Annotated in this window: 109 protein-coding genes, 2 tRNA genes and 1 pseudogene (2 of these 112 running past the window's edge); 52 read left to right on the forward strand and 60 right to left on the reverse strand. The window is 65.8% G+C overall.

Features of this window, described 5'->3' with window-relative positions; all coding sequences use genetic code 11:
- The 5 genes from ACEN2S_RS09845 to ACEN2S_RS09865 form a co-directional block, all read left to right on the forward strand.
- Nucleotides 1-48, forward strand: the final stretch of a protein-coding gene (locus ACEN2S_RS09845) for an ABC transporter ATP-binding protein (protein WP_441865640.1). The gene continues 927 nt to the left of window position 1, outside the view; the window shows 48 of its 975 coding nt (coding positions 928-975); the start codon falls outside the window, past its left edge; its stop codon occupies nucleotides 46-48.
- A gap of 31 nt (nucleotides 49-79) precedes the next feature.
- The gene (locus tag ACEN2S_RS09850; protein WP_441865643.1) at nucleotides 80-1345 is read left to right on the forward strand and encodes an ABC transporter substrate-binding protein; all 1266 of its coding nucleotides are present in this window, start codon (nucleotides 80-82) and stop codon (nucleotides 1343-1345) included.
- A gap of 119 nt (nucleotides 1346-1464) precedes the next feature.
- The gene (locus tag ACEN2S_RS09855) at nucleotides 1465-2328 is read left to right on the forward strand and encodes an ABC transporter permease (protein ID WP_441865646.1); all 864 of its coding nucleotides are present in this window, start codon (nucleotides 1465-1467) and stop codon (nucleotides 2326-2328) included.
- Between the two features lies 1 nt (nucleotide 2329).
- Nucleotides 2330-3166 carry an ABC transporter permease gene (locus ACEN2S_RS09860; protein ID WP_441865649.1) on the forward strand — a complete coding sequence of 279 codons (837 nt, stop codon included), beginning with the start codon at nucleotides 2330-2332 and terminating at the stop codon, nucleotides 3164-3166.
- A 1-nt stretch (nucleotide 3167) separates the two neighbouring features.
- On the forward strand, nucleotides 3168-3830 hold the full coding sequence (locus tag ACEN2S_RS09865) for an aspartate/glutamate racemase family protein (protein WP_441865651.1): 663 nt from the start codon (nucleotides 3168-3170) through the stop codon (nucleotides 3828-3830).
- Nucleotides 3831-3852: 22 nt separating this feature from the next.
- Here ACEN2S_RS09865 and ACEN2S_RS09870 read toward each other — a convergent pair whose 3' ends face one another.
- Nucleotides 3853-4323: a DNA polymerase III subunit chi gene (locus ACEN2S_RS09870; RefSeq protein WP_441865654.1), complete on the reverse strand. Its 471-nt coding sequence runs from the start codon at nucleotides 4321-4323 to the stop codon at nucleotides 3853-3855.
- 1 nt (nucleotide 4324) lies between these two features.
- Nucleotides 4325-5794, reverse strand: coding sequence for a leucyl aminopeptidase (locus ACEN2S_RS09875; protein ID WP_441865657.1), 1470 nt, complete (start codon nucleotides 5792-5794; stop codon nucleotides 4325-4327).
- A 462-nt stretch (nucleotides 5795-6256) separates the two neighbouring features.
- On the opposite strand from ACEN2S_RS09875, the gene lptF reads away from it, so the two are divergent.
- The 6 genes from lptF to rsmA all read left to right on the forward strand — a co-directional run bounded on the left by lptF (nucleotide 6257) and on the right by rsmA (nucleotide 14348).
- On the forward strand, nucleotides 6257-7432 hold the full coding sequence (lptF, locus tag ACEN2S_RS09880; protein ID WP_441865660.1) for an LPS export ABC transporter permease LptF: 1176 nt from the start codon (nucleotides 6257-6259) through the stop codon (nucleotides 7430-7432).
- Nucleotides 7429-8553, forward strand: coding sequence for an LPS export ABC transporter permease LptG (lptG, locus tag ACEN2S_RS09885; protein ID WP_441865663.1), 1125 nt, complete (start codon nucleotides 7429-7431; stop codon nucleotides 8551-8553). The genes lptF and lptG overlap by 4 nt, the downstream gene beginning before the upstream one ends.
- A gap of 10 nt (nucleotides 8554-8563) precedes the next feature.
- A complete protein-coding gene (locus ACEN2S_RS09890; RefSeq protein WP_441865666.1) occupies nucleotides 8564-10846 on the forward strand; it encodes an LPS-assembly protein LptD in 2283 nt (760 codons plus the stop codon).
- Nucleotides 10847-10935: 89 nt separating this feature from the next.
- A complete protein-coding gene (locus ACEN2S_RS09895; protein WP_441865668.1) occupies nucleotides 10936-12261 on the forward strand; it encodes a peptidylprolyl isomerase in 1326 nt (441 codons plus the stop codon).
- A 110-nt stretch (nucleotides 12262-12371) separates the two neighbouring features.
- A complete protein-coding gene (gene pdxA / locus ACEN2S_RS09900; RefSeq protein WP_441865670.1) occupies nucleotides 12372-13394 on the forward strand; it encodes a 4-hydroxythreonine-4-phosphate dehydrogenase PdxA in 1023 nt (340 codons plus the stop codon).
- Nucleotides 13395-13505: 111 nt separating this feature from the next.
- On the forward strand, nucleotides 13506-14348 hold the full coding sequence (gene rsmA, locus ACEN2S_RS09905; RefSeq protein ID WP_441865673.1) for a 16S rRNA (adenine(1518)-N(6)/adenine(1519)-N(6))-dimethyltransferase RsmA: 843 nt from the start codon (nucleotides 13506-13508) through the stop codon (nucleotides 14346-14348).
- A 917-nt stretch (nucleotides 14349-15265) separates the two neighbouring features.
- On the opposite strand, the pseudogene ACEN2S_RS09910 reads toward rsmA, so the two are convergent.
- From ACEN2S_RS09910 to speB, 4 genes and pseudogenes are all read right to left on the reverse strand, one after another.
- Nucleotides 15266-15694, reverse strand: a pseudogene (locus ACEN2S_RS09910) (DUF4167 domain-containing protein); the annotation flags it as partial.
- A 363-nt stretch (nucleotides 15695-16057) separates the two neighbouring features.
- Nucleotides 16058-16918 (reverse strand): peptide chain release factor N(5)-glutamine methyltransferase, encoded by an 861-nt coding sequence (prmC, locus tag ACEN2S_RS09915; protein WP_441865676.1) that lies wholly within the window; start codon nucleotides 16916-16918, stop codon nucleotides 16058-16060.
- On the reverse strand, nucleotides 16915-17970 hold the full coding sequence (prfA, locus tag ACEN2S_RS09920; protein ID WP_441865679.1) for a peptide chain release factor 1: 1056 nt from the start codon (nucleotides 17968-17970) through the stop codon (nucleotides 16915-16917). The genes prmC and prfA overlap by 4 nt, the downstream gene beginning before the upstream one ends.
- A 181-nt stretch (nucleotides 17971-18151) precedes the next feature.
- Complete coding sequence (speB, locus tag ACEN2S_RS09925) at nucleotides 18152-19111, reverse strand: agmatinase (RefSeq protein WP_441865682.1); 960 nt, start codon at nucleotides 19109-19111, stop codon at nucleotides 18152-18154.
- Nucleotides 19112-19312: 201 nt separating this feature from the next.
- On the opposite strand from speB, the gene ACEN2S_RS09930 reads away from it, so the two are divergent.
- The 3 genes from ACEN2S_RS09930 to ACEN2S_RS09940 all read left to right on the forward strand — a co-directional run bounded on the left by ACEN2S_RS09930 (nucleotide 19313) and on the right by ACEN2S_RS09940 (nucleotide 21296).
- Complete coding sequence (locus tag ACEN2S_RS09930) at nucleotides 19313-19777, forward strand: RrF2 family transcriptional regulator (RefSeq protein WP_441865685.1); 465 nt, start codon at nucleotides 19313-19315, stop codon at nucleotides 19775-19777.
- A 155-nt stretch (nucleotides 19778-19932) separates the two neighbouring features.
- On the forward strand, nucleotides 19933-20112 hold the full coding sequence (locus ACEN2S_RS09935) for a hypothetical protein (RefSeq protein ID WP_441865688.1): 180 nt from the start codon (nucleotides 19933-19935) through the stop codon (nucleotides 20110-20112).
- Between the two features lie 767 nt (nucleotides 20113-20879).
- On the forward strand, nucleotides 20880-21296 hold the full coding sequence (locus tag ACEN2S_RS09940; protein ID WP_441865691.1) for a TfoX/Sxy family protein: 417 nt from the start codon (nucleotides 20880-20882) through the stop codon (nucleotides 21294-21296).
- On the opposite strand, the gene ndk is transcribed toward ACEN2S_RS09940, so the two are convergent.
- Nucleotides 21293-21715 carry a nucleoside-diphosphate kinase gene (ndk, locus tag ACEN2S_RS09945; protein WP_441865694.1) on the reverse strand — a complete coding sequence of 141 codons (423 nt, stop codon included), beginning with the start codon at nucleotides 21713-21715 and terminating at the stop codon, nucleotides 21293-21295. The two genes, ACEN2S_RS09940 and ndk, sit on opposite strands and share 4 nt — an antisense overlap.
- Before the next feature lie 201 nt (nucleotides 21716-21916).
- Between ndk and ACEN2S_RS09950 the strand changes: the two genes are divergently transcribed.
- Nucleotides 21917-23806 (forward strand): ABC-F family ATP-binding cassette domain-containing protein, encoded by a 1890-nt coding sequence (locus ACEN2S_RS09950; protein WP_441865697.1) that lies wholly within the window; start codon nucleotides 21917-21919, stop codon nucleotides 23804-23806.
- 87 nt (nucleotides 23807-23893) lie between these two features.
- On the opposite strand, the gene ACEN2S_RS09955 is transcribed toward ACEN2S_RS09950, so the two are convergent.
- Nucleotides 23894-24475 carry a YdeI/OmpD-associated family protein gene (locus ACEN2S_RS09955; RefSeq protein WP_441865699.1) on the reverse strand — a complete coding sequence of 194 codons (582 nt, stop codon included), beginning with the start codon at nucleotides 24473-24475 and terminating at the stop codon, nucleotides 23894-23896.
- A gap of 178 nt (nucleotides 24476-24653) precedes the next feature.
- On the opposite strand from ACEN2S_RS09955, the gene ACEN2S_RS09960 reads away from it, so the two are divergent.
- A complete protein-coding gene (locus ACEN2S_RS09960) occupies nucleotides 24654-25679 on the forward strand; it encodes a Fe(3+) ABC transporter substrate-binding protein (RefSeq protein WP_441865702.1) in 1026 nt (341 codons plus the stop codon).
- Nucleotides 25680-25776: 97 nt separating this feature from the next.
- Here ACEN2S_RS09960 and ACEN2S_RS09965 read toward each other — a convergent pair whose 3' ends face one another.
- The gene (locus ACEN2S_RS09965; RefSeq protein ID WP_441865705.1) at nucleotides 25777-26532 is read right to left on the reverse strand and encodes a hypothetical protein; all 756 of its coding nucleotides are present in this window, start codon (nucleotides 26530-26532) and stop codon (nucleotides 25777-25779) included.
- 295 nt (nucleotides 26533-26827) lie between these two features.
- Here ACEN2S_RS09965 and ACEN2S_RS09970 point away from each other — a divergent pair, with 295 nt between their 5' ends.
- From ACEN2S_RS09970 to ACEN2S_RS09990, 5 genes are all read left to right on the forward strand, one after another.
- A complete protein-coding gene (locus ACEN2S_RS09970) occupies nucleotides 26828-27793 on the forward strand; it encodes a nucleoside hydrolase (RefSeq protein ID WP_441865707.1) in 966 nt (321 codons plus the stop codon).
- Nucleotides 27794-27997: 204 nt separating this feature from the next.
- Nucleotides 27998-29431, forward strand: coding sequence for a protein adenylyltransferase SelO (locus ACEN2S_RS09975; RefSeq protein WP_441865710.1), 1434 nt, complete (start codon nucleotides 27998-28000; stop codon nucleotides 29429-29431).
- Between the two features lie 84 nt (nucleotides 29432-29515).
- Entirely contained in the window at nucleotides 29516-30388 is an 873-nt protein-coding gene (locus ACEN2S_RS09980) for a DMT family transporter (RefSeq protein ID WP_441865713.1), read from the forward strand.
- 63 nt (nucleotides 30389-30451) lie between these two features.
- A complete protein-coding gene (gene eno / locus ACEN2S_RS09985) occupies nucleotides 30452-31729 on the forward strand; it encodes a phosphopyruvate hydratase (RefSeq protein ID WP_441865716.1) in 1278 nt (425 codons plus the stop codon).
- Between the two features lie 135 nt (nucleotides 31730-31864).
- Nucleotides 31865-32290, forward strand: coding sequence for a cupin domain-containing protein (locus ACEN2S_RS09990; RefSeq protein ID WP_441865718.1), 426 nt, complete (start codon nucleotides 31865-31867; stop codon nucleotides 32288-32290).
- A gap of 6 nt (nucleotides 32291-32296) precedes the next feature.
- Here the strand turns inward: ACEN2S_RS09990 and ACEN2S_RS09995 are convergent, their stop codons facing one another.
- A complete protein-coding gene (locus ACEN2S_RS09995) occupies nucleotides 32297-33421 on the reverse strand; it encodes an anhydro-N-acetylmuramic acid kinase (protein WP_441865720.1) in 1125 nt (374 codons plus the stop codon).
- 78 nt (nucleotides 33422-33499) lie between these two features.
- Here ACEN2S_RS09995 and tyrS point away from each other — a divergent pair, with 78 nt between their 5' ends.
- Complete coding sequence (gene tyrS / locus ACEN2S_RS10000) at nucleotides 33500-34750, forward strand: tyrosine--tRNA ligase (RefSeq protein ID WP_441865722.1); 1251 nt, start codon at nucleotides 33500-33502, stop codon at nucleotides 34748-34750.
- Between the two features lie 189 nt (nucleotides 34751-34939).
- Here the strand turns inward: tyrS and ACEN2S_RS10005 are convergent, their stop codons facing one another.
- Both ACEN2S_RS10005 and ACEN2S_RS10010 read right to left on the reverse strand, forming a co-directional pair.
- Nucleotides 34940-35524 carry a peptidylprolyl isomerase gene (locus ACEN2S_RS10005; protein WP_441865724.1) on the reverse strand — a complete coding sequence of 195 codons (585 nt, stop codon included), beginning with the start codon at nucleotides 35522-35524 and terminating at the stop codon, nucleotides 34940-34942.
- Nucleotides 35517-36023 (reverse strand): peptidylprolyl isomerase, encoded by a 507-nt coding sequence (locus ACEN2S_RS10010; RefSeq protein ID WP_441865727.1) that lies wholly within the window; start codon nucleotides 36021-36023, stop codon nucleotides 35517-35519. The genes ACEN2S_RS10005 and ACEN2S_RS10010 overlap by 8 nt, the downstream gene beginning before the upstream one ends.
- A gap of 134 nt (nucleotides 36024-36157) precedes the next feature.
- On the opposite strand from ACEN2S_RS10010, the gene ACEN2S_RS10015 reads away from it, so the two are divergent.
- The 6 genes from ACEN2S_RS10015 (at nucleotide 36158) to ACEN2S_RS10040 (ending at nucleotide 42777) form a co-directional block, all read left to right on the forward strand.
- Complete coding sequence (locus tag ACEN2S_RS10015) at nucleotides 36158-37348, forward strand: phosphoglycerate kinase (protein ID WP_441865729.1); 1191 nt, start codon at nucleotides 36158-36160, stop codon at nucleotides 37346-37348.
- A 168-nt stretch (nucleotides 37349-37516) separates the two neighbouring features.
- Entirely contained in the window at nucleotides 37517-38446 is a 930-nt protein-coding gene (locus ACEN2S_RS10020; RefSeq protein WP_441865731.1) for a class I fructose-bisphosphate aldolase, read from the forward strand.
- Between the two features lie 146 nt (nucleotides 38447-38592).
- Entirely contained in the window at nucleotides 38593-38889 is a 297-nt protein-coding gene (locus ACEN2S_RS10025) for an FtsB family cell division protein (protein WP_441865733.1), read from the forward strand.
- 203 nt (nucleotides 38890-39092) lie between these two features.
- Nucleotides 39093-40097: a pyruvate dehydrogenase (acetyl-transferring) E1 component subunit alpha gene (gene pdhA / locus ACEN2S_RS10030; RefSeq protein ID WP_441865735.1), complete on the forward strand. Its 1005-nt coding sequence runs from the start codon at nucleotides 39093-39095 to the stop codon at nucleotides 40095-40097.
- A gap of 11 nt (nucleotides 40098-40108) precedes the next feature.
- Complete coding sequence (locus tag ACEN2S_RS10035; protein ID WP_441865738.1) at nucleotides 40109-41476, forward strand: pyruvate dehydrogenase complex E1 component subunit beta; 1368 nt, start codon at nucleotides 40109-40111, stop codon at nucleotides 41474-41476.
- Between the two features lie 11 nt (nucleotides 41477-41487).
- Complete coding sequence (locus tag ACEN2S_RS10040) at nucleotides 41488-42777, forward strand: pyruvate dehydrogenase complex dihydrolipoamide acetyltransferase (protein WP_441865740.1); 1290 nt, start codon at nucleotides 41488-41490, stop codon at nucleotides 42775-42777.
- Between the two features lie 161 nt (nucleotides 42778-42938).
- Here ACEN2S_RS10040 and cysE read toward each other — a convergent pair whose 3' ends face one another.
- The 23 genes from cysE to dps all read right to left on the reverse strand — a co-directional run bounded on the left by cysE (nucleotide 42939) and on the right by dps (nucleotide 62233).
- Complete coding sequence (cysE, locus tag ACEN2S_RS10045) at nucleotides 42939-43745, reverse strand: serine O-acetyltransferase (protein ID WP_441865743.1); 807 nt, start codon at nucleotides 43743-43745, stop codon at nucleotides 42939-42941.
- A 93-nt stretch (nucleotides 43746-43838) separates the two neighbouring features.
- Nucleotides 43839-44123, reverse strand: a complete 285-nt coding sequence (locus ACEN2S_RS10050; RefSeq protein WP_441865745.1) for a DUF7742 family protein — start codon at nucleotides 44121-44123, stop codon at nucleotides 43839-43841.
- A 9-nt stretch (nucleotides 44124-44132) separates the two neighbouring features.
- Nucleotides 44133-44843, reverse strand: a complete 711-nt coding sequence (locus ACEN2S_RS10055; RefSeq protein ID WP_441865747.1) for a DUF2793 domain-containing protein — start codon at nucleotides 44841-44843, stop codon at nucleotides 44133-44135.
- Nucleotides 44836-48729, reverse strand: a complete 3894-nt coding sequence (locus tag ACEN2S_RS10060; RefSeq protein ID WP_441865749.1) for a baseplate multidomain protein megatron — start codon at nucleotides 48727-48729, stop codon at nucleotides 44836-44838. Before ACEN2S_RS10060 ends, ACEN2S_RS10055 begins: the two co-directional genes overlap by 8 nt.
- Nucleotides 48729-49163, reverse strand: a complete 435-nt coding sequence (locus ACEN2S_RS10065) for a peptidase (RefSeq protein WP_441865752.1) — start codon at nucleotides 49161-49163, stop codon at nucleotides 48729-48731. The genes ACEN2S_RS10060 and ACEN2S_RS10065 overlap by 1 nt, the downstream gene beginning before the upstream one ends.
- Complete coding sequence (locus tag ACEN2S_RS10070; RefSeq protein WP_441865755.1) at nucleotides 49160-50047, reverse strand: DUF2163 domain-containing protein; 888 nt, start codon at nucleotides 50045-50047, stop codon at nucleotides 49160-49162. The genes ACEN2S_RS10065 and ACEN2S_RS10070 overlap by 4 nt, the downstream gene beginning before the upstream one ends.
- The gene (locus tag ACEN2S_RS10075; RefSeq protein WP_441865758.1) at nucleotides 50044-50676 is read right to left on the reverse strand and encodes a phage distal tail protein, Rcc01695 family; all 633 of its coding nucleotides are present in this window, start codon (nucleotides 50674-50676) and stop codon (nucleotides 50044-50046) included. Before ACEN2S_RS10075 ends, ACEN2S_RS10070 begins: the two co-directional genes overlap by 4 nt.
- 10 nt (nucleotides 50677-50686) lie before the next feature.
- Nucleotides 50687-51358: a phage tail tape measure protein gene (locus ACEN2S_RS10080; protein WP_441865761.1), complete on the reverse strand. Its 672-nt coding sequence runs from the start codon at nucleotides 51356-51358 to the stop codon at nucleotides 50687-50689.
- Nucleotides 51345-51569 (reverse strand): rcc01693 family protein, encoded by a 225-nt coding sequence (locus ACEN2S_RS10085; protein ID WP_441865763.1) that lies wholly within the window; start codon nucleotides 51567-51569, stop codon nucleotides 51345-51347. The genes ACEN2S_RS10080 and ACEN2S_RS10085 overlap by 14 nt, the downstream gene beginning before the upstream one ends.
- Nucleotides 51566-51889 (reverse strand): GTA-gp10 family protein, encoded by a 324-nt coding sequence (locus ACEN2S_RS10090; protein WP_441865765.1) that lies wholly within the window; start codon nucleotides 51887-51889, stop codon nucleotides 51566-51568. Before ACEN2S_RS10090 ends, ACEN2S_RS10085 begins: the two co-directional genes overlap by 4 nt.
- A gap of 1 nt (nucleotide 51890) precedes the next feature.
- Entirely contained in the window at nucleotides 51891-52304 is a 414-nt protein-coding gene (locus ACEN2S_RS10095; RefSeq protein ID WP_441865768.1) for a phage major tail protein, TP901-1 family, read from the reverse strand.
- 76 nt (nucleotides 52305-52380) lie between these two features.
- Nucleotides 52381-52788 (reverse strand): DUF3168 domain-containing protein, encoded by a 408-nt coding sequence (locus ACEN2S_RS10100; RefSeq protein ID WP_441865771.1) that lies wholly within the window; start codon nucleotides 52786-52788, stop codon nucleotides 52381-52383.
- The gene (locus ACEN2S_RS10105; RefSeq protein WP_441865773.1) at nucleotides 52785-53123 is read right to left on the reverse strand and encodes a head-tail adaptor protein; all 339 of its coding nucleotides are present in this window, start codon (nucleotides 53121-53123) and stop codon (nucleotides 52785-52787) included. The genes ACEN2S_RS10100 and ACEN2S_RS10105 overlap by 4 nt, the downstream gene beginning before the upstream one ends.
- Complete coding sequence (locus tag ACEN2S_RS10110; RefSeq protein ID WP_441865776.1) at nucleotides 53120-53722, reverse strand: head-tail connector protein; 603 nt, start codon at nucleotides 53720-53722, stop codon at nucleotides 53120-53122. The genes ACEN2S_RS10105 and ACEN2S_RS10110 overlap by 4 nt, the downstream gene beginning before the upstream one ends.
- A 70-nt stretch (nucleotides 53723-53792) precedes the next feature.
- Complete coding sequence (locus tag ACEN2S_RS10115; protein WP_441866147.1) at nucleotides 53793-54986, reverse strand: phage major capsid protein; 1194 nt, start codon at nucleotides 54984-54986, stop codon at nucleotides 53793-53795.
- A gap of 78 nt (nucleotides 54987-55064) precedes the next feature.
- Nucleotides 55065-55610, reverse strand: coding sequence for an HK97 family phage prohead protease (locus ACEN2S_RS10120; protein WP_441865779.1), 546 nt, complete (start codon nucleotides 55608-55610; stop codon nucleotides 55065-55067).
- Between the two features lie 10 nt (nucleotides 55611-55620).
- A complete protein-coding gene (locus ACEN2S_RS10125) occupies nucleotides 55621-55854 on the reverse strand; it encodes a GTA head formation protein, RCAP_rcc01685 family (RefSeq protein ID WP_441865782.1) in 234 nt (77 codons plus the stop codon).
- A gap of 3 nt (nucleotides 55855-55857) precedes the next feature.
- The gene (locus ACEN2S_RS10130) at nucleotides 55858-57042 is read right to left on the reverse strand and encodes a phage portal protein (RefSeq protein ID WP_441865785.1); all 1185 of its coding nucleotides are present in this window, start codon (nucleotides 57040-57042) and stop codon (nucleotides 55858-55860) included.
- Nucleotides 57043-57208: 166 nt separating this feature from the next.
- Nucleotides 57209-58552 carry a DNA-packaging protein gene (locus tag ACEN2S_RS10135; RefSeq protein ID WP_441865788.1) on the reverse strand — a complete coding sequence of 448 codons (1344 nt, stop codon included), beginning with the start codon at nucleotides 58550-58552 and terminating at the stop codon, nucleotides 57209-57211.
- Complete coding sequence (locus tag ACEN2S_RS10140) at nucleotides 58500-58826, reverse strand: hypothetical protein (protein ID WP_441865790.1); 327 nt, start codon at nucleotides 58824-58826, stop codon at nucleotides 58500-58502. The genes ACEN2S_RS10135 and ACEN2S_RS10140 overlap by 53 nt, the downstream gene beginning before the upstream one ends.
- Nucleotides 58827-59055: 229 nt before the next feature.
- Nucleotides 59056-60222, reverse strand: coding sequence for an endolytic transglycosylase MltG (mltG, locus tag ACEN2S_RS10145; RefSeq protein WP_441865793.1), 1167 nt, complete (start codon nucleotides 60220-60222; stop codon nucleotides 59056-59058).
- Entirely contained in the window at nucleotides 60222-61484 is a 1263-nt protein-coding gene (gene fabF / locus ACEN2S_RS10150) for a beta-ketoacyl-ACP synthase II (protein WP_441865796.1), read from the reverse strand. The genes mltG and fabF overlap by 1 nt, the downstream gene beginning before the upstream one ends.
- Before the next feature lie 278 nt (nucleotides 61485-61762).
- Nucleotides 61763-62233 (reverse strand): DNA starvation/stationary phase protection protein Dps, encoded by a 471-nt coding sequence (gene dps, locus ACEN2S_RS10155; RefSeq protein WP_441865798.1) that lies wholly within the window; start codon nucleotides 62231-62233, stop codon nucleotides 61763-61765.
- 283 nt (nucleotides 62234-62516) lie between these two features.
- On the opposite strand from dps, the gene ACEN2S_RS10160 reads away from it, so the two are divergent.
- On the forward strand, nucleotides 62517-62981 hold the full coding sequence (locus ACEN2S_RS10160; RefSeq protein WP_441865800.1) for a transglycosylase SLT domain-containing protein: 465 nt from the start codon (nucleotides 62517-62519) through the stop codon (nucleotides 62979-62981).
- 72 nt (nucleotides 62982-63053) lie between these two features.
- On the opposite strand, the gene ACEN2S_RS10165 is transcribed toward ACEN2S_RS10160, so the two are convergent.
- The 5 genes from ACEN2S_RS10165 to fabD form a co-directional block, all read right to left on the reverse strand.
- The gene (locus ACEN2S_RS10165) at nucleotides 63054-64115 is read right to left on the reverse strand and encodes a Hint domain-containing protein (protein ID WP_441865803.1); all 1062 of its coding nucleotides are present in this window, start codon (nucleotides 64113-64115) and stop codon (nucleotides 63054-63056) included.
- A 623-nt stretch (nucleotides 64116-64738) separates the two neighbouring features.
- The gene (locus ACEN2S_RS10170) at nucleotides 64739-64972 is read right to left on the reverse strand and encodes an acyl carrier protein (protein WP_068765186.1); all 234 of its coding nucleotides are present in this window, start codon (nucleotides 64970-64972) and stop codon (nucleotides 64739-64741) included.
- A gap of 173 nt (nucleotides 64973-65145) precedes the next feature.
- The gene (fabG, locus tag ACEN2S_RS10175) at nucleotides 65146-65883 is read right to left on the reverse strand and encodes a 3-oxoacyl-ACP reductase FabG (protein WP_441865806.1); all 738 of its coding nucleotides are present in this window, start codon (nucleotides 65881-65883) and stop codon (nucleotides 65146-65148) included.
- A 161-nt stretch (nucleotides 65884-66044) separates the two neighbouring features.
- Entirely contained in the window at nucleotides 66045-66737 is a 693-nt protein-coding gene (locus ACEN2S_RS10180) for an aspartate/glutamate racemase family protein (protein ID WP_441865809.1), read from the reverse strand.
- 85 nt (nucleotides 66738-66822) lie between these two features.
- Entirely contained in the window at nucleotides 66823-67752 is a 930-nt protein-coding gene (fabD, locus tag ACEN2S_RS10185) for an ACP S-malonyltransferase (RefSeq protein WP_441865812.1), read from the reverse strand.
- A 128-nt stretch (nucleotides 67753-67880) separates the two neighbouring features.
- On the opposite strand from fabD, the gene ACEN2S_RS10190 reads away from it, so the two are divergent.
- A complete protein-coding gene (locus ACEN2S_RS10190) occupies nucleotides 67881-69125 on the forward strand; it encodes a cytochrome b/b6 domain-containing protein (protein ID WP_441865815.1) in 1245 nt (414 codons plus the stop codon).
- A gap of 71 nt (nucleotides 69126-69196) precedes the next feature.
- Here the strand turns inward: ACEN2S_RS10190 and ACEN2S_RS10195 are convergent, their stop codons facing one another.
- Nucleotides 69197-70264 carry an aspartate-semialdehyde dehydrogenase gene (locus ACEN2S_RS10195; protein ID WP_441865818.1) on the reverse strand — a complete coding sequence of 356 codons (1068 nt, stop codon included), beginning with the start codon at nucleotides 70262-70264 and terminating at the stop codon, nucleotides 69197-69199.
- Between the two features lie 345 nt (nucleotides 70265-70609).
- On the reverse strand, nucleotides 70610-71182 hold the full coding sequence (locus tag ACEN2S_RS10200; RefSeq protein ID WP_441865820.1) for a YceI family protein: 573 nt from the start codon (nucleotides 71180-71182) through the stop codon (nucleotides 70610-70612).
- Between the two features lie 364 nt (nucleotides 71183-71546).
- Here ACEN2S_RS10200 and rpsF point away from each other — a divergent pair, with 364 nt between their 5' ends.
- From rpsF to ACEN2S_RS10225, 5 genes are all read left to right on the forward strand, one after another.
- Entirely contained in the window at nucleotides 71547-71975 is a 429-nt protein-coding gene (gene rpsF, locus ACEN2S_RS10205) for a 30S ribosomal protein S6 (protein WP_441865823.1), read from the forward strand.
- Nucleotides 71976-71998: 23 nt separating this feature from the next.
- The gene (gene rpsR, locus ACEN2S_RS10210; protein ID WP_066813893.1) at nucleotides 71999-72226 is read left to right on the forward strand and encodes a 30S ribosomal protein S18; all 228 of its coding nucleotides are present in this window, start codon (nucleotides 71999-72001) and stop codon (nucleotides 72224-72226) included.
- A 12-nt stretch (nucleotides 72227-72238) separates the two neighbouring features.
- Nucleotides 72239-72817, forward strand: a complete 579-nt coding sequence (gene rplI, locus ACEN2S_RS10215) for a 50S ribosomal protein L9 (RefSeq protein WP_441865826.1) — start codon at nucleotides 72239-72241, stop codon at nucleotides 72815-72817.
- Nucleotides 72818-73021: 204 nt separating this feature from the next.
- Entirely contained in the window at nucleotides 73022-74125 is a 1104-nt protein-coding gene (locus tag ACEN2S_RS10220; RefSeq protein ID WP_441865829.1) for a sensor histidine kinase, read from the forward strand.
- A 67-nt stretch (nucleotides 74126-74192) separates the two neighbouring features.
- Nucleotides 74193-74597, forward strand: a complete 405-nt coding sequence (locus ACEN2S_RS10225) for a GFA family protein (protein WP_441865832.1) — start codon at nucleotides 74193-74195, stop codon at nucleotides 74595-74597.
- A 93-nt stretch (nucleotides 74598-74690) separates the two neighbouring features.
- Here ACEN2S_RS10225 and tig read toward each other — a convergent pair whose 3' ends face one another.
- Nucleotides 74691-76025, reverse strand: a complete 1335-nt coding sequence (gene tig / locus ACEN2S_RS10230; protein ID WP_441865835.1) for a trigger factor — start codon at nucleotides 76023-76025, stop codon at nucleotides 74691-74693.
- Between the two features lie 19 nt (nucleotides 76026-76044).
- Nucleotides 76045-76129, reverse strand: a tRNA-Leu gene (locus ACEN2S_RS10235).
- 169 nt (nucleotides 76130-76298) lie between these two features.
- Here ACEN2S_RS10235 and ACEN2S_RS10240 point away from each other — a divergent pair.
- A complete protein-coding gene (locus ACEN2S_RS10240; protein WP_441865838.1) occupies nucleotides 76299-77018 on the forward strand; it encodes a Hint domain-containing protein in 720 nt (239 codons plus the stop codon).
- A gap of 226 nt (nucleotides 77019-77244) precedes the next feature.
- Here the strand turns inward: ACEN2S_RS10240 and ACEN2S_RS10245 are convergent, their stop codons facing one another.
- Nucleotides 77245-78771 carry an NAD(P)H-hydrate dehydratase gene (locus ACEN2S_RS10245; RefSeq protein ID WP_441865841.1) on the reverse strand — a complete coding sequence of 509 codons (1527 nt, stop codon included), beginning with the start codon at nucleotides 78769-78771 and terminating at the stop codon, nucleotides 77245-77247.
- Nucleotides 78772-78942: 171 nt separating this feature from the next.
- On the opposite strand from ACEN2S_RS10245, the gene ACEN2S_RS10250 reads away from it, so the two are divergent.
- The 4 genes from ACEN2S_RS10250 (at nucleotide 78943) to ACEN2S_RS10265 (ending at nucleotide 84438) form a co-directional block, all read left to right on the forward strand.
- Nucleotides 78943-79281 carry a P-II family nitrogen regulator gene (locus ACEN2S_RS10250; protein ID WP_441865844.1) on the forward strand — a complete coding sequence of 113 codons (339 nt, stop codon included), beginning with the start codon at nucleotides 78943-78945 and terminating at the stop codon, nucleotides 79279-79281.
- Between the two features lie 73 nt (nucleotides 79282-79354).
- Nucleotides 79355-80764: a type I glutamate--ammonia ligase gene (glnA, locus tag ACEN2S_RS10255; RefSeq protein ID WP_441865847.1), complete on the forward strand. Its 1410-nt coding sequence runs from the start codon at nucleotides 79355-79357 to the stop codon at nucleotides 80762-80764.
- 359 nt (nucleotides 80765-81123) lie between these two features.
- The gene (locus tag ACEN2S_RS10260) at nucleotides 81124-81579 is read left to right on the forward strand and encodes a glyoxalase superfamily protein (protein ID WP_441865850.1); all 456 of its coding nucleotides are present in this window, start codon (nucleotides 81124-81126) and stop codon (nucleotides 81577-81579) included.
- Nucleotides 81580-81840: 261 nt separating this feature from the next.
- A complete protein-coding gene (locus ACEN2S_RS10265; RefSeq protein WP_441865851.1) occupies nucleotides 81841-84438 on the forward strand; it encodes an ATP-binding protein in 2598 nt (865 codons plus the stop codon).
- Between the two features lie 213 nt (nucleotides 84439-84651).
- Here the strand turns inward: ACEN2S_RS10265 and ACEN2S_RS10270 are convergent, their stop codons facing one another.
- Together ACEN2S_RS10270 and ACEN2S_RS10275 are read right to left on the reverse strand one after the other, a co-directional pair.
- Nucleotides 84652-86481, reverse strand: a complete 1830-nt coding sequence (locus ACEN2S_RS10270) for an ABC-F family ATP-binding cassette domain-containing protein (protein WP_441865854.1) — start codon at nucleotides 86479-86481, stop codon at nucleotides 84652-84654.
- Nucleotides 86482-86739: 258 nt separating this feature from the next.
- Nucleotides 86740-87516: a GNAT family N-acetyltransferase gene (locus ACEN2S_RS10275; RefSeq protein ID WP_441865857.1), complete on the reverse strand. Its 777-nt coding sequence runs from the start codon at nucleotides 87514-87516 to the stop codon at nucleotides 86740-86742.
- Nucleotides 87517-87636: 120 nt separating this feature from the next.
- On the opposite strand from ACEN2S_RS10275, the gene msrB reads away from it, so the two are divergent.
- Nucleotides 87637-88032, forward strand: a complete 396-nt coding sequence (gene msrB / locus ACEN2S_RS10280; protein ID WP_441865859.1) for a peptide-methionine (R)-S-oxide reductase MsrB — start codon at nucleotides 87637-87639, stop codon at nucleotides 88030-88032.
- Between the two features lie 133 nt (nucleotides 88033-88165).
- On the opposite strand, the gene ACEN2S_RS10285 is transcribed toward msrB, so the two are convergent.
- Entirely contained in the window at nucleotides 88166-88633 is a 468-nt protein-coding gene (locus ACEN2S_RS10285) for an outer membrane protein assembly factor BamE (protein ID WP_441865862.1), read from the reverse strand.
- Between the two features lie 245 nt (nucleotides 88634-88878).
- Here ACEN2S_RS10285 and ACEN2S_RS10290 point away from each other — a divergent pair, with 245 nt between their 5' ends.
- The 8 genes from ACEN2S_RS10290 (at nucleotide 88879) to ACEN2S_RS10325 (ending at nucleotide 95384) form a co-directional block, all read left to right on the forward strand.
- Entirely contained in the window at nucleotides 88879-89451 is a 573-nt protein-coding gene (locus ACEN2S_RS10290; RefSeq protein ID WP_441865865.1) for a YceD family protein, read from the forward strand.
- A 289-nt stretch (nucleotides 89452-89740) separates the two neighbouring features.
- Nucleotides 89741-89947: a 50S ribosomal protein L32 gene (gene rpmF / locus ACEN2S_RS10295; RefSeq protein WP_441865867.1), complete on the forward strand. Its 207-nt coding sequence runs from the start codon at nucleotides 89741-89743 to the stop codon at nucleotides 89945-89947.
- 20 nt (nucleotides 89948-89967) lie between these two features.
- Complete coding sequence (gene plsX, locus ACEN2S_RS10300; protein WP_441865869.1) at nucleotides 89968-91095, forward strand: phosphate acyltransferase PlsX; 1128 nt, start codon at nucleotides 89968-89970, stop codon at nucleotides 91093-91095.
- Nucleotides 91092-92066, forward strand: a complete 975-nt coding sequence (locus ACEN2S_RS10305) for a beta-ketoacyl-ACP synthase III (protein WP_441865872.1) — start codon at nucleotides 91092-91094, stop codon at nucleotides 92064-92066. The genes plsX and ACEN2S_RS10305 overlap by 4 nt, the downstream gene beginning before the upstream one ends.
- 107 nt (nucleotides 92067-92173) lie before the next feature.
- Nucleotides 92174-92476, forward strand: a complete 303-nt coding sequence (gene ihfA, locus ACEN2S_RS10310; RefSeq protein ID WP_441865874.1) for an integration host factor subunit alpha — start codon at nucleotides 92174-92176, stop codon at nucleotides 92474-92476.
- A gap of 15 nt (nucleotides 92477-92491) precedes the next feature.
- Nucleotides 92492-93733: a MerR family transcriptional regulator gene (locus ACEN2S_RS10315; protein ID WP_441865876.1), complete on the forward strand. Its 1242-nt coding sequence runs from the start codon at nucleotides 92492-92494 to the stop codon at nucleotides 93731-93733.
- A gap of 437 nt (nucleotides 93734-94170) precedes the next feature.
- Nucleotides 94171-94248, forward strand: a tRNA-Pro gene (locus ACEN2S_RS10320).
- A 56-nt stretch (nucleotides 94249-94304) separates the two neighbouring features.
- The gene (locus tag ACEN2S_RS10325) at nucleotides 94305-95384 is read left to right on the forward strand and encodes a 2'-deoxycytidine 5'-triphosphate deaminase (protein ID WP_441865878.1); all 1080 of its coding nucleotides are present in this window, start codon (nucleotides 94305-94307) and stop codon (nucleotides 95382-95384) included.
- Nucleotides 95385-95490: 106 nt separating this feature from the next.
- On the opposite strand, the gene ACEN2S_RS10330 is transcribed toward ACEN2S_RS10325, so the two are convergent.
- Nucleotides 95491-96345 (reverse strand): glycosyltransferase family 2 protein, encoded by an 855-nt coding sequence (locus tag ACEN2S_RS10330; RefSeq protein ID WP_441865880.1) that lies wholly within the window; start codon nucleotides 96343-96345, stop codon nucleotides 95491-95493.
- A gap of 251 nt (nucleotides 96346-96596) precedes the next feature.
- Between ACEN2S_RS10330 and ACEN2S_RS10335 the strand changes: the two genes are divergently transcribed.
- Entirely contained in the window at nucleotides 96597-97337 is a 741-nt protein-coding gene (locus ACEN2S_RS10335) for a metallophosphoesterase family protein (RefSeq protein WP_441865882.1), read from the forward strand.
- 23 nt (nucleotides 97338-97360) lie between these two features.
- Here ACEN2S_RS10335 and ACEN2S_RS10340 read toward each other — a convergent pair whose 3' ends face one another.
- The 6 genes from ACEN2S_RS10340 to argS all read right to left on the reverse strand — a co-directional run bounded on the left by ACEN2S_RS10340 (nucleotide 97361) and on the right by argS (nucleotide 103167).
- The gene (locus tag ACEN2S_RS10340; protein WP_441865884.1) at nucleotides 97361-97573 is read right to left on the reverse strand and encodes a hypothetical protein; all 213 of its coding nucleotides are present in this window, start codon (nucleotides 97571-97573) and stop codon (nucleotides 97361-97363) included.
- A 5-nt stretch (nucleotides 97574-97578) separates the two neighbouring features.
- Complete coding sequence (gene scpB, locus ACEN2S_RS10345; RefSeq protein WP_441865885.1) at nucleotides 97579-98250, reverse strand: SMC-Scp complex subunit ScpB; 672 nt, start codon at nucleotides 98248-98250, stop codon at nucleotides 97579-97581.
- Between the two features lie 21 nt (nucleotides 98251-98271).
- Nucleotides 98272-99069: a segregation and condensation protein A gene (locus ACEN2S_RS10350; protein WP_441865887.1), complete on the reverse strand. Its 798-nt coding sequence runs from the start codon at nucleotides 99067-99069 to the stop codon at nucleotides 98272-98274.
- Nucleotides 99062-100060 (reverse strand): beta-N-acetylhexosaminidase, encoded by a 999-nt coding sequence (gene nagZ / locus ACEN2S_RS10355; RefSeq protein WP_441865889.1) that lies wholly within the window; start codon nucleotides 100058-100060, stop codon nucleotides 99062-99064. Before nagZ ends, ACEN2S_RS10350 begins: the two co-directional genes overlap by 8 nt.
- 63 nt (nucleotides 100061-100123) lie before the next feature.
- Nucleotides 100124-101320, reverse strand: coding sequence for an SPOR domain-containing protein (locus ACEN2S_RS10360; RefSeq protein WP_441865891.1), 1197 nt, complete (start codon nucleotides 101318-101320; stop codon nucleotides 100124-100126).
- A 104-nt stretch (nucleotides 101321-101424) separates the two neighbouring features.
- Nucleotides 101425-103167, reverse strand: a complete 1743-nt coding sequence (argS, locus tag ACEN2S_RS10365) for an arginine--tRNA ligase (protein WP_441865893.1) — start codon at nucleotides 103165-103167, stop codon at nucleotides 101425-101427.
- 150 nt (nucleotides 103168-103317) lie between these two features.
- Here argS and ACEN2S_RS10370 point away from each other — a divergent pair, with 150 nt between their 5' ends.
- Entirely contained in the window at nucleotides 103318-104127 is an 810-nt protein-coding gene (locus tag ACEN2S_RS10370) for a hypothetical protein (RefSeq protein WP_441865895.1), read from the forward strand.
- 154 nt (nucleotides 104128-104281) lie between these two features.
- Nucleotides 104282-106033 (forward strand): DEAD/DEAH box helicase, encoded by a 1752-nt coding sequence (locus ACEN2S_RS10375; RefSeq protein ID WP_441865897.1) that lies wholly within the window; start codon nucleotides 104282-104284, stop codon nucleotides 106031-106033.
- 138 nt (nucleotides 106034-106171) lie between these two features.
- Here the strand turns inward: ACEN2S_RS10375 and ACEN2S_RS10380 are convergent, their stop codons facing one another.
- The 5 genes in view from ACEN2S_RS10380 to ACEN2S_RS10400 are tightly spaced (at most 12 nt apart) and all read right to left on the reverse strand, a layout consistent with a single transcriptional unit that may run on beyond the window.
- Nucleotides 106172-107845, reverse strand: coding sequence for a ribonuclease J (locus ACEN2S_RS10380; RefSeq protein WP_441865899.1), 1674 nt, complete (start codon nucleotides 107843-107845; stop codon nucleotides 106172-106174).
- Entirely contained in the window at nucleotides 107842-108621 is a 780-nt protein-coding gene (locus tag ACEN2S_RS10385) for a type III pantothenate kinase (RefSeq protein ID WP_441865901.1), read from the reverse strand. The genes ACEN2S_RS10380 and ACEN2S_RS10385 overlap by 4 nt, the downstream gene beginning before the upstream one ends.
- Before the next feature lie 11 nt (nucleotides 108622-108632).
- Nucleotides 108633-109415, reverse strand: a complete 783-nt coding sequence (locus ACEN2S_RS10390; protein ID WP_441865903.1) for a biotin--[acetyl-CoA-carboxylase] ligase — start codon at nucleotides 109413-109415, stop codon at nucleotides 108633-108635.
- On the reverse strand, nucleotides 109405-110844 hold the full coding sequence (nuoN, locus tag ACEN2S_RS10395; protein ID WP_441865905.1) for an NADH-quinone oxidoreductase subunit NuoN: 1440 nt from the start codon (nucleotides 110842-110844) through the stop codon (nucleotides 109405-109407). Before nuoN ends, ACEN2S_RS10390 begins: the two co-directional genes overlap by 11 nt.
- A gap of 12 nt (nucleotides 110845-110856) precedes the next feature.
- Nucleotides 110857-111531, reverse strand: partial view of an NADH-quinone oxidoreductase subunit M gene (locus ACEN2S_RS10400; RefSeq protein WP_441865907.1) — the 3' end only. It continues 864 nt past the right edge of the window; the window shows 675 of its 1539 coding nt (coding positions 865-1539); its start codon lies beyond the right edge, outside the window; it ends in the stop codon at nucleotides 110857-110859.

Raw genomic sequence — 111531 nt, forward strand, 5'->3', positions numbered from 1 at the left:
GTTTGCCTCGCCTGGGACGAGGGGCGGCTGCACCGCCTCCAAGCTTAATCTCAACCCCGACATCAGACCGGAGAGACCAATGACGACAGGGACTATGAACCGCCGCAATCTGCTGAAAACCGGCGCCGCCGCCGTGGCCGCCAGCGCCTTTCCGGCGCCGATGATCTGGGCGCAGAACATCAAGAACATCACCCTGCGCCAGTTCGGCACCGGGGTGTCGAACCTGAATGACGTGGCGAACAAGGTCAAGGAAGACCTTGGATTCACACTGGAAATGACCGCACTCGACTCGGATGCCGTCACCCAGCGCGCCGCCACCCAGCCCGACAGCTTTGACATTGCCGATATCGAATACTGGATCTGCAAAAAGGTCTGGCCGACCGGCAATCTGCAGGCGATGGACACGTCGAAGATCAAGAATTACGACAAGATCGTCGGCATTTTCCGCAATGGCAAACTGACCCCGGAAAGCGTGATCGCCCAAGGCACCGCGCCGCATACGGTGGGCTTTACCTCCGGCCCCGGCGGCAAAGATTTCGTGGCCGAAGAATCCGGCTGGATGACCCTGATCCCGACGATTTATAACGCCGACACCCTCGGCATCCGCCCCGATCTGATCGGCCGCCCGATCGAGAGCTGGACCGAGCTGCTGAACCCCGAATTCAAGGGTAAAGCCAGCATCCTCGACATCTCCTCGATCGGGATCATGGATGCGGCGATGGTCTGCGAGGCCATGGGCGAGATCACCTATGGCGACAAGGGCAACATGACCCGCGAAGAGATCGACAAGACGATGGCGATCTTTACCGAGGCCAAAAAAGCCGGACAATTCCGCAGCTTCTGGAAGACCTTTGACGAGAGCGTCAACCTGATGGCGAGCGGAGAAGTGGTGATCCAGTCGATGTGGTCGCCCGCGATCACCGCCGTCAAATCGCGCGGCATCGAATGCGTCTACCAGCCGCTGAAAGAGGGCTATCGCAGCTGGGGTGGCGGTCTTGGCCTCTCGAGCAGCCTGAGCGGGATCGAGCTCGACGCCGCCTATGAATACATCAACTGGTATCTCTCGGGCTGGGTCGGCGGCTATCTGATGCGTCAGGGCTATTATTCGGCGGTGCCGGAAACCTCGAAAGAATTCATGTCCGCCGATGAATGGGGCTATTGGTTCGAGGGCAAGGCCGCGACGGGCGATATCACCTCGCCCACCGGCGACAAGTTGGCCGGTGCGGGCGATGTCCGCGATGGCGGCGCCTTTGCCGAGCGGATGGGCCGCGTCGCCTGCTGGAACTCGGTCATGGACGAAAACCAATACATGGTCCGCAAGTGGAACGAGTTCATCTCGGCCTGAGCCATCCCATGGGGCGGGGCCGCATGGTCCCGTCCTGACCCTGCATGACCTGCGCCGGGGGCCTGTCCCCGGCGCGCCACGCCCCGGCAGCGCCGCCCCCCTCACCAAGGTAAGACCCCGTGCAGAAATTGCTGAAATCCCGCAACCTGACCGGTTGGGCGCTGGCCTCGCCGCTGGTGGCCATTCTGGCGCTGTTCCTGATCCTGCCGATCTTCACCATCGTGGTGGTCAGTTTCTGGCAAGCCACCGAATTCTCGATCATCCCGGCGTTTTCCTGGGAGAATTACGATTTTCTCTTCGGCTCGCCGGTCACCTACCGGGTGTTCTGGAACACGCTGCGCTATGCGCTGATCACCTGGGCGATCACGCTCACTCTGGGCTTTACCATCGCCTATTATCTGGCCTTCCACATCCGCAGCCTGACCTGGCAGATTGCGCTGTTCCTCCTCTGCACGATCCCGTTCTGGACCTCAAACATCATCCGGATGATCTCCTGGATCCCGTTTCTGGGCCGCAATGGTCTGGCCAATTCGACGCTGATTTCCTGGGGCGTCATCGACCAGCCGCTGGATTGGCTCCTGTTTTCGGATTTCTCGGTGATCCTCGCCTTCGTGCATCTTTACACGCTGTTCATGGTGGTGCCGATCTTCAACACCATGATGCGCATCGACAAATCCCTGCTCGAGGCTGCCAATGACGCTGGTGCCACCGGCTTTCAGACGCTGGTCAATGTCATCATCCCGCTGACCAAGCCCGGCATCATGATCGGCTCGATCTTTGTGCTCACCTTGGTGATGGGCGATTTCATCACCGTGCGCTTCATGTCGGGCAGCCAGTCGGCCAATGTCGGCCGCCTGATCTCCAACGACATCGGCCTCTTGCAATACCCCTCCGCCGCCGCCACCGCGGTGGTGCTGTTGATCACCGTTCTCATCGTCATCGGGCTGCTCTTGCGCCTCGTCGATATCCGCAAGGAGTTGTGAGTTGGAACCGCGCCCGAAGTCCTTTTACATCCTCTCGGCCATTTTCGGCCTGTTCCTCCTGTTCCTCTACGGCCCCACGCTGACCATCGCGATCCTGTCGTTTCAGGGGCCGGAGGGCGGGCTGACCTTCCCGATGCGCGGCACCTCGCTGAACTGGTTCCGCGAACTGTTCCAGCAGCAGGCGGTGGGCGACATCTGGGGCAGCTTCCGCCGCTCGCTCGCGCTGGGGCTGATGGTGATGGTGACCACCGTTGTCGTCTCGGTGATGGGCGGCCTCGCCTTCCGCAAGAAATTCGCGGGCTCCGGCCTGCTCTTTTACCTCGTCATCGCTTCGCTGGTGATCCCGTCGATCCTCGTCTCGCTCGGCGTCGGGCTGATCTTTTCGCAAGCCGGGCTGCCGATCCATTGGGCGGGCTCGGGTTTTGGCTCGCAGCTGACCTGGACGCTGCCCTTTGGCCTTCTGATCATGTTCGCCGTCTTCAACCGCTTCAACGGCGCCTATGAAGAGGCCGCCCGCGATCAGGGCGCCAGCCCCTGGCAGACGATCCGCCATGTGGTGCTGCCGATCATCGCGCCCTCGCTGATCGGGGTGGCCCTGTTCGGCTTCACCCTCTCTTACGACGAATTCGCCCGCACGCTGCTGACGGCGGGCAGCTATAACACGCTGCCGCTCGAGATTTACGGCATGACCACCAATGTCACCACGCCGGTGATCTTTGCGCTCGGCACGCTGACCACGGTATTTTCCTTTGGCATCATCGGGGTGTTTCTGGTGACCGTGCTGGTGATGAACCGCCGCCGGGCGCGGGCCGGGTCGGATGCGGGCCGGGGTGTCTAAGATGAAGATCCTGATCCTGAACCCGAATTCAACGCAAGCGATGACCGACAGCATGCTGGCCGCCGCCCGCGCTGCCCTGCCCGAGGCCGAGATCACCGGCTGGACGAACCACGATGGCCCGCCCGCGATTCAGGGGCCGGAGGATGGCGAAGCGGCGGTGGCGGGCGCGCTCGCCCTCTTGCCCGCCGCCCGGGCCGAGGGGTTTCAGGCGATCGTGCTGGCCTGTTTCGACGATACCGGTCTGGCGCAGATCCGCCGCGCCGCATCCTGCCCGGTGCTGGGCATTGGCGAGGCTGCCTTTCACCTCGCCGCCCTTCAAGGTCAGCGGTTTGCGGTGGTGACAACGCTGCCGGTCTCGGTCCCGGTCATTGAGGAGAACATCGCCGCCTATGGTTTTGGCGGCATCTGCGCCGGGGTCGAGGCGAGCGGTCTGGCGGTGCTGGAGGTGGAGGAAGCCACCCCCGCCACGATGGCGCGGCTCTCGGCGGCGCTGACGGCGGCGGCGAAACCGGGGGTGGAGGCTTTGGTGCTGGGCTGCGCCGGGATGGCGCTCTTGCGGCCCGCCTTGCAGGAAACCAGCCCGCTGCCGCTGATTGACGGGGTGGCGGCGGCCTGTTGGCTGGCCACCGCGCTGATCCGTGCCGAGCGCGCCAAGGCCGCCTAAAGCATCACATCAAAAACAGCCGTTACCCGGCTGTTTTTTCGGCTTTCTTTTCCCATTTTCCGGAATCTTCACTCCAATATTCCGCCGCCGCCCCGGCCTCGGTCAGCGCTTTCCACTGGCCGCGGGCTTGGGCGAGCGCCTCGCCGTCATGGCCGTCGAAGAGAATCCAGACCCGCTCCATCGCGGCAATCTCGGGCACAGTCACCGCCGCGCCCTCGACCGTCATCACCGCCTTTGGCGCGTTCACGGCCGCCTGCCCGACATGGGTGAGCAGCACCGGCTGCAGGGCATCCGTCTCGCCCCCGGCGCGGCCATGCGGCAGGAAACTCTCGGGCCGCCCCTGCCAGAGCCGCTGATCCAGCCAATCCATCCGCCCCGGGTCCACGCCGCGCAGTTCCACCCGCCAGCCCGCCGCGACGGCGCGTTCCAGCAATTGCTGCGCCACCTCCTCCACCGAGGAGCGGGTCAGATGGTAAAACAGCGCGCGTCCCAAATCAGAGCGCCTCGAACTGGTCGCGGATCAGCCGGTCGAGCGCCATCACGCCCCAGCCGGTCGCCCCCTTCGGCGCCAGATCGGTTTCCGACGGCGGCAAAGCCACCCCGGCGATGTCGAGATGCGCCCAGGGCGTGCCCGGCTTCACGAACCGCGCCAGAAACTGCGCCGCGGTGATCGAGCCGCCATAGCGCCCGCCGGTGTTCTTCATATCGGCCAGCCGCGATTTGATCATCGCGTCATAGGCGGGGCCCATCGGCATCCGCCATGCCCCCTCACCCTCGGCCTCTGCCGCGCGCAAAAACGCCGTGGCCAAAGTGTCATCATTCGAGAAAACACCGGCGTTTTCATGGCCCAGGGCGACAATGATCGCCCCGGTCAGCGTGGCGAGATTGATCATCGCTTTCGGCTGGAAGCGTTCCTGCGCGTACCAGAGCACATCGGCCAGCACCAAGCGCCCCTCGGCATCGGTGTTGATCACCTCGATCGTGTCGCCCTTCATCGAGCGGACGATGTCGCCCGGCCGCTGCGCCTTACCATCCGGCATATTCTCAACCAGACCGACAAGGCCCACCACATTGGCGCGGGATTTGCGCAGGGCGAGCGTGCGCATGACGCCCGCCACCACACCCGCGCCGCCCATGTCCATCGTCATCTCTTCCATGCCCGCCGCGGGTTTGATGGAAATACCGCCGGTGTCAAAGACCACGCCTTTGCCGACCAGCGCAAAGGGCGGCTCCTCGCCGCCGCCGTTCCACTGCATCACGACGACTTTCGAGGGGCTCTCCGAGCCCTGCCCGACACCCAAAAGCGCGCCCATGCCGAGATCGCGCAGCTCGGCCTCTTCCAGAATCTCGACCTCCAGCCCCAGCTCCTGCATCGCGGCGAGGCGGGCGGCAAAATCGTCTGTCGTCAGGATATTGGCGGGTTCATTCACCAGATCGCGGGTGAAGAAAATCCCCTCGGCCAGTGCCGCCATCGGCTGGGCGGCGGCGGCCAGGGCTTCGGGTTTCGCGGCCATAATCACCACCGCGCCGAGGGTTTTCGGGGCGGCGGATTTATGCGCCGCGAAATCATAGGCCCGGAGCGCCAGCCCGAAGGCGACATCCGCCGCCCGCGGGTGATTTTCGGCCAGCACCAGCGCGCCCGCCGCGCCCAAGGCCTTGCCAATGCCCGCCCCGGCGCGGCGCGCCTCGGCCAGACTGGCGCGGCGCGGCAGATGGATCAGCTGCACCGCCTCCGCGGCGAGGCCCGCCGGAAACGCCAGCTCCAGCCCCTCGCCCGCCTTCAGCGCGGTAAAAGCCGGGCTTTCCAGCGCCCGCGCGAGCGCGCCGCGCATCTGTTTGTCCAGCCGCCGCCCCGCCGGGCTCAACTTGCCCCCGGATTCGGCAAAGACCGCAATGCGGCCCGCTGCGGTCGTCAGCGCCTCAAGGTCGAGCGGTTGGAAATGGATCGAAACGGGATCGGTCATGGTCAGCTCCGGTGCGGATAACCCGGGGTTCGGGCAGATTGCCCGCAGCCTAGCCGCGCCCTGCCCGAATGAAAAGACACGGCGCCGTCGCAGGGCAAACGGCGGCGCCGCGCGGGAAAAGGCGGGTGCTGCAGGGGGCATCGGCCTGCCACCGGCGCGCGCCACATCCCGGATTGACCCGCCGGATTGGCCCCCCGGATTGCGCCCCCGCCCCAAGACCTGACGCGCCCGAGAGAGGCACTGAATCACGCGCGCCCGGCCCAAGGGAGCCGCACCGCAAGGCCGTCGCCCCCGGGCAAAAACCGCACTGTGCCCGCTGTCCGGGGATCACTTCGCCGCGCGAAGCGAAAATATGGGCGGAATGCAGCCTTCTGAGGCCCGCGCAAAATGCCACCGCCTCTTTCCCCGCCCCGCCGAACCCGCTAAGAAAAAGCGGCACGCACACGGACCGGAGGCGCCGACTTGTCCAGATTGGACCGATATATCCTGGCGCAGCTGATGGGGCTATTTGGCTTTTTCGCGCTGGTGCTGGTCTCGGTTTATTGGGTCAATCAGGCGGTGCAGCTGTTTGACCGGCTGATCGGTGACGGGCAATCGGCGCTCGTCGTGCTGGAACTGACCGCGCTGACCCTGCCCTATGTGATCCGCCTCCTGCTGCCGCTCGCGGCCTTTGCCGCCACGATCTATGCGATCAACCGCATGTCGACCGAGAGCGAGCTGGTGGTGATGCAGGCCACCGGGCTCTCGCCCTGGCGGATGGCGCGGCCGGTGCTGGTGTTCGGGGTGCTGGTCTCGGTCATGGTGGCGGTGCTGACGAATGAGCTGGTGCCCGCCGCCCGCGCGCGTCTGGCCGAGCGGCAATCCGAGATCAGCCAGAATGTCACCGCCCGCTTTCTGACCGAGGGCAGCTTCATGCATCCGGCGGCGGATGTGACGATTTACATTCGCGCGATCACCGAACATGGCGAATTGATGGACCTGTTCCTGTCGGACGGGCGCAACCCGGCCAACCGCACGATCTATACCGCGCAAAAGGCGCTGATCGTGCGCGGGGCGGATGATGGCTCAACCCCGCCCAAGCTGATCATGTTTGACGGGATGGCGCAGGTGCTCGACCTGAACGACGCCCGGCTTTCGGTGACGCATTTCGCGGATTTCACCTATGATCTTGGGGGGTTGTTCAGCACCAGTGTCCGCCAGCGCTCGGATCTGCGCGAATGGGGTACCGGGTCGCTGATGTTTGATGCGCCCGATGTCATCGCGCAATCGGGCCGCACGCAGACGGATATCACCACCGAATTGCAAGAGCGTCTGGCGCTGCCGCTGTTGTCGCCGGTCTCGGCGATGCTGGGCTTTGCCGCGCTGATGCTGGGCGGGTTCAGCCGCTTTGGCGTCTGGAAACAAAGCGCGCTGGCGATTGCCGCGCTGATCCTCGTGCAGCTGTTGGTCAATACCTCGGCCGATGCGGTGCGGCGGATGCCAAGCGCCTGGCTGCTGCATTACCTGCCCGCCACCGTGGGCGCGGCAATTGCGCTTATGATGCTCTGGTGGGCCGCCCGCCCGCGCCGCATCCGGCCCCCGCTGGTGACGGAAGGGGCGGCACCCGGGCCGCAGGCGGGCGCGGAGACCGGCAGATGAGACTTTCGCTCTACCTCTCGCGGCGCTTTCTGGCTGCCTTTGTGATGATGCTGGGGATCTTTTTCGCCTTCCTCTTCATGATCGACATGGTCGAGCAGTTGCGCAAATTCACCTCTGCCGCGGTGGGGCTGCCGCAGGCGGCGGTGCTGTCGCTGCTGAATGTGCCGGCCAGCCTCTATTCGATCCTGCCGCTGATCATCGTGCTGGCGGCGATCGTGATGTTCCTTGGCCTCGCGCGCAATTCCGAGCTGGTGGTGATCCGCGCCGCGGGCCGCTCAGGCATGGCGATCGTGGCGGCGCCGATGGTGGTGGCGCTGGCGCTGGGCGGGCTTGGCGTGGCTTTCGTCAATCCCATCGTTGCCGCCACCTCGAAGCGGGTCGAAACGCTGAGCGAATCCTACCGCTCGGGCGGCAGTCAGACCATCTCCATCGACCGCGAAGGCGTCTGGCTGCGGCAGGGCGGCGGCGATGATGAGAACGGCGATGCGGGCGATGCAACGCAGGCGGTGATCCGGGCGGCGCGTGCCAATGCCGATGCCACCACGCTCTTTGACGTGACCTTCCTGATTTTCGCCCCGGAGAAAGGCCCGATCCGCCGGATCTCGGCCGATAAGGCCGTGCTGGGGCAAGGCCAATGGCGGCTGACCGGGGTCAAGGACTGGCGGCTGGCGGCCTCGGACAACCCCGAGCGGGATGCACTGGAGCTGCCGCAGCTCAATCTGCCCTCGGATCTGACGCCCGAGCGGATCCGCGACGGTTTTGGCAAGCCCTCGGCGATTCCCTTCTGGGAGCTGCCGGATTTCATCAACGGGCTGCAACGCGCGGGTTTTTCGGCACGGCGGCATCAGGTCTGGTTCCAGATGGAGCTGGCGCTGCCGCTGATGTTGGCGGCAATGGTGCTGGTGGCCGCGGGCTTTACCATGCGCCACAGCCGGATGGGCGGCACCGGGACCATGGTACTCTTGGCGCTGGCCTCGGGGTTGGCGGCATATTTCCTGCGCAATATGGCACAGGTTCTGGGGGATAACGGCCAGATCCCGGTGGCACTGGCGGCATGGATGCCGCCTGTGGTAGCGCTGTTGGCAGCGGGGGCGCTGCTCTTGGCACGCGAAGACGGATGAGGAAGACCAGATGACCCGAGCCCTGCCCGAAGACGCCACCTGCGCCGACCGCCCTGCCCGCCCTCTGCGACGCGCCGGGACGGGCCGCTGGCAGGCATCGGTCATGGCGCCGGTCATGGCCATCGCGTTTGGATGGGGCACCGCCGCCCTGGCCGCGGATGACAATGACATTTTGCCCAGCCGCAGCACGCCCCTGCCCGCGATCAGCCAGACCGCGCCGGATCCGGTGCCGATGGACCTGCCCGCAACCCTTGTGGCCGACAGCATCACCCTGAACGGCGATCAGACCGTCACCGCCACCGGCGCGGTCGAGGTCTGGTATCAGGGCAACCACCTGACCGCCCCGCGCATCACCTATGACGGCAAGGCGGGTCAGCTGACCATCGATGGCCCGATCCGCCTGACCGAGCCCGGCAGTGCGGGCGCGGTCATTCTGGCTGATCAGGCCGATCTCAGCCGCGATCTGCAAAACGGTATTCTGACCGGCGCCCGGCTGGTGCTGGCACGCGAGTTGCAACTGGCCGCCACCCGGATCACCCGCGAAGATGGCCATCTGACCACGATGGAGCGCGTCGTGGCCTCTTCCTGCCGGGTCTGTGCGGGCAGCCCGACGCCGCTGTGGGAAATCCGCGCCCGCCGCGTCACCCATGACACCGAGACGCAGCAGCTCTTGTTCGAGGGCGCGCAGTTCCGCGCCTATGGCGTGCCGCTGGCCTATATTCCCCGCCTGCGGCTGCCCGATCCGACGGTGGACCGGATGAGCGGCTTTCTGGCGCCGAAGATCCGCACCACCTCCAATCTCGGCTTCGGGGTTGCGGTGCCGTATTTTCTGGTCATCAACCCCAGTGCCGACCTGACGCTCACCCCCTATCTGGCCTCAAAGAACGCACAGACGCTGGGCGCGCGCTGGCGGCAGGCCTTCACCACCGGCACGCTGGAGGTCAATGGCGCGGTCAGCCATGACCAGATTCAGGAAGGCGCCGGGCGTGGCTACCTTTTCGCCGAAGGCCGCTTCGCCGTGCCGGGCGGCTTTACCCTCGGCACCGCATTGCGGCTGGTGTCGGACCGCGCCTATCTGGTGGATTACGACATTTCCGATGAGGACCGCCTCTGGAGCGGCCTGACGCTGGAACGCGTGCGCCGCGATGAGCTGATCCAGGCGCGCATCGGCAACACGCGCTCGATCCGTGACGGCGAGGACAATGCCACCCAGCCGACGCTGGCGGCGGATTTCAACCAGATCAGGGTGTTCCGTCCCGATGTGATCGGCGGCGAAGCCACCCTCGAATGGGAGGTGCACAGCCACCGGCGCTCCTCGGCGGTTGACAAGGTCGGCCGCGATGCGACCCGGGTGTCGCTGCAGACCGACTGGCGGCGCAACTGGGTGCTGCCCGCCGGGGTGATGGTCTCGGGACTGGCGGAGCTGGCGGTGGATGCCTATCAGATCCGGCAGGATATCGACTTTCCCAGCTCGGTGCTGAACGTCCAGCCCACCGCCGGTGTCGAGATCCGCTGGCCTTGGGTGAAATCCAGCGGCCGCGCGTCCTATGTCATTGAACCGGTGGCGCAATTTCTGGTCTCGGGCGGCAATCCCGATCCGGTCCCGAATGAGGAAAGCCTGCTGGTCGAATTTGACGAGGGGAATCTCTTCTCGCTCAGCCGCTATCCGGGCGCCGACATGCGCGAGCGCGGAACGCGGGCCAATCTGGGGCTGAGCTGGACGCGGTATGACGCGGGCAACTGGTCGCTGGGCATGACCGTCGGCCGCGTGTTCCGCACCGCCGATCTGGGGCAATTCGGCACCAGCAGCGGTCTGCGGGGCAAGACCTCGGATTGGCTGATCTCCACCAGCTTTGCCAATGCCAACGGGCTGAAACTGTCCAACCGGATGCTGCTGAACAACGACATCTCGGTCACCCGCGAAGAGCTGCGGCTGGCCTGGGTCGCCGATAAATATGCCATTGGTGCCGGGTATTTGTGGATGCAGGCCGATGAGAGCGAGAACCGCGAAACCGCCACGAACGAGCTGTTGCTCGACACCAGCTGGAGCTGGCGCGAGAACTGGTCGGGCAGTTTCACCACGCGGTATGACTTCACCGCCGACCGCGCGGCCCGCGCCGGTCTGGGCCTGCGCTACGCCAACGAATGCGTGTCCGTGGATCTTTCCCTCTCGCGTCGTTTCACGTCCTCGACTAGTGTGAAGCCCGACACCGGGATCGGGCTGTCGGTCGAGCTTGCAGGCTTTGGCGGCGCCAAGGGTACCGGCAGCCGACGCAGCGTCTGCGCCCGCTGATCTCACGCGTCCGCCGCAGGGCTGACACCGACTGACTGCCGGGCATGCCCCGCGCCAACAAGCAGGCCCGCCTGCGGAGACCGAACCGAATGACGGAAGCGACGATGCGCACGAAACTCTCCCTTGCCACCGCCTTGGCCCTGGTTCTGACGGCTGCAACCCTGGGGCTGCAGCAGGCCCATGCAGAGAGCTTTGGCCCGGTCCTGCAGGTGAATGAGGGGATCATCACCGGCTATGAACTGGAACAGCGCAAAGCCTTCCTGAAATTGCTGAACGCGCCGGGCGACACGGATGCCCAGGCGGAGAAAGCGCTGATCGAAGACCGGATCCGGCTGGATGCGGCACGGCGCGCGGGCATTGTTGTCAGCGATGCCGCGCTGGACGAGGGGCTGACCGAGTTTGCGGGCCGCGCCAATATGGACAAGGACACCTTCATCACCGAGATCGGCAAGGCCGGGATCGCCCCGGAAACCTTCCGCGATTTCGTGCGCGCCGGGATCGCCTGGCGCGAGGTGGTGCGGGCGAAATTCGGCGGCCGGGTGAAGATTTCTGAATCCGAGATCGACCGCGCCATGTCCAGCACCGCCGAATTGGGTCAGGGGACACGGGCGCTGTTCTCCGAGATCATTCTGCCCGCACCGCCGGGACAGGAAGCCGAAGCCATGGCGCTGGCCGAGAAACTCTCGGCGCTGCAGGGCAGTGCGGCCTTCGCCCAGGCGGCGCGCACCTATTCTGCCTCCGCCAGCCGCGATCAGGGCGGCCGGATCAACTGGACGCCGCTCGCGGATCTGCCGCCGGTCTTGCGCAATCTCGCGCTCAGCCTGAAGCCGGGCGAAGCCTCGAAACCCTTGCAGGGCAACGGGGCGGTTGCCGTGTTCATGCTGCAGGCAATCGACGAGAACGGCCCGGTGAAGAAAGACCCGGAACGCGTTGAATACGCGCAATATCTGATCCCCGGCGGTCGCAGCTCCACGGCCTTGGCCGAGGCGGCACGGATCACCGCGGGCGCCGATACCTGTGATGACATCTACACCCTGGCCAAAGGGGTTCCGGCCAGTCAGCTGACACGAATCACCCAAAGTCAGGCGCAGGTGCCCGCAGACATCGCCCTTGAACTGGCGCATCTGGATCCGGGTGAAAGCTCGGCCGCCATCGTGCGCGGCGACACCTTGGTCTATCTCATGCTGTGCAAACGCGAAAAAGACCTGCCCGCCGCGGCGCCGACGGCAGAGGCGGCGGCCACCCCGGCGGGCAGCGCGGCCCCGGCGGCCGATGCGGCCGGTGCTGCCGCGGCAGCGCCCGCCGCCCCCTCGCGCGATGAGGTCCGGCTGCGTCTGCTGAACCAGCGCCTGAGCGCCTATGCCGAAAGCTATCTGGCCGATCTGATCGCGGATGCGGTGATCCAGCGCCGCTGAGCCGCCCCCCGCACGGGCGCAAGATCCGGCCCCCGGCGTGAGGGGCGAAAAATGACCCCGCCCGCCCGGCGGCGGGGTGCGGGGCAGACCACGCAGACAGGGAGACCGCCATGTCCAACACCGACCTCCATGCGCCCACCCCGGTCCTTCTGACCTGCGGCGAGCCTTCGGGCATTGGCCCCGAGATCGCCGCCAAGGCCTGGGAACAGCTGGGCAGCACCTGCCCCTTTGTCTGGCTGGGCGACCCCGCGCATCTGCCGCGCGGCACGAAAATCCATGAGGTCGCGCAGCCGTCAGAGGCGCTCTATGCCGCGGGCAAGGGCCTGCCGGTGCTGCCGCATCCGTTTCCCGCCGCCGCCCGCCCGGGCGAGGCCAACCCTGCCAATGCGCAATCGGTGATCGACGTGATCGCCCGCGCCGTGCGGCTGGTGCAATCGGGCGAGGGCCGCGCGGTCTGCACCGCGCCAATCCACAAAAAGGCGCTGCAGGACGGCGCCGGTTTCGCCTTTCCGGGCCACACCGAATATCTGGCGCATCTGGCGGGCGATGTGCCCGTGGTGATGATGCTGGCCTGCGAGGGGCTGCGCGTGGTGCCTGCCACGATCCATATCGCATTGTCCGACGTGCCGCGCGCCCTCACGCGTGAGGTGCTGGCGCAGGTGATCCGGCTGACCCATGCCGGGCTGCAACGCGATTTTGGCCTCGGCAATCCGCGGCTTGCCATTGCAGGTCTCAACCCGCATGCGGGCGAAGGCGGCGCGATGGGCCGCGAGGAGCTCGACTGGATGATCCCGCTCCTCGACGATCTGCGCGCCGAAGGGTTTGCGCTGGCCGGACCGATGCCCGCCGACACGATGTTCCATGCCGCCGCCCGGGCGCGGTATGACGCGGCAATCTGCATGTATCATGATCAGGCGTTGATCCCGATCAAGACCATCGACTTCGCGGGCGGGGTGAATGTGACGCTCGGCCTGCCCTTCGTGCGCACCTCGCCCGATCATGGCACGGCGTTTGACATCGCGGGTCAGGGAATCGCGGATCCCGCCAGCCTGATCGCCGCCCTGCGCATGGCCGACCGCATGGGCGCCGCACGGGCCGATGCCGCGCAAAGCCGGGGCGCAAAAGAAACCTAGCGCTCTTGCTTCGTTTCAAATATCCCCGCCGGAGGCATCCGACGGGGCCGCGCCGGGGGCTCTGCCCCCGGACCCCCGGGATATTTTGAACGAAGCAAAGGGAATGTGCCCATGAGCAGTATCGACGGCTTGCCGCCGCTGCGCGCGGTGATCGACACGCATGGGATCGCGGCCAAGAAATCTCTGGGGCAGAACTTTCTGCTCGATCTCAATCTGACCGCCAAGATCGCGCGGGCGGCGGGGGATCTGAGCGGCGCGGATGTGCTCGAGGTCGGGCCCGGCCCGGGCGGGCTGACGCGCGGGCTTTTGGCGGAAGGCGCGCGCAAGGTGCTGGCCGTTGAGAAGGACAGCCGCTGTCTGCCCGCTTTGGCCGAGATTGCGGCCGCCTATCCGGGGCGGTTGGAGGTGATCGAGGGTGATGCGCTCGAGATCAACCCTCTTGAGCATCTGACGGCACCGATCCGCATCGTGGCCAATCTGCCCTATAATGTCGGCACCGAGCTTCTGGTGCGCTGGCTGACGCCCAAGGTCTGGCCGCCGGTCTGGGAGAGCCTCACGCTGATGTTCCAGAAGGAAGTCGCCGAGCGTATCGTGGCCAAGCCCGGCTCCAAGGCCTATGGGCGGCTGGCGCTGCTCGCGCAGTGGCGGTGCGAGGCGCGGATCGTGCTGACGCTGCCGCCCGAAGCCTTTACGCCGCCGCCGAAAATCCATTCCGCCGTCGTGCATCTGACCGCCCTGCCCGAGCCGCGCTTTCCCGCCGATCCTGCCGTGTTGAACCGGGTGGTGGCCGCCGGGTTCAACCAGCGGCGCAAGATGCTGCGGGCCAGCCTGAAAGGCGTGGCGCCGGATATGGAAGCCAAGATCGTCGCGGCGGGCCTTGCCCCCACCGCGCGCGCCGAAGAGATCAGCCTTGAGGGGTTTTGCGCCTTGGCTCGGATTGTGGCGGCAGGCTGACTGCGGGGCGCGGGCGCGCAGAGTTCCTTGGCCCGACGAGCAGCTCTCGGGGCGCGATGGCGGCGGTTCCTGAAGGTCTTGTGCCGGAACTGGTCCCGCCGCAGACGTGCCGGGCGCCTCTGACACAAAAACAAAGGCCGCAGGAGGGATCCTGCGGCCTTTGTCTTGAACATAGCGCGGTTTGACGCTCACTCGACCGGTTTGGCCTCGGCGATAGCGGCTTCACCCTCGGTCTTGCGCGGGCTGCGCGGTTTGCGCGGGGCTTTGGCCGGTTTCTCGGCAACGGCCTGCGTGGCATCCGCGGCGGGGGCATCGCTCACCGCTGCCGGGGTGGCAGCGACAGGGGCGTCGGCGCGGGGCGCTTTGCTGCGGCTGTTGGTCTTGCCCGTGCCTGCGCCAGCGTTGCCTGCGCCTGCGCTGCCTGCGCCTGCGCCGCTGCGGGGCGCGCGGCTGCTGCTCTCACGGCGCGGCTTGGCCTCACCCTCACTGCGGGCAGCAGACGCCACGGAGGCGACGGCGCTGCGGTCGGCGGCCTGACCCTCGGGCGAGCGGTGCTCTGCGCTGCGGCTGTCGGCGTTCCGGGCTTCCGGCGTCTCGACCAAGGTCGAGCTGTCGGCATCGCGCGGGTCGATCACCGGCGCCATCGGCTCAGCCGGACGGGCGGCGCGCTCATGCTGTACCCGCTCATTCGAGGTGCGGTCCTGATAGCCCCGGTCGTTCTGCGACCGGTCGTTTTGGCGGTCGTTCTGGCGGTCGTTTTGCGCCCGGTCACTCTGCCCGCGATCATTCTGCGAACGATCGTTCTGGCGGTCATTCTGGCGGTCGTATTGACCCCGCTCATTCTGCGCGCGCTCACCCGAATTCCGGTCGTTCTGGTTCCGGTCATTCTGGTTGCGGTCATTCTGGTTGCGGTCGTTTTGACCACGGTCGTTCTGGTTCCGATCCGCATAGGAGCGGTCATTGCCGTTACCATTACCGTTGCGCTCCGACCCATTGCGATCGCCGTTGAACTCGGGCTGATCGCCCTCGCCCCGCTCGCGTCCGCCATTCCCGTTCGGCTGGCCGTTCTGACCCTGGCGGCCTTCCTGTTCGCGGGCCAGCTCGCGCTGCGCCTCGCCCAGAAGGCGGGTGTAATGTTCGGCGTGTTGCAGGAAGTTCTGTTCTGCCACGCGGTCATTGCTCAGCTGCGCGTCGCGCGCCAGCTGAAGGTATTTGTCAATGATCTGCTGCGGCGTGCCGCGGACCTTGCTCTCGGGACCGGAGCTGTCGAAAACCCGATTGATGATATTACCGACAGTGCGCTGACGGTTCGACTTGGAACGCGAACGGGATTTGGATGATCTCATGAGCTTTCGTCTATGTAAGACCCGGAGGACTGGCTTATCGCCTGCCCGCATCTGGCGCCCGTAATGGCTCCGATACATGACCCGCGGTGTGAAGCTGGTTCATGCGGAGGATTTCACATCCAGTCCGCATGCCGAATGAATAAGCATGCGACGTAGGGGCTGACAAGTGCAAACTGTCCAGAAGCCGGATCGGGGCGGATTTTTGCCCCAACTGCGGGGATTTCCCCGCAAAACCGGGCCTGCCGCCGAATATATGTCGCAATGGCCGTGAGAATCACCGCCCCCCTGGCCGCCATGCTGCGGCGGCGGGAGGCGGGGGCGGGATGCGGGGGCGATGGTGTCTCGGCAGGATCCGCGTCGGGATCAGAGCCGGGCCACCACCACCCGGTCGCGGCCATCGAGATCGGGCAGGACCCGCACCCCCTGCAGGCCTGCATCGCGGAAGAAACCACTGACCGCAGCGCCCTGCGTCGGGCCGATTTCCACCATCAGCCGCCCCCCGGGCGCCAGATGCGCGGGCGCATGGGCGGCAATGATCCGGTAGGGTTCCAGCCCGTCACCGCCGGGGGTGAGCGCCAGATGCGGCTCCCAGTCGCGCACTTCGGGGGCCAGATCCGGCATTTCATTCGCCGCGATATAGGGCGGGTTGGAGACGATCAGATCAAAGCTGCCGCTGACCTCGGAAAACCAGTCAGAGGCCCGGAATTGCACCTGCGGTTCCAGCCGCAGGAGGCGGGCATTCTCCGTGGCGACGGCGAGGGCTTGCGGCGAGATATCCACGCCCAGTCCCACCGATTGCGGGCGTTCTGCCAGCAATGTCAGCAAGATACAGCCGGTTCCTGTTCCAAGATCCAGCACGCGGGCATAGGGCGCACTCAGCGCTTCGGCCACCAGCGCCTCGGTATCGGGGCGCGGGTCGAGCGTGTCGCGGGTGACGCGGAAATCGCGGCCCCAGAAGGCGCGGGTGCCGGTGATCTGGCTGACGGGTTGCCGCGCGCAGCGGGCGGTGAGCGCTTCCGCAAAGGCCCCGGCCTGTGCGGGTGTCAGATCATCGCGCAAATGCAGGGTCAGGCGGTCGGGCGGGATGCCCATCGCATGGGCCAAAAGGCGGCGGGCGTCGCGGGTGGCATCCTCGATCCCCGCCGCGCGCAGGGCGGGAATCGCGGCCCGCAGCAGGGTTTCGGCGCGGGGCGGTTCGGCGGCATAGGCGGGCGGGCGGCTCATGTCTCCATCGCCGCGAGTTTTTCGGCCTGATCCTGCGCCACCAGCGCCTGAATGATCTCGCCCAGATCCCCCGCCATGATCTGTGCCAGCGCGTAAAGCGTCAGGTTGATCCGGTGATCGGTCATCCGCCCTTGCGGGAAATTATAGGTGCGGATGCGTTCCGAGCGGTCGCCGGAGCCCACCTGCGATTTGCGGTCCGAGGCGCGTTCGGCATCGACCCTAGCGCGCTCCATGTCATAAAGCCGGGCGCGCAGCACCGCCATCGCATTGGCGCGGTTCTGGTGTTGCGATTTCTCGGAGGAGGTGACGACGAGGCCGGTGGGAATATGGGTGATCCGCACCGCCGAATCGGTGGTGTTGACATGCTGGCCGCCCGCCCCGCTCGCACGCATCGTGTCGATGCGGATGTCACTGGCGGGAATGTCGATATCGACCTCTTCCGCTTCGGGCAGCACGGCGACGGTGGCGGCCGAGGTATGGATGCGCCCCCCCGCTTCGGTTTCGGGCACGCGTTGCACCCGGTGAACGCCGGATTCGTATTTCAGCTGCGCGAACACCCCCTCGCCCGCGATCCGCGCCATCGCCTCCTTGACGCCCCCGAGTTCGGTCTCGGAGAGTTCGAGGATCTGGAAGCTCCAGCCCTGTTTCTCGGCATAGCGCTGATACATGCGCAAAAGATCACCCGCAAAGAGCGCCGCCTCATCGCCGCCGGTGCCGGGACGGATCTCGAGGATCGCCGGGCGGACATCGGCGGCGTCCTTTGGCAAGAGCGCGATGCGGAGGTTTTGCTCCATCTCGGGGATCCGCGCCTTGAGGCGGGGCATCTCATCCTCGGCCAGAGCCTTCATCTCAGGGTCGGCGAGCCAGCCCTCGGCCTCGGCGAGATCGGCGAGCGCCTGTTTCCAGGCGGCAATCTCGGTGACCACCGGTTTCAGCTCGGCATATTCGCGCGACAGGGCGGCGATTTCGGCCGGGGCGGCGCCCGATGACAATTTGGCCTCGAGAAACTCGAAGCGGCGGGTGATCTGATCGAGGGCATCTACTGGAAGCATGGGCCGGGTGTGGCGTGAAGCCGGGGCTGGGTCAAGGGGCTCTCGCCGTGGATCAGAGGGGGCGCTGCCCCCGGCGCCTGGCGGCGCCTCCCCCGAGGTATTTTTGCCAAGAAGAAAGGTGTCGGGGGATGGGGGGCGTTGCGGTTGGTGCTGCGCCCCGGCGGCGCGCAGGCTGGCGGGATCAGCGGCGGGTGAAGCCGTAGAGTGCGATCAGCTCCATCGCCACATGCGCGCCTGCGATGGCGGTGATGCCGGTCGGGTCGTAGGGGGGCGAGACCTCGACCACATCGCCGCCGAGGAGGGTGATCCCGGCGAGGCCGCGCAGCAGGGCAGCCGCCTGCCAGCTGGCAAGGCCGCCCCAGACCGGGGTGCCGGTGCCGGGGGCATAGGCAGGGTCGAGGCAGTCGATGTCAAAGGTGATGTAGCAGGGGCGGTCGCCGATCACCTCTTTGATCCGGGCGACGGTGCTGGCGATGCCCCCGGCATGGACCCCGGCGGCGTCGAGGATGGTGACGCCCAATGTGTCGGGGTTGTCGGTGCGGATGCCGACCGAGACCGCGGCTGCGGGGTCAACGAGGCCCTGTTTGATGGCTTTGTAAAGGAAGGTGCCGTGGTCGATCCGGTCCATGTCGTCATCAGCCCAGGTGTCGGAATGCGCATCGAACTGGATCAGGGCGATGGGGCCGAATTTCTCGGCATAGGCGCGCAGGATCGGCAACGTGATGAAATGATCCCCCCCGAGGGTGATGCTGCCCGCACCAGAGGCGAGGATGGTGCGGATATGCTCGGTCACCTTGGTCGGAAAGGCCGCGACATTGGCATAGTCAAAGGCCACATCGCCGTAATCCACCACCACCATCTCGCTCAGCGGGTCAAAGCCCCAGCCATAGGGCGCGTCAAAGGCCTGCAGGGTCGAGGCTTCGCGGATCGCGCGCGGCCCGAAGCGGGTGCCGGGGCGGTGGGTGACCGCCTGATCGAACGGCACGCCGGTCACCGCCAGATCGACGCCGGTCAGATCCTTGGTGTAGCGGCGGCGCAGAAAGCTGGTGGCACCGCCAAAGGCATTCTCAAAGGCGAGGCCGCGTGCCTCGGTCCGGGTGAAGGCCATATCGACCTGGGTCTTTGCATCTTCCAGTGCCATCCGCGTCTCCTCAGGGGTCGCGCCCAGCATTGCCGCTGGCCGCGACCGCGGTCAAGGCAGGCGCGGCTGTAACGGCCCTGCCCGCTTGGCACTGCCTTTGTGAGGCAGGGCGCGGCGCAAACCCCAATATGATCTGCATCAAATCGCCGCAGCCCGCGCTGCGTTACAAGAAGGCGTCACGAGAACGCGGAGTGCCCCCACATGAGACTGACCATTCGCAGCAATCTGGCCATGCGCACGCTGATGTTTTGCGCGGTCAACCCCGAGGGCCTCGTGCGAAAGAGCGATATTGCCCAGGCCTGCAATGCCTCGGAAAACCATCTGGCGCAGGTGATCAACACCTTGGCGCATGAGGGGTTCATCGACACCCAGCGCGGGCGCGCGGGCGGGTTGCGGCTGGCGCGCCCGATGGCCGAGATCGGCATTGGCGAAGTGCTGCGCACCTTTGAGGGACGCACGGCCTTTGCCGAGTGCTTTGCCCCCGACAGCAACACCTGCCCGCTGGCCGGCGCCTGCCGGTTCCGCAAGGTGCTGGAGCGTGCGGTGGATGCGTTTTACGCCACGATGGATGGCATCACGCTGGCCGATCTGGTGGCCGACAATCTGCCGCTGGAAGACGTGCTGCGCATGTGCACGCCGCGCGGCATGGTGGCCGCCTGCGGCTGAAATGGCTCACTTCCGCGTGACGGTAGCGTAAACAGCATCAAATCTTCAGAATTTTGCTTGACCCTTATCTCTGGCGGGCCTACCTGCGCCGCGATTTCGCCCCAAAGCAGGTGTTCCCTGAAGGAACCAAGGGGTGATTTGATGAGGAACGAGAGATGCAAGAGATGCAACAAATGGGCGGTGCGTCCGTTGAACTGACCCAGCAGGGTCAAGGCGCCAGCAGCACCAAGACCGCCGCGGCAAAGACCGCCGGTCGCGCCCAGATGGGCGGCGAGACCGAAGCTCAGGCCGCGCGCCAACAAGAGACGCAGTTCCGCGACTGGGCCGCGATCTGAGCTCCGTCGGCACCGTCGGCTGAGGCCCGGCGCGGGCCTGCCACAGGCCCCGGGTGCGCAGCCCTCAGGACCGGGCCCCGAGACGCAAAGCGAAGCGTCACGCCAAAGCAAGCGCTGCCCCGCAGGGGGCCGCGCAGATAGCATGCCCCGCAAGGTCGCCCCGGACCGTTGTGGCCCCCACCTTTGTGGACCCCTGTGGCCCCGCCGCAGCGGCAGAACCCGGCAGGGGACGCCCTGCCCCGTGATTCCTGCGGGAGATACCCCGCACAGGCGCAAACCGTGGGGCGGGAAACCGGCCCGTCACATGCCCGACAAATCCCAATCCGCATTTTCCTGACCCGGCGCAGCCGCACGCGCGTGGCCTTTGTGCCGGTATGGCGGCGCCGGGCACTGCAGATCCTGCGTGAAAACCCACGCACCCCCTTGCACAAAACGAGAACACGGGCGAGGATGCCGCACCCCCTTGCAGGATCTGTGCGATGCCCCGCCCCAAAGCCGAACCTCCTTCTCAGACCGTCGCCACCCCGCAGGAGGCACCTGTACCGCGCAAAAAGGCGGCGGCGAAAGCGGGAGCGGCCCCTGCAACCGACCTGCAGAAGGACCCGGTATCTGGGGACGCCGTTTCGGTGGACAGGGTGCCGATGACCGCGGCGTCTGGGGATGCGGGGACGGCACCTCGATCCGGTGCCCGGGCGCGCAAGGCGGCTGCCTCACAAGTGGCCCCCGTGGGTCCGGCGGATGAGGCGACCCCAGACAGATATGCCTCTGTGACATCCGCGCGGGATGGCGGTACGGGCACCGGCGGCACGCCCTTGACCGATATCCGCAACATCGGCCCCGCCACCGCCGAAGGGCTGATCAAGGCGGGGATCCCCGATGCCGAGACATTGCGCGCGCTGGGTGGGCATGAGGCCTATCGCCGCTGGCTGGGCGCGGGGCTCGCGCCGCATTTCATCGGCTATTACGTGCTGGTGATGGCTTTGCAGGGCCGCCCCTGGAATGATTGCGGCCCGAAGGAAAAGGCCGAGTTGCGCCGCGCCTTTGACGCGCTGAAGGCTGAGGTGAAGCAGGCCCCCCTGACGCCCGACCGCGCAAAAGAAAAGGACCGCCTCCATTGGGAGGCGATCCTTGATGAGATCGGTCTGATCACGCCGCCGAAGCGGCGCGCCGGTGCAGGCGATTAGCCGACCAGTTCAAGACCCGAGAAGTAGAAAGCGATTTCACGGGCAGCCGATTCCGGGCTGTCCGAACCGTGCACCGAGTTTTCGCCGACCGAGAGGGCGAATTCTTTCCGGATGGTGCCCTCATCGGCGTTGGCCGGGTTGGTTGCGCCCATCACTTCGCGGTTTTTCAGGATGGCGCCTTCGCCTTCCAGAACCTGCACGACGACCGGCTCGGAAGCCATGAACTCGCACAGCTCGCCGTAGAAGCCACGCTCAGCGTGCTCGGCATAGAACTGACCAGCCTGCGCCGGGGTCAGGTGGATGCGCTTTTGTGCGACGATGCGCAGGCCAGCTTCTTCGAATTTCGCATTGATCTTGCCGGTCAGGTTGCGACGGGTCGCGTCCGGTTTGATGATGGAAAGCGTGCGTTCGATCGCCATGATATGTCTCGTTTCAGTTGGACGTTAGGGGGAGGCCGGTGCCAAAGGCGCCGACCGAATGCTGCGCGCGGTGCTACCACGCGGTTTCGCGCTTGAAAACCCCGCCTTTCCGACAGGCAAAAACGCATTTCTCGCAGGCCGCGCGCCAATGCCGCTTTGCAGCGATTGACGCCGCGCCCGCCTTCAGGCATTGGCTTTGCCATGCTCAAGATCACAGATATCAGTTACTCCGTCGAAGGCCGTCCCCTGCTGGTGGGCGCTTCTGCAACCATTCCCGATGGCCATAAGGTGGGCCTTGTCGGCAAGAACGGCGCGGGAAAAACCACGTTGTTCAAGCTGATCCGCGGAGAGCTGACGCTGGAGGGCGGCGCGATCAGCCTGCCCTCGCGCGCCCGCATCGGCGGTGTGGCGCAGGAAGTGCCCTCCTCCTCGACCTCGCTGCTGGACACGGTGCTCGCGGCCGACACCGAGCGGGCCGAGCTGATGGCCGAGGCCGAAACCGCGCAGGATCCGCACCGGATTGCCGAGATCCAGACCCGTCTGGCGGATATTGACGCCTGGTCCGCCGAAGGGCGCGCCTCGGCGATTCTCAAAGGTCTGGGGTTTGACGCCGACCAACAGCTGATGCCCTGCTCGGATTTCTCGGGCGGCTGGCGGATGCGGGTGGCGCTGGCGGGGGTGCTCTTTGCGCAGCCGGACGTGCTGCTGCTGGACGAACCGACCAACTATCTTGACCTCGAAGGCGCGCTCTGGCTCGAATCCTATCTGGTCAAATATCCGCATACCGTCATCATCATCAGCCACGACCGTGGCCTGCTGAACCGCTCGGTGAATGCGATCCTGCATCTGGACGAGAAAAAGCTGACGCTCTGGTCCGGCCCCTATGACCAGTTTGCCCGCCAGCGCGCCGAACAGCGCGCGCAGCAAACCGCCGAGGCGCGCAAACAGGCCGACCGCCGGGCGCATTTGCAAAAATTCGTGGATCGGTTCAAGGCCAAGGCCTCCAAGGCTGCGCAGGCGCAAAGCCGCGTGAAACAGCTCGAGAAGATGCAGACGATCACCGCACCGGAAGATGCGGCGAAACAGGTCTTCACCTTCCCGAAACCGGAAGAGCTGTCGCCGCCGATCATCACCATGGACAATCTGTCGGTGGGCTATGACGGCAAGCCGGTGCTGCGGAACCTCTCCTTGCGCATCGATCAGGATGACCGCATCGCGTTGCTGGGGCGGAACGGTGAGGGGAAATCCACGCTTTCCAAGCTCTTGGCGGGGAAACTTGATCCTATTCAGGGCAAGATCGTGCGCTCCTCGAAACTGCGGATCGGGTTCTTTGCCCAGCATCAGGTGGAAGAGCTGATCCTGGATGAGACGCCCTTGCAGCACATCCAGTCGGTGCGCCCGAATGAGGGGCAGCCGCGCCAGCGCGCCCGTCTGGCGGGCTTTGGGCTGATGGCGGATCAGGCCGAGACCAAGGTCGGGCGGCTCTCGGGCGGGCAAAAGGCGCGGCTTTCGCTGCTTCTGGCCACCATCGATGCGCCGCATATCCTGATCCTCGACGAGCCGACCAACCACCTTGATATGGAAAGCCGCGAGGCTTTGGTGGAGGCGCTGACCGAATATTCCGGCGCCGTCATTCTGGTGGCGCATGACATGCACCTTCTGGGCCTCGTGGCCGACCGGCTCTGGCTGGTGAAGGATGGGGCGGTGACGCCCTATGAGGAAGACCTCGACACCTACCGGCGCGACCTTTTGGGCGAATCCGCGCCGAAACCCGACAAGGCAGAGCGCGCGCGTGAAAAGGCCGAGAAGGCCGCAAAGGCTGCCAATGCCCCGGCGCAGACCGTGGCCAGCCTGCGCACCGAGGCGCGCAAATGCGAAGAGCGGGTCGAGAAGCTGAGCGAGATGCTGGGCAAGCTTGATGCGATCCTCGCCGATCAGTCGCTCTATCTGCCGGGTCGTGCGGCGGATGCGGCGAAATGGCAGTTGAAACATGCCGAGGCGCGCGAGGCGATGGGCCGGGCCGAAACCATGTGGGAAAAGGCCCTGACCGCGCTGGAAAAGGCCGAGAAGGCCGAGCGCAAGCGCGCCTGACCCCGCGCCGGGCCGCCGCAAAATACCAAGGCCGGGGTTCGCCCCGGCCTTTTGGTTTTCACGGAAGGCAAGGGTTTGCAGCCCGCCTCAGCGGTCGTGCATCCCCTTGCCCGCCAGAATCCGCGGCACCGCCTTTTCGATGCGGTCGGCCCGGGTTTGCGCCTGTTTGGCGCCGGTGAAATGCAACAGATAGCCGCGCTGCCGCCCCGGGGTCAGCGCCTCAAAGGCCGCCGCCAGCGCGTCATCCTCGGCCAGCCGCGCGCTCAGCTCCTCGGGCCAGTCGAGCGCGTCGGGCTCCAGCACCACCTTTACCCCCGCCTGCTCCAGCGCCAATGCCTCGGCAATGAAGGCGCGGATCTGTGCCTCTCCCGCCCGGATCTGCGCCAGATCGGTGAATTTCAGCAGCCGCACCGCGCGGGAATGCGCGCCGGGCGCGACCAGCCGCCCCTCCGGATCCGACAGCAGCACGCCCTTGAAAAACGACAGCACGCAGGCGTCCTTCAGCCCCCAGAGCGTTGCCAGATTGGCATCCTGCCAGCAGTAGCAGGGCGCGCGCCATTTGAAGACCTCCTCCAGCGGGCTGTCCTGCAACAGCAACCGCAGCGCCTGCAACTCAGCCTGCCAGCGGCCTTCCCGCGCAAAAAACGCTGTGATTTTAGGATCTTCCACCGCCATCTGCCGCAACCCTCCCCGGCGCAAACGCCCCGCCCCAGAGTGCCGCCGCGCGGCGGATCTGTCCAGTCCGCCCGCCGCCGCGGCAAAGCGACCCGGCCAAAAGCCACCACATCAGCTTGACCTGAGCAAATTGCTAAGGTTTAAGCAGGCAACCCATTCACAGGAGTCCCCGATGCTGCGCGCGCTTCTTGCCACTACCCTGCTGGCTGCCCCCCTGCTCACCTCTGCCGCTGTTGCCGAAGAGGTGAATGTCTACTCGCACCGCCAACCCGAACTGGTGCAGCCGCTGCTGGATGCTTTCACCGCCAAGACCGGCATCGCGGTCAATGTGGCCTTTGTCGACAGCGGCATGGTTGAGCGTCTGGTGGCCGAGGGCGACCGCAGCCCCGCCGATCTGGTGATGACCGTCGACATCGCGCGGCTGGAACAGGTTGTGCAGGCGGGCGTGACGCAGGCGGTGGATGACCCGGCGCTGACCGCGGCGATTCCCGCCGCCTTCCGCGATCCGGCGAACCAATGGTTCGGCCTGACCACCCGCGCCCGCATCGTCTATGCCAGCAAAGCGGCCGTCGCCGATGGCGACGTGACGAGCTATGAGGATCTGGCCGATCCGAAATGGAAGGGCCGCATCTGCACCCGCTCGTTCACCAATGATTACAACGTCGCGCTGACCGCCGCCTATCTCAAGCATCACGGCGAAGAGGCGACGCGCGACTGGCTCTTGGGCGTGAAGGCCAATCTGGCGAAAAAGCCCGAGGGCAATGACCGCTCTCAGGTGAAATCGATCTGGTCGGGCGAATGCGACATCAGCTTGGGCAACACCTATTACATGGGGCAGATGCTGGCCGATCCGGAGCAAAAGGAATATGCCGATTCCGTCCGCATCGTCTTCCCGGTGTTTGAAGATGCCGCAGGCAACCCGACCGGCACCCATATGAACGTTTCGGGTGTGGCGATGACCAAAGCTGCGCCGAACAAGGACGCCGCGCTGAAGCTGATGGAATTCCTCGTCTCGGACGAGGCGCAACATATCTATGCCGAAACCAACAATGAATTCCCGGTGAAGCCGGGCGTTGAGGCCTCGGAACTGGTGAAAAGCTGGGGCAGCTTCACGCCGGACACGCTGACGCTGACCGACGTGGCCGAGCTGCGCCCGGCGGCGCTGAAGCTGATCGAAGAAGTGAACTTCGACGGCTAAGTCTTGGAGATATCACTGATATTGAAAAGCCCCGCCATGGCGGGGCTTTTTCACTTTTGGCACGGGGGGCGCTGGATTGCGTGGGCCGCGCAGGCCCTCATTCGGCGGCAATCACCATCGGATGCGGCAGGTGCTGTTCAACCGTCACCCCCGGCAGCGCGCCCAGCTTTTCCAGGTCCTGCGCATCCCGGGCACGCAGGCGGGCGGCCTGCTCGGGCGTGAAGGCGGCGATCGGATCGGGCTGCGGCTGGCGGGCATGATGCGCGGCCAGACGCGCGCTTTGGCGCGGCGACAGGCTGACGCCCTGCCGGTAGAGGCGTTGCAGCATGGCCAGGCCGGTGTCGGGGATCTGCGTCGCCGTTTGCGGCGCGGGCAAAGCCGCGATCAGCTGCGACAGCCGCGCTGCATCAGCCCCTGCGGGCATCAGCGCATCCAGCACCTCGGCGGCGCAGGGATCGCGGGTCAGGATCACCGTTTCTCTCGGCGCCACAGCACCGATCACTTCGCAGATCACCTCGTGCCAGCCGCGCCGCTCATCGCTCAGCGCCTCGGCCATCTCGGCAAAGGGCACCATCTGCCGCCGCTGCGCCAGCAGCCGCCAGAGTTGCGGCAGATAGGTGTCGCGCCCCGGCAGCAACAGCACCAGCCGGGCCACCGGCAGCTCTTGCCGCGCGGCAAAGCTGCGGGCGCGCAGGCTGGCATCGCTGAAGAACCCCGAGAGCCCGCCCGGCAACCGCCCCATCAGCGCATCCTCAACGCCGATGCCCGCGCCCGCCTCGCGTTCTTGCGCCAGACAGCGCGCCAGTTGCCGCGGCAAGGCGCTGGCGCCCGGGGCGGTCAGAAACAGGGTCATCTCAGGCGAGGTCTCAGGCGCGGTCGCAGTTTCAGGATGCATGGTCAAGCCTCTGGGGTTAAGCCTTCGGGGTCTTCAGCGTCGGGGTTTGGGCGGCCACACTGCCGGGCGTTCATAAAGGTTAACACCACCTAGATGCAGAGGGATTATGGCCAGATTAGGGCGCCAATTCTGGTTAATTTGGGGTTAAACTCCGGCATCTGCGCGCAATTTTCCGCGCCCGTGGCAGAATTTTTACCAACTGGACATTATCGGCGGCCTTCGCCACTCTGCGCCAAAATTTCCCGGAGGCAGCATGTCCGCGCAGCGCAAGATCATCATTGATACCGACCCCGGCCAGGACGATGCCGTGGCCATTTTGCTGGCCTTGGCCAGCCCCGAGCTGGAGGTTCTGGGCATCACCTGCGTCGCGGGCAATGTACCGCTGCCGCTGACGGAAAAGAACGCACGGGTGATCTGCGAGCTGGCGGGCAAGCCCGGGACCCGCGTCTTTGCGGGCTGCGACGCACCGCTCAGCCGCGCGCTAGTGACGGCCGAGCATGTGCATGGCAAGACAGGTCTGGATGGCATTGCCCTGCCCGATCCGGTGATGCCGTTGCAAGCGCAGCATGCGGTGGATTTCATCATCGAGACCCTGCGCGCCGAGGCACCGGGCACGGTGACGCTCTGCCCGCTGGGGCCGCTGACCAACATCGCCACCGCCTTGCAGCGCGCGCCCGATATTGCCAGCCGCATTCAGAGCATCGTGCTGATGGGCGGCGCCTATTTCGAGGTGGGCAACATCACCCCCGCCGCCGAGTTCAACATTTACGTTGACCCGGAAGCCGCTGAAATCGTGTTCAAATGCGGCGCGCCGATTGTGGTCTTGCCGCTGGATGTGACGCATAAGGCACTGACCAGCCGCGCACGGGTGCAGGGTTTCCGCGACATCGGCGGCACTCTGGGCGAGGCTTTGGCCAGCTGGACCGAATTCTTTGAGCGTTTCGATGTGGCGAAATACGGCCATGAGGGCGCGCCGCTGCACGACCCCTGCGTCATCGGCTATCTGCTGGCGCCCGAGCTTTTCGCGGGCCGCTTCATCAATGTCGAGATCGAGACGCAATCGCCGCTGACCCTGGGGATGACCGTCGCCGATTGGTGGGGGGTGACCGGGCGCGCGCCGAATGCGCTGTTCCTCGATCAGATCGACACGCCGGCGTTCTTTGAGATGCTGACCCGGCGGATTGCCACGTTGAACGCGCCCGCCGCCACCGCGCCCTGAGGGCAGCGCAGGCGGTGGCTTGCGCGATCAACCTGTGACGATCAGACTGGCTCGATCAGACTGGCTCGAACAGGCTGTGGTTTGCGGTAAAATGCGGGTTTCGGGCTGGTCCTTTGCCCGCCCGCGCCCCATATCGGGGCCAAAGGACCCAGCCTCCGCATCGGGGGCGCGGACCCGGCCCCTCTCAGGGGCAAAGGAGTTGCCATGACCGCCCTGCCCACCACCCTGCCCTTTGACAACAGCTATGCCCGCCTGCCCGCGCGTTTCTTCGTGCCGCAGGACCCGCAACCGGTGCCCGCGCCGCAGCTTTTGGCATTGAACAGTGATCTTGCGCGCAGCCTCGGGCTGGATCCGGACTGGCTGGCGGGGCCGGAGGGGGTTCAGATGCTGGCCGGGAACCATTGGCCCGAAGGGGCAGAGCCGATTGCGCAGGCCTATGCCGGGCATCAGTTCGGCGGCTTCAACCCGCAGCTGGGCGATGGCCGCGCGGTGCTGCTGGGTGAGGTTCTGACCGATGCGGGTCGCTTTGACATTCAGCTGAAGGGCTCCGGCCCCACCGCCTTTTCGCGCCGGGGCGATGGCCGCGCGTGGATGGGGCCGGTGGTGCGGGAATATCTGGTGTCGGAGGCGATGGCGGCGCTCGGCGTACCAACCACCCGCGCGCTCGCCGCCGTCGCCACGGGGGCGGTGGTGCCGCGCGATGGCTTTGCCCGCCCGGGGGCGGTCCTCTGCCGTGTCGCCGCCAGCCATATCCGCGTGGGCACCTTCCAGTATTTCGCCGCCCGGCAGGACCGCGAGGCGCTGGAAGTGCTGACCGCGCATACCATTGCCCGGCATTACCCGCAGGCCACCGGGCCGCTGGATCTGTTGCGGCTGGTGGCCGAAGCGCAGGCGCGGCTGATCGCCCGCTGGATGGCGCTCGGCTTCATCCACGGCGTGATGAACACCGACAATATGGCGGTGTCGGGCGAGACCATTGATTACGGCCCCTGCGCCTTCATGGATGCCTATCACCCGGAAACGGTGTTTTCCTTCATCGACCAGCGCGGGCGTTATGCCTGGGCGAACCAGCCGCAAATCGGGGCCTGGAATCTGGCGCAACTCGCCACAGCGCTCCTGCCGCTGATCGGCGAGGATGAGGCGGCGATCGAGGAGGCGACGGCGGCGCTCGCCACCTATGCCGAGCTGTTTCAGGCGGAATGGCTGCGCCTCTTCGCGGCGAAAATCGGCATCTCGGCCCCCCGCCCAGAGGACCGCGCGCTGATCGAGGCGCTGCTGAGCCGGATGGCGGTGGAGCGCGCCGATTTCACCCGCACCTTCCGCGGCCTGGCCACCGGGCAGGCACGGCGCGAATTTGCCGATCCGCAGGCCTTTGACAGCTGGGCACCGGGATGGCAGGCGCGGCTGCTGGATGAGGCCGATCCGCAGGCGGTGATGGCTGCGGCCAATCCCGTCCGCATCCCGCGCAACCATCAGGTCGAGGCGGTGATCCAGGCGGCGGTCGAGGGCGACATGGCCCCGTTCCACCGCCTGCATGCCGCGCTGCAAGCGCCCTTTGAGGACCGCGCCGACTGGGCCGATCTCTCGGATGCGCCGCGCCCGGAAGAACGCGTGGCGCGGACCTTCTGCGGTACCTGAGCACCGTCTCTGGCGCCCCTTTACCCGCCCGGGTTGTCGCGCTATGGGCTGGGGCGCCCCCTGTCGGGCACCGGGGGGAGCCACATGGACAATCTGCGCGCCAGTCTGCTGATGATCGCCGCCATGGCGGGTTTCGCGGTCGAGGACATGTTCGTCAAAGCCCTGGCCAAGACGCTGCCGGTGGGCGAGATCCTCGCCCTTCTGGGCGGTTGCGGCGCGGTGGTCTTTGCCACCGGCGCGGCCTTCCGGCGCGAGCGGATCTGGTCGCGCGATCTTCTGGCCCCCACCGTCGTGCTGCGCAATCTGGGCGAACTCATTGGCACCATGGGCTTTGTGCTGGCGGTGGCGCTGACGCCCCTGGCGGAGGCTTCGGCTATCCTGCAGGCGCTGCCGCTGGTGGTGACGCTGGGCGCGGCGCTCTTTCTTGGCGAGACCGTCGGCTGGCGGCGCTGGACGGCGATTACGGTGGGGTTTCTGGGCGTGCTGGTGGTGATCCGCCCCGGCCTCTCGGGGTTCAACCCGCTCTCGATTCTCGCGGTGATGGGCGTCATCGGCCTTGGCATCCGCGATGTGGTGACGCGCCGGGTGCCCAAACGCATCTCAAGCTGGCAGCTCTCCACCTCAGCCTTCGCGATTCTGGTCCCGGCGGGCCTGATCCTGATGGTGATGATGGGCGACAGCGCCCGCATGCCCAGCCCGCTGCAATTCGCAGCACTTCTGGGGGCAATCATCTGCGGCGTGCTCGGCTATCTCGCCCTCATCGCCGCGATGCGGATGGGCGACACTTCGGCGGTGACCCCGTTCCGCTACACGCGGCTTCTCTGCGCCATCGTCATCGGCTGGGCGGTGTTCGGCGAGGTGCCCGATCTGACCACCTTGCTCGGCGGCGCGATCATCGTGGCCTCGGGCCTCTACACGCTGATCCGCGAAGCCCGCCTGAAACGCCGGAGTGCCTGAACCCCTTTCCCCAAGCACAGCACCGGGTTATAGACAGGCGAACGCCACTCCAGGGGGGACCCCATGAGCACCATCATCGACATTCACGCCCGCGAAATCCTTGACAGCCGGGGCAACCCGACGGTTGAAGTTGACGTGATCCTGGAAGACGGCACCATGGGCCGCGCTGCGGTTCCCTCGGGCGCCTCGACCGGCGCGCATGAGGCGGTGGAAAAGCGCGATGGCGACAAATCGCGCTACATGGGCAAGGGCGTGCTGGAGGCCGTGGCCGCGGTCAACGGCGAGCTGGCCGAAGCCCTCGTGGGCGAAGATGCCACCGAGCAGGTCGCCATCGACCGCATGATGATCGAACTCGACGGCACCCATAACAAGGGCCGCCTTGGCGCCAATGCCATCCTCGGCATCTCGATGGCCGTAGCCAAAGCCGCCGCCGATTTCACCTCGCAGCCGCTCTACCGCTATGTCGGCGGCACCTCGGCGCGGATCCTGCCGGTGCCGATGATGAACATCATCAATGGCGGCGAACATGCCGACAACCCGATCGACATTCAGGAATTCATGATCATGCCGGTGGCCGCCGCGAATATCCGCGAAGCCGTCCGCATGGGCTCGGAAGTCTTCCACACGCTGAAGAAAGAGCTGTCGGCGGCAGGCCTCTCGACCGGGATCGGCGATGAGGGCGGCTTTGCCCCCAACCTGTCCTCAAGCCGCGACGCGCTGGATTTCATCCTGAAATCCATCGAAAAAGCCGGCTACAAACCGGGCGAAGACATCTATCTGGCCCTCGATTGCGCCTCGACCGAATATTTCAAAGGCGGCAAATACGAGATGAAGGGCGAAGGCAAATCGCTCTCGATCCAGGAGAATGTCGATTACCTCGCCGCCCTTTGCGCCGATTACCCGATCATCTCGATCGAAGACGGCTGCTCGGAAGATGACTGGGAAGGCTGGAAACTCTTGACCGACACCCTGGGCAAAAAAGTCCAACTGGTCGGCGACGATCTCTTCGTGACCAACCCGGAACGTCTGGCCCGCGGCATTGCCGAAGGCTGCGCCAACTCCCTCTTGGTGAAGGTGAACCAGATCGGCACGTTGACCGAGACACTGGACGCCGTGCGCATGGCCGACCGCGCCCGTTATTCCTCGGTGATGTCGCACCGCTCGGGCGAGACCGAAGACGCGACCATCGCCGATCTGGCGGTCGCCACCAACTGCGGCCAGATCAAGACCGGCTCGCTCGCGCGCTCGGACCGGCTGGCGAAATACAACCAGCTGATCCGCATCGAAGAAATGCTGGGCGAAACCGCCGAATACGCAGGCCGCTCGATCCTGAAAGGCTGAGCCTCAGCCAAAGGTCCAAGCCCCCGGGCTTGCTTCGTTCCAAATATCCCCGCCGGAGGCTCCCTCCGGCGGGTTTTCTATTGCCTCCGGCGGGGATATTTTCAATCAGGCAAAGACCAGAAGGCAGGAGCCGCCATGACAGCCGAAGAGATCATCACCCTGCTGGACCTCGCGCCACATCCCGAAGGCGGGCATTACCGCCAGACTTGGGCGGCCGAAGCGGCACCCGGCGCGCGGCCTGCGGGCACCTGCATTTATTTCCTGCTGAAGGCGGGCGAGCAGAGCCATTGGCACCGGGTGGATGCCGCCGAGATCTGGCTCTGGCATGCGGGGGCGCCTCTGGTCCTGTCGCTGGCGGAGACCGCCGCCGGGCCTGCGCGCGACCATCTGCTCGGGGCGGATCTGATCGCAGGCGAGCGGCCGCAGGGCATTGTCCCCGCCGGGTTCTGGCAGGCGGCGCGCAGTCTGGGCGACTGGACGCTGGTCAGCTGCACCGTCAGCCCCGGCTTTCAGTTCAGCGGCTTTGAGCTGGCGGCGCCGGGGTTTGACATTCCGCGCTGAGGCCACCTAGAGCGCGCTGCGCACCGACAGGAGGCTGGCATTGTCCGGGCGGCTGATCTGACCACCCCCCACCTGTGCCGCGACGCCGGTCGTGCTCGGCCCCGAGGTGGGCAGACCGCGCGCCACCCGCACCGCGAGATAGGCGAAGGCCTGCGCCTCCAGCATATCGCCGTTCAGCCCGACGCTTTCGACCGGCTCCACTGGGCAGCCGAGGCCCGCCGAGAGCATCGCCATCAGCGTGGCATTCAGCCGCCCGCCGCCGGTGACCAGCAGTTTCGCGGGCGGGCGGGGGAAATGCTCGGCGCCGCGGATCACCGACGCCGCCGCAGCGGCGGTGAGGGTGGCCGCGGCATCGGCGTCGCCGAGCGTCGAGACCCGGTCGAGAAGTCCGTGAAAATCGTTCCGGTCCAGCGACTTCGGCGGCATTTTGAAGAAATAGCCCTGCATCAGGAAATCGTCGATGATCGTCTGATCCACCACGCCCGTTGCCGCCAGCGCGCCGCCGTCGTCACAGTCCAGCCCCCGCCGCGCCTGCATCAGATCGTTGATCGGCGCATTGGCGGGCCCGGTGTCAAAGGCGAGACAGGCGCCGGGCAGATGCGGCTCGGGCACGGACGGGTCCACCCAGGTCAGATTGCCGACCCCGCCGAGGTTGAGAAACACCAAGGGCTGCTCGGCCCCGATCCAGCGGGCCAAAGCATGGTGGAAATAGGGGGCGAGCGGCGCGCCCTGCCCGCCGAGCTTCACATCGGACGAGCGGAAATCCCAGACCACCGGACGGCCCAGCACCTCGGCCAGCACATCGCCCGAGCCCGCCTGATGCGTGCCGCGCCCCTGCGGCTCATGCGCCAAAGTCTGGCCGTGAAAGCCCACGAGTTCGGCCTCCGTGAAATCCGACAGAAGTTCGGCATGCACGGTTTCCACCACTTCCGCCGCGGCCTCCACGCCGTCATCGCCGGGCCATTGGCCAAGGGCCGCGCGGATCACTTCGCGCTCGGCGGGCGTATAGGGGCGGTAGCCGTTGCGGCCGAATGCATGGATTTCGGCACCATCCGTCTCGATCAGCGCCGCATCCACCCCGTCCAGCGAGGTGCCCGACATCGCCCCCAAAGCCCAAACCCTGCCCAGCATGTTGAATTCCCTTCCCCCGGCCCTTCCCACGCGGCCTTTCACTGGGTATATGCGATGCGGAAATAAGGGGAAAGCACGATGACCTACCACCCGAAATCAGACTTCATGCGCGTGATGATCGAGCGCGGCTTTTTGGCCGATTGCACGGATTATCAGGGGCTGGACGAGGCTTTGATCAAGGGGGTCGTGCCCGCCTATATCGGCTATGATGCCACGGCGGCGAGCTTGCACGTCGGGCATCTCTTGAACATCATGATGCTGCGCTGGCTGCAAAAGACCGGGCACAAGCCGATCACCCTGATGGGCGGCGGCACCACCAAGGTGGGCGACCCGTCGTTCCGCGCCGATGAGCGGCCGCTGCTGACGCCGGAAAAGATCGACGAGAACATCGACGGGATGAAACAGGTGTTCGCGCGCTACCTCTCCTATGGGGATGCCGCGGGCGATGCGATCATGCTCAACAATGCCGAATGGCTGGACAATCTGAACTACCTTGAGTTCCTGCGCGACATCGGGCGGCATTTTTCGGTCAACCGGATGCTGGCGTTCGAGAGTGTGAAATCGCGGCTGGACCGCGAGCAGTCGCTGAGCTTCCTCGAGTTCAACTATATGATCCTGCAGGCCTATGATTTTCTGGAGCTGAACCGCCGCTATGGCTGTGTGCTGCAGATGGGCGGTTCGGATCAATGGGGCAATATCATCAACGGGATCGACCTGACCCGGCGGGTGCTCGACCATGAGATCTACGGGCTGACCTCGCCGCTGCTGACCACCTCGGATGGCCGCAAGATGGGCAAGAGCCAGGGCGGTGCGATCTGGCTGAACGGCGCGATGCTCTCCTCCTATGAGTTCTGGCAGTTCTGGCGCAACACCACGGATGACGATGTCTGCCGCTTCCTCAAGCTCTATACCGAGCTGCCGGTGGAGGAATGCGAGCGTCTGGGCGCCTTGCAGGGCTCCGAGATCAATGCGGCGAAGGTGATCCTCGCCAATGAGGTCACGCGGCTGTTGCACGGCGATGAGGCGGCGGCGGCGGCAGAGGCCACGGCGCGGGAAGTCTTTGAAAAGGGCGGCGTCGGGGATGATCTGCCGACCCTCTCGCTCGGGGCCGGGGAAGTTGGCGAAGGCATCAGCCTCGCGCAGCTGGTGGTGCGCTCGGGGCTGGCCAAGACCGGCAAGGATGCGAAACGCCTGATCGCCGAGGGCGGCGCGCGGGTGAATGATGCGCTGGCGCAGGATGCGGGGATGATGTTCACCGCCGAGGATCTGGCGGTGCCGGTGAAGCTGACCGCGGGCAAGAAGCGGCATGCTTTGGTGGTGATCGGCTGAGACCAGGACCCGGCCGGGTTGGGGGGCGCTGCCCCCCGGCCTGCGGCCTCCCCCCGAGGTATTTTCGCCAAGAAGAAATGCGGGCGATTTCAGGAGGTTGTGGTAGTATAGTGCGAAAGGGCGGCTCCGGCGGAGCCGCCCTTGTTCATTGCGGGATGGGGAGCGGGGGGCTGCCCCCCCGCGCCTTGCTTATTTCTCGACCGTGGCGTGGGCGATATAATCGGGATCGGTCACCGCGCCGTTTGCGGCCTGGTCGCCCTTTTTGATCGCATCGACCACATCCATGCCGCTGACCACATGGCCGACGATCGTGTATTGGCCGTTCAGGAAGGGCGCCTCATCGAACATGATGAAGAACTGGCTGTTGGCCGAATCCGGATTCGAGCTGCGCGCCATGCCGACCATGCCGCGGGTGAAGGCACGGTCGGAGAACTCGGCCTTCAGATCCGGCAGATCCGAGCCGCCCATCCCCGCCATCGCCGTGTCACCGCTGCGTTTGCCGAATTTGACATCGCCGGTTTGTGCCATGAAACCATCGATCACCCGGTGGAAGACGACGTCATCATAGGCGCCCTCTTCCGCGAGTTTGGTGATCTGCGCCACATGCTCCGGGGCGACATCGGGCAAAAGATCGATGACGATCTTGCCGCTGGCGGCACCCGCCACCTCCAGCACGAGATTGGGGCCGGGGCCATCCGGCGCGGTGGTGCCGTCCTGCGCGGCGGCGGTGAGCGGTGCCAGCGCCAGTGCCGCGATCAGCGCGAGCTTACGCATCGGCGGCCACTTTCACCGAGATCATCCGGTCCGGATTGCGCGGCGGCTCGCCGCGGACGATCTTGTCGACATGCTCCATGCCTTCGATCACCCGGCCATAGACGGTGTATTGGCCGTTGAGGAAATGGTTGTCGGCAAAGTTGATGAAGAACTGGCTGTTGGCCGAATTCGGATTGGCCGAGCGGGCGGCGCCGAGCGTGCCGCGGTCATGCGGCAGTTTCGAGAATTCTGCAGGCAGATCGGGCAGATCGGAACCACCGGTGCCGGCGCGGCCCGGGTTGTAGTCTTTTTCCATATTGGCGTGCTCGACATCGCCGGTCTGCGCCATGAAGCCGTTGATGACGCGGTGGAAGGCAACGTTGTCATAGGCACCGGCGCGGGCCAGTTCCTTCATCCGCTCGGTGTGCTTCGGCGCCACGGCGGCCAAGAGTTCGATCACCACCGGGCCGTCTTTCAGCTCGATGATGATGGTGTTTTCGGGATCTTTGATTTCGGCCATGGTCATCTCCTGACAATTTCGGCAAAACCTAATTGCTGGCGCCGCCCAAGAAAAGGGCAAATGGGCGCGATACGTTGACGAATGCGGGAGGTCGCGACATGCTCGCGCCGAAACCCGGGGCAAGGAGAGACCGAATGGGCTGGAAGACGCTGGATGATATCGAGCTGGCAGGCAAAATCGTGCTGGTGCGGGTCGATATCAACGTGCCGATGGAAGCGGGCGTCGTGACCGATGCCACGCGGATCGAAAAGATCGTTCCCACGGTGCGCGACATTCTGGCCAAAGGCGGCAAGCCGGTGCTGATGGCGCATTTCGGCCGCCCGAAAGGTCAGGTCGTGCCGGAGATGAGCCTCGCGCCGCTGGTGCCCGCGCTGCAATCGGCGCTCGGCGTGCCGGTCAGCTTTGCCGAGGATTGCATTGGCGGTCCGGCCAAGCGCGCGGTGGCGGCGCTGGCCGAGGGCGGCGTCCTGTTGCTGGAAAACACCCGTTTCCATGCCGGGGAAGAGAAGAACGAGCCGGAATTTGCCGCATCCCTCGCCGCTTTGGGGCAGGTCTATGTGAATGACGCTTTCTCGGCGGCGCACCGCGCCCATGCCTCGACCGAAGCGCTGGCGCGGCTTTTGCCCGCCGCGGCAGGCCGGTTGATGGAGGCCGAGCTGAAGGCGCTGGAGGCCGCACTCGGCAATCCGGCGCGGCCGGTGGTGGCGGTGGTCGGCGGCGCCAAGGTCTCGACCAAGCTCGATCTGCTGGGCAATCTGGTGGAGAAGGTCGATCATCTGGTGATCGGCGGCGGCATGGCCAACACGTTCCTTGTGGCGCAGGGCATCGACGTGGGCAAATCGCTCGCGGAACGCGAGATGGCGCCGACCGCGCTCGAGATCTTTGCCAAGGCCAAGGCGGCGGGCTGCACGATTCATCTGCCCGTCGATGTGGTCTGCGCGCGCGAGTTCAAGGCGGGGGCCGAGAATGAGACCCTGCCCGCCACGGCCTGCCCGGCGGATGCGATGATTCTCGATGCCGGTCCGCAGAGCGTGGCGGAAGTGTCGGCGGTGTTCGAGGCCTGCCAGACGCTGATCTGGAACGGCCCGCTGGGTGCCTTTGAAATCGCGCCCTTTGACCGCGCCACCAATGCGGCGGCGGCAAAAGCGGCCGAGTTGACCCGCGCAGGCAAGCTGATCTCGGTCGCGGGTGGCGGTGATACCGTGGCCGCGCTGAACAAGGCCGGGGCGGCGGCGGATTTCACCTATATCTCCACCGCGGGCGGCGCCTTCCTGGAATGGATGGAGGGCAAGGAATTGCCCGGCGTCGCGGCGCTGATGGCCTGAGCATCCGCCCGCCTTTCGAGCAAATCTTCAGCACGCCAGCGCCAAGCGCGCTGGCGTCGCATTTTGAGCGGTTTTCGGCTGTATTTTCCGCCCGTTAGCGCCAACAAAGTTGCAGTGCTGCACAGCGGCATTTAAGCCTTGGCCGAAGCATTTTTCCGGAGGCTACCGATGCGTGCAACCAAAGTCGTTCAAAAGATCCTGGCCAATTACGAAGGCGAAACCCCCGGCGTGAAGGCCAAGCTCTGCTCGATGCTGATGGAAGGCAAATTGGGCGGCACCGGCAAAATGATCATCCTGCCGGTGGATCAGGGCTTTGAACACGGGCCTGCACGCACTTTCGCGATGAACCCGGCGGCCTATGACCCGCTCTATCACTACCAGCTGGCGATCGACGCCGGGCTGAACGCCTATGCCGCGCCGCTGGGCAGCCTTGAGGCGGGCGCCGACACCTATGCCGGGCAGATCCCGACGATTCTCAAAGTGAACTCGGCCAATTCGCTGATGTCTGACACCTGCGGCAAGAATCAAGCGGTGACGGCCTCGGTCGATGATGCGCTGCGTCTGGGCTGTGCGGCCATCGGTTTCACCATCTATCCGGGCTCGGATGCGCAGCTCGACATGTATGAAGAAATCGTCGCCATGCGCAAAGAGGCGGCGGCCAAGGGCATTGCCACCGTCATCTGGTCCTATCCGCGCGGCGAAGCGATCAGCAAGGACGGTGAGACGGCGATTGATGTGGCGGCTTATGCCGCGCAGATCGCCGCCCTTCTCGGCGCGCATATCATCAAGATCAAGCTGTCGACCGATCACCTGATGCTGCCGGAAGCCAAAAAGGTCTATGAGGCCGAAAAGATCGACATCGCGACCCAGGCCGCCCGCGTCAAACATTGCATGGACGCGAGCTTTGCCGGGCGCCGCATCGTCGTCTTCTCCGGCGGCGCCAAGAAAGGCGCGGATTCGGTATACGACGATGCCCGCGCGATCCGCGATGGCGGCGGCAATGGCTCGATCATCGGCCGCAACTCGTTCCAGCGTCCGCGCGCCGAAGCGCTCGACATGCTGGGCAAGCTGATCGACATCTACAAAGGCAAAGCCTGATTTCATCCGGCGGATATCTGCCACAGACCGGGGGCCCCGTCGGAATTCCGCCGGGGCCCTTCCTTTGAGGGATTCCCTTTCTGATTCGCCTGTGGCATTCTCCGGGTCAATGCGCCCAGAGAGGCGCCCGGAAACAGGCAGTTCCCATGACGCGCAAAAGCCCCTCCATCGGGCCGATCATCTTCTTTTCGCTGGCCTTTGTGCTGGGCGCCTATTTCACCTTTGCCGCGGTGCAGGGTGGCTATGGCGTGTTCCGCCGGGTGGAAGTGGAAGCGGAAACCGCCGCACTCAACGCGCAGCGCGATGAGCTGAAAACCGAAGTGCTCCGGATGACCAACCTGACCCGGCGCCTGTCGGACGACTATCTCGACCTCGATCTGCTGGACGAGCGGGCCCGCGATGTGCTGGGCTCGATCCGCTCGGATGAGATCGTGATCCGCTGAACGCGCATCACCGGCGGCGCCACAGCCCGCTTCCCGTTGACCGCCCTGTCGGGCATCGGCCGCAAAAGGCCCGCCCGCCACACCGGCGGCACCGGCAATTTGCCGCGCTCCCGCGTGCCAAAAGGCCGGATTGCCCTTGCCCCGTCGACATTGTTCGAATAGTTTAATGGTGAACTATTCCACAGACGATGGGAGGAGGCCGCATGGCACCGCGCAAGAGCCCTGAAGACAAGGGCGCTGACCGCTCCAATGTCTCGAAGGAAGAACTGCTGAAGTTCTACCGTGAGATGCTGTTGATCCGCCGCTTTGAAGAAAAGGCAGGCCAGCTTTATGGCATGGGCCTGATCGGCGGTTTCTGCCACCTCTATATCGGCCAGGAAGCCGTGGTGGTCGGCCTTGAGGCCGCGGCCGAGGAAGGCGACAAACGCATCACCTCCTACCGCGATCACGGGCATATGCTCGCCTGCGGCATGGACCCCAAAGGGGTGATGGCCGAGCTGACCGGCCGCGAAGGCGGCTATTCGCGCGGCAAGGGCGGCTCGATGCACATGTTCTCGAAAGAGAAGCATTTCTACGGCGGCCATGGCATCGTCGGCGCGCAGGTGCCGCTGGGCGCGGGTCTGGCCTTTGCCGACAAATATCTCGACAACAAACGCGTGACCTTCACCTATTTCGGCGATGGCGCGGCCAACCAGGGCCAGGTCTACGAGACCTACAACATGGCCGAGCTGTGGAACCTGCCGGTGGTTTTCGTCATTGAGAACAACCAATACGCGATGGGCACCAGCGTCAAACGCTCGACCAAATCCCCGAGCCTGTGGGAACGCGGCGCGGCGTACGGCATCAAGGGCGAGGCCGTGGACGGCATGGACGTTCTGGCGGTGAAAGCCGCGGGCGAGCGCGCGGTTGCCGCCTGCCGCGCGGGCGAAGGCCCCTATATCCTCGAAGTGAACACCTACCGCTACCGCGGCCATTCGATGTCTGACCCCGCGAAATACCGCTCGCGCGAGGAAGTGCAGAAGATGCGCGACGAGCGTGATGCCATCGAACATGTGCGCGAATTGCTGCTGCAAGGCGGCCATGCGACCGATGACGATCTGAAAGCCATCGACAAAGAGATCAAGGCGATCGTCAACGAATCCGCTGAATTCGCCAAAGAAAGCCCCGAGCCGGCCCTGTCCGAGCTCTGGACTGACATCTACGCGTAAGGAGACAAAGAATGGCAACCGAAATTCTCATGCCCGCCCTGTCTCCGACGATGGAGGAAGGCACGCTGGCCAAATGGCTGGTGAAGGAAGGCGATACGGTCAAATCCGGCCAGATCCTCGCCGAGATCGAAACCGACAAAGCGACGATGGAGTTCGAAGCGGTGGATGAAGGCGTGATGGGCAAATTGCTGATCGCCGAAGGCACCGCTGGCGTGAAGGTGAACACCGCCATCGCCGTCCTGCTGGAAGAAGGCGAAGAGGCCGGTGCAACGCCGAAGGCCCCCGCCGCCGAGGCAGCCCCCGCACCGGCAGCCGCCGCCGCGCCTGCGGCCGCGACCGCTGCCGCCCCCGCCGCGCCGAAAGCCGACCTCTCGCCGGATTGGCCGGAAGGCACGCCAATGAAAACCATGACCGTGCGGGAAGCGCTGCGCGAAGCCATGGCCGAGGAAATGCGCGGCAATCCCAATGTCTTCCTGATGGGGGAAGAAGTCGGTGAATACCAAGGCGCCTATAAGATCAGCCAGGGTCTTCTGGATGAGTTCGGCCCCAAACGCGTCATCGACACCCCGATCACCGAGCATGGCTTTGCCGGGATCGCCGTCGGCGCCTCCTTTGGCGGGCTGAACCCGATTGTCGAGTTCATGACCTTCAACTTCGCCATGCAGGCGATTGACCACATCATCAACTCGGCGGCGAAAACCCTCTATATGTCGGGCGGCCAGATGGGCGCACCGATGGTGTTCCGCGGCCCGAACGGCGCGGCTGCCCGCGTCGGCGCGCAGCATAGCCAGTGCTACGCCGCCTGGTATGCGCAGATCCCCGGCCTGAAAGTCGTGATGCCCTATTCGGCCGCCGACGCGAAGGGCCTGCTGAAACAGGCGATCCGCGATCCGAACCCGGTGATCTTCCTCGAGAACGAAATCCTCTACGGCCGCTCCTTCGAGGTACCGGTGCTTGACGATTTCACCATCCCCTTCGGCAAGGCCAAAATCTGGCGCGAAGGCACGGATGTGACGCTGGTTTCCTTTGGCATCGGCGTCAGCCATGCGCTGGAAGCGGCCGAGAAACTCGCAGCAGAAGGCATCTCGGCGGAAGTGATCGACCTGCGCACCCTGCGCCCGATCGACTACGACACCGTGCTGGCCTCGGTGATGAAAACCAACCGCTGCGTCACCGTGGAAGAGGGCTTCCCGGTGGGCTCGATCGGCAACCACCTGTCCTCGGTGATCATGGAACGCGCCTTCGACTACCTCGACGCGCCGGTGATCAACTGCACGGGCAAAGACGTGCCGATGCCCTATGCCGCAAACCTCGAAAAGCTGGCGCTGATCACTCCCGATGAAGTGGTCGCCGCTGTCAAAAAAGTCACCTACCGCTAAGGGGAACAGCCATGGCAACCGAGATTCTGATGCCCGCGCTCTCGCCCACGATGGAAGAGGGCACGCTGGCCAAATGGCTGGTGAAAGAAGGCGATACGGTGAAATCCGGCGATATCCTCGCCGAGATTGAAACCGACAAGGCGACGATGGAGTTTGAGGCGGTGGACGAAGGCGTGATGGGCAAGATCCTGATCGCCGAAGGCACGGCCGGGGTGAAAGTGAACACCGCCATCGCCGTCCTGCTGGAAGAAGGCGAAAGCGCCGATGCCGCCCCCGCCGCCAAAGCCGCCGCAGCTCCCGCTGCGGCCCCGGCGGCAGCAGCACCCGCCGCAGCGGCAACCTCCAGCGCCCCCGCTCCGGCCGCGCCCAAGGCCGACGGCAACCGAGTCTTCGCCTCGCCCCTCGCCCGTCGCATCGCGGCGGACAAGGGTCTGGACCTGACCACGCTGAAAGGCTCCGGCCCGCATGGCCGCATCGTCAAGGCCGATGTGGAAAATGCGACCGCCGCGCCGAAAGCCGCCCCCGCAGCCGCCGCACCGGCAGCCGCTCCGGCTCCGGCCGCCGCCCCCGCGGTTTCCGCCAGCAATGTGGCGAAAATGTACGAGGGTCGCAGCTATACCGAGGTTCCGCTCGACGGCATGCGCAAGACCATCGCCGCCCGTCTGACCGAGGCCAAGCAGACCATCCCGCATTTCTACCTGCGCCGCGAAGTGAACCTCGATGCGCTGATGGCGTTCCGGGGCGAGCTGAACAAGAAGGTCGAAGCCCGCGGCATCAAGCTCTCGGTCAATGATTTCATCATCAAAGCCTGCGCCCTCGCGCTGCAGGCGGTGCCGGATGCCAATGCCGTCTGGGCAGGCGACCGCGTGCTGAAGATGAAAGCCTCGGATGTGGCTGTGGCCGTCGCCATCGAAGGCGGCCTCTTCACCCCGGTGCTGAAAGATGCCGAAGCCAAATCGCTCTCGGCCCTCTCCTCCGAGATGAAAGACCTCGCGGGCCGGGCACGTAACCGCAAGCTCGCGCCGCATGAATATCAGGGCGGCAGCTTTGCCATCTCCAACCTCGGGATGATGGGGGTCGAAAACTTCGACGCCGTGATCAACCCGCCGCATGGCGCGATTCTCGCCGTCGGTGCCGGGGTGAAAAAACCCATCGTCGGCAAATCGGGCGAGATTGAAGTGGCGACGATGATGTCGATGACCCTTTCGGTCGATCACCGGGTGATCGACGGCGCGCTGGGGGCAGAACTGCTGAAAGCCATCGTCGAATATCTGGAAAACCCGATGGGTATGCTGGCCTGATCCGGCTCAAATACCTGAAAAAGCCCGCAGATTTCTGCGGGCTTTTTTATTGCTGCGGCGAATGTTGCAGCCCCCCCAGAGCGCGCCCACTGCCGCAACAACACAAACGCAAAACGCCGGAGTTTCCCCCCGGCGCCCCACATCGCGTTGTCACAAACAGATCACTTCTCGTGCAGGATCTGATCCATGTTCAGCGCCGGTTGCGGACAGCCCGCCTCGCCCACCACCCGCGCCGGCACCCCGGCCACGGTTGAGCAGCGCGGCACCGGGATCAGCACCACCGACCCCGCCGCGATCCGCGAGCATTCGCCCACATGGATATTGCCCAGCACCTTCGCTCCGGCACCAATCATCACCCCGTTGCCGATCTTCGGATGCCGGTCGCCATCCTCTTTCCCGGTGCCGCCCAACGTCACCGAATGCAGCATCGAGACATTGTCACCCACCACCGCCGTCTCGCCGATGACGATGGAATGCGCATGGTCGATCATGATGCCCTGCCCCAGTTTCGCATTCGGATGGATATCCACCCCGAACACTTCCGAGACGCGCATCTGCACGAAATAGGCCATGTCCCGGCGGCCCTTCTGCCAAAGCCAATGGCCGACACGGTAAGCCTGAACCGCCTGATATCCCTTGAAAAACAGCATCGGCTGCAACAGCCGGTGGCAGGCCGGATCGCGGTCATAAACCGCCATCAGATCGGCCCGCGCCGCCTGGCCCAGTTCGGGCGCATCGCTGTAGGCCTCATCGGCAATCTCGCGCAAAATCTGCTCGCTCATCTCGCCCGAGGCGAGTTTCAGCGAAAAGCGATAGGCCAACGCCCGCTCCATCGTCGCGTGATGCAAAAGGCCCGAATGGATCAGCCCGCCCAGCAGCGGCTCATCGCGCACGGCGGCCTCGGCCTCGTCGCAGATCCGGTTCCAGACCGGGTCGACCATCGCCATTTTCACGCGTTTTTCAGCCATCGCAGAGCCTCCGTTTGCCGTGAGCCTAACACATAGGCTGAAACAGGCATAGCGGAAGGGCATCCGAAGGAAAACCCCGCCCCGGCGCGCAGATCACCGCCGCCGCCGGGCCACCAGCGCCGCAATCACCTCGGCCAGACAATCGAGGTAATCGGGATCGCTGAGATGCGGCTCGGGCGGCAGCGGCCCCCGCATCGCCGCCCCCATCAGGCTGCCATTGCCCCAGTCGGGATGCGCCCGCCCCAACCGCTTTCGAAACCGGTCCGCCGCCTCGGCCCGCGCGATCAGCCAGTCCAGCTCGGCCCGCCGCCGCGCCACCGGCAGCGGCAACAGCGCCCGCGCCGCCGCCACCACATCGCCATGCATCACCTGCCGCATCTGCGCCCCTCACACCGAGGGCAGGCCAAGTTCCAGCCAATGCACCGCAAGCCGCACGGTCCCGCCCGCAAAACTCCCCCCGGTGGCGGTCAACATCAGCGTTTCCGGGCTGTAATAGGTCAGCGGCGCGCCCAAAGTCCCCCGCCCCCAGCTCCCCAGCCCCAGCCCGAGACCCGAGCCAAAGCGGTCCGGCGCCCCGGCATTGCCCAATTGCCAGCTGGTCAGCGTGCCGGTCAGCGCCACCGTCACCCGCGCCGTCACCCCGATCACCATCGCATGCGCCGGGATGACATAGGCCGTGGTCGATGTCGCCCCGGCACCGATCACATGGTCAATCTCGGCCAGCCCCGCCCGCAGCCCCGCCCCATGCGGCGAGAGGCTGAGCGCCCCCGCCACCCAATCCGCGCCCGAATGGATGGCGGGCAGCCCCTCATCCAGAATCTGCGCCCGCCACCCCGCCGCCGGATCGGCAAAGACCCAGCCGCCATTGCTGCCAATCGCCACCCGCCCCTCTTGCCCGGCCCAATCGTTCACCGCCCCCACCGGCACGCCATAGGTGGCCCCCTCCGCCACCACCGCCGGCGGCGTGGTAAGACTGCACGAGATCAGCACCAGCGGCACCAGCCCGTCCAGCCGCACCAAAGCCTCATTCACCGTCACATGCTTTTGCGCCTGCGCCGGGGCCAGCAGCGGCAGCGTCAGATTTCCCGTCTCAGCCATTGATCTCTCTCCTCGCAAAGGGCCCCGGCCCGAATGTCTCCGACAATTGCGCCACCTGAATCTCGAAGGGCCCGCTGACCGCATCCGCCGCCTGCGCCGCCGCCGTATAGGTCCAGGCGGCCTCGCCCAACACCAGCTCGCGCCGGATCGCGCCGCCCTGCACCACCCGCAGCAGATAGGCCTCGCTGCCCTCGCCCAGCGGCACTTCCACCGCCTCCCAGCCATCGCCGTCGATCCGCGTCCGCCGCACCCAGCGCAACGCCAGATCGCCGCCCAGCGCATCCGCCCGCAAATGCACCGGCGCATAGGGCCGCAGCCCCACCCCGGCAAAAGCCCGCACCAGATGTTTGTAGGACGGATCGTCATAGCCCCGCCGGGCCGGGCCGATGCGGTAGTGCCGCACCAGCCCCCGCGCCGAGGGGGCCAGCGCGATCTGCGCGGGCGCGCCGTTCAGCAGCACCACCCGGCTGCCCACCGGCCAGACCTCCGGCATCACCCCATCGGTTCCCGCCTGCCCCCGGAGCCGCCCCGAGATCTCCCAGAGTCCCGGCGCCACCAGCACCGCTTGCGAAAACTGCATCACCTCCCAGACATCGCCATCGTCCGAGCCGATCGCCAGCGCATTCGCCCCCTCCAGCATCCGGCCGAGGCTCACCGCCTCCAGCGCCCCGCCGCTCAGCCTCACCCGCAATGCGGGCCCACGATCCAGCACCCCCGCAACCGCCCAGGGCAGCGCCGTCTGCGTCACCCCCAGCACCGCCTTGGCCGAGAGCGTGAGGTTCAGCGCATAGCCATTGTCCTCGGGCGCGGAATAGACCGCGACCGTCCCCGGCCAGGGGGTCGCCGTCACCGCCAGATGCGGCGCATAGGGATCCTCGGTCCCCGTCAGCAAAGGCAGATCCATGAAAACCGGCAGCACCGGCACCGGCGCGGCAAAGGCCTTCGGCACCACCCGCTCCTCCGCCTCATCCGAGGCCTGATAGACCCCCGCCTCCACCCGCACCGCCTCGATCTCCAGCGCCCCCGCCGTCTCGACCCGGTCCAGCCGATAGCGCGCCACCCCCTCGGGCGTGGTCAGCGCCACCACATCGCCTGCGCCCAGCGCGGCCCGCGACGGCGGCAGCGCAAAGCGTGCCCCATCCCGCGCCACCCGCGCCTCGGCCAGCCAGCGCTCCGCCGTGGCCTGCGCCTCGGCCCGCGTCATTGCCAGCGGCAGGGCCGTCTGCGCCGCCGCCGCCGCCGTCTCATCGGGGAACAAAGCCTCGACCGCCCGGGTCTCAAAATCCCCCTCGGCCTCGATGTAGCTCAAACGCACCCGGCCCATCATCTCGGCCTCAGGCGCGCGCAGTGTCTCCAGCCCCGCGCTATCATTGCCCAGCGCCAGATCCTGCAGACCCAGCGCCGCCGTCACCCGCCCGTCGCGCATGCGAAACACCAAGGCCCCCTCACGCTCCAGCGCCTCAAACCCATGCGCCAGCATCAGGGGTTGCAGCGCCGCCCGCCCGGTCTCATCCCCGGCCAAAGCATAGCCCCGCACCAGACCGTACAGCCCCGAAACATCGACCGACGAGAGCCCCGCCGCGCCACAAATCTCTGCCACCACCGAGGCCAGAGGCTGCGCCACCGCGCGGCCCGAAATCCAATGCCCGCGCGCATAATTTCCGCCATCGGCCCAAAGCTCGGTATTGCCCGGAAAATACGGAAACGGCCGCATATCCCAGGCCCAGACATGCGCCCGCCCCATCTCCAGCATCGGCCCCGCATAGACCCCCGACACCGGATTATGCGCCCCCCAATAATCCGCCATCGCCCGCAGATATTGCATCTGGATCAGCTCATCGCGCCGCCCGTCCGAGAAATAGGGCAGGCTCGATTCACTCGACTTCGGGTCAATGAATTTGTTCGGCTGATTGGTCCCCTTATCCACCGCCGCACAGCCAAGCTCGGTGAACCAGATCGGCTTGCCCTCCGGCACCCAGGCGCTCGCCACCGCCTGCCGCACGCCGCCAATCCGCTCGTGATGCGCATGGGCCCACCAGTTGCGGATGTCCTTCACCCGCCAGACCCAGGGCTCCCCCTCACCATCGGTGATCGGCGTGCGGATCTGCGCCGCCCGATGCGCCTCCGAGGCATAATACCAATCGTAGTACTCCCCACCCTCGATATTCGCCTGCAGGTAATCAAGGTTGTAAATCGCCCCCCAGCTGGCATCGAGGTGATCCTCCCCCGCCCGCCAATCCGACAGCGGCAGGTAATTGTCGATGCCGACGAAATCGACATTTTCATCTGCCCAGAGCGGGTCCAGATGATAGCGCAGATCACCCTCCGGCGTCTGATAGCCGAAATATTCGCTCCAATCGGCGGCATAGCCGATCCTGGCACCCGGCAGGATCGCCCGCACCTCCGCCGCCAGCTGACGCAGCGCCGCCACCGCCGGAAAACTGTCCCCCGCCCCCCGGATCTGCGTTAGCCCGCGCAATTCAGAGCCGATGCAGAACGCCTCCACCCCGCCCGCCAGCGCGCAGAGATGCGCATAATGCAGGATCATCCGCCGGAACGACCATTCCGCCGGACCGGAATAGACCACCGTCTCCCCGTCCACCGCAAAATCCCCCGGCGCGGCCGCCCCGAAAAAAGCTGCCACCTCCGCCTCAGCCGCCGCCGTGCGGTCCGTGCTCCCCGCCATCCCCGGCGCAACCTCCAGCGTGATCCGCCCGCGCCAAGGCAGCACCGCCTGCTCCGCCCCGCCATAGGGATCGGGCAGAGCATTCCCCGCCAGCTGCTCCATCAGCACAAAGGGATAGAACATCACCGCCTTGCCCGCCGCCCGCAGCGCCGCAATCGCCTCGATCACCGCGCCATCCGCAGGCGTGCCGCCATAAACCACCCGGCCCTCGGCCCGCGCCACCAGCCCCGCCGCCGCCCGGTTCACGCCCGAGACGGTCCAGCTCATACTGTCGCCCTCAAACTCCGCCTGCTCCACCTTCGGCTGCACCTGACAGGCCCCGCAGCGCAGATCATCGCCAAACCAGCTCACGACCAGCGAAGTCGCACCGCACTTCGGCAGCTCCTCATCCAGCGCCTTCAGCGAGGTCGCAAAATCGCTCAGACCCGAGGGCGAGTTCACATTCCCCGCCCCGCTCTCCCCCAGCCCCAGATCGTAATGCACCGCCCGCGTCGCCAGCGCGAATTCCCCCGTCCCGGGGATCAGCGCCACCGCCTCTACCCCGCGCGTCAGATCCGGCACGCTGTCCACCAGCGCCCCCTGCGCCGCCCGCACCACCTCAAAGGTGAATTGCGGCACCCGGTTGCCAAACCGCTCCAGCGCCAGATCCTCGATCACCACATAGGCAATCCCGCGATAGGCAGGCGCCATCCCCGCCCCCTCCACCGCCGCAATCTTCGGATCGGGCAGCTGATCCTCACCCCCGGCATAAACGCGGAAATTCAGCTCGGTCGGCGCCAGTTCGATCCCATCCGCCCAGATCCGCCCCACCCGCAAAATCTCGCCTTCACAGAGCGCCAGCGCCAGACTGACCGAATAGCTGTAACTGGTCACCTTCGGCTGGCTCGGCACCCCCTTGCCCCCGCCCGAGGTGCTCTGCGTCTCGACAAAGCGCGTGGCCCAGATCACCTGCCCCGCCAGCCGCATCCGCCCCCAGACCCGCGCCACCGGATCGCCTTCCGAGGCCGAGGACAGCCGGAACCGGTCCACCCGCGGCCCCTCCACCGCCTGCGACCCCGCGCCCAGCAACCGCTGGTCGATCACCCGCCCCAGCGTCGCCCCCACCGCCCGGCCAATCACCGCGCCCGAGAGGCCCAGAACCGCACCGCCAAATCCCGCCCCCAAGGACGCCCCGGCAGCCGAGAGCAATATCGTGGCCATCAGAGCCCCCTTTTTGGAAATTCAAACCGCGCCACCACCCGCCGCCGCCAGGGCGCGGAGAGCGGACTTTCCACCACCCCATGCCCGCCATAGGCATGCAGAAACGCCGCCGCTCCGGCGGCAATCCCCAGATGTTTCGCCACCCCGTCGCTGCGCATCCGAAAGAGCAGCACTTGCCCGCCAGAGATCGGCACATCCGCCGCCAGCGGCCACAAATGCCGCAAGGCCGCCGCCCAAAGCGCCTCTTCCCGCGCAGGCTCCGCCCAATCGGCGCTATAGGGCGGCGGCACCTCCGGCTCAGCGCCATAGAGCCCGCGCCAGACGCCCCGGATCAGCCCGAGGCAATCACACCCCGCCCCCCGCACACTCGCCTGATGCAGATAGGGCGTGCCGAGCCATTTCCGCGCCTCGACCACAGCCTCCGCCCCGATCACGAGAACAGGCTCCCGCCGTCATTCGCCCCCGCACTCACCGGATATGAGATCAGCCAATCCTCCCCCGGCAGATGCGGAAAGCCGCGAAAGTTGTTGAAATTGTTAAACTTCAACCGACAAGTATCCGCCCGCCGGTCACAGCCCGCCGTGATCCGCACCAGATCGCCCACGGCAGGAACGATCCCCAGATCCTGCCACAGCTCCACCACCCGGCCCGCGCCCGACAAACGGTCATTCTTCACCACGCCGAAAAGCCCCGCCGCCGTCCCGGTCAGCACCGTCAGCACGCCCTTCTCGAACCAGCGATCCTCAAATTCCGCCAAACCCGCAAAGGGAAACAGCCGCGCCCCCGCCCCGGTTTCCACAGGATTTTCCGTGACATAGCCCGATTGCCCCAGATCAAACCGGCACTGCGCATCCCCCAGCACCGCCGCACAGCGCGGATGATAAATCCGCCCGTTGCTTTGGCCCAAAGCCTCGCTCAAGCCGCGCAATTCGGCGGTAAACGCCCCCTCCGCCCGCGCAATCTCGCCCAAAGTGCCGCGAAAGATCAGCGCCCGCTGGCCGACATCGGCCCAGTTCACCAGCCAGGCCCGGACCTCCGCCCCGTCATAGCGCCCGGCCATGAGATCCGCCTCGGTCAGCGCCTCGGCACTCAGCGCGCCATAGGCCTCGGTATTGTCCACCGACAGCCCCGTCGCCTGCACCAAAGCCTTGGCGGTCATCCCGCTGCCGGGCTGAAACCCGATCCCTTCGAAACTCAGCGCCCCGTCATGATCGGTGAACCCCAGCACCGCCCCATCGCGCCGTGTCACCGCCCAGGCGCGGCAAACCGTGCTCGCCCCGCTTGCCAGATGCGCTTGTAATTGCTCCGGAAAAATCACAGCCGCACCTCCACCACCGGCACCTGCGGCAGATCCCCCGCCTGGAACGAGGCGACCGAAACGGCGATCCGGTCGGCGTCAAAGCGCACCGGCACGTCAAACTCGAACCCCGCGGTCACCTGCGCCCCCTCCGGCGGCGGCGTGAAAAAGCTGACCACGCCCCTGGTCAGATCCAGCGCATAGCCCACCGTCTCGACCAAAGCGTCACCGCCCATCCCCACCAGCACCGTCCCCGAAACCGGCTTGGCAATCGGCCGCCGGTAACTCACCCCGCCCGAGACATAGGTTTTCGAGAGCTGAAAATCGGTCTGCACCCCGTCCCCCAGCCCCAACAGCTGATCCTGAAACGCCGGCGCCTGCGACGGCGGGCAGGATTTGTAATCCGCCCAATCCTTCCAGCGAAACCCGTGCAGCTGCCCGGCCCGCGCCTCGAAAAACGCAATCAGCGCCGCGACATCATCCAGCGAGCGCAACCCCACCCCCGCATCATAATGCCGCCGCGAATGCGCCCAGGGGCTGTTGCGCTCCTCGAACCCATTGGTCAGCGTCACGATTTCCGTGCGCCGCTCCGGCCCGCCGACCGAGCCAAAGCTCAGATTTGCGGGAAATCTCACCTCGTGAAACGCCATTGGTTCCCCCTCAACGGTTCCGCGCGCCGCGCGCCAGCACCCGGTTGATCTGCGCCGCAATCTGGCTCTGGCTGCGCGCGAAACTCGCGGCATCCGGCGTCTGCACATTCATCACCACATTCACCGCGCCGCCGCCCCCCGCCGCCTGCACGCCCAGCCGCCCATCGGCCCCGCGCGCCAGCGGCATGATCGCCTCCGGCCCCGCCTCGCCCATCAGGCCCCGGCCGCCGCGCATGGCAAAACTCACCGGCTGACTGACCACGCCGCCCTTGGCAAAGGGCATCACCCGCCCTTGCGCAAAGGCACCGCCCTGCGCAAAGCCGAACAGCCCGCTCAGAAGGTCGTTCATCCCGCCTGCAATCGCGCCGCCCAGCGCGTTTTGCACCGGCTTCAGCGCCACCGCATAGACGCTGTCCGCCATGCTCTGCGCCACGCTTTTCAACGCATCCGACAGCTTCATCCCGTCAAAAATCAGCCCGTCAAACGCGCCCCGCAGCCCCCGCCCGATGCTGGTCGAGAGCTGCCCCACCTCGCGCCCGGTGAACACCATGCTGTCGCGCATCCGCCCCAGCTCGCCATTGAAGGCCGCCGCCATCGCCTCGGCCCCGCCCAGCGATTTTTCCAGCGCCGCCGCTTGGCTGCTCAGCCCGTCCAGCCCATCCAAGCCATCAACACTCGCCATCCGCCTGTCCTTTCAAGGTATCGGGAAACCGCGCGCTGAGTTCCGCCAGCCGCGCCCGTGTCAGCGGCGGCGTCCCCGCCGCCTCGCCCAGCATCAGCGCCAGTTCCGCCGGGCTCAGCCGCCAGAACACCGAGGGCTCCAGCCCCAGCCCCCGAATACCCGCCCGCATCAGCCCCGGCCAATCGAGCCCCGTCACGACGCCCCCCGTCATCCGCTGCCCCCCGGCACCGTAAAGGCCCGCGCCAGCAGCTCCGCCGCCACCCGCGCCGCCTCCACCGGCCCGCCGCCCACCTCCACCGACAGTAAATCCCGCGGCTCGCCGCCCCAGCCGCCACCGCGCAACCCGGCCAGCAAGAGCGCCAGCACATCCCGCGTGGTGAACCGCCCCGCCTCAAACCGCTCGACCAACTCGATCAGCGATCCCGCCGCCAGAGCTTCCTCCAGCTCGGCCAGCGCCCCCAGCGTCAGCTTGGCCACATGCCGCTTGCCATCCAGCCAGACCGCCACCTCACCTGCATAGGGATTGGCCATCTCACACCGCCGTAAAGGTCAGCGCCCCCGCCGAAGCCATCGAGACCTCATAGGTCGCCTCGCCGTTATGGCTGCCCGCATAATCGATGCCGGTGATCATGAACGGCCCCTCGACAATGCCGAAATCCGGGATGATCACCTGAAAATCCGGCATCTCGCCGTCAAAGAAGATCTGCCGCGCCCGCTCATCGGTATCGGCATCCTTGAACACACCCGAGCCGGAGATTGCCGCCGATTTCACCCCCGCCCCCGCCAGCAATTCCCGCCAGCCGCCCTGGCTCTCCAGGCTCGTCACATCCACTGTTTCCGCGTTGAAACTCAGGCGTGAGGCGCGCAGCCCTGCCACGGTTTCAAACTGCCCGGCCCCCGTCAGGTCCAGCTTGATCAACAGATCCTTGCCATTCTGCGCCGCCATCGCCCACTCCGATTTTGTGAAAGTTCAGCCCGGCCAGATGCCCCGGCATCCGGCCCGATGTTGCAAAAGGGAAAATTCAGTCTTCGACCCGCGCCCGAAAAGTCAGGTCGATCCGCCGCGTCTCGCCGGTTTCCACCCGCCGCGCCCGCGCCCGCAGGAACCACAACCCCACCAGCCGCCCGCGTGCGAGGATCAGCGTCGCATCCACCAGCGCATCCGAGACCGTGGCCGCCACCTCCTTGGCCGCCTGAAACCCGGCGGCATCGGTGATGACCGAGACGGTGAAATCATGCTGCGCCCCGCCGCCCGTCGCATCCGAGGCATCGCGCACATCCTCCGGCCCGATGCTGACATAGGTGCCGGTCACCGTCCCCGGCGGCACCGCGTCATAGATCGCATCACCCACCAGCGCCTCCAGCGCCGAGCTTGCCCGCAGCCGCTGATAGATCGCACCCTGCAGGGCCGAGGCCACACCATAGCTCATGCCACCACCTCCTCGCGGGCAAAGCAGGTCAGATAAAGCCCCTGCGCATCCGCCTCCGCCACCGCCAGAATGCGAAACAGCCGCGCGCCCTCGCGGAATCGCTGATCGGGGCGCGGGCGGCGGTCCGATCCCACCGGCGCCGCCCGCACCGTGATGCGGTAAGGCACCTCGGCGAGGGTCACGAACTCTCCCGCCCGCTCGCGGCCCGTCCCCGCCCGCACCTCGGCCCAAAGCCCGCCCAGCGCCACCCAGCCGAGCGTAAAGCCCCCCGCGCCATCGGCCACCCGCTCGGCCGCCTCCAGCACCAGAAGCCGGTCCAACACCGGCGCCTTCATGCGCCCCGCCCCCCGAGCACCCGCACCGTGCGCCAGCGTTCAATCAGCGCCAGCACGCCAAAGGGCAGGCTGCCCGCGCTGGCCGCCACCCCCTCATGCCGCGTCTCATAAAACTGCGCCGCCAGCATCAGCACCGCCTGCGCCAGATCCACCGGCACTTCCGCCCAATCCGGGCCAAACCCCGCCGTAAAGCGCACCACCGCCGCGCCGCCCTGACCGATCACCGGCATGGCCCCCGACAGCGCCTCCAGCCGCGGCCGTCCCAAATCCGGCACCAGCCGATAGGCCGACGCGGGCACCACCACCTCCGCCCCCGCCGCATCGCGGAGCAAAACCTCGCTCACCGCCGAAACCGGCGCGACCGGCAAAGGCTGATCGCCATCGCCGCGCCAGGAGGTCAGCTCCAGCCGATAGTCCCGTGCGAGCAACGCCTTCGTGGTGCGCCCCTCCACCGCCGCCATCGCCGCCCGCAGAAAGGCGATCAGCACCGCATCCGCCGCCTGCAGATCGGCAAAACCGGTGCCCAGCCGCAGATGCGCGCGCAATTCATCCAAGGGCAGTGCCGCCTCGGGCACCGCCGTTTCTTCACTCAGCATCATCTGACTTCTCCGCCTGGCCCACATTCCGCCGTCAGACCGGGGGCGGCCGCACCGCCCCCCGCCACGCGTGTCAGGAAACCGCGAATTTCAGCAGCTTGATCGCCGCATAATCGCTGACATCACCGCCAACCCGCTTGGAGGCATAGAACAGCACATGCGGCTTGGCCGAGAACGGATCGCGCAGCACCCGCAGATCCGGCCGCTCGGCAATCGTATAGCCCGCGCGGAAATCGCCAAAGGCCAGCGCATAGGCATTGGCGCCAATGTCGGGCATATCCTCGGCAATCAGCACCGGATAGCCCATCAGCCGCGCCGGTTCCCCCGCCGCCAGACCGTCGGACCACAGGAACCGGCCATCGGCATCCTTCATCTTGCGCACGGCCCCCGCGGTTTTGGAGTTCATCACGAAGCTGGCATTGGCCCGGTATTCCGCCCCCAGAGCATAGACCAGATCGACAATCGCATCGCTGGCATTGGTGGTGGCGAAATCCCCGGCATTGCCGGTGGCGATATAGCCCAGATTGCCCCAGGCCCAGCCCGCATTGGCCACCTTGGTATGGGTCAGGAACCCTGTCGGCTTATCCACCCCGTCACCGCTGACAAAGGCCGCCGCCTCCGCCCGGGCGAATTTGTCGGCAATCCGCGCCGCCAACCAGCCCTCGATGTCAAAGGCGCTGTCGTCCAGCAACCGCTGGCTGGCCTTCGGCATCGCCGACAGCTCATGCAGAGGAATGCTGATCCGGTCGATCTGCGGCGTCGCGGTCTCGGTCAACGTCGCCGTCTCCGAGGCCCAGCCCGAACCGATATCGGTCTTGTCGACCAGCACGTCGAAACTGGTGGATTCCACCGAGACCACACTGGCAATCTGCCGGATCGAGGCGGTCGAGCGCAGCACGCCGCGGATCGTCTCCGAGGTCTGCGGATCGACCAGATAGCCGCCCTCCGCCGCCACCTGGCTGTTGAGCGCCTTACCCTCCAGCACAAGGCCGCGCAGCCCGTCATCATCGCCCGAGCGCAGATAGGCGCCAAAGGCCTTTTGATGCGGCACGCCGGGTTCAACGGCGGCAGAAAGGGCGGGACGCCCGGTGATCATCGACTTGCGGTCCAGCATGGTCAGTCGCTCTTCCTGTTGTTGCAAACGCATCTTCACTTCGCCCTGAAAGCTTTTGACTTCGTTAAGGAAATCCCCCATCGCGGCACTCACCTCCGCCATGTCTCCCGCTGTCATGTCTCCCCCCGCCTGCGGCAGCGCCGCACCGGGCATAGGGCCGGGCACAGCTCCGCCCTTCCGGGACTTGGTCTCGGTCATCGTCACCCCTCCATCTCTTTGAGGAAAACCGCTTCAGCGCGCGGCCAGCGCCTCCGTCGCGGCCCGGATCCGCGCCGCCCATTCACGCGCGACATGGGCCTCGGCCTTCGCCGCCACCCGCGCCTCGCGCAACATCGGAAAGGTCACCAGCGACACTTCCCAAAGCTCCACCTCCGACAAGAGCCGCCGCCCCTTGGCGTCGCGCTCCGCCGCAATCGTCCGGTAGCCAATCGACAGCCCGTCAATCGCCCCCGCCGCGATCAGCGCCATCGCCTCGCGCGCCCGCGCCACCTCCGGCAAGAGCCGCCCCTTGACGAAGAGCCCGCGCGCATCCTCGCGGATCTCATCCCAGACCCCGATCGGCTCCGCCGGATCATGCTGCCAAAGCATCTTGACGCGGCCCCCCCGCGCCGCCAACCGCGCGAGGCTCGCGGCATAGGCGCCGGGCTGCACCACATCGCCGCCCTGATCGGCGAGGCCGAACAGGCTCGCATATCCCGCCAGCACCGCCCCCTCGCTCACCGCCAAAGGCTCCGCGCGGCAGAACTTCAGCTCCAGCCCGTAATCATTTGTCACCATGTCGGATTTCCTATTTTGGCACATAGTCCAGAACCCCTTGCACCGCCTGGGTCAGGATCACCGCCACCACGCCATAGACGGTCATCCACAGCCGCCGCTCCAGCCCTTCGATCATCGCCTCAATCCGTTCCAACCGCCGCTCCACCTGGGTGAACTGAAGGGACATGATCCGCTCCACCGTCTCCAGCCGCTGGTCATGCGGATCAAACGGCTCCTTGAGATAGCGCGAGCCGCCCGCCGTCACCGCTCACTCCTCCGCCCGCGGCGGCAGGCCAAGCGCGGCGCGCTTCTCGGCATCGGTCAGGAAACTTGCCGCCCCCACCCGGCTCCACTGCTGATCGCGCTCGGCAGACAGCGCCGGGATCTGGTCCAGATCCGGCCGCAACTCGACCTGCGCCCCCAAAAAGCCCGAGAGCCACCAGCCGATCCCCGCCGTCACCCGGCTGACCAGTGGCAGCACGGTCAGCCGGTAAAACGCCCGATGCGCCTCCTGATAATTGGCATAAGTGGCATCGCCCGGAATCCCCAGAAGCATCGGCGGCACCCCAAAGGCCAAAGCAATCTCGCGCGCCGCCGCATCCTTGGTCTGGTGGAACTCCATATCCGAGGGCGAGAATCCCATCGGCTTCCAGTCCAGCCCGCCTTCCAGCAGCATCGGCCGCCCGGCATTGCGCGCGCCCTGATGATGCAGCTCCATCTCGCTCACCAGCCGCTCATATTGATCGGGCGCCAACACGCCCTGCCCATCCGCCCCGCGATAGACAATCGCCCCCGAGGGCCGCGCGGCATTGTCGAGCAAGGCCTTCGACCAGGCGCTGGCCGAATTATGCACATCAATCGCCACCGCCGCCGCCTGCATCGGCGACAGCCCGTAATGGTCATCCTGCGGATGGAACGCCTTGATATGGCAGATCGGATCCGGCGCGCCGCTCATGTCAAAGCGATGTTTGCGCGCGCCGACGACATAATCATAGGCCACCGGCCAGCCATCCGCCCCCGGCACCACCTGCATCCGGTCCGAGCGCAGCACATGCAGCTCCCCCGGCAGCCCCACCTCCGGCGCCACCGCCTCCAGATAGCCATCCCCCGAGAGCAACAGCTGGCCATACAGAGCCTCAAACAGCTCCGCCCGCCCCTGACCGGCATTCGGCCGCTTGAGCAACTCCAACACCGGATGCAGCTCATAGCGCCGCTCGGCATCCTGACACAGCACCGGCAGCGCCGCCGCCGCCTCAGCAATCAGTTTCACACAGCGAAACCCCACCGGATTGCCGGTAAAGCCGATCCGGGTCAGACTGGCCGTATCGCGTGGGCTCCAAGCCACGCCGCGCCCCGACCCCGCCGCCCAACCCGCCACCCGCCCGGTGGCAGAAGCTTTGCGCTCCGCCACGCCCGTGCCCTGCCCGGATTTCCGAAAGAATCCCAACACCATCCCGCCGTCTCCCCGATGAATACCGTTCCAACCGGGGGGCTTCGCGCCCCCCGAACCCCCCGCGGGATATTTTCGACGAAGCAAGACCAAAGCCGGCATTTGCTTCGGCCCAAATATCCCCGGGGGAGTCGCCGCAGGCGACGGGGGCAGGCAGCCCCCCGCGCGCTCAGAGGCTGCGCATCTGCGGATGTCCAAAGCGCCCTGCGGGTTCCAGCATCAGCGCATGCAGCGCCCAGACCAGAGCATCCAGCCGGTCCGGGCTGCCCTTGCCGGTGAACCCCTGCACGGTCATCGCGCACATCTGATCCTCCAACCGGCCAAGCCCGCGCAGATGCCGCACCCGGCCCTGCTCATACAGCGCCGCAACTGGCTCGGCCCGCAGGCCCTTGCCCCGCCCCGCCCGCAGCGCGGTGAAGGGCACCAGCGGATCGATCTGCCGCAGCACTGCTTCAACCAGATCGCCGCCCTGATTGACCTCGGCCACCAGCCGCTCGGCCCCGTGCCGCTGCATCGCGGCGAGTGCGGCGCGCGCCCAGTCGCTGGGGCTCGCCCCCTGCACCGTCGCATCCTCCAGCACATAGGCCCGCCAGTTCGCCGGATCGCCGCGCGTCACCGCGCCCACCACGATGATCCCGCATTCATCCGAGGCCTTTCCCGCCGAGACCGCCGGATCCACCGCCACCACGATCCGGTCGAGATCCGGGGCCACCGCCACCCGCGCCGCCTCAATCCCCGCTGTGGACCAGAGCGCCCCCTCGGCCTCCTCCAGCAGAACCCCGTCCAGCTCCTGCCGCCCGATCCGCGTCCCCGCATAGCGGCTGCGCACTTCCTCGAGGAACGAGGCGGCCAGATAGGCGCGGTTCGCCTCGGTCGGCGCATGGGTCAGCACGGTCGAGGGGTTGTTGAGGATCGCCTTCAGCACCCCCACATTGCGCGGCGTGGTGGTGACCACCTGCTGCGGATGCGGCCCCAGCCGCAGCGCGAATTGCAGCATGTCCCAGGCCTCCTCCGCCCGCTTCCATTTCGCCAGCTCATCTGCCCAGGCCGCGTCAAACTGCGGCCCCCGCAGGCTTTCCGGCTCATGCGCCGAGAACACCTGCGCCGTGGCGCCATTCGGCCAGATCAGCCGCTTGCGCCCCGCCTCCCAATCCGGGCGCCGGTCGGGGGGCGAGCAGGCCAGAATCCCGCTCTCGCCAAAAATCATCACCTCGCGCACCTGATCGATGGTCTCGCCCACCAGCGCCAGCCGATGCGCCCGCCCCGGCGCCTCCGGCGTTGCCCCCTCGACCTGCGCGCGCACCCATTCGGCCCCCGCCCGCGTCTTGCCCGCCCCGCGCCCGCCAAGGATCACCCAGCTTTTCCACGCCCCCTCCGGCGGCAGCTGATGCGGCAGCGCCCAGAACTCGAAGATCCAGGGCAGCGCCAGCAGCGCATTGTCGCTCAGCCCGCCCAGAAACTCATCCACCGCCTCCGGCGTCGCGCAGGCAAGCCAGGCGGCGCCCGATCTCATCTCGCGCAAGCTCAAGGTCGAGCGCGCCGCCGCCGACCTCTCCGGCATGCTGTTTGCGGAGTTTTTCAACTCTGGTCCTCTCTTCCATCACCATGACGAATGCGGTCCGAAGGTCCTTGACCGCTTGCGCGGCCCCCTTCGCCTCGGCCCATTCGCCGCGCTTGACCTTCGTCATCGCCGCGAACAGATCCTCCGCAATTCCTCGATACAGTTCCTCGGTCTCCGAAAGCAGATCCTTCGGAGGCCCGCTTCCCGCGGAGAAATTCATGCTCATCTGTTGCTGTACCCGCCTCTCATGCACTGCACGAGCGAAACGAAAAAGCGGCCCCGGGTTTCCCCGTGCCGCTTGCCCACCTCTTCTAGCATGTCACAAGTGATACTTCAGACCGTGCGCAAAGTCAAGCCAATTCACCCTCAGGTTGCGCGCACCCAGCGTACGCCGCCTTCACAAATGAAAAATCCCCGCCATTTCTGACAGGGATTTCAAATGCTTGCAGGGGGCGTCAGTTCCCGGCGGGCGTCTGGCCCTGCTCGGCCTCCAGCTTACGCCAGCGGGCCACGTTGTCGTTGTGATCTGACAGCGTCGTTGCAAAAGCATGCCCGCCGGTGCCATCCGCCACAAAGTAGAGATAGTCCGTCTGCGCCGGGTTCAACGCCGCCTCGATGCTCGCGCGACCGGGATTGGCAATCGGCCCCGGCGGCAGCCCTTCCACCACATAGGTGTTATAGGGCGTCGCCTTGCGCAGCTCGCTCTGCCGCAGGCCGCGGCCCAGCACACCCTTGCCGCCGGTCACGCCATAGATCACCGTCGGGTCCGTTTGCAGCTTCATCCCCTGCGCCAGCCGGTTGATGAACACGCTCGCCACCTGCGGCCGCTCTTCCGCCACCCCGGTCTCTTTCTCGACGATCGAGGCCATGACCAGCGCCTCATCCGGCGTCGAATAGGGCAGGCCATCGGCCCGCGCCGCCCAGAGATCGGCCAGAATCCGGTCCTGCCGCGCCTGCATCTCGCCCAGAAGTTTCGCCCGGTCGTAGCCGCGGCTCACCTCATAGCTGTCGGGCGCCAGATGCCCCTCGGCCGGAACCTCTTTCACATCCCCGGTCAGGAATTCGGCACGCTTCAGCGCCTCCACCACCTGCCAGCTCGTGGCGCCCTCGGCCAGGGTCACCCGCAGCCGCACATCGGACTTCTGCGCCTCATCCAGATACGCCTGCGGTGCCGCCTCCGTCGCCGGATCGAACTTCACCTTCTCGACATAGCGCCCCGAGGCCGCATCCAGCTCGCGCAGGATCACATCGGTCGCATTCACCCCGATGCGGAAGTTGACTTCCGTCCCGCAGGTCGAAGGGCCACCCGCCGTCACCTGATCGACAATCGCCGTCATCGGCGCCGCCGCCGGCACCAGATACGAGCCAAACTTCAGCTGCCCCGATTTGCCCGCGTAATCCGCGCCTGCCCGGAAGATATAGCCCGAAGAGACCGCACCCTTCGCCACCAGATCATCCGACAGCCGCACGAAACTCGACCCCGGCGCAACCTTGATGCAGACCGCTTCGGTCAGCGGCCCCGGCGAGGTGTATTGCTTTTTGGCCCAGGCGGTCAGCCCGCCCAAAGCCAGCAGCAACACAATGAGAATGGTCAGGAAATTCGAGACGATATGCCGCCACATCAGTCCGTCACCCGGCCCAGGACCAGGCTGGCATTGGTGCCGCCAAAGCCAAAGCTGTTGGACAAAGCAACATCAATCTTGCGTTTCACCGCCTTGTTCGCCGCCAGATCCAGTTTCGGCGTCACCGCCGGAGTGTCGAGGTTGATCGTCGGCGGCGCAATCTGATCACGGATCGCCAGCACGCAGAAAATTGCCTCCACCGCGCCCGCCGCCCCCAGAAGGTGCCCGATCGAGGATTTGGTCGAGGACATGGTGGCCTTCGCCGCCGCATCGCCCAACAACCGCTCCACCGCGCCCAATTCAATCGTATCGGCCATGGTCGAGGTGCCATGGGCGTTGATGTAATCCACCGCCGAAGGCTCCAGCCCCGCCCGTGCCAGCGCCGCCTTCATCGCGCGGAAGCCGCCATCGCCATCCTCCGCCGGGGCGGTAATGTGATAGGCATCGCCCGAGAGGCCATAGCCCAGCACTTCGGCATAGATCTTGGCGCCGCGCGCTTTCGCATGCTCATATTCTTCCAGCACCACGACGCCCGCGCCCTCGCCCATCACGAAACCATCGCGGTCGGCGTCATAGGGCCGGCTCGCGGCTTTCGGATCATCGGCCCGCTTGGTCGAGAGCGCCTTGCAGGCGTTGAACCCGGCGATCCCGATTTCCGAGATCGGGCTTTCCGCCCCGCCCGCGATCATCACATCCGCATCGCCCCATTGGATCAGCCGCGCCGCATCGCCAATCGCATGCGCGCCGGTCGAACAGGCGGTCACCACCGCATGGTTCGGCCCCTTGAAGCCAAAGCGGATCGAGACCTGACCCGAGATCAGGTTGATCAGCGCGCCGGGGATAAAGAAGGGCGAAACCCGTTTCGGCCCCTTTTCCTTGATCAGCACCGCCGTCTCGGCAATCGTCGACAAGCCACCGATGCCCGAGCCGAGCATCACGCCCGTGCGCTCGCGGTCATGGTCGCTCGTTGGCTCCCAGCCCGCATCGCGCACCGCCTGCACCGCCGCCGCCATACCATAGAGGATAAAGTCATCCACCTTGCGGCGGTCCTTCGGCTCCATCCAGTCATCGGCATTGAACGTGCCGTTGCTGCCGTCGCCCAGCGGAATCTCGCAGGCATATTGCGTCACCACATTCGTGGTATCAAAACGGGTGATCGGCCCGGCACCGGACTCGCCGGCGATAAGCCGCGACCAGGTTTCCTCGACCCCGCATGCCAGCGGTGTGACCATCCCAAGACCTGTGACAACGACGCGACGCATACGCCCCTCCGGTAATTTTCTAGCCCAGTCGTGATACAGTCTTGTCCGGGGCTTAGCAACCAAAGCAAGACTATCCGGTTCAGTCTTTGTGACAGCGGGCGCGTTCCCGCCACCCCGCTGCCTGAAAACGACATGCCGATCCCGCCGCAAAGGCCCCCAAACGGCCCGCCGCCACCCGGCACAGGAAAAGGGGCCCTCAAAGGCCCCTTCCCGTCTCCCCCGCTTTCGGGGGAAGTATTTCCGACGCCAAGCGCCGGGTCACACGCCGGATCAGCGGATCACTTGCCCAAATGGCTTTCGATGAACCACAGATCCTTGTCGAACTGGCGGCTGGCGGCGGTGAACAGATCCGCCGTGCCCTCATCGCCCGACTCCGAGACCGTGTCGATCGCCTCGCGCAGCGACGCACCCACATCGGCAAAGCGGATCGAGATCTCTTTCACATGTTTCATCTCATCCACCAGGTCGGTCGGATAGGGTGCCAGACGCGACGACTTCACGATGGCCTCGGCGGTGCCCACCGCCTGCCCGTCCAGCACCTGAATGCGCTCGGCCATGGTATCCTCGGTTTCCGCCACCCGCGCGGCCACGGTGTCAAACAGCTCATGGATGCCGATAAAGCTCTTGCCCTTCATGTTCCAATGCGCCTGCTTCAGCGCCAACCGCAGCACGATGACATCCGAGAGACAGGCGTTCAGCGTCTCAACCGAGGTTTTGATGGCATTATCTTCAAGGCCCTTGATCGGCATGGTTCACTCCTGATTTCTGGGACGAGGCGTCAAAGGAGGACGCCTCCGTTTCGCCATCCCAACGCCGCAGCCCGGCATGGGTTCCCGATCGTCACCGGCCATCCGCCGCCCCGATGCCGCCGCTTCCCCGCTGCCCCCGGCGCCGCACCGCCGAGCCCGCGCGCACAGGCTTCACGCCGGGCGCACAAGCGGTTACAACCGCGCGACTTTCCGTGATTGATCCCGCCCCACCCGCGCAAAACATCCCGCGCCAGCCCCCCGCGACCCTGCCCCGGAGACCCGCATGACCCCGTTTTCCCGCCGCAGCGTGCTCGCGCTGATGATCGCCTCGCTTGCCGCCTGCGGACGCCCGGAACGACCGGGCCGCGAAGCCAAGGATCTCTATCCGAATGAGACGCCGCGTCTGCGGTTCCTGATCGACAAATATGCCGATGAATATCAGGTGCCGCGCAGCCTCGTGCACCGCGTCGTGCAGCGCGAAAGCCAGTATAACCCGGCCGCGCGGCATGGCGGCTACTACGGTCTGATGCAGATCATGCCGCAGACCGCGCGCACCATGGGCCACCGCGGCAGCCCCGAAAGCCTGCTCGACGCGGAAACCAACCTGAAATACGGGGTGAAATACCTGCGCGGCGCCTGGATGTGCGCCGATGGCAGCCATGACCGCGCCGTGATGTGGTATGCGCGGGGCTATTATTACGAGGCCAAACGCCGCGGCATTCTGCGCGAGACGGGGCTGAAGGCCTAGACCGCCAGCCCCCGCTCCGCCGCTTCCCGCCGCGCGCCGCAGCCCTTGCGCACCCGCGTACCGCGGGCGGCGTCAGGCGTCGAGCAGGGCCGCTTCATAGGCTTTCAGCGTCGGGCGTGCCGAGGGAATGCCCTGCTTGCCCAGCCGCGCCAGTTCGGGAAACAGCTTGGCGATCTCTGCCCGGGTGTCGGGGGCGAAACTGGCCAAAGACCGCTCTGCGGGGTGGAAGCTTTCGCTCGGAACCCCTTCGGAAAACACGATTTCGTGCTGCCGGAACAGCAGATGCACATAATCCACAAAGCCGCCTTCGCGCCGGTAGATCGTCTGGCCATTGACCAGATGCTTGGCCGCGACCAGCACTTCATGCTCGCCAAACAACAGCTCCGCCCGCGGCGAACGGATCAGCATCCGGTGCTGCGGTGAAACGGTCAGCCCGCGGCGGTTGCCCAGCGCGCCCTGCGAGAAATGGACGGGGGCCATCTCGCCCCGCGCGGGCACGCGGCGCGCGCCCACCCAGGACAGCGGCTGCAGACCGTGGTCAAGGGTCTGCACAAGATCCCCCACCCGCAATTCTTCCACCGCACGCGGCCCCCGCGCCGTCTCGATCAGCGTGCCCGCCGCGAAACAGAGCAGGATCGGCGCGCCCGCCGAGATGTCGAACACCAACACGGCGTTTTGCTGCACATAGGTCTCAAGATCCGGCACCCCCAGCAGACCGAGCACCGTCGAGAGTGAAATCCCCACGGGCAGCGCCGCCAGAACCGCCGCCTGCAGATCACTCACCAACCCGTCCAGAAGCGACGCGGGCTGACCTGCGGGATAGTGAAAATAGGTATCCTCCGCCGTCTGAAAGGCGTTCACCGCGACCGGGCTGCCCGCATCCACCGTCACATTGATCAAGAAGGGAATGCTCACCGACACCCCGACAGTGGCGGTGCCCGACCCGACCAGCGTCGCGCTGCTGCCCTGATAGCCGGCCACCTCGCCGTGATCCCAATCCTTGCCGAGATCGGCATCCTCAACCGTCAATGCGCCCGACTGCGGACCCGAAAAGCTGCTGAGAAGTTTGGTATTGCTCAGAGAAACCAGACTACCACTATACGCATACACATCGTCCAGAGACCGGGTAACCATCGATTGTACCTCTTTCACTGCAGGACGCTGCAACCAGGACAACCGAACAGAGCCCGCTCCCAGGGGGAACGGAATGGACCGGAACGGGGCAGCCGAACAAGGGGTGACGTGAGAACTGCTTCTGGTTATCAAAATGATAATCACCCGCGCGTAATGCAACCTAAAATTGTATTGCAGCCATCAAAAGACAGAAGCCGACGGCAAAATGGAACCAGTACCCCATCCCAGGGCCGGATTGTCGCGGAATGCGGTACAAACTTAGCCGCAGACATCAGCTCCGTCGCCAAGGCCGCGAATCTGCACGCGGGCACGACACCCCGATGCCGCTCCCTCCCCGGCACGCTCAACGTCACGAGGGGAGAGGGATCAACAACGGCGCCATGCGGGGGCCCGGTCGCCCGCCGCCCCCCAAATGGTACCACCCGCCCCTGGGAGCGGTGACCGCCTGACCACAACGCAAAATGGTCACAACGCAAAATGGCCGAAATACCAAGGGCCGAAATGCCAGAGGCCAAAATGCAAAATGGCGCGCCCGGGAGGGCACGCCATTTCACAAATATCGTCCAGTCCGGATTGGCTGCGGCCCGATGCCCGGCAGATGCCGCGCGAGACCGCGTCCGACCTCAGACGGCTTCCGAGATGAATTTCACCGCGTCGCCGAAGGTCTGGATGGTTTCCGCAGCGTCGTCCGGGATTTCGATGCCGAATTCTTCTTCGAAAGCCATCACCAGCTCGACGGTGTCGAGGCTGTCTGCGCCCAGATCGTCGATGAACGACGCGGTCTCGGTGACCTTGTCTTCTTCCACGCCCAGGTGCTCAACGACGATCTTCTTCACGCGATCAGCGATGTCGCTCATGTCTTTTCCTCAATATTTCGGGCTTCAGCCCTGTCTATCCTTGCTCATGTCGAGCGGCTCACGCCCCGCTTACGCAAGGCAGCCGGCAGGTAGGACACCCCCCGGCCGTCAGCGCTGCTCTTAGCACAGTCTTGCCGTAAGGCAACCGCTTTCGCAACAGCGCAGACCGCAGATCAGGCCATGTTCATGCCGCCATTGACGTGCAACGTGGCCCCGGTGACATAGGCTGCCTCCGGGCTGGCCAAATACAGGACAGCTGCCGCAATTTCAGCCGGATCGCCCATGCGGCCCGCCGGAATCCCCGCCAGAAGCCGGGTCTTTTGCTCGTCATTCAGCTTGTCGGTCATCGGGGTGGCGATGAAACCCGGCGCCACGCAATTCACCGTGATCCCGCGGCTGGCCACTTCCTGCGCCAGGCTTTTCGACATGCCGATCAGCCCGGCCTTGGCGGCGGCATAGTTGCCCTGCCCCGGATTGCCGGTGGTGCCGACGATCGAGGTGACCGAGATGATCCGCCCCCAGCGCGCCTTCATCATGCCGCGCAAAACCCCGCGCATCAGCCGGAATCCCGAGGTCAGATTGACGTCGAGCACCGATTGCCATTCCTCATCCGACATCCGCATGAACAGATTGTCGCGGGTGATCCCGGCATTGTTGACCAGAATATCCACCGATCCCATCGCCGCGGCGGCGGCCTTCGGCAGGCCCTCGACCGAGGCCGCATCCGACAGATCCGCGGTGACCACATGCGCGCGGCTGCCCAGCTCTTCGGCCAGCGCCTGCAACGGCGCCTCCCGCGTGCCCGACAAAGCCACCGTTGCACCGGCCTGATGCAGCGCCCGTGCGATGTCGCCGCCGATCCCGCCCGAGGCGCCGGTTACCAGGGCGCATTTCCCACTCAGATCAAACATATCTGCCTCATTCACTGCTTGAATTGGCGCCCCCATAACAGGCGAGGGCGCAAAGGGCTAGAATTTTGACGTGACGTCAGCCCGGCCGGCGGCGGCCCGCCGGGCCAAAATCCGCCTTCCCGCCTGAAATCCCCGCAGTTTCCTGACCGCGTGATTCCCGCTCAGGCGGCCAGCGCCAGATCCACCGCCGCGCGGCAGTGCAACGCCAGCGTGTCAAACACCGGCACCGGCACGTTCTGCGCGTTCAAGAGCATTCCCACCTCGGTACAGCCGAGGATCAGGCAATCCGCCCCCGCCGCCGCCAGCCGTTCCGCCACCGCTTCATAGGCCCTGCGGCTCTCGGGCCGGATCTGGTTGCGGCACAGCTCCTCATAGATGATCCGGTGCACCTCGGCGCGGTCGCCCACCCCCGGGAGCACGGGCGCCAGCCCCGCCGCCCGCAGCCGGTCGGTGTAAAAGCGCTGCTCCATCGTGAAGGCGGTGGCCATCAGGCCGGGGCGCTGCAATCCCGCCGCCCGGATCGCCGCCGCCGTGGCATCGCCGATGTGCAGAAAGGGCAGATCGCTCGCCGCCGCGATCTCGGGCGCGAGTTTGTGCATCGTGTTGGTGGCCAGAAGGATCATCTCGGCCCCGCCCGCCTGCAAGGCCGCCGCGTGCCGCGCGAGGATGGCGCCCGCCGCCGCCCAATCCCCCGCCGCCTGCAGCGCGGCAATCGGCGCGAAATCGACCGAGCGCAGCAAAATCTCCGCCGAATGCAAGCCGCCCCGCCGTTCAGCCACCAGCCGGTTGATCTCCGCGTAATAGAGTGCGGTCGAGGCGGCCGACATGCCGCCCAGAATCCCGATCACTTTCATCCCGCCCCTCTCCCCTGGCCCGAAAATGCCAACGGCGCAGAGGCTGCCCTCCACGCCGTCGCCCGTCAACACTCTGCGCCCGCGATCAGCCCTTGGCGGCGATCACGTCCTCCGGCGTGCCGACCGCACGGGTGCCCGCCTCCTTGGCGATCCGCTTGACCATGCCCGACAGCGCCTTGCCCGCGCCGATCTCCCAGAATTCAGTCACGCCCTGCGCCGCCATCCAGATCACCGACTCGCGCCAGCGGACCGAGCCGGTCACCTGCTCGACCAACAGCGCCCGGATCAGCTCGGGGTCGCTCACCGCCTCGGCACGCACATTGGCCACCACCGGCACTTTCGGCGTGGCAATCGCCACCCCGGCCAAAGCCTCGGCCATCGCCTCCGCGGCGGGCTGCATCAGCGCGCAATGGAACGGGGCCGAGACCGGCAGCAGGAGCGCGCGTTTGGCGCCCTTGGCCTTGGCGATGTCCAGCGCCCGCTCGACAGCCGCTTTATGGCCCGAGACCACGACCTGCGCCGGGTCATTGTCATTGGCGGCCTGACAGACCTCGCCCTGCGCGGCCTCGGCAGCCACCTCGGCGGCGGCGGCGAAATCAAGGCCCAGCAGGGCGGCCATCGCCCCCACGCCCACCGGCACTGCCGATTGCATCGCCCGGCCGCGCAGGCGCAACAGTCGCGCCGTATCGGCAAGCGTCAGCGCCCCCGCCGCACAAAGCGCGGAATATTCACCCAAGGAATGCCCGGCCACAAAGGCGGCATCGGTCACCGAGATCCCCTCGGCCTCCAGCGCCGCCATCGCGGCCATCGAGGTGGCCATCAGCGCGGGTTGCGCATTGGCGGTCAGCGTCAGATCCTCGATCGCGCCGTCCCAGATCAGCGCCGAGAGCTTTTCGCCCAATGCCTCATCCACCGCCTCAAACACCGCGCGCGCGGCGGGATAGGCCTCGGCCAGCGCATGCCCCATACCGATGGTCTGCGCGCCCTGCCCCGGAAAAACGAATGCCTTGCTCATCTTGGTCCCCCGTTTGGTCTGGCCCCGATCTAACGCGGGATGCGCCCCGGCACAACAACTGTGCGTGAAAGGGCATGGGCGCGGCCGCAAACTCGGTCTATGCTGCGCGCGCAAAGTCCGGAGAAATCATGCCCCTGTCGAACACGCCCTACCGCTATGGCGGTGTCGCCCGCAGCCTGCATTGGCTGATGGCCCTGTTGGTCCTCACCGCCATCGGCCTTGCACTCTATATAGATGAGCTGCCGCGCGCCTCAGACAGCGAAGTGGCGCGGGTGGCGCTGTTGTTCCAGATCCATAAATCGGTGGGGCTGGCCGCCTTTGCCACCGCGCTGATCCGCATCCTCTGGGCCTTTGTGCAACCCAAACCGGTGCCGCTGCACCCCGAGCGGCGGCTGGAAACCTTTGCCGCCGAAGTCATGCATTGGGCGCTCTATGGCGCGATGCTGGTGATGCCGCTCTCGGGCTGGGTGACGCATGCCGCCTCCACCGGCTTTGCGCCGATCCCCTGGCCCTTCGGTCAGGGCCTGCCTTTCGTGCCCAAAAGCCCGGCACTAAGCGAGGCGGCGGGCCATGTGCATGACACGGCGGCGGTGGTGCTCTATCTGGCGCTGGCCGCGCATGTGCTTGGCGCGCTGAAACATGTGATCATCGACAAGGATGCCACGCTGGCGCGGATGCTGCGCGGCACCGCCGCCGGACCGATCGAAACCAATGGCCACAGCGCCGCGGGCGCCGTGGCGGCACCGCTGATCGCGCTGGTGGTCTGGGCGGGTGTCATCGGCACCGGCTTTTTGCCCAGCGAAGATCACGGCCCCCGCACCGCCCGCGCCGAGACGCTGGCCACGCAGACCCCCAGCCTGATGAGCAGCACCCTGCCCGCCGAAAACGCCAAGATGTGGAATGTGGTCTCGGGCAGCGTCGGCATCGCCGTGCTGCAAATGGGCTCGGAAGTCACCGGCAGCTTTGCCGATTGGTCCGCCGCGATTGACTATGATGAGACGAGCCGGATCGGACAGGTCACCGTCACCATCCCGGTCACCAGCCTGACACTGGGCTCGGTGACGCAGCAGGCGCTGGGGGCGGATTTCTTCGACGCGACCAATTTCCCCGAAGCGGTGTTCACCGGCGACATCGCCCCCTCGGCCACGGGTGGCGAAGGGCTGGAGGCGACCGGCACGCTGGCCTTGCGCGGCGCGACGATCCCACTGACCCTGCCCTTCATCCTGACGATTGAGGGCGACACGGCAACCATGCAGGGCTCGACCAGCATCGACCGCCGCGCCGTCGGCATGGGGGAGAATTACCCCGATGAAGGCACGGTCGGCTTTAACGTGCGGGTGGATGTGAACCTGATCGCCAAGCGCGCGCAGTAAGAAACCAGCATATCAGATTGAAAACGCCCGCAGAAATCCCTGCGGGCGTTTTTGTTTCTGCGGGCCGCGGCTCAGGCCACCGGCGCCAGCAGGGTCTCGGCGATCTGCACGGCGTTCAGCGCGGCCCCTTTCAGGAGTTGATCGCCCGCCACGAAGAGCGCCAGCGACCGCCCCGAGGGATCGCCCAGATCACGGCGGATGCGGCCCACCAGCACATCATCCTGCCCGCTCGCCTCGCAGGGCATCGGGAAATGGTTCGCCGCGCGGTCATCGACCAGCCGCAGCCCCGGTGCCGCCGCCAGCAGCGCGCGCGCTTCCTCTTCGCTGACCACATCTGCGAATTCCACGGTAATGGCCATCGCATGGGCGCGCAAAACCGGCACCCGGATGCAGGTGATGCTGACCGGCAGCTCCGGCAGATCCATGATCCGGCGGGTTTCGGCGACCACTTTCAGCTCTTCATCATTATAGCCGGTGGCGGGATCAATCGCCGCATTATGGCTGAAGATGTTGAACGCATAGGGATGCGGCAGCACTTTCGGCGCGAAAGCCTCGCCGTTGATCGCAGCCTGGGTGGAGACCCGCAGCTCCTCCATCGCCGCTGCACCCGCCCCCGAGGCCGCCTGATAGGTGGCGATGTTCAGACGGCGGATCGCATGGGCGCGGTGCAAGGGTGCCAGCGCCACCGTCGCAATCGCCGCCACGCAGTTCGGGTTGGCAATCACCCCATGATGCGCCTGCATCGCGCCCGCATTCACTTCGGGCACCACCAGCGGCACATCCGACGCCATGCGGAAGGCCGAGGAATTGTCGACCACCAAGGCCCCCGCCCGCACCGCCACCGGCGCGAATTTGCGCGAAATCGTCGCCCCGGCCGAGAAGAGCGCGATGTCCACACCCTCGAAACTCGCCTCGGTCAGCTCTTCCACCACGACCGGCTGACCGGCGAAATCCATCACCTTGCCCGCCGACCGCGCCGAGGCCAGCAGTTTCAGTCGCCCCAGCGGAAAATTGCGGGCGGCAAGGCAGGTCATCAGCTCGACCCCGACCGCGCCGGTGGCGCCGACAATGGCGACCACGGGGTTGGGGTTGGCCACGCGGTGCGCGGCAGAAGCGAGGATATCTTGAAACTGGGTCATGTCATTCTCATCCGTTGGAAATTGGGGGAGAAGGACGGGCGTGGTGATCCAGAAGGCCCTGTCCGTCTCCGGCAGGGCGCTCGATCCGTGTTACGCTTGGGTCTGACCCGCGCACAGGACCGATTCCCCCGCCGAAGCGGTGGTCTTAGTCGTGCGTTTGAGGGTCAGTTGCGTGAACATGGGCGGCGGGGTAGCAAATCGCCCCCCGCTTGGCAACGGGATTTTTGAGCAGGCCCCGCGCGCCGGACCGCCGCATCACACCGGCCAACGGATGGAAAATGGCCGCGAAAAAAAACGGGCGCCGGATCGCTCCGACGCCCGCCTGTACCGGCTATGGTGATCAGATCACTCGGCCTTCATCGCCTCGACCGAGATGTCGAGCGCCACTTCGTCGCTGACATAGGGGGCGAACATGCCCAGACCGTAATCCGAGCGCAGCAGGGTGGTGGTGGCGTTGAAGCCTGCCCAGGGCTTGCCCTCCATCGGGTGATCGCCCGCCTGGTTCAGCACCGCATCCAGCACGACCGATTTCGTCACGCCGTTCAGCGTCAGATCGCCGGTGATCTTGGCGGTCTTGTCGCCGGTCACTTCGATGCCGGTCGATTTGAAGGTAACCATCTCGTCATCGGTGGCGTCAAAGAAATCTTTCGACATGAAATGGTCGAAACGCGCCTGCCAGCCGGTCAGCATGGTTTTCACCGGGAAAGCCACCTCAACCGACGAGGCGGCCGGATCGGCCTGATCAAAGGCGATCTTGCCCTCAAAGCCCGAGAACATGCCGGTGCCGGTGGAATAGCCAAGGTGGTTGTAGTGGAACACAATCTGGCTGTGGCTCGGGTCTAGCACATAGGCCTCGGGTGCCGCGAAAGCGGTGGTGGCGAACAGGCCGAAGCCAGCGGCGAGGAGGAGAGATTTCATTTGTGTACCCTTGGGTTGACGGTATTTGCCTTCCCAATATAGTCAGATGCTGCTCTGCGGCAATTCCGCGCCGGAACACAGTTTTTGTGCATATACGCACCATTTTCTGTGCAGTTTGGTCAGAAATCCGCCGATGCGGTCAGCGCATCCCCGCCGAGGGGCCGCAAAGCCGGCCCCGCCCGCCCGCCGCGCGCAAAACAACGGCTTTTGCCGCGCAAACCGGCCGCTTTTGCTTGCATCCCGCGCCAATCCCCCTATAAGGCAGCTTCCTTTCCACGGTTATGCAACCGGTGGAACCTCTCGTGACGGGATGTGGAAAGGCCAGCCCGTCTATGAAGTCCACCCTGACAGAACAGGAGCTTACATGCCGCTTTACGAGCATGTGCTGATCGCGCGTCAGGATCTTTCCAATGCGCAGGCCGAAGGCCTCATCGAACATTTCTCCACGGTTCTCGCGGACAACGGCGGCAAAGTCGTTGAAAACGAATACTGGGGCGTCAAAACGATGGCCTACAAGATCAACAAGAACCGCAAAGGCCATTACGCCTTCCTGAAAACCGACGCCCCGGCGGCTGCGGTTCTGGAAATGGAACGTCTGGCCCGTCTGCATGACGATGTCATGCGCGTTCTGACCATCAAAGTCGACGCCCACGAAGAAGGCCCGTCGGTTCAGATGCAGAAACGTGACGAGCGTTCCGAGCGTGGTGACCGCGGCGACCGTGGTGATCGTGGTGACCGTGGGGACCGTGGCGGCGAGCGCCGTGAACGTTCCGACCGCGGCGACCGTCGCTGATCTGGCTGGAAAGGACATAAATCATGGCGAACAAACCGTTTTTCCGCCGTCGCAAGGTCTGCCCGTTCTCGGGCGATAACGCGCCGAAGATCGACTACAAAGACGTGCGTCTGCTGCAGCGCTACGTTTCCGAGCGTGGCAAGATCGTGCCCGCCCGTATCACCGCCGTTTCGGCGAAAAAACAGCGCGAGCTGGCCCGTGCGATCAAACGTGCGCGCTTCCTGGCTCTGCTGCCCTACGCCGTGAAGTAAGGAGAGACCCCCATGCAAGTCATCCTGCTGCAACGTGTGGCCAAACTGGGCCAGATGGGCGAAGTCGTAAACGTCAAGGACGGTTACGCCCGCAACTTCCTCTTGCCGCAAGGCAAGGCGCTGCGCGCCAATGATTCGAACATCAAATCGTTCGAACAGCGCAAAGCCCAACTGGAAGCCACCAACCTCGAGACCCGCAAAGAAGCGGAAGCTCTGGGCGACAAGCTGGCCGGCCAGCAGTTCATCGTGATCCGTTCGGCGTCTGACGCCGGTGCGCTTTACGGTTCGGTCACCCCGCGTGACGTGGCGGAAGCCGCGACCGAGGCTGGCTTTACCGTTGACCGCAAACAGGTCGTGGTTCTGCTGCCGATCAAGGAACTGGGCCTGCACGACGTTTCCGTCGTTCTGCACCCGGAAGTCACCGTCACCGTGACGATGAACGTGGCGCGTTCGGCTGAAGAAGCCGAGCTGCAAGCCTCGGGTAAATCGATCCAGCAGCTGGCCGCCGAGGCCGAAGCTGAAGCCGAGTTCGAAATCGCCGAATTGTTCGACGAAATGGGCGCGGCCAACGAAGACGGCGAAGACATGTAATCCCTCCCGGGATCACATTTCTGACCTTACAGAACGCGCTCCGGGCAACCGGGGCGCGTTTTGCTGTGCGCGGAGGCCTGTCGCGCGACGCCACGACCTCCCCCCGCGCCACACCACGGCGGGCGGCCCTTTTGACACGCATACCCTTGTGTCCCCGCCCGCCTGACCTATAAAGACTTTAACCTTTTTCGCAGGAGCCCCTTGATGATCGCTGCCCCGCATCCGCAGCAAGCCGCACGGCTTCGGGCGCTCCAGGAGTATGAAATCCTCGACACCGACCGTGAAAAGGACTTCGACGAGGTGGTGCAGCTGGCCGCGGGCATCTGTGGCACGGCGATTTCGGTGATCAACCTGATCGACGGCGACCGCCAGTGGTTCAAGGCCGAAGTGGGGCTCGGGGTGCGGGAAACCCCGCTGGAAACCTCGCTCTGCGCGCATGTGATCCTGGAGCAGGATTTCGTCGAGATCCCCAACACCGAGCAGGACCCGCGCATGCAGGACAATCCGCTGGTGCAGGGGGAGCCGGGGCTGAAATTCTATGCGGGTGCCCTGCTGACCGCCGAGAACGGCCTGCCGATCGGCACGCTCTGCGTGCTCGACTATGCGCCGAAAGAGCTGACCCCGTTTCAGCGCGATGCGCTGCGGGTGCTGGCGCGGCAGGTGATGAACCAGCTCGACCTCAGGCTGGCGCTGAAGAACGCCACGATCCTGCGGCAAGAGGTCGATCACCGGGTCAAGAATTCGCTGCAATCCGTCTCGTCGCTGGCGCGTGTGCAGGCCCGCGCCGCGCAAGGCGATGAGGCGCGCGCCGCGCTGGAAAAGGTGCAGCGGCAGATCGAGACCGTCGCCGCCCTGCACGAACAGCTCTACAAGACCGATACCGGTGCCGAGATTGATCTGGCCCGCTATATCGAGAATGTCGGCAAATTTCTGGGCGGTGCGGCGCCGGAAAACGTGCGCGTTGAAACCGATGTCGAGAGCGCCCTCGTCCCCTCGCAAACCGCGGCGGCGGTGGGGATCTTGATGAATGAATTCGCCACCAATTCCTTCAAACACGGCTTTCCCGACGGGCGGGACGGGCTGGTGCGCTTTGTGCTGCGCCAGCAGCCGGATGCGATGATCTCGATCCATTGCGCGGATAACGGCATCGGACTGCCCGCCGATATGTCACCCGAACTCCCCTCGGATTCCGCCGGTCTCGGGCTGAAGGTGGCGGAAGCGGTAAGCCAGCAGATCGGCGGCGATCTGGTGCTCAGCTCCTCGCCCGCGGGCTTTTCCGCACATATCCTGTTCCCGGCCGTGGCGTAAAAGCCCCTTCCCGCGTCACCGGAAGCTGGCTAGGCTGGCCCTCCATCCGGAGAACAGGAGATACCCGATGACCCTCAGCGGAGGTTGCCTCTGTGGCGCCATCAGCTTTGCGACCGAGGCCACCCCGGTCACCATTGCCAATTGCCATTGCACCGATTGTCAGAAAGCGACGGGGGCGGCCTATGCCACGCTGGTTTTCGTTCCGGTTGAGGGGCTGCAGCTGACCGGCACGCCGCAGCGCTATGAACATGCCTCGGACCGCGGCAGCAAGATGACCAAGCATTTCTGCGGCACCTGCGGCACGCCGGTCTTTTCCGAGAACGCCGCCCGCGCCGGGCTGATCGGCCTGCGTGCCGGGGTGATCGACCAGAAAGACGCCATCACGCCCGAGCGCAACATCTTCACCGCCAGCAAGATCGCCTCGACCCCGCTCGACCCGGCCCTGCCCCGCTTTGACAAGATGCCCGGCTGATCTTGCGCTGACCGCCGCAACGCCCCGGCATCCGCAGCCGCCATGCAAAAGGCCGCCCCGAAGGGCGGCCTTTCGTGTCGCATCCGGACAGGATCAGAGCTCGTCGAGCGCCTCGATGGCGGTCTGCAGCTCTTCCTTGGTCACTTCTTTATCGGTCACGGCAGCGCCGGCCACGATGAAGTCGACGACCTTGTCTTCAAAGATCGGTGCGCGCAGTTGCTGTTGCATCTGCTGGTTTTGCTGCACGAATTCAAAGAAGGCGCGTTCCTGGCCCGGGTATTGACGCGCCTGGTTCAGCACGGCCTGGGTCATTTCAGCGTCGGTCACTTCGATTTTCTCGATGCGGCCCATTTCGGCGAGCAGGAGGCCCAGACGCACGCGGCGCTCGGCCAGCGTCTTGTGCTCGTCGGTGACCTCGATCGACCCGTGGTTGTGATCATGCACTTCCGGGTTTTCTTCGTGCCAGAGCTGGTGCGCGATCTGGTTGGCTTCGGCTTCCACCAGCGAGGGCGGCAGGTCGAATTTCACCAGAGCGTCGAGCTGGTCGAGCAGCGCGCGCTTCATCACCGCGCGGGCAGCGCCGTTGAACTCGGCTTCCAGACGGGTGGTGATTTGGCCTTTGAGAGCAGCCAGATCTTCCGCGCCAAATTTCTTGGCCAGATCGTCGTTGATCTCGGTCGCCACAGCCGCTTTCACCGCATGCACTTTGCACTCGAAGGTCGCGTCTTTGCCGGCCAGATGCGCCGCCTGGTATTCCGCCGGGAAGGCGACTTTCACCAGAACCTCGTCACCGACTTTGGCGCCGACCAGCTGTGCTTCAAAACCCGGGATGAACGAGTTCGAGCCGAGCTCGAGCGGATAGCCTTCGCCCGCGCCGCCTTCAAAGGCCACACCGTCGACTTTGCCGAGGAAGTCGATCACAACCTGATCGCCGTTCTCTGCGGCAGCGCCTTCGGCTTTGTCTTCAAAGTTCTTGGCGGATTTCGCGAGGTTTTCCAGCGCTTCGGTCACGGCAGCCTCTTCGGCTTTCACCACCAGACGCTCCAGCGTGATGCCGCCCAGTTCCACCGACGGGATCGCCGGCAGCGCTTCATAGGCCATGGTCACCACGACGTCCTGACCTTCTTTCCAGGTCTCGCCGTCTTTCATTTCGACTTTCGGCTGCATCGCGGGGCGATCGCCGGTTTTCTCGAAATGGTCCTGCATCGCGCCGTCAATGGCTTCCTGCATGGCATCGCCCAGCACGCGCTGGCCGAATTGCTTGCGCAGAATCGGCATCGGCACTTTGCCTTTGCGGAAACCCTTGACCTCGATCTCGGGCTGCGCCTCGACCAGCTTCTCGACGACTTTCGCGTCCAGCTCAGCGGCCGACAGGGTGATCTCGTAGCCGCGCTTGAGGCCTTCGTTCAGGGTCTCGGTGACCTGCATTCCTACATCCTTTTGTTCGTGGTGCGGGTGAAGGGACTCGAACCCCCACGCCTTGCGGCGCCAGAACCTAAATCTGGTGCGTCTACCAATTCCGCCACACCCGCATGTGCCAAGACGCGCGCCCAAGCCGACGCGCGTCAAATCCGCGCCCTTCTAGCAAGGTTGCCCGGACGATGCGAGAAGAAAAGCAGCGCAGAAATCCCTCGCCTGCGAGAAATATCTGGGTTAATTTGTCCCAAAAATAAACGAGGCAGCAGCAACAGGACGACCCCGATGGCGAAAACGACCACGGGGCGCGACGCAGGGCAGGCACCCGGCGCGAGCCCGACATATGAATATTCAATCTCTTCAGCCCCCTCCGATACGGTTTTTGCCGCCGGGGCGGTTTCGACGGCCGATCTGGCGGCGCTGATGGCGCAGGCCAGCGGCCGCAAGGATGCCGAGCGGATCGGGGCCGGTGGCATTGCCACGGGCACGCGGATTCTGACGCTCGACGGCGCTTTGCCGGTGGAGTTTCTCAACCCCGGCGACCGGATCATCACGCGCTCCGGCATGAAAGTGCTGCGGCAGATCCGGGCCGGGTTGGCGCGTGGCGCGGTGATCCGCATCGGTCAGGGCTCGCTGGGCCATGACCGCCCCGAACAGCCCTTGGTGCTGGCGGCCGACACGCCGGTTTTGCTGCGCGACTGGCGGGCTCAGGCGCTCTATGGCACCGGGCAGGCGCTGGTGCCGGTCAGCCGGTTGGCGGATGGGGAAATGATCGTGCGGATCGAGCCGCGGCTCAGCCCCGACGCGGCCAATTACGACAACCGCCCCGCCCCCACCGCGAGCGAGCTTGCGGCGCAGGCGGAGACCCAGATGCCGGTGCGGCTCTATACATTGCAGTTCGACACGCCCGAGATCCTCTATGCCGATGGCGTCGAGGTGGGCTGTGAAGCGCTGCCGGTGCCCTTGGCACGCGCGGAGGAGCAGACACTGGCCTGTCCGGCCTGAGGCCGCGGGCTTCCGAATCATCGGCGCGCCCTGTCTCAGGCGCGCGGTGCCGGTGGCGCTTCCTGACTTGGGTGCTCCCCCGTCTCGGGTGCTCCCAGTCTCGGGTGCTCGCTATCACCGGCACAATGCGAAAACGGCCCCCGCTGCACACCAGCGGGGGCCGTTTTGCGATCCTCCGCACCGCGCCGGGGCGCGGCGGGGGCCGAAGCGTCAGGCCCGCATGGCCTCAGGCCCCCAGGTGCCGCAGCACGCCCGGCAGCGCCTCGGGCAGATCTTCGGCGATCAGGCCGGGGCCAAAGGCCCGCGCGGCCTCGGCGTGCAGCCAGGCCGCCGAACAGACCGCGTCAAAGGGCCTGTGCCCGCGCGCGATCAGCCCGGTGATCAACCCGGCCAGCACATCGCCGGCCCCCGCCGTCGCCAGCCAGGGCGCCGCGGCGGCACCTGTGGCCGCCGAAATCGCCGCCTGCCCCCCGGGTGCCGCGATCACCGTATCGGCCCCTTTCAGCAGCACCACACAGCCCGCCCGCGCCGCCGCCGCCCGCACCGCATCCAGCCGCGAATAGGCCGGGCCGCTCTGCGCCGGGGCCGACAACTGCCCGGCCAGATCCGGGAAGAGCCGGGCGAATTCCCCCTCATGCGGGGTCAGCACGCAATCTGCATGCAGAATGTCGAACAACACCTTGGGATCCGTAGCAAAAGCGGTCAGCGCATCGGCATCGAGCACCGTCGGCCGCGCCAGCGCCAACACCTGCGGCACCGTGGCCCGCGCGCGCGGATCCTCCAGCCCCGGCCCGAGACAGACCGCGTTGATCCGCTTGTCCTGCAAAAAGCCCTGCAGGGCATAGGCATCGGCCACCGAGCGCAGCATGATCGCCTCCAGCCGCGCGGCATTCTCCGTCACCGCGGTGGGCGGACAGATCAGGGTCACCAGCCCCGCACCGATCCGCAGCGCCGCCCGCGCCGCCAGCCGGGCCGCCCCCCCGCGCCCCTGCCCGCCCGAGAGCACCACCGCATGACCATGCGCATATTTATGGCGGCCGATCTTGGCCAGAGACCGCACCGGGCCGGTGATCAGCTCGATCTGCTCAGCGGCCGAGATCGCCGCCCCGGCATCGCCGAGGCCGATGTCCGCAACCACCAGCTTGGCCGTGAAAAAGCCGCCCTGATCCAGAAAATGCCCGGGCTTGGCGGCGTGGAAGGTCACCGTCAGATCGGCGGGATGGTCGATATACTCGCCCTCCGCCAGCACGCGGCCACTGTCGGCACAAATCCCCGAGAGGATGTCCACCGCCACCAGCGGGCAGCCGCTTTCCTGCGCCATGCCGAGGAGCCCCCAGACGCCCCCCGCCAGCGGGCGGCTGAGGCCGGTGCCAAAAAGCGCATCCACCACCAGCGGCCGGGCCGCCAGCAGCTCCCAGCTCAGCTCTTCCGGCGCGATCACCGGCCCGGTGAAGCCCGCCCGCATCTCCTGTGCCGCGGGGCCCGGCGTCCCCGGCAAGGAAACCAGCGTGACCGCCATCCCCAGAGCCGCCAGCAGCCGCGCGATCTCGGCACCATCGCCGCCATTGTTCCCCGGCCCGCAGAGCACGACCGCCGCCTGCCCCGCCATGCAGCGCTCGGGCCATTCCGACCGCATCGCCGCCACCACTTCCGCCGCCGCCCGCCGCATCAGCGCCGCCCCGCTCAGCGCGCCGGAGGCCATCGCCGCCGCCTCGGCCGCCCGCATCTGTGTCGCCGTCAGAATTTCGGTCATTTTGCCTATATCTTTCTCATATCGCCCAATATAAAGTCACATCGCACAAATATTAAGCGTTACATTCGGAATCCCAAACGGCTTGCACCTCCTGTGAGCCTAGCCGATTGTGAGGCTTGCGTGAAAGTGGTCTGACACGATGCGACGGAATTCTGACGGGGGAGTCGGCGGATGAAGAAGATCGAAGCGATCATCAAGCCCTTCAAGCTCGATGAGGTGAAGGAAGCGCTGCAAGAGGCTGGCATTCAGGGCCTCTCGGTGATCGAAGTCAAAGGCTTCGGTCGGCAAAAGGGCCATACGGAGCTCTATCGCGGCGCCGAATATGTGGTCGATTTCCTGCCCAAGGTGAAAATCGAAATCGTCCTGCCGGACGATCAGGTCGAAATGGCGATCGATGCCATCATCGGTGCCGCGCGCACCGAGAAAATTGGCGACGGCAAGATCTTTGTCTCGCCGGTGGAACAGGCAATCCGGATCCGCACCGGCGAAACCGGTGATGACGCGGTCTGACGGCCCGTCTGCACCGCAGTGAAATACGGGTGGCATTCCACCCGCAACATGCTCCAAAGAAAGGATAATCTTTATGAGCAAGGTTAGCGAAGTCCTTCAGATGATCAAAGACGAGGAGATCGAATACGTCGATGTCCGCTTCACCGATCCGAAAGGCAAATTGCAGCACGTGACCTTGATCACGGATATCATCGACGAGGACTTCTTCGAAGAAGGCTTCATGTTCGACGGTTCCTCGATCGCCGGCTGGAAATCCATCGATCAGTCCGACATGAAACTGATCCCGGATGTCTCCTCGATCTATCTGGATCCGTTCTACGCCGAGAAAACCCTCTGCGTGCATTGCGACGTGGTCGAGCCGGACACCGGCGAAGCCTATGACCGTTGCCCGCGTCAGATCGCGAAAAAAGCCGAAGCCTACCTGAAATCCTCGGGGATCGGCGATGCGGCCTATTTCGGCCCGGAAGCGGAATTCTTCCTGTTCGACGACGTGCGCTACTCGGTCACCCCGGCGAAAGTCTCCTATCAGATCGACGCGGAAGCGGCGGCCTGGAACACCGACACCCCGTCGGAAATGGGCAACCTGGCGCACCGCGCACCGCATAAGGGCGGCTATTTCCCGGTGAACCCGGTGGACGAAGCCCAGGACATCCGCGGCGAGATGCTCTCGACCATGAAGCGCATGGGCATCAAGGTTGACAAGCATCACCACGAAGTGGCGACCTGTCAGCACGAGCTGGGCATGATCTTTGGTGGTCTGGTCGAGCAAGCCGACAACATCCAGAAATACAAATACGTGATCCACAACGTGGCGCACGCCTACGGCAAGACCGTGACCTTCATGCCGAAACCGATGAAGGGTGACAACGGCTCGGGCATGCACGTGAACATGTCGATCTGGAAAGACGGCAAGCCGCTGTTCGCAGGCGACAAATATGCTGACCTCAGCCAGGAAGCGCTCTACTTCATCGGCGGGATCATCAAGCATGCGAAAGCGCTGAACGCGCTGACCAACCCGTCGACCAACTCCTACAAGCGTCTGATCCCGGGCTTTGAAGCCCCGGTTCTGCTGGCCTATTCGGCCCGCAACCGTTCGGGCGCGGTCCGTATTCCGTGGACCGAATCGCCGAAAGCCAAACGCGTGGAAGCCCGCTTCCCCGATCCCTCGGCCAACCCCTATCTGTGCTTCGCCGCGCTGATGATGGCGGGCCTCGACGGCATCAAGAACAAGATCGATCCGGGCGCTGCTTCGGACAAAGACTTGTACGACCTGCCGCCGGAAGAGCTGGCCGAAATCCCGACCGTTTGCGGTTCGCTCCGCGAAGCGCTGGAAGCGCTGGAAGCCGACATGGACTTCCTGCTCGCCGGTGACGTGTTCGGCAAGGAACAGCTCGAGGCCTATATGGGTCTGAAATGGGAAGAAGTGTATGCCTATGAGCATACGCCGCACCCGATCGAGTACCAAATGTACTATTCCTGCTGATCCTGGCGGATTTGCAGCAACTGGAGGGCGCCTTTCGGGGCGCCCTTTTTTCATGCCTGGTGCGGCGGGGCGGAATGGGCAGGTTCCGGGGCACAGATCGCGCGCCCGGGGGGCTGTCTGCCCCCCACGGCCTGCGGCCTCCCCCCGAGGATATTTCAGATGAGGCAAAGGGGCGGCGTTTTCGCCCGGCTTGTCGGTTGGGCGGGGATTTGCTAAGCAGGGCGCAAGGGGGCGGCCCCCTGCCGCCCGTGGGTGCAAACCTTGGTGAAGCGCCGCAGCGCATCCGTCTTTCCCTCTCGGGTCATGCGGTTTCGGCAATGCGGGCACCGGACGACACGGACATGACCGTGGAGTGAAGAATGCAGGATATCCCCGATACCGCCGCGCTGAAGGCGCAGGCGAGCCGGTTGCGCAGCGCTATGAGCGCGCAAGGGCAAAGCGTCAGCCATGCGCAGGCACTTGAGGTTTTGGCGCGAAGTTACGGATTTCATGACTGGAATACCCTTTCGGCACGGGCGCGCGGGCGCAATGCGCCACCCGAGCCCGCGGCACCGCGCTGGCAAATCGGGCAGCGGGTCGAAGGGCTGTATCTGGGTATGCCGTTTCGCGGCCGCATCCATGGCACGCATCTGATGGGCAGCCAGCAGGTGGTGATCGTGGATTTCGATGTGGCAGTAAATGTCTCACGCTCAGCCTTGATGACCATATTGCGCAAACGGGTGAAAGCCACGGTGGACGCCTCCGGGCAGGCTTTGGCGCGCACCTCGGACGGGCAACCGCAAATGATCTTGCGGGCCGAAAGCGCGGCCCGCTGACAGCAAAGGGCGGCCGACCGGATGGTCGGCGCGCCAGAACGGTCGCGGGCGATGGCGGAGCGGGTCCTGTGGCGGGCCCTGCCCGTCCGCGGCCGCCGGGCGGGCACCACCGCCCGCATCCCGGGAAAAATTGTTCTGCGCCATCATACGGTTGAATTTCCCGTCCCGACGGCTCCGGTTTTTCGAAGAGATTAACCTTATCGCCCTAACCTGACACGGCCCCCTTTCACGGGGCATGGAACGGGCCGCCGGAAATAACGCATGAAAATCACCAACACCCGCCTCGACCCAGCAATGCTGCGCCGCCTGGAACGGCGCCGGAGCGTCAGCGTGACCGCGCCGGTCACGGCACCTTTGTCGAGCAGCAGCCCCTACATGCCGGCCATGCTTGCCATCTGCGTCATCGCCGTGATGTGGTTGTTTGCCGAGAACATGAACCGCCGGATGTTCGACCAGTACCGCCATGCGCAAGTGCTGCGCGAGGTGAGCGTCATCCGTGCCAAGCTGGAGGGCAATATCAACAGCAACATCCAGCTGATCCGCGGGCTGATCGCCACCCTGTCCACCGAGCCGAACATGCAGCAGGGCCGGTTTGCCGAACTCTCGGCCGAGCTGATGCAGGGCAACTCCCGCATCCGCAACATTGCCGGCGCGCCCGGGATGGTGATCCGCATGATGCATCCGCTGGCGGGCAACGAGGCGGCGATCGGGCTGGATTACAACAAGGTCGAGAAGCAACGCGATGCCGCACAGCGCGCCCGCGACAGCCGCACGCTGGTGCTGGCGGGCCCGGTGGATCTGGTGCAGGGCGGCCGCGGCTTTATTGGCCGTTTTCCGGTCTTTACCCCCGGCAAGGGGGGCACCAGCCATTTCTGGGGGCTGGTCTCGGCGGTGATCGACGTTGATCAGCTTTATGCCGACAGCGGGCTTCTGGCGCCGGATCTCGGGCTGGATCTGGCACTGACCGGCATGGATGCCACCGGCATGCAGCCCGAACCGTTTTATGGCAGCATCGACACCATGAAGAGCAACCCGGTCTCGGTTGAGGTCATCTTGCCCGCGGGCAGCTGGATCCTGTCGGCGGTGCCAAAGGGCGGCTGGGCGACCACCCCGCCCAATCTGTGGACGCTGCGGCTGCTCATGCTGTTCGCCGCGGCGCTGATCATGGCGCCCAGCATCATGATGGGCCGGCTGATCGGCGAACGCCAGCGCAACATTGCCGGATTGCAGCGCAGCAACAGCGTGCTGCAAGAGCAGATGGCCGCGCTGGAACAGGCGAATCGCAAGCAGCAGATGACCGAAGAGATGATGCGCGTGGCCCTGCATCAGGAAGAGCAGGTCAATGCCCGCTTTTCCAATGTCGCTGCGATCAGCCGCTCCTGGGTCTGGGAGCAGGACGACCAGCTGCGCTTCACCTATCTCTCGCCCGCCTATCAGAACGTGACCGGAATCGCCCCCGACCAGATGATCGGCAAAACCCGGCATGAGCTTTTTGCCACCCGCCCCGAGATCATGGGCAGCGCCGATTGGGCCGGGCTGGAGCGGCTCCTGGCGGGGCGGCGGCCCTTTCACGATTTCCTCTATCTGGCGCTGACCGATGACGGGCGCGAGATCTGGATCCAGATCAGCGGCTCGCCGAAATATGACAGCAAGGGGCGGTTTGCGGGCTATCATGGCGCCGGGATCGACGTGACGCGGTTGCAGCACGCCCGCGCCGCCGCCGAAGAGGCGAATTGCGCCAAATCGAAATTTCTGGCCACGATGAGCCATGAGATCCGCACCCCCCTGAACGGCATTCTGGGGATGGCGCAGGCGCTGGAACAGCAGCTGCACGATCCCGCCACCGCCCGCATGGCCGCCACCATCCGCGACAGCGGCGAAAGCCTGTTGAGCATTCTCAACGACATTCTCGACCTCTCGAAGATCGAGGCGGGCAAGCTGGTGCTGGAATCTGCCCCCTTCGCGCCGATGGATGTTGTCGCGCGCATCGAGGCCCTGCACCGGCTGAAGGCCGAGGAACAGGGCCTGACCTTGCAGGTGGTTGCGCAGGGGCCGCTGGAGACCATGCGGATCGGCGATGCGCTGCGGGTCAGCCAGATCCTGCACAACCTGATCTCCAATGCGATCAAATTCACCGATACCGGCGGCGTCACCCTCAGCCTGCGCGATCTGCCGGACGGCCGCCTGCATCTGGAGGTGAAAGACACCGGCATCGGCATGACGCCCGAGCAGCTGGAGCGGCTGTTTGATGAGTTCGAGCAGGCCGATGGCAGCGTGACGCGGCGCTTTGGCGGCACCGGGCTGGGCATGTCGATCGTGCGGCGGCTGGCGCATATGATGGGCGGCATGATCGGGGTGGACAGCGAGCCGGGGCGCGGCACCACCGTCTCGGTCACGCTGGCGCTGCCGGTGGCGACGGTCGCCGTACAGCCCACGCGGCCGCGACGGCAGGCGCTGCCTGCGGCCGATCTGACCGGCATGCGGGTGCTGGCCGCCGATGACAATGCCACCAACCGCATGGTGCTCAAGGCGCTTTTGCAGCCCACCGGGGCCGAGCTGACGCTGGTGAGCAATGGCGCCGATGCGGTGACGGCCTGGGCCGAAGCGGGCTGTGATCTCGTCCTGCTCGACATTTCGATGCCGGGCATGGACGGGCCGACCACGCTGGACGCGATCCGTCGCAAAGCGGCCGACCTCGGCCGGCCGGCTCCCCTCGCGCTGGCCTTTACCGCCAATGTGATGGCGGATCAGATCCAGACTTATCTGGCGGCGGGCTTTGTCGGCTGCATCGCGAAACCGCTGCACAAGGATGATCTGGTGCGCAAGATCATCGCCGCGTCGGGCCGCGCCGCCGCCTGACCGTCGCGGCCATTGCACCACGGCACGGTGCCGGATCCGCCCCCCGGCGGCGCGCTGCGGCACGGGCCGCGCGCGACCGCCAGAGCGGCCCAGCAGCAAAGGGGCACACCAGCAGAGTGGCCCACCAGCGCCCCGCCCGGTCACAATGCAAAAGGCCGCCCCAATCCGGGCGGCCTTTTGGCGTCTTCGAACGGCAGCCGATGGCCCGGCAACTTACCCCGCCGCGCGCTCTTCCAGCGTCATCCATTCTTCCTCGGCCTGCGCCAGCGCCGCCTGCCGCTCCACCAGCCCCTCGGTGGCCTTCTGGAATTTCGCGGGCTGCTTGGCAAAAAGCTCCGGGTCCGACAGGAACTCGGTCAGCTTGGCAATCTCGGCCTCCAGCTTTTCGATGACGCCGGGCAGCGCCTCCAGCCGGTGCTTCTCGGTAAAGCTGAGCGCAGATTTCGCGGGTTTCGCGGCGGGTTTCGGCGCCTCCACCTTGGCCTCGGCCTTGGCCTCGGCCTTGGGTTCGGGCCGGACCTCTGCCACCACATCGCTGCGCTGCGCCTGATAGTCGCTCCAGCCGCCCGGATAGGCGACGGCACGGCCATCCCCCTCCATCGCAATCGTCGTGGTCGCCACGCGGTCGATGAAATCCCGGTCGTGGCTGACCAGAAGCACGGTGCCATCGTATTCGCCCAAGAGATCCTGCAAGAGATCCAGCGTCTCGACGTCCAGATCGTTGGTCGGTTCGTCGAGGATCAGCAGGTTCGAGGGCTTGGCCATGATCCGCGCCAGCAAGAGCCGCGCGCGCTCGCCCCCCGAAAGCGAGCCGATCGGCGCCCGCGCCTGGGATTCGTCAAAGAGAAAGTCCTTGAGATAGGCCACCACATGTTTCGGCGTGCCGCGCACCATCACCTGATCCGAGCGCCCCGAAACCCGCATATCGGGGTCATTCACCATGCCATCCCAAAGCGTCATCGACAGATCGAGCGTGGCGCGCGCCTGATCGAAAACCGCGACCTCGAGGTTGGTGCCCAATTGCACCTTGCCGGCATCCGGTTCAACTTCGCCGGTCAACATCTTGAGAAGCGTGGTTTTTCCCACCCCGTTCGGACCAACAAAGGCCACACGGTCACCGCGCAGCACCCGCAGATCAAAGGGTTTCAGAATGATCTTGTCGCCAAAGCGTTTCTCGATCCCCTGCACCTCGACCACGCGTTTGCCCGACGTGCTGGCGCTGTTGTCAAACTCCATCAGGGCGGTGCCCTGACGGCGGATCTGGCTTGAGCGTTCGGCGCGCAGATCGGCCAGCGCCCGCAGCCGCCCCTGATTGCGCTTGCGCCGCGCCGAGATCCCCTCGACCGCCCAGCGGCCCTCGGCCTTGATCTTGCGGTCCAGCTTGTGGCGCGCCTCATCTTCCTCGGCCCAGGTGGTTTCGCGCCATTCTTCAAAGGCGTCGAACCCCTTTTCCTGCCGCCGCACCGCACCCCGGTCGACCCAGAGCGTCGCGCGGGTCAGCGCGCGCAGAAAGGCCCGGTCGTGGCTGATCAGCACGAAAGCGGTGCGGGTCTCTTTCAACTCGCGCTCCAACCAGCCGATCGCCTCGATGTCCAGATGGTTGGTCGGCTCGTCGAGCAGCATCAGCTCGGGCGCTTCGGCCAGCAGTTTGGCCAAGGCCGCCCGCCGCCGCTCACCGCCCGAGGCGCTGGAGACCAGCGTTTCGGCCCGAAATTTCAGCCCTTCGGCGACCATCTCGACCTTGTACTCCTCGCCAATATCAAGGCCGGAGGCGGCGTAATCGCCCAAGGTGGTGAAAGCCGAGAGATCGGGCTCCTGCTCCATATAGCCGACGCGGACGCCCGGCGGCACCACGCGGTCGCCCATATCGGGTTCGACGAGACCTGCCATGACTTTCATCAAGGTGGATTTGCCCGAGCCGTTGCGCCCGACCAGCGCGACCCTGTCGCCCGGTTGAACCACGAGATCGAGACCATCAAAAATCGGATTGCCACCATAGGTGAGACCGATGCGGGAGAGCTGGAGAAGGGGTGCGCGTGCCATGAGTGCCAGCTATCCGCGCCGCAGCGCGGCGTCAACGGGGAAGAACGGAAACCGCAGGTTTTCCCACCCGCCCGGTCGCGGCCGGGATCGGCGGAGGCCTCCGGCGGGGATATTTTGAACGAAGCAAAACCGAAGCTGTGCGCCCGCGGCCACTCAACGCGCAGCCGGCACAACGCCTGCAAGTTGACATGATCCATGCCACTGAGGGTGCACCGCTTTCAGCTTGCTTCGGTAAAAATATCCCCGCCGGAGGCTCCCTCAGCCCGCCACCTCGCGCAGGAGCCGGGCGCGGGCGGGCGGGATGGCCCGGATCTCCAGCCCGGTGAAAACATGCAGCGTGTTGAGGTCCCGGTCGACCACCGCATGATCCGAGACCCAGCCGCCCATCATCAGATAGGTGCGCAGCAGGGGCGGCATGCGCAGCATCGCCTGTTTCGCATCCGGCTGCCGCCCGCGCAGCAGGCGGCCAAAGCGGAAGACGTCCGGCGCCTTCACCCGGGGCAGCCAGCGGCGCGGCGCGATGTGCCGCGCGCGCAGCATGGCGAAAGCATCCAGATAGGCCTCCGTCTCGGTGCCGAGAAAGGAAGAACAGCCAAACAACATCTCGACCCCCTCCTCGTCGACAAAGCGCGTCATCGCCCCCCAGGCCACGCGCAGGATGTCGGGGTCATGCCAGTCGGGATCAAGGCAAAAACGGCCCATCTCGACCATCTTGCCGGGGAAGCTGCCCAGGGCGGACAATTCATAATACTGCGCCGAATAGCTTTTGTGCAGCTCGGCCCCATCGCGCAGCGGCAAGAGGCGAAAGCAACAGACCAGCGCACCGCTGCGGGTCTCTTCGACCAGCACATGCCGGCAGTCGGCGTCGAAAGCATCGCGGTCCACGGGCCCTTGCGCCGCAGCGCCGCCGCCTGACACGGGCCCGTCTTGCCCGGCGCCGCGAAAGGCCCGGCCCCGCAGTGCCTGTGCCGCAGCCAGATCCGCGGCCGTCTCGGCCAGACGCGCGGCATAGCGTCCCTTGCGCAATGAAAGCATTCGCTCCTCGCTTCTGGCAGACGCGCGGCGACGTCCTATATTAGGGCAGAAGATCCGCCGTCAACGTACCGACAGGATATGACGGATTGGCGAAAAAGGATATGAGGAAGAGGAGCGCCCATGAGCGAAACACCCCGCAAGACCGACGCCGACTGGCGCGAAGAACTGACCCCTCTGGCCTATGAGGTCACCCGCCGTGGCGCGACCGAGCGTCCGTTCAGCCATCCGGGTTTCGCCCCGGGGCCGGGCGTGTTCCATTGCGTGTGCTGCGGCGCGGAACTCTTTGAGAAAGATCAAAAATTCGAATCCGGCTGCGGCTGGCCCGCCTTTTCCGCGCCCGCCGATGAGGCAGCGATCCGCGAGCTGCGCGATGTGACGCATGGCATGGTGCGCACCGAGGTGCGCTGCGCCGATTGCGACGCGCATCTGGGACATGTGTTTGACGATGGCCCCGGGCCGACGGGGCTGCGCTATTGCATCAATGGCGTCGCGCTGGATTTCGAACCCGAAAGCTGAGCGCCGTCGACACGGCCTGCCGGCACACGAGGCGCCGAAACGACAAAGGGCAGACCGCCGGGTCTGCCCTTTTGCATTTTCCGAGCGCAGCCGCGGATGGCCGCCGCCGCAGCGCGCCTGCCCGCCACCGTGCTCAGTCGACGATGCGGCTGGCGTCCAGACGGCCCAGGTTGCCCATCAGCTGACGCACCAGACCGACGCCTTTGATCCCGCTGTCGGTCACGCGGCGCGACAGCACCACGACCTCGCCCCGCTCCAGACCGAAGCGCTCGACATTCTCAAGCACACCAGCCTGATCAAAGCGCACCACCACCACCTGACGGTCGATCTCTTGCGCGGCCCGAATGCCCGAGCGCTTCCAGCGGCTGCCGATGTAATACCAGCCCGAGCCTTCCAGCACGCCGGTCGCGGCGGGGCGGCCGATGGCTTCGGTCACATCGGCCTGGGTCGACTTGCCCACCGTGATCGAGGCCAGTTCGAGATCGGTCGGAATATACCCGTGGTTTTCGTAGATTGGCGAACAGCCGCCGAGCGCCAAAGCGGCAGCCCCCGACAGCGCCACTGCCAAAGCCCCACGGCGCGTAACCGAACCTTTGCTCACCCGAAAGCCCCCTCTTGTCATGCGGCGCGAAGCCTTTTATCCCGATTACATCAGACGCGCCCGACCCTCAAGGACGCAAACGCCGCCCGTGCCTCTTCGGGGTGCCCAGGCCAGCGCCGAACCGCTGCCCGATCCGGCGACCCGACCCTGCCCGGCCTTCGCATTCTGCCCGGCGGCCCTGCCCGCCCGGCCCCAAATTCTGTCCCGGCCCGACCCTGTCGCGCCAGACCCAGGAGAATACCCCGATGTCGCAAGACCCGATGCTGCCCGTGGATCCGCTGCCCTATTCGCAGCCCTACCGGATCACCGACCTGCCCGGCCGCAAGCCCACGCATTTCAACGTGATCCCCGATGGCCATATCCGCGCGGCCATTGCCAAATTCCTCGACTTTCCCAAGCTGAAAAGCCTGTCCTTTGCCGGATCGCTGACCCCGAAGGGCCGCAGCGACTGGATTCTGGAGGGCGAACTGCGCGCCGATGTCGTGCAGGAATGCATCATCACGCTGGAACCCGTACCCGCCAAGTTGCAGGAAAAAGTCCGCCGCACCTTTCTGACCGAAATGCCCGCGGTGACCGGCGATGAAGAGGAAATGCCCGAAGACGACACGATCGAGCAGCTGACCGGCACCATTGACGTCGGCGCGGTGATGATCGAGGCGCTGGAGCTGGCGCTGCCGCTCTATCCGCGCGCCAAAGGGGCGGAACTTGGGGCGGCGCAATTCTCCGAGCCCGGCACCGAAGCACTGAACGACGAAACCATCCGGCCTTTCGCCGCGCTGGGGGATCTGCTGAAAAAGAAAGAGACCGGCAACGACTAGGTGGCGACTGGGCGGTGACCAGGTGACGCGGGCGGGTGGTGGCTGGCGGGCGACACGGGCGGGTGGCGGCTGGCAAAAATGCAGGCAGATTCAGCGTCCCGTGGCGGCTTTGGCTGCATTCGCAGAAATCCCGCCCGGCGCACCGAAGAAAGCACTTGCGCCGCGAGAGAATCTGACTATGTTCCCGCCCTCATTCAGATCGTGGATTCACACCCGGTTTCATTCGGAAATCAGTGTTGAAATTCCAGAGAAATCAGGGCCTTCGGCCCCCCAAGCCCGAGGTTGAGACATGGCAGTCCCACAGAACCGAGTAACGCGGTCCCGCCGTAACATGCGTCGTTCGCACGATTCCCTGGTCGCAGCGAATCCGGCAGAATGCCCGAACTGCGGCGAGTTGAAGCGCCCCCACCACGTGTGTGGCGCTTGCGGTCATTACGATGAGCGCGAAGTGGTGGCTCAGGCCGCCGAGGTCGATCTGGACGACGACGCGGCGTAAGCCGGGTCGCCCCGCTCCTCATGTCGTCTGTGCAGGACCAAACGCTCCGGGCCCAGGCGCAGGAAACTGCGGGCGCCGTCGTCATTTCCGTTGACGCCATGGGTGGCGACAAGGGGCCGGCGGCGGTTGTCGCCGGCATTTCCGCGTCTGCCGAAAAGAACCCGGCGATCCGATTCATCGTGCACGGCCCGCAAGACGACCTTGCGCGGCTGATCGCGAAAGAGCCCGGCCTGGCCGGGCGCTGCGAAATTCGCCATGCCGAGGGCGTGGTGACCATGAACGACAAGCCGAGCCAGGTGATGCGCAACGGCCGGGGCACTTCGATGTGGTCCGCGATCGAAAGCGTGCGCGATGGCGAGGCGACCGTGGCCGTCTCTTGCGGCAATACCGGCGCGCTGATGGCGCTGTCGATGATCCGGCTGCGCAAGCTGCCCGGCATCAACCGGCCCGCCATTGCCTGCCTCTGGCCTTCCCGGAATCCCTCTGGTTTCAACGTGATGCTGGATGTGGGCGCTGATGTGAAGGCCGATGCCCCCGACCTCGTGCAATATGCGCTGATGGGGACCTCTTATGCCCGCAACGGTCTGAACATCGCCCGCCCCCGCGTCGGTCTGCTGAATGTCGGCACCGAAGAGCACAAGGGCCGTGCCGAGCTGAAGCTGGCGCATGAGATGATCGGGCAGACGGCGGAACTGGGCCAGTTTGACTATATCGGCTTTGTCGAGGGCAATGACCTGCCCTCCGACCGGGTGGATGTGATCGTGACCGACGGTTTCACCGGCAATGTCGCGCTGAAAACCGGCGAGGGCACGGCCAAGCTGATCTCGGAATTCATGCGCGAATCCTTCACCGCGACCTTCCTGTCGAAGGTGGTGGCGCTCTTGGCGATGAATGTGCTGAACCGGCTGAAAAAGCGCATGGACCCGCGCCGCGCCAATGGCGGCGTGTTCCTCGGGCTGAACGGCACGGTGGTGAAATCGCATGGCTCGGCCGATGCGACCGGCGTCTCCGCCGCGATCCGCCTGGCATTCCAGCTGGCGCAATCAGGTTTTCAGGAGCGGCTTGCGGCACGGGTTGCCTCGGTGCAGGCCAGCGGGCAGGATGCCGCCGCCGACCCCGGCGAAGCAGGAAACAGGATATCTTCATGACAATGCGCGCCGTGGTTCGTGGTGTCGGGCATTATTTGCCCGAACGTGTGGTGCCGAATGCCGAGTTTGAGGCCAAAGTCGACACCTCGGATGAATGGATCCGCAGCCGCACCGGGATTGAGCGCCGCCATTTCGCCGCCGAGGGGCAGACGACCTCGGATCTGGCGATCCGCGCCGCCCAGGCCGCGCTGACCGATGCCGGGATGACCGTCGATCAGATCGACGCGATCATCGTGGCGACATCTACCCCGGATTTCACCTTCCCCTCTGTCGCCACCATGGTGCAGGCGGGCCTCGGCTCGACCTCCGGTTTTGCCTTCGACGTGCAGGCGGTTTGCGCCGGATTCGTTTTCGCGCTGGCCAATGCCAATGGGATGATCCTCTCGGGTCAGGCGAACCGCGTGCTGGTGATCGGCGCGGAAACCTTCAGCCGGATCATGGACTGGAATGACCGCACCACCTGCGTTTTGTTCGGTGACGGCGCGGGCGCGCTGATCCTGGAGGCGCAGGAGGGCAATGGCACTTCGGCGGACCGCGGGATTCTCTCCTCGGATCTCAACAGCGATGGCCGCCACCGCGATCTGCTGTATGTCGATGGCGGTGTCTCCACCACCGGCACGGCGGGCGTGCTGAAGATGCAGGGCAATTCGGTGTTCAAACATGCGGTGGTCAAGCTGGCCGAAACCGCGCACAAGGCTTTGGACAAGGCCGGACTGACCAGCCAGGACGTGGATTGGATCGTGCCGCATCAGGCCAATCTGCGCATCATCACCGCCACGGCGGAGCGGATGCAGGTCTCGATGGACCATGTGGTGGTGACCGTGCAGGATCACGGCAACACCTCGGCCGCCTCGATCCCGCTGGCTTTGTCGGTGGGCAAGGCGCGGGGCCAGATCAAACAGGGCGACCTCGTGGTGACCGAAGCGATTGGCGGCGGTCTGGCCTGGGGCTCGGTCGTTCTGCGCTGGTAACCATTCCGCGCGGATCATCCATATGAACTAGGCCCGGCAAGTCATTGATATTGACTCGGGAATCTATTGCCCCCATCCTGCCCCCACAACCATCCGGGGGGATCGTGATGAGCGACAAGACTTTGACACGCATGGACCTGAGCGAAGCGGTGTTCCGCGAAGTGGGTCTCTCGCGCAATGAATCCGCGCAATTGGTGGAATCGGTGCTGACCCATATGTCCGATGCCTTGGTGCAGGGCGAGATGGTGAAGATCTCTTCCTTCGGCACTTTCTCGGTGCGCGAAAAGGCGTCGCGCATGGGGCGCAATCCGAAAACCGGCGAAGAGGTTCCGATCTCACCGCGCCGGGTTTTGTCGTTCCGTCCCTCGCATCTGATGAAAGATCGCGTGGCGGCTGGCAACAAGGCCTGAGGGTAACGCCGGGCGATGAGCAAATCCGCCGATGCGTTCCGCACCATCTCGGAAGTGGCTGATGTGCTGGCAACCCCGGCGCATGTGCTGCGATTCTGGGAGAGCAAGTTCACGCAGATCAAGCCGGTGAAGCGGGCGGGCGGGCGGCGGTATTACCGCCCCGCCGATGTCGCGCTTTTGGGTGGGATCAAGCAGCTCTTGCATGAAGATGGGCTGACCATCCGCGGCGTGCAAAAGATCCTCAAGGATCAGGGCGTGAAACATGTCTCGTCCCTCGCGCGGCTGCCCGATGACGAGGGTGGCGACGCGGCGGATGTGATGGGCATGGCGGAAGTGGCCGAAGCCAGCACCGCGATCCTGCACGACACGCCCCCCCCTGCGCCCGACGCACCCGGGCCGGATGAACCCGGGCCAGACGAACCTGCACCGGACATGCCGGAACCCGCGGTGCCGGGGCCGGAGATACCGCAACCGGACGCGCCCGTCCCGGCGCAGCCGGACGAAATCCCCGTGCCCGACCTGCCCGCACCGAGCGCGCCCGAACCGGAAGTGCCGGGTCGGCAGGTGCCGGTGCCCGATATCTTCGTGCCCGAAGCGCCGCCGCGGGAATTCCCAGCCACCGCCCCCGAGATCCCGGCGGCGGCCCCGGATGAACTGCCGCAGGACATGCCGCTGGAAATCCCGGATCGGGACGCCCTGCCTGATGCTTCGGGTGATGAACTGGCCGTGACCGCGCCGCAGGAGACCATGTGGTCGGCGGCACCGGCATCTGCCGCCGCGGCGGAGGATGCCGGGTGGGCAGCCACGCAGGCCACCGACGCGGCCAGCGACCCCGATGCGCCCGAGATGGCCGATCCGGCACCAGCCAAAGCAGCACCAGCGCAGCCTTCGCAGGCGGCGGCCAGCGCGCCGCAAGCGGCCGCAACCGTGGTTGCTCCGCCTGCCCCTGTCCCTGCCCCGACATCGACCGTCGCGGCAGAACATCCCAGCCTGCTGCCGGATGCGGCGCCGCAACCGCGCCCCGCCGCCGCGCAGGAGCCCGCGCGGCGCAGCCCGCGGCCGCGCAGCGATTCGGCCGCCCAGCCCGATCTTTTCGGCGCGGCACCCGCAGAAGCCTCGGCCGATGAGATCCCGCGTCTGGCCGCCCGTCTGCGCCTCGCTGAGGGCAAAGCCCTCTCGGCCCGCGAACGCGCGGAAATCAGCAGCATCAAGACCCGCTTGGCCGAGTTGCACCGCCGCCTGGGCGATGAGCGCTGAACCAGCAAAGCAGGCAAGCGTGCAGGCGCGTGCGAGGCCGTAGCGAACTGCGGCATGTTCCCCCGGGCGGACAAGATCGCCTGCCGCACCGCCGCGCCCCCAAGACCCGTGCGCTGTCGGGCGCGATGCCGGGAGCGCCGCGCGGCACACGCGGGATGAGGGTCAACCAACCGACGCAGTCGGCCTGCCCTCTCACGCCGACCGACGGCGCGAAGGCGCATACCGCATCTGCGGCCCGCGCGGTGCCCGCCGCCCTCCCCGACCTGTGACCGCGTCCCGGCCCTCGCCCGAACCCCGGCCCCTTGCCCGAGTACCGGCCGCCTTCGCACCATTCCCGCCGCCGCCGCCGGGCCGTCAGATTTTCCGGCAAGCGGATCAAAAAGATGCGTTTTGGCGCTTGCCCCCGGCCGCAACTTCGCTCTATATCCCCCCTGTGTCGGGCCGTGGCGCAGCCTGGTTAGCGCGTCCGTCTGGGGGGCGGAAGGTCGAGAGTTCGAATCTCTCCGGCCCGACCAAAACGAAACGCCCATCCCGCTCTCGGGGTGGGCGTTCGCTTATGGGGAGCCTGACGATGACCACCGGCGTTCTGTCCGACACCGCGTTGAAAGCCATGATCGAGCGTGGCGAGATTGGCGCCGGCCTTCCCATCACCGATGCACAGATCCAACCCGCCAGCCTTGATCTGCGGCTGGGCAGCACCGCCTACCGCGTGCGCGCCTCGTTCCTTGCGGGCCGGGGCCGTGCGGTCACCGACCGGCTGGAAGAGTTTGAGATGCACCGGATGGATCTCTCCGCCGGGGCCGTGCTGGAAAAGGGCTGCGTCTATCTGGTGCCGCTGATGGAAAGCCTGGCGCTGCCGTTGGGAATCACCGCCGTCGCCAATGCGAAATCCTCGACCGGGCGGCTGGATCTGCTGACCCGGGTGATCTCGGATGAAGGGGTCGAGTTCGACCGCATCCCCGAGGGCTATCACGGGCCGCTCTTTGCCGAGATCTGCCCGCGCAGTTTCTCAGTGCTGGTGCGGCCGGGGATGCGGCTCAACCAGATCCGCTTTCGTGCCGGACAGGCCGTGCTGAGCGATGCCGAACTGCGCGCGCTGCATGCCGAGGAGCCGCTGGTTTCCGGCGAGGCGGTGATCGACCATGGTCTGGGCTTTTCCGTCGATCTGCGGCCGGGAGAGAACGGGCTGGTTGGCTACCGCGCCAAACCCCATACCGGGGTGATCGATCTTGACCGTCTGGCGCATTACCCCGCCTCGGAATTCTGGGAGGAAATCCGCACGACGGAGGGGCGGATCATCCTTGATCCCGGGGCCTTCTACATTCTGGTCAGCCAGGAAGCGGTGACGATTCCCCCCGATTGCGCCGCCGAAATGGCCCCCTATCTGGCGATGGTCGGCGAGTTTCGCGTGCATTACGCCGGGTTCTTTGACCCGGGCTTTGGCCATGGCGCGGCGGGCGGTGAAGGGTCGCGCGGGGTGTTGGAGGTGCGCTGCCACGAGGCGCCCTTCGTGCTCGAGCACGGGCAGGTCGTCGGGCGGCTGGTCTATGAGCGGATGGCGGCGGAACCCGAGCGGCTCTATGGCGCGGGAATCGCGTCGAATTATCAGGGCCAGGGTCTGAAACTCTCGAAACACTTCCGCGCGGGGTGATGGCTGTCGGGGGCCCGTGCCGCGGGCGCCTGCCCGCCGGGCCCGCGGCACGGAATCACGGCAAAGGATCACGGTGCCGGATCTCTGTGCCGCATTTGGTGTCTGATCACGATGCCGGAGTGTAGCGCCCCCCGTCCCTGCGTGTGCTCCAGACGCCCTTCAGATAGGCCACTGCGCTGCGTTTCGCCTCGGCGCTGCGGTAGGTCCGCCGCTTGGCGAACCGCCGCAGAGCTTGAAGCAGACACTGCAAGAACGCCATTCTGCGGCCATGTTTGTGCATCGTGTACACGGTCGCACGGGCCAGATGGTATTGCTTGAAGGCGATCACCTCCAGCGTGGGCTCGGTCGAGGTGCCAACGTCATGCACGACAAGCGCATCATGGATCAGCATCAGGGGGCCGATCTGATCCTGCAGGCGGACCGACAGGTCGTCATCCTCCGCATAAAGGAAAATGCCATCGTCAAAGCCGCCCACCGCGTCGAAATGCGCTTTGGAGACGAAAAGCGCGGCGCCGCTCAGCACCGGCACCGGCATGTCCCGGTCAGGTTTGCCCCGGACCCGGCCCCGGTTGCCGCGCAGGCGGGTGGCGCGCCGAAAAAAGAGCTGCCCATCATGATCTTCGAGCCGCGGGTTGAAGGCGCTGGCCTCAGGATAGCTGCGCCGCGCCGCCATCAGCCGCGCGAGGCAATCGGGCGTCAGCCGGGCATCGGGGTTCAGAAACAACAGATACGGGGTGCGCGCAGCGGCGGCACCGGCGTTGCAGGCCCAGCCAAAGCCGTGGTTGACCCGGGATTCAATCAGCGTGATGCGGCGGCCTGCCGGGAGGGCCGGGGCGCCCTTGCTGCTGGCATTATCGACCAGAATGACCGGGGTTTCAGCGGGCACCGAGGCCAGCATGCCGGTCAGGACATGATCACTGTTGTGGGTCACCGAAATGACGGTAATCTCGTCTGGCTGCACCTGTCTGCCCCTCGTATGCGACGGGCCATGGGGCCCGGGCTCTCGCCTATCCTATCCGGCGCCCCATGCAAAGTGCAGTGGCGCCGGGCAACGCGTTTGGTGGCAGTGCACGGCGTGGGAATGCGTGTGGTGGCAGGCGGGAAAGCGGGGGCGCTGCCCCCATCGCCTGACGGCGATTCCCCCGAGGTATTTTTGCCAAGAAGAAAGCGCCGGGGCTTGGCGGCGGTGGTGGCTTTGGGCAGGGTGGTGCGATGAGAACGCTTGCGGTGCTGGCCGATATTCACGGGAATGCCGATGCCTTGCGCGCGGTGCTGGCCGATATGGCGGCGCAGGGGGTGACCGACTGCGTGAACCTTGGGGATTGCTTTTCCGGGCCTTTGGCAGCCGCGGAAACCTGGGAGATCTTGCGCGACTGGCCGATGCCGACGGTGCGGGGCAATCATGACCGCTATCTGCTGGAGCAAGACCGCGCGGTGATGGGCCCGTCAGATGCGGTGGCCCGTGATGAGTTGCCGCCGGAGGCGTTGGATTGGCTGGCGACCCTGCCCCCGGTGTGCGAGGTCGGCGGGCTTTATCTTTGCCATGCGACGCCCCGCGCGGATGACCGCTATTGGATGGAAGCGGTGACGGCCGGGGGTGCGGTGGTGTTGCGCGGGGCGGCGGCGATTGCGCGCGAGGCTGCGGGGATCGCGGCGCCGGTGCTGCTTTGTGGGCACAGCCATCTGCCGCGGCTGATGCGGCTGCCGGGCGGGCAGATGCTGCTCAATCCCGGATCGGTGGGCTGTCCGGCCTATGAAGACAGCACGCCGGTGCCGCACCTTGTGGAGACCGGCGCACCGGAGGCCCGCTATGCGCTGCTGCAGGAAGCGCCGGAAGGGTGGCGGGCGCGTTTCCGGGCGGTGGCCTATGACCCGGCGCGGATGATCGCGCGGGCCGAGAGACAGGGGCGCATGGACTGGGCACGGGCGCTGGCCTGCGGGCGGGTGGCGTAGCGGCCCGGCGGGCGGAGGCGCGGTTAGCGCCCCAGGCGGCGGGTGACGCGGGCCGCCTGGCGCGCGCGTTTGATCGCCTCGCGGCCGACCTGCGCCTGTTTGCGTTCGGCGGGCGTCATCTGATGCGCCGGTTTGCCTTTGCCTGCCGCAAGTTGCACGCCTTTGCTGATGCCCTGGTTCAGCAGCTTGCGCCCGAAAAACCGCATGAACAGGTTGAAAATCTGGTTGGCATTCATCGGGATCAATCCTCGAACATCTCGGTTTGTGCGCCCTGATCCTCTGCCTCTTCGTCGGGTTGTGCAATCCCCCCCGGCAAGGGCCGGTTGTCCAGAAGCCCCGCGGCGCGCAGCTCTTTCAGCCCCGGCAGATCGCGGGCGGTCTCGAGGCCGAAATGATCGAGGAAGCCCTGCGTGACCACATAGGTCACCGGGCGGCCCGGGGTCATCCGGCGGCGGCCAAAGCGGATCCATTCCAGATCGAGGAGCTGATCCACCGTGCCGCGCGACACGGCGACGCCGCGAATCTCTTCGATCTCGGCGCGGGTGACCGGCTGGTGATAGGCGATGATCGCCAGGGTCTCGATCGCAGCGCGGGAGAGTTTGCGCAGCTCAACCGTTTCTTTTTGCATGAGAAACCCGAGGTCGGGCGCGGTGCGGAACGCCCAGGCATCGCCGATGCGCACCACCCGCACCCCGCGCCCCTCATAGCGGCGAGACAGATAGGCGAGCGCCTCGACCGCGTCGCAGCCATGTGGCAGGCGGGCGTGCAGCTCGGCCACCGTCACCGGCTCGGAGGTGGCAAAGAGGATCGCCTCGACCATCCGTTCCTGCTCGGCCATCGGCGGCGCGGCAAAAAGCGTGGGCTCGCCCTTGTCGCGGGCGCGGGGGTGGCGGGTCTCGTCAGTGTCGCTCATCGCATTTCCCTCACCGGGGCCTCATGTCTTGCGGCGGATCGAGATCGGCGCGAAGGTCTCGCCCTGCCGGATCTCGATCTGCCCCTGTTTCGCCATCTCAAGGCTGGCCGCGAAATTCGCCGCCAGCGCCGAGCGACGGCGGATGGGGTCATCCACCCAGGCCTCGGGCAGAAAGGTGATCAGCTCGGTCCAGCTGCCCGCGAAACCGATCATCTCGCGCAGCCGTTCCAGCGCCTGTTCCATCGTGTAAATGTCAACGCGGTCAAAGGCATAGGGGCGGAAACCATCGCGGGTGCGGATGCGGGCATAGGCCTGCATCAGCTCCAGCAGGCTGGCGGTATAGGTGACGCTGCGGGTGCGGGTCACCTCTTCGATATGGCCGCGCACGAAGAAATCCCGGCCCTTTTGATCGCGGGCCATCAGCCGCGCCGCCGCCTCGCGCATCGCCGCCAGACGTTCCAGCTGGAAGGCCAGATGCGCGGCGAGGTCTTCGGCGGAGGGGCCGGCATCGGTGGGATCGGGCGGCAACAGCAGGCGCGATTTCAGAAAGGCAAGCCAGGCCGCCATCACCAGATAATCGGCGGCAAGCTCGATCCGAAGCGCCTTGGCCTCTTCGACGAAACGCAGATATTGCTCGGCCAGATGCAGCACCGAGATCCGGCGCAGATCGACCTTTTGCGTCCGCGACAGCATGAGGAGGAGGTCGAGCGGCCCCTCGAACCCCTCGACATCGACGATCAGCGCCTCGGCTTCAAGCCGGTCGGCGACGGTCAGCGGCACCTCGGGTTCGGCGCCGAAGAGGTCGCTCGAGTCAGACATGCGCGGGCAGCATTTCTGCAAGTTCGGCCAAAAGTGCCGGGATATCCGCGGGTTCCGGGGCGCGGCGCCAGGTCAGCGCGCGGGCCGCACGGGCTTCGGCCTGCGGCGAGAGCGTCCCGGCGGCGGCGGCGACCTCGTGCATCTCGGGCATCTTGCCGTTGCAATGCAGCGCGATATCGCAGCCTGCCGCCATCGCCCGCGCGGCACGCTCGCCAATGCTGCCCGCCAGCGCCTGCATGGAGAGATCATCGGTCATCAGGAGGCCGTCAAAGCCGATTTTTCCGCGCATCAGATCCACCATCACCGCGCTTTGCGTGGCGGGAGCCGCATCAAAGGCGGTGTAGCAGACATGCGAGGTCATCGCCAAAGGCAGATCAGCAAGCGCCTCGAACACTTTGAAATCGGTAGCAAAAAGCGTATCGGCATCGGCGTCGACCAGCGGCAGGTCATGGTGGCTGTCCGCCGTGGCGCGGCCATGGCCCGGCATGTGTTTGACGATGGGCAGCACGCCCCCCGCCAAGAGCCCCTCGGCCGTGGTGCGGGCATGGGCGATGACCGTGGCGGCATCGCTGCCAAAGCAACGGTTGCGCAGGAAAGGATGCGTGTCGGCCCCCGCGATATCGGCGGTGGGGGCGCAATTGGCGTCAATCCCCACGGCGCGCAGCTCTTCGGCGATCAGCCGGGCGCGGATCCACAGGCTGCGGGCGGCATGCGGCCCGGCCGCGGCGACCTGATCCAGCGGCGGCAGATAGTCGCGCCAATGCGGGGCGCGCAGGCGCTGCACCCGCCCCCCCTCCTGATCGACGAGGATCGGGCAGTCACGGCCCACCGCCGCACGCAGATCAGAGGTCAGCCGGGTCAGCTGCGCCGGATCTTCGACATTGCGGGCGAAGAGGATGAAACCCCAAGGGTCAGCTGCACGGAAAAACGCCGCCTCATCGGGGCCGAGCGTGGGGCCTGCCAGCCCGAGGATGGTTGCCGATCCGGTCATAGCTGCTCCGCGGTCCTGAGATGGAATAAACGTGATTTCAACGGGACAGGGCGTGGCCCTGCGTTACTTGCGGGCCGTGGCGGGAATGCAGTTCTGCCCCTCGGCCACCAATGCCGCACAGAAACGACGGCTGTCGCTCAGATCTTCAAACCCTTCGACGCGCAGCCGGAAGAAGGTGCGCCCGCCCGAGACCGCCTCTTCCACCACCCGGCGTTTGCCCGCCATCAGCGCGTCGAAACGCTCCACGACGCGGTCCCATTCGCGATGCGCCGCCTCGGTGTCGTCAAAGGCGCCGAGCTGTACCAGCCTGGTGCCCGCGGGCACATCGGCCGGCGAGAGATCCACCGCCGGGGCCGGGGCCAAAGCGGCAGTGACCGCATCAACGGCGGCCTGCGCCATCAAATCACCTTCGGGTTTCGGCAAGGGGCGCGGCGAAACGCTGACGCCCGGCACATCGGCGGCAATGATCGGCGTAGAGGCCGCCTCATCAGATCCGGTCTCCTCCACCACGGGCGCTTCGGCGGCGCCCGGAGTTCCGACGGCGGCAATCTCCGGCGCGGTGGCCGTGGCGCCGGGGCCCGCCTCAGCCTCGGCGGGGTTCTCGACCGTGGGGTCAAACCGCTCATCCACAACCGCGGGCGCGGCGGGTTTTGCGGCCATCTCGGCGGCGCGGGCCAAGGCCTCGGCGCGCGCCTTTTCGGCGGCGGCCAGTTGCGCCTTGCGCACATTGTCCGGCACCGGCAGCTCGCCCGGCACCTGCGACACCGTCTCGCGCGTGGAACTGTCGCGGCTCGGCACGCTGTCGGGGGCGGTGATCGCCCCCACCCCGGCCATCGGCATGTCTTCGTCGGTCAGCTCATCGGCGCGCGGGGCCAGCATCACCTGATCGGGCGCGGGCGCCGCCACACCCTCGGCCGCCACCGCATTCACCGACAGGCCGACATGCCGCGCCAGATCGCCGCCCGGATCCTCGGGCGCCATCCGCCCCGGACCTTCGAGCGCGCGGATCACCGGCACGCCGTTCACATCGCGCACCGCGAGTTTATAGCCCCAGACCGCCAGCCCGAGGATCAACGCCACCGAGGTGGCCGCCCCCGCATAGGTCACCCATTTCGAGGCCACCGCCACGCGCGGCGGGCCCGCATCGACGTCATCGCCCGGCACATCATAGGCGGGGTACTGCGCATGGCCAGATGGGCCACGCCGCGTTTCCGCGCCATAGCCATCGTCTCCGTTTTCACGGGGATTGAAGCCTGCCATGCCTGCCTCGCCGCCGGGGTACCGACTTTGCCTTGCACCGGGAGTTCCCGGCCTGTTTCCTGCCTGCCCGTCGCGTGTCCGGGGCGCTGCCCGTTACGCCTTGATCAGCGCATTTCTTCCGCGGGGGTGACACCTAGGATAGCAAGACCCGCCGAAATGACAACGCCCGCCGCCCGCGCAAGGCCGATTTTCGCCTGCGTCACCGCCGGATCCTCCTGAACGAAACGCAGGGAGGCATCGTCATTGCCGCGGTTCCAGAGCGCGTGCAGATCCGAGGCCAGCTCATAGAGGTAGAAGGCGATCCGGTGCGGCTCATGTCCGCGCGCAGCAATCTCGACCAGACGCGGCCATTCGGCGATTTTCTTCGCCAGCGCCAGCTCGGCCTCATGGGTGTTGCCGCTGAGATTGGCGCCCGCCAGCGTGGCATCATCGACAGCAATCCCCGCCTCAACCGCCTTGCGGATCACCGAGGAGACGCGCGCATGAGCGTATTGCACGTAGAAAACCGCGTTGTCTTTCGATTGCTCCAGCACTTTGTCAAAGTCGAAATCCAAAGGCGCGTCGTTCTTGCGGGTCAGCATGACGAAACGGGTGACATCCGCCCCCGCCTGCTCGACGACATCGCGGAGCGTGACAAAGGTGCCCGCGCGTTTCGACATCTTGAACGGCTCGCCGTTCTTGAAGAGTTTCACCAGCTGGATCAGTTTGATATCAAGCGGCACCCGGCCGTTCGAGAGCGCCGACACCGCCGCTTTCATCCGTTTGACATAGCCGCCATGGTCGGCGCCGAAAACGTCAATCAGCTGGTCAAAGCCGCGCTGCACCTTGTCAAAGTGATAGGCGATATCGGGGGCGAAATAGGTCCAGCTGCCATCCGACTTCTGCACCGGGCGATCCACGTCATCGCCATGCGCGGTCGAGCGGAACAGGGTCTGCTCGCGCTCTTCCCAATCCTCGGGCAGCTTTCCCTTCGGCGCTTCCAGCGTGCCGGTATAGATCAGATCCATGCCGCGCAGGGTCTCGATCGCGGCTTCGATCTTGCCGGTGCCGTAGAGGGCCTTTTCGCTGGAGAAAACGTCCATCTTGACGCCGAGCAGCGCCAGATCGTCGCGGATCATCTCCATCATCGCATGGGTGGCGAAGTCGCGCAGATCGGCCAGCCAGACGGATTCCGGCTGATCGATCAGGCTGGCGCCGTATTTTTCCTTCAGCGCCTCGCCCACCGGGATCAGGTAGTCGCCGGGATAGAGCCCTTCACGGATCTCCGGGCTCAGGCCATTCGCCTCGCGGTAGCGTTCATAGGCCGAGCGCGCCAGCACATCGACCTGCGCGCCGCCATCGTTGATGTAATATTCGCGGGTGACATCATAGCCCGCGAAGTCCAGCAGCGCCGCCAAAGCATCGCCAAAAACCGCGCCACGGGTATGGCCCACATGCATCGGCCCGGTCGGATTGGCCGAGACAAACTCGACATTGACCTTGGCCTTGCCGCCCAGCGTCGAGCGGCCAAAGTTGCGGCCCTGGTGCAGGGCGGCACGCGCCACCTCAGCCCAGACATCGGTCGCAAGCCGCAGGTTGAGAAAGCCCGGCCCCGCCACTTCCGCCAGCGCGATGCGCGGATCTTCGGTCAGCCGTGCGGCCAAAGCCTCGGCGATCACGCGGGGCGCGAGGCCTGCGGGCTTGGCCAGCACCATCGCGGCATTGGTGGCCATATCGCCATGCGCAGCGTCGCGCGGCGGCTCAACCGTCACATTGGCAAAATCAAGCCCGGCCGGCAGCACGCCCGCCGCAACCATCGCATCAAGCGCCGCGATCACACCGGCGCGGATATCGGCAAAAAGGTTCATCCGTCACATCCTCTTGTTGCCCATCTCCCTGCCAGAGCCGCGCCACGGCGTCAATGCTTGGCCCCCCGGGCGGCAGCGCTTGTGACAGCGCCAGAGGCCCTTCCCACTCCCCCCTTCCCTCCGACGCCGCGCCGGGGCACTCTGCCCGGCATGAGCGAGACAGACCCTTTCCCGCGCTTCGGCGCCCCCGGCGAATATGACCATCCGGGCGAAAGCCTGCCCGGCGGCTTCACCGCCGCCTGCGCCGCGCTGGCGCAGAGCGAGGCGCCCTTTGTCAACGCCCCGCCGCTTGATGCGGAGCTTGATCTGGCGGCCCGCGCGGCAGCCCCGCTTGTGGCCCCCGCTGGCCCGCCGGAACCGGCGGATTTCTCGGATTTCGCGGCCCGCGCCCGCAACCTCGCGCGCGAGATGGCCGCCGAAAACCCCGACGCCCGCCAGCTGCACCACGATCTGGCCTGCTGCATCATGCGCCTGCGCCGTCGCGCGCCCGACCCCGCCGCCTATCCGCTGTTTCACCGGATCTGGCGCGACGAGGGCGCCAGGCTGTCGCAGGAGCTGCCGATCCGCTGGCAAGTCTCGTCCGCGCAGGTCTTTGCCGATCATGGCACGGGGGTGGAGGAGCGTATGCTCGGGGCGGAAATCGCCCTCCTCTTCGGGCTGGTGAAACTGCACGAGAGCGAACGGCGCTTCTCCGGCCTGCCCGCCTGGCAGATCCACCCCGCCGCGAAACCGCATCCCGGCCCCCTGCCCCTCGGCCTCAGCGCCTTTGCGATTGAAGGCGGCGACCTTGCGCGCAACCTTCTGGCGCGGATCTGGCGGCGGGCCGAGGCGGCCGAACCCTCGCCGGTCGCAGCGCTCGCGCGTCAGCTTTTGCGCAGCCTTGAGGCCTCGGACCGGACGGTTTTCCGGCGTCTGGCCAGGATGCGGCAGGGCAAATCCGGCAAAGCGCCCGGCAAATAGCGGCAAATCAGGCGCAAACACGCGCCGCAATTGACCTTTGCCCGCTTTTGGAGTAGGGGACGGGGGGTCGCAAAATGCGGCCTTTTGCCCTGGGGCGCCCGATACCCTGCGTCCCTTCACTCCATGCGGTCCGATACCGCATCCAAGGACGCTGATGATCAAGTTCTCCGACCTGAAACTGGACCCCAAGGTCCTGACCGCCATCGCCGAAGCCGGCTATGAAACGCCGACCCCGATCCAGGCGGGCGCGATCCCCCCGGCGCTGGAAGGCAAAGACGTTCTGGGCATCGCCCAGACCGGCACCGGCAAGACCGCCAGCTTTACCCTGCCGATGATCACCATGTTGTCGAAGGGGCGCGCCCGCGCCCGCATGCCGCGCAGCCTCGTGCTGGCGCCGACGCGCGAACTGGCCGCGCAGGTGGCCGAAAACTTTGACACCTATGCCAAGAACACCCGTCTGACCAAGGCGCTCTTGATCGGTGGCGTGTCTTTCGCCGAACAGGACAAGCTGATCGACCGCGGCGTTGACGTGCTGATTGCCACCCCGGGCCGCCTGCTGGACCATTTCGAGCGTGGCAAGCTTCTCTTGACCGGCGTGCAGATCATGGTGGTGGATGAGGCCGACCGGATGCTCGACATGGGCTTCATCCCGGATATCGAGCGCATCTTCCAGCTGACCCCCTTCACCCGGCAGACTTTGTTCTTTTCGGCCACGATGGCGCCCGAGATCGAGCGGATCACCAACACCTTCCTGCATGCACCGGTGCGGATCGAAGTGGCGCGTCAAGCGACCACCTCGGAAACCATCACCCAGCGTCTGGTGTCGATCACCCCGACCCGCCGCGATCAGGCCGCCAAGCAAAAACGCGAATTGCTGCGCGCGATCATCGCTTCGGAGGCCGCGGCCTGCACCAATGCGATCATCTTCTGCAACCGCAAGACGGAAGTGGATATCGTGGCGAAGTCGCTGAAGGCACACGGCCTTGATGCCGCGCCGATCCATGGCGATCTGGAGCAGAGCCAGCGGATGCGCACGCTCGACGGTTTCCGCGAGGGCACCCTGCGCTTCCTCGTCGCCTCTGACGTGGCCGCGCGCGGCCTCGACATTCCGGCGGTGAGCCATGTGTTCAACTTCGACGTGCCGAGCCATGCCGAAGATTATGTGCACCGCATTGGCCGCACCGGCCGCGCCGGTCGTCTGGGCACCGCCTATACGATCGCCACGCCCGCCGATGACAAATACCTCGCCGCGATTGAGGCTTTGGTGAAACAGCCGATCCCGCGGGTTGAGATGCCCGAAGGGTTTGAGCTGTCCGAAGCCGCCCTGCGTCCCGCGCCCGAGCGTCGGGAAGAGCGTGGCGGCGAACGCGGTGGCGAGAAATCCTCCTCCTCGCGCAGCCGCTCGCGCTCGCGTGGCCGGGATCGGGACCGCGAACGCGGTGAGCGTCCGGCCTCGGAGCTGAAAATCCTCGACGGTGGCACCGCCGCCATGGCCCCGGTGGCCGTGGAAGCCGCCGCCCCGCGCGAAGAGACCAAACGGGCGGAGCCGGTGGCCGAAGTGCGTGTGGAGCAGCCCCGTGCGGAAACCCCGCGTTCGGAACAGCCGCGCGCCGAAACCTCGCGTGCCGACAGCTATCGCGGCGACAGCAACCGTTCGGAAAGCACCCGTTCGGACAGCAACCGTTCGGACAATGGCCGTTCGGAGCAACCGCGCCGCAGCGAAGAGCGCCGTGAGCCGCGCCGGGATGATCGTCGGGACGACCGCCGCGAGCGAGATGGCCGTGGCAATGGCGCGCCGGTGATCGGCATGGGCGACCATGTGCCGGACTTCATCCTGCGCAGCTTCCGCACCTTGGCGGTTTCCCGCGACGAGAGCGAAACCGAGACCGACAGCGCCGAAGCCTGAGGCAAAGCACCGGCGGCGCATCGCGCGCCACCGGACCTGCCTGCCCTCTTCAGCAGCTGTGACACATGAAAAAGCCCCGGACCGCTCTGCGATCCGGGGCTTTTTCGTGCAACTGTCTGCGGCCCGGGGGCCGCTGACTTATTCCGCGGCCAGACGGCTGATCACCACGGACACTTCCGGCTTCTTGCCGATCTCTTCCATCGAGACCTGACGCACGATCCGGCGGATCGCCTCGTCCAGCTTCTGATCCGAGGCGACCAGCTTGTTGTTGGCGCGCTCAAGGAACTCGGCCAGCTCATCCTCGATCTGATCACCCAGGCTCGACCCCGAGCGGCCCTTGTCGGCCAGACCCATCGTCTCGACCCAGGCGTCGCCCAAGGGCACGTCATCCTCGTCGATGATCACCGTCACCAGCACATGGCCGTTCAGCCCCATGCGGATCCGGTCGCGCACGACACCGTCCAGCGCGCCGATCAGCACGGTGCCGTCCAGATAGGTGCGGCCGGTCTCGATATATTCCACCACCTGCGGGCGCGATGTGGTCAGATCCATCATCATGCCGTTGGTGACCACATCCGAGGCAATCCCCTTGGCCATGGCAATCTTGGCATGTTCGCGCAGATGGCGATGCTCGCCATGCATCGGGATCAGGATCTCGGGCGCCAGCAGATCATGCACCGCTTCCAGATCCGGGCGGTTGGCATGGCCCGAAGTGTGATAGAGGCCACCGCGGTCATCCACCACTTCCACGCCCATTTCAGAGAAGGCGTTCATGATGCGGATCACGCCGCGCTCATTGCCCGGAATGGTCTTCGACGAGAAGAGGAAGGTGTCGCCATCCTTCATCGAGAGGCCCAGATATTTGCCGCGGCTCAGCTGCGCCGAGGCCGCCCGCCGCTCGCCCTGGCTGCCGGTCACGATCAGCATCAGGTTTTCGCGCGGGATATGCACCGCCTCTTCCGGCGTCACAATCGGCGGGAAATCGGTCAGCACACCGCTTTCCACCGCGGCCGAGAGCATCTTTTTCATCGCCCGGCCCAACATGCAGATCGAGCGGCCCGAGGCCTGCGCGGCCTCGGCCAGGGTCTTCAGCCGGGCGACGTTGGAGGCGAAGGTCGTCGCCACCACCATGCCGGTCTGTGCCGCGATGAACTCGCCCAATGGGACCGCGAGGGTCGCCTCCGACCGGCCCGGGTTCGGGTTGAAGATGTTGGTGGAATCGCAGGTCATCACCCGCACGCCCTCTTTGGCAATCTCGTGCCAGAGCAGCGGATCAAAGGCCTCGCCCACGATCGGATTGCCGTCGAGCTTGAAATCGCCCGTGTGCACGATGCGGCCCGCCGGTGTGTCGATCACCAAAGCCGAGCTTTCCGGGATCGAATGGCTGACCGGCACGAATTGCACCTTGAACGGCCCCACGTTCACGGTATCGGGGCGCGGAGCGACGATGTGCAGAATGTCGGTGGCAATGCCCGCCTCATCCAGCTTCATTTCGGCGATGCGGCCGGTGAAACGACGGGCGTAGACCGGGGCCTTCAGCCGGGGCCAGAGATGCGCGAGGGCGCCGATATGGTCCTCATGCGCGTGGGTGATGAAGATCGCCTCCAGCCTATGCGCATTGGCCTCGAGCCAGGCGGTATCGGGCAGGATCAGATCCACGCCGGGCGAGCTGTCCATATCCGGGAAGGTCACGCCCAGATCCACCAGGATCAGCCGCTCCTTGCCTTCGGGGCCGTAGCCATAGACATAAGCGTTCATCCCGATTTCGCCGGCGCCGCCGAGGGGAAGGTAGATCAGCCGGTCTTTCGTCATGCCGCGTGCCTCTTCATGTTATGGTCGTGAATGAGCACCAGCCCATGCATCGTCAGATCATCCTCGACCGAGGCGAACAGATCAAACCCCTGGTCGAACAGCGCCGCAAGGCCGCCGGTGGCGATCACTTTCATCGGGCGCTCTCTCTCGTTCCTTATCTGCCGGACGATACCTTCCACAAGCCCGATATAGCCCCAATAGATGCCCGATTGGATACAGGCGACGGTGTTGGTGCCAATGGTAGCTTGCGGTTTGGTAATATCCACATGCGGCAGCGCTGCGGCGGCCATATGCAGTGCCTCAAGGCTGAGGTTGACGCCGGGGGCGATCACGCCGCCGATATAGGCGCCATCCGGAGCCACCACGTCAAAGGTGGTGGCGGTGCCGAAATCCACCACGATCAGATCGCCGCCGTGACGGTCAAACCCCGCCACCGTGTTCACCAGCCGGTCGGGGCCAACGGTCGTGCCCTGATCGACGCGCGGGGCGACGGGCAGATCGCAATCGGGTTTGCCCACCACCAGCGGGCGGCAGTCGTAATAGCGGTTGCAGAGCACCCGCAGATTGAACACCACCCGGGGCACGGTCGAGGAGATGATCGCATCCGAGATCACCGCCTCGATCTTGTTCAGCATCATCAGCGAGGAGAGCCAGACAAAATACTCATCCGCCGTCCGGCGATGGTCGGTCGCAATCCGCCAAGTGGCGCGGAAGGCGCTCCCGTCCCAGATCGAAAACACGGTATTGGTATTGCCACAATCGATGCAGAGCAGCATGCGCGCCCCTTTCAGAAAAACACATCCGCCGCCGAAATCGCGATGCGCCCTTTCGGTGTCACAAGAACCAGCGCGCCCTGATCGTCGATGGTCTCAAAGATACCCTCATGGCTCTCGCGCACCGTGCGGGCGGTGATCTGCGTGCCAAGCCGCGCCGCGCGGGCCAGCCAGGCATTGCGGATCGGCGCGAAACCATAGGTCTCATATTGCGCCTGAAAGCGCTGAAATTCGGTGGCGAGGAAAGGCAGGAATTCCTCGGGGCTGAGCTGCACCCCGGTTTCGCCCTTGAGCGAAACGGGGGCCATGGCCCCGGTCTCGAGCTGTCCCGGGTCGGGCGCCTCGGCCAGATTGACACCAATGCCGATGATCAGCGGCGCGGGGGCCGGACCGCCCGCGCTTTCCAGCAAGATGCCCGCGATCTTGCCGCCGTTCAGCAGCACGTCATTCGGCCATTTGATGCTGAGACGGGTGGCGGGCGGGCAGACGCGGGCCAAAGCCGCATCCAGCGCCAAAGCCGCGACAAAGGAAAAAAGCGCGCCTGCCGCCGGCCCGCCCTGCGGGTAAAGCACGAGCGAGGCCGCGAAATTCCCCTCGGGGTTGGCCCAGGCGCGGCCACGGCGCCCGCGGGCGGCGGTCTGCTTGCGGGCCAGGACCCAGGTCGGCATGGAGAGGCCCGGCGCAAGCCGGGCCGCTTCGGAATTGGTGCTGTCCACCTCGGCCAGGATGTGGCGCGCCACGCCTGCGGGCCAGGGGATCAGATCCCCTGCCCCGGATGTGCCGCCCTCAGCGGACAAGCGCCTGTGCCGCGACAGAGGCCGCGCCTTCGACGCCAAAGGTGTTCACGATCCCCGCGAGCATCACCACCGCCGCGCCGACCAGCATGATGTTCTGCACCATGTTCGCGCGCAGCGTCAGCGGCGCGCCTTCGGTGCCGAAATACATGACATAGACGATGCGCAGATAGTAATAGGCGCCGATCACCGAGGCGATCACCCCCAGCACCACCAGCCAGGTCATGCCCGCCTGCAGCGCCGCCGCCAGCACGCCCAGCTTGGCGAAGAAGCCGAGCATCGGCGGCACACCGGCGAGGCTGAACATCAGCATCAGCATCGCCAGCGCCTTGACCGGCTCGCGCTTGGCCAATTGGCCGAGGCTGGCGATGTCGGTCACCGGCTGACCATCGCGCTCCATCGACAGGATGAAGGCAAAGGCGCCGACGTTCATCGTGACGTAGATCGCCATATAGAGCAGCATCGACTTGACGCCCGCTTCGGTGCCCGAGGCCAGACCCAGCAGGGCAAAGCCCATATGCGCGATCGAGGAATAGGCCATCAGGCGTTTGATGTTGGTCTGGCCGATGGCGGCAAAGGCACCGAGGAACATCGAGGCCACGGCGAGAACGCCGACGATCTGCCCCCATTGCCCCGGCACGGCGCCGAAAGCGTCATGCATCACCCGCGCGAGCAGCGCCATCGCGGCAACTTTCGGCGCGGTGGCGAAGAAGGCGGTGACCGGGGTCGGCGCGCCCTCATAGACGTCGGGCGTCCACATGTGGAACGGCACGGCCGAAACTTTGAACGACAGACCGATCAGGATGAACACCAGACCAAAGAGCACGCCGGTCTGGATCTCGCCGCCCTGCAGCGTCGACATGATGCCCGCGAAACCGGTGGTGCCCGAGAAGCCGTAAACCAGCGACGCGCCGTAAAGCAGGATCCCCGAAGAGAGCGAGCCCAGCACGAAATATTTCAGACCGGCTTCGGTCGATTTCGCGCTGTCGCGGCGGATGGCGGCGACAACATAGAGCGAGAGCGACTGCAGCTCGAGCCCCATGTAGAGCGACATGAGATCGCCCGCCGAGACCATGATCATCATCCCGATCACCGCCAGGGTGACGATCACCGGATATTCAAAGCGCAGAAGGTCACGCCGCGCCATGTATTCGGCGCTCATCGCCAGCACGGCCGCGGCCGAGAGCAGGATGGTTACCTTGCCAAAGCGCGCGAAGGCGTCATCGACGAACAGCCCCCCGAAGGCCGGGCGGCTGCCCTGCCCCCCGAGGCCGATCCAGGCCGCCATCACCACGAAGACGGCGACGGTGGTCCAGAGCACGGAGCCCGCCACTTTGTCCTTGCCCGTGTAGACCGCAACCAGGAGGGCCCCCAGCGCATAGACTGCCAGCAGGAACTCGGGCAAGGCGGTGGAGAAATCAGCGGAAGTCATCAGGTTTCTCCCTTAGTGGCCGGCCACGGCGGCAACAGCGTCCGCGGGCAGGCTTGCATGATAGTCAGCGACGAGCTGGGTGACCGAGGGGCCGATGATATCGGTCACCAGGCTCGGGTAGATGCCCAAGAGCAGGGTCATCACCACCAGCGGTGCAAAGATCGCCCGCTCGCGGGTGGTCATGTCGGTGATGGTCTTCAGGCTTTCCTTGATCAGATCGCCCATCACCACCCGGCGGTAGAGCCAGAGCGCATAGGCCGCCGAGAAGATCACGCCGGTGGTGGCCACGGCCGCCACCCAGGTGTTGACCTGGAAGATCCCCATCAGCGTCAGGAATTCACCGACAAAGCCCGAGGTGCCCGGCAGGCCGACGTTCGCCATGGTGAAGAACATGAACAAGAGCGCATAGACCGGCATCCGGTTCACCAGACCGCCATAGGCGTCAATCTCGCGGGTGTGCATGCGGTCGTAGATCACGCCAACGGCCAGGAAGAGCGCGCCGGAGATGAAGCCGTGCGACAGCATCTGGAAGATCGCGCCGTCAATGCCCTGCTGGTTCACCGCAAAGATCCCCATGGTCACATAGCCCATGTGGGCGACCGAGGAATAGGCGATCAGCTTTTTCATATCCGACTGCGCCAGCGCCACCAGCGAGGTGTAGACGATGGCAATCGCCGACATCCACAG

Origin of the sequence: Phaeovulum sp. W22_SRMD_FR3 (assembly GCF_052113705.1) — a bacterium.
GTDB lineage: Bacteria > Pseudomonadota > Alphaproteobacteria > Rhodobacterales > Rhodobacteraceae > JBGQOG01.

Excerpts from the sequence above, each read along its gene's own strand:
- ACEN2S_RS09850 (WP_441865643.1), top strand. The coding sequence starts at position 80 with ATGACGACAGGGACTATGAACCGCCGCAATCTGCTGAAAACCGGCGCC.
- ACEN2S_RS09865 (WP_441865651.1), top strand. The coding sequence starts at position 3,168 with ATGAAGATCCTGATCCTGAACCCGAATTCAACGCAAGCGATGACCGAC.
- ACEN2S_RS09875 (WP_441865657.1), bottom strand. The coding sequence starts at position 5,794 with ATGACCGATCCCGTTTCGATCCATTTCCAACCGCTCGACCTTGAGGCG.
- lptG (WP_441865663.1), top strand. The coding sequence starts at position 7,429 with ATGAGACTTTCGCTCTACCTCTCGCGGCGCTTTCTGGCTGCCTTTGTG.
- ACEN2S_RS09890 (WP_441865666.1), top strand. The coding sequence starts at position 8,564 with ATGACCCGAGCCCTGCCCGAAGACGCCACCTGCGCCGACCGCCCTGCC.
- ACEN2S_RS09895 (WP_441865668.1), top strand. The coding sequence starts at position 10,936 with ATGACGGAAGCGACGATGCGCACGAAACTCTCCCTTGCCACCGCCTTG.
- pdxA (WP_441865670.1), top strand. The coding sequence starts at position 12,372 with ATGTCCAACACCGACCTCCATGCGCCCACCCCGGTCCTTCTGACCTGC.
- rsmA (WP_441865673.1), top strand. The coding sequence starts at position 13,506 with ATGAGCAGTATCGACGGCTTGCCGCCGCTGCGCGCGGTGATCGACACG.
- prmC (WP_441865676.1), bottom strand. The coding sequence starts at position 16,918 with ATGAGCCGCCCGCCCGCCTATGCCGCCGAACCGCCCCGCGCCGAAACC.
- prfA (WP_441865679.1), bottom strand. The coding sequence starts at position 17,970 with ATGCTTCCAGTAGATGCCCTCGATCAGATCACCCGCCGCTTCGAGTTT.
- speB (WP_441865682.1), bottom strand. The coding sequence starts at position 19,111 with ATGGCACTGGAAGATGCAAAGACCCAGGTCGATATGGCCTTCACCCGG.
- ACEN2S_RS09930 (WP_441865685.1), top strand. The coding sequence starts at position 19,313 with ATGAGACTGACCATTCGCAGCAATCTGGCCATGCGCACGCTGATGTTT.
- ACEN2S_RS09935 (WP_441865688.1), top strand. The coding sequence starts at position 19,933 with ATGCAAGAGATGCAACAAATGGGCGGTGCGTCCGTTGAACTGACCCAG.
- ndk (WP_441865694.1), bottom strand. The coding sequence starts at position 21,715 with ATGGCGATCGAACGCACGCTTTCCATCATCAAACCGGACGCGACCCGT.
- ACEN2S_RS09950 (WP_441865697.1), top strand. The coding sequence starts at position 21,917 with ATGCTCAAGATCACAGATATCAGTTACTCCGTCGAAGGCCGTCCCCTG.
- ACEN2S_RS09960 (WP_441865702.1), top strand. The coding sequence starts at position 24,654 with ATGCTGCGCGCGCTTCTTGCCACTACCCTGCTGGCTGCCCCCCTGCTC.
- ACEN2S_RS09965 (WP_441865705.1), bottom strand. The coding sequence starts at position 26,532 with ATGACCCTGTTTCTGACCGCCCCGGGCGCCAGCGCCTTGCCGCGGCAA.
- ACEN2S_RS09970 (WP_441865707.1), top strand. The coding sequence starts at position 26,828 with ATGTCCGCGCAGCGCAAGATCATCATTGATACCGACCCCGGCCAGGAC.
- ACEN2S_RS09975 (WP_441865710.1), top strand. The coding sequence starts at position 27,998 with ATGACCGCCCTGCCCACCACCCTGCCCTTTGACAACAGCTATGCCCGC.
- ACEN2S_RS09980 (WP_441865713.1), top strand. The coding sequence starts at position 29,516 with ATGGACAATCTGCGCGCCAGTCTGCTGATGATCGCCGCCATGGCGGGT.
- eno (WP_441865716.1), top strand. The coding sequence starts at position 30,452 with ATGAGCACCATCATCGACATTCACGCCCGCGAAATCCTTGACAGCCGG.
- ACEN2S_RS09990 (WP_441865718.1), top strand. The coding sequence starts at position 31,865 with ATGACAGCCGAAGAGATCATCACCCTGCTGGACCTCGCGCCACATCCC.
- ACEN2S_RS09995 (WP_441865720.1), bottom strand. The coding sequence starts at position 33,421 with ATGCTGGGCAGGGTTTGGGCTTTGGGGGCGATGTCGGGCACCTCGCTG.
- tyrS (WP_441865722.1), top strand. The coding sequence starts at position 33,500 with ATGACCTACCACCCGAAATCAGACTTCATGCGCGTGATGATCGAGCGC.
- ACEN2S_RS10005 (WP_441865724.1), bottom strand. The coding sequence starts at position 35,524 with ATGCGTAAGCTCGCGCTGATCGCGGCACTGGCGCTGGCACCGCTCACC.
- ACEN2S_RS10010 (WP_441865727.1), bottom strand. The coding sequence starts at position 36,023 with ATGGCCGAAATCAAAGATCCCGAAAACACCATCATCATCGAGCTGAAA.
- ACEN2S_RS10015 (WP_441865729.1), top strand. The coding sequence starts at position 36,158 with ATGGGCTGGAAGACGCTGGATGATATCGAGCTGGCAGGCAAAATCGTG.
- ACEN2S_RS10020 (WP_441865731.1), top strand. The coding sequence starts at position 37,517 with ATGCGTGCAACCAAAGTCGTTCAAAAGATCCTGGCCAATTACGAAGGC.
- ACEN2S_RS10025 (WP_441865733.1), top strand. The coding sequence starts at position 38,593 with ATGACGCGCAAAAGCCCCTCCATCGGGCCGATCATCTTCTTTTCGCTG.
- pdhA (WP_441865735.1), top strand. The coding sequence starts at position 39,093 with ATGGCACCGCGCAAGAGCCCTGAAGACAAGGGCGCTGACCGCTCCAAT.
- ACEN2S_RS10035 (WP_441865738.1), top strand. The coding sequence starts at position 40,109 with ATGGCAACCGAAATTCTCATGCCCGCCCTGTCTCCGACGATGGAGGAA.
- ACEN2S_RS10040 (WP_441865740.1), top strand. The coding sequence starts at position 41,488 with ATGGCAACCGAGATTCTGATGCCCGCGCTCTCGCCCACGATGGAAGAG.
- cysE (WP_441865743.1), bottom strand. The coding sequence starts at position 43,745 with ATGGCTGAAAAACGCGTGAAAATGGCGATGGTCGACCCGGTCTGGAAC.
- ACEN2S_RS10050 (WP_441865745.1), bottom strand. The coding sequence starts at position 44,123 with ATGCGGCAGGTGATGCATGGCGATGTGGTGGCGGCGGCGCGGGCGCTG.
- ACEN2S_RS10055 (WP_441865747.1), bottom strand. The coding sequence starts at position 44,843 with ATGGCTGAGACGGGAAATCTGACGCTGCCGCTGCTGGCCCCGGCGCAG.
- ACEN2S_RS10060 (WP_441865749.1), bottom strand. The coding sequence starts at position 48,729 with ATGGCCACGATATTGCTCTCGGCTGCCGGGGCGTCCTTGGGGGCGGGA.
- ACEN2S_RS10075 (WP_441865758.1), bottom strand. The coding sequence starts at position 50,676 with ATGGCGTTTCACGAGGTGAGATTTCCCGCAAATCTGAGCTTTGGCTCG.
- ACEN2S_RS10080 (WP_441865761.1), bottom strand. The coding sequence starts at position 51,358 with ATGGCGAGTGTTGATGGCTTGGATGGGCTGGACGGGCTGAGCAGCCAA.
- ACEN2S_RS10085 (WP_441865763.1), bottom strand. The coding sequence starts at position 51,569 with ATGACGGGGGGCGTCGTGACGGGGCTCGATTGGCCGGGGCTGATGCGG.
- ACEN2S_RS10090 (WP_441865765.1), bottom strand. The coding sequence starts at position 51,889 with ATGGCCAATCCCTATGCAGGTGAGGTGGCGGTCTGGCTGGATGGCAAG.
- ACEN2S_RS10095 (WP_441865768.1), bottom strand. The coding sequence starts at position 52,304 with ATGGCGGCGCAGAATGGCAAGGATCTGTTGATCAAGCTGGACCTGACG.
- ACEN2S_RS10100 (WP_441865771.1), bottom strand. The coding sequence starts at position 52,788 with ATGAGCTATGGTGTGGCCTCGGCCCTGCAGGGTGCGATCTATCAGCGG.
- ACEN2S_RS10105 (WP_441865773.1), bottom strand. The coding sequence starts at position 53,123 with ATGAAGGCGCCGGTGTTGGACCGGCTTCTGGTGCTGGAGGCGGCCGAG.
- ACEN2S_RS10110 (WP_441865776.1), bottom strand. The coding sequence starts at position 53,722 with ATGATGCTGAGTGAAGAAACGGCGGTGCCCGAGGCGGCACTGCCCTTG.
- ACEN2S_RS10115 (WP_441866147.1), bottom strand. The coding sequence starts at position 54,986 with ATGCCCGGTGCGGCGCTGCCGCAGGCGGGGGGAGACATGACAGCGGGA.
- ACEN2S_RS10120 (WP_441865779.1), bottom strand. The coding sequence starts at position 55,610 with ATGGTGACAAATGATTACGGGCTGGAGCTGAAGTTCTGCCGCGCGGAG.
- ACEN2S_RS10130 (WP_441865785.1), bottom strand. The coding sequence starts at position 57,042 with ATGGTGTTGGGATTCTTTCGGAAATCCGGGCAGGGCACGGGCGTGGCG.
- ACEN2S_RS10135 (WP_441865788.1), bottom strand. The coding sequence starts at position 58,552 with ATGAGATCGGGCGCCGCCTGGCTTGCCTGCGCGACGCCGGAGGCGGTG.
- ACEN2S_RS10140 (WP_441865790.1), bottom strand. The coding sequence starts at position 58,826 with ATGAGCATGAATTTCTCCGCGGGAAGCGGGCCTCCGAAGGATCTGCTT.
- mltG (WP_441865793.1), bottom strand. The coding sequence starts at position 60,222 with ATGTGGCGGCATATCGTCTCGAATTTCCTGACCATTCTCATTGTGTTG.
- fabF (WP_441865796.1), bottom strand. The coding sequence starts at position 61,484 with ATGCGTCGCGTCGTTGTCACAGGTCTTGGGATGGTCACACCGCTGGCA.
- dps (WP_441865798.1), bottom strand. The coding sequence starts at position 62,233 with ATGCCGATCAAGGGCCTTGAAGATAATGCCATCAAAACCTCGGTTGAG.
- ACEN2S_RS10160 (WP_441865800.1), top strand. The coding sequence starts at position 62,517 with ATGACCCCGTTTTCCCGCCGCAGCGTGCTCGCGCTGATGATCGCCTCG.
- ACEN2S_RS10165 (WP_441865803.1), bottom strand. The coding sequence starts at position 64,115 with ATGGTTACCCGGTCTCTGGACGATGTGTATGCGTATAGTGGTAGTCTG.
- ACEN2S_RS10170 (WP_068765186.1), bottom strand. The coding sequence starts at position 64,972 with ATGAGCGACATCGCTGATCGCGTGAAGAAGATCGTCGTTGAGCACCTG.
- fabG (WP_441865806.1), bottom strand. The coding sequence starts at position 65,883 with ATGTTTGATCTGAGTGGGAAATGCGCCCTGGTAACCGGCGCCTCGGGC.
- ACEN2S_RS10180 (WP_441865809.1), bottom strand. The coding sequence starts at position 66,737 with ATGAAAGTGATCGGGATTCTGGGCGGCATGTCGGCCGCCTCGACCGCA.
- fabD (WP_441865812.1), bottom strand. The coding sequence starts at position 67,752 with ATGAGCAAGGCATTCGTTTTTCCGGGGCAGGGCGCGCAGACCATCGGT.
- ACEN2S_RS10190 (WP_441865815.1), top strand. The coding sequence starts at position 67,881 with ATGCCCCTGTCGAACACGCCCTACCGCTATGGCGGTGTCGCCCGCAGC.
- ACEN2S_RS10195 (WP_441865818.1), bottom strand. The coding sequence starts at position 70,264 with ATGACCCAGTTTCAAGATATCCTCGCTTCTGCCGCGCACCGCGTGGCC.
- ACEN2S_RS10200 (WP_441865820.1), bottom strand. The coding sequence starts at position 71,182 with ATGAAATCTCTCCTCCTCGCCGCTGGCTTCGGCCTGTTCGCCACCACC.
- rpsF (WP_441865823.1), top strand. The coding sequence starts at position 71,547 with ATGCCGCTTTACGAGCATGTGCTGATCGCGCGTCAGGATCTTTCCAAT.
- rpsR (WP_066813893.1), top strand. The coding sequence starts at position 71,999 with ATGGCGAACAAACCGTTTTTCCGCCGTCGCAAGGTCTGCCCGTTCTCG.
- rplI (WP_441865826.1), top strand. The coding sequence starts at position 72,239 with ATGCAAGTCATCCTGCTGCAACGTGTGGCCAAACTGGGCCAGATGGGC.
- ACEN2S_RS10220 (WP_441865829.1), top strand. The coding sequence starts at position 73,022 with ATGATCGCTGCCCCGCATCCGCAGCAAGCCGCACGGCTTCGGGCGCTC.
- ACEN2S_RS10225 (WP_441865832.1), top strand. The coding sequence starts at position 74,193 with ATGACCCTCAGCGGAGGTTGCCTCTGTGGCGCCATCAGCTTTGCGACC.
- tig (WP_441865835.1), bottom strand. The coding sequence starts at position 76,025 with ATGCAGGTCACCGAGACCCTGAACGAAGGCCTCAAGCGCGGCTACGAG.
- ACEN2S_RS10240 (WP_441865838.1), top strand. The coding sequence starts at position 76,299 with ATGGCGAAAACGACCACGGGGCGCGACGCAGGGCAGGCACCCGGCGCG.
- ACEN2S_RS10245 (WP_441865841.1), bottom strand. The coding sequence starts at position 78,771 with ATGACCGAAATTCTGACGGCGACACAGATGCGGGCGGCCGAGGCGGCG.
- ACEN2S_RS10250 (WP_441865844.1), top strand. The coding sequence starts at position 78,943 with ATGAAGAAGATCGAAGCGATCATCAAGCCCTTCAAGCTCGATGAGGTG.
- glnA (WP_441865847.1), top strand. The coding sequence starts at position 79,355 with ATGAGCAAGGTTAGCGAAGTCCTTCAGATGATCAAAGACGAGGAGATC.
- ACEN2S_RS10260 (WP_441865850.1), top strand. The coding sequence starts at position 81,124 with ATGCAGGATATCCCCGATACCGCCGCGCTGAAGGCGCAGGCGAGCCGG.
- ACEN2S_RS10265 (WP_441865851.1), top strand. The coding sequence starts at position 81,841 with ATGAAAATCACCAACACCCGCCTCGACCCAGCAATGCTGCGCCGCCTG.
- ACEN2S_RS10270 (WP_441865854.1), bottom strand. The coding sequence starts at position 86,481 with ATGGCACGCGCACCCCTTCTCCAGCTCTCCCGCATCGGTCTCACCTAT.
- ACEN2S_RS10275 (WP_441865857.1), bottom strand. The coding sequence starts at position 87,516 with ATGCTTTCATTGCGCAAGGGACGCTATGCCGCGCGTCTGGCCGAGACG.
- msrB (WP_441865859.1), top strand. The coding sequence starts at position 87,637 with ATGAGCGAAACACCCCGCAAGACCGACGCCGACTGGCGCGAAGAACTG.
- ACEN2S_RS10290 (WP_441865865.1), top strand. The coding sequence starts at position 88,879 with ATGTCGCAAGACCCGATGCTGCCCGTGGATCCGCTGCCCTATTCGCAG.
- rpmF (WP_441865867.1), top strand. The coding sequence starts at position 89,741 with ATGGCAGTCCCACAGAACCGAGTAACGCGGTCCCGCCGTAACATGCGT.
- plsX (WP_441865869.1), top strand. The coding sequence starts at position 89,968 with ATGTCGTCTGTGCAGGACCAAACGCTCCGGGCCCAGGCGCAGGAAACT.
- ACEN2S_RS10305 (WP_441865872.1), top strand. The coding sequence starts at position 91,092 with ATGACAATGCGCGCCGTGGTTCGTGGTGTCGGGCATTATTTGCCCGAA.
- ihfA (WP_441865874.1), top strand. The coding sequence starts at position 92,174 with ATGAGCGACAAGACTTTGACACGCATGGACCTGAGCGAAGCGGTGTTC.
- ACEN2S_RS10315 (WP_441865876.1), top strand. The coding sequence starts at position 92,492 with ATGAGCAAATCCGCCGATGCGTTCCGCACCATCTCGGAAGTGGCTGAT.
- ACEN2S_RS10325 (WP_441865878.1), top strand. The coding sequence starts at position 94,305 with ATGACCACCGGCGTTCTGTCCGACACCGCGTTGAAAGCCATGATCGAG.
- ACEN2S_RS10335 (WP_441865882.1), top strand. The coding sequence starts at position 96,597 with ATGAGAACGCTTGCGGTGCTGGCCGATATTCACGGGAATGCCGATGCC.
- ACEN2S_RS10340 (WP_441865884.1), bottom strand. The coding sequence starts at position 97,573 with ATGAATGCCAACCAGATTTTCAACCTGTTCATGCGGTTTTTCGGGCGC.
- scpB (WP_441865885.1), bottom strand. The coding sequence starts at position 98,250 with ATGAGCGACACTGACGAGACCCGCCACCCCCGCGCCCGCGACAAGGGC.
- ACEN2S_RS10350 (WP_441865887.1), bottom strand. The coding sequence starts at position 99,069 with ATGTCTGACTCGAGCGACCTCTTCGGCGCCGAACCCGAGGTGCCGCTG.
- nagZ (WP_441865889.1), bottom strand. The coding sequence starts at position 100,060 with ATGACCGGATCGGCAACCATCCTCGGGCTGGCAGGCCCCACGCTCGGC.
- ACEN2S_RS10360 (WP_441865891.1), bottom strand. The coding sequence starts at position 101,320 with ATGGCAGGCTTCAATCCCCGTGAAAACGGAGACGATGGCTATGGCGCG.
- argS (WP_441865893.1), bottom strand. The coding sequence starts at position 103,167 with ATGAACCTTTTTGCCGATATCCGCGCCGGTGTGATCGCGGCGCTTGAT.
- ACEN2S_RS10370 (WP_441865895.1), top strand. The coding sequence starts at position 103,318 with ATGAGCGAGACAGACCCTTTCCCGCGCTTCGGCGCCCCCGGCGAATAT.
- ACEN2S_RS10375 (WP_441865897.1), top strand. The coding sequence starts at position 104,282 with ATGATCAAGTTCTCCGACCTGAAACTGGACCCCAAGGTCCTGACCGCC.
- ACEN2S_RS10380 (WP_441865899.1), bottom strand. The coding sequence starts at position 107,845 with ATGACGAAAGACCGGCTGATCTACCTTCCCCTCGGCGGCGCCGGCGAA.
- ACEN2S_RS10385 (WP_441865901.1), bottom strand. The coding sequence starts at position 108,621 with ATGCTGCTCTGCATCGATTGTGGCAATACCAATACCGTGTTTTCGATC.
- nuoN (WP_441865905.1), bottom strand. The coding sequence starts at position 110,844 with ATGACTTCCGCTGATTTCTCCACCGCCTTGCCCGAGTTCCTGCTGGCA.